This window comes from Streptomyces sp. NPDC017095 (assembly GCF_044332325.1).
Taxonomy (GTDB): domain Bacteria; phylum Actinomycetota; class Actinomycetes; order Streptomycetales; family Streptomycetaceae; genus Streptomyces.
The window spans coordinates 1-115343 of the sequence record NZ_JBIROU010000011.1; the positions used below are offsets into that span (position 1 = coordinate 1).

General features: G+C 72.8%; 94 protein-coding genes and 1 tRNA gene (1 of these 95 running past the window's edge). 34 read left to right on the forward strand and 61 right to left on the reverse strand.

Going from position 1 to position 115343, the window contains the following annotated elements; translation table 11 throughout:
- Positions 1 to 185: 185 nt before the first annotated feature.
- Positions 186 to 2912, reverse strand: coding sequence for a DNA polymerase I (polA, locus tag ACH4OA_RS22395; RefSeq protein WP_397940724.1), 2727 nt, complete (start codon positions 2910 to 2912; stop codon positions 186 to 188).
- A gap of 275 nt (positions 2913 to 3187) precedes the next feature.
- Between polA and ACH4OA_RS22400 the strand changes: the two genes are divergently transcribed.
- The 8 genes from ACH4OA_RS22400 to ACH4OA_RS22435 all read left to right on the forward strand — a co-directional run bounded on the left by ACH4OA_RS22400 (position 3188) and on the right by ACH4OA_RS22435 (position 13114).
- On the forward strand, positions 3188 to 5500 hold the full coding sequence (locus ACH4OA_RS22400) for an FdhF/YdeP family oxidoreductase (RefSeq protein WP_397970384.1): 2313 nt from the start codon (positions 3188 to 3190) through the stop codon (positions 5498 to 5500).
- A 47-nt stretch (positions 5501 to 5547) separates the two neighbouring features.
- A complete protein-coding gene (locus ACH4OA_RS22405) occupies positions 5548 to 6039 on the forward strand; it encodes a hotdog fold thioesterase (RefSeq protein WP_397970579.1) in 492 nt (163 codons plus the stop codon).
- Positions 6040 to 6266: 227 nt separating this feature from the next.
- Entirely contained in the window at positions 6267 to 6701 is a 435-nt protein-coding gene (locus ACH4OA_RS22410) for a hypothetical protein (RefSeq protein ID WP_397970387.1), read from the forward strand.
- Between the two features lie 674 nt (positions 6702 to 7375).
- Positions 7376 to 8611, forward strand: coding sequence for a branched-chain amino acid ABC transporter substrate-binding protein (locus ACH4OA_RS22415; RefSeq protein ID WP_365880307.1), 1236 nt, complete (start codon positions 7376 to 7378; stop codon positions 8609 to 8611).
- 111 nt (positions 8612 to 8722) lie between these two features.
- The gene (locus tag ACH4OA_RS22420) at positions 8723 to 9652 is read left to right on the forward strand and encodes a branched-chain amino acid ABC transporter permease (protein ID WP_397940717.1); all 930 of its coding nucleotides are present in this window, start codon (positions 8723 to 8725) and stop codon (positions 9650 to 9652) included.
- A 5-nt stretch (positions 9653 to 9657) separates the two neighbouring features.
- Positions 9658 to 11484, forward strand: coding sequence for a branched-chain amino acid ABC transporter permease (locus tag ACH4OA_RS22425; protein ID WP_397970390.1), 1827 nt, complete (start codon positions 9658 to 9660; stop codon positions 11482 to 11484).
- Between the two features lie 5 nt (positions 11485 to 11489).
- Entirely contained in the window at positions 11490 to 12401 is a 912-nt protein-coding gene (locus ACH4OA_RS22430) for an ABC transporter ATP-binding protein (RefSeq protein WP_397940713.1), read from the forward strand.
- On the forward strand, positions 12398 to 13114 hold the full coding sequence (locus tag ACH4OA_RS22435) for an ABC transporter ATP-binding protein (RefSeq protein WP_397940711.1): 717 nt from the start codon (positions 12398 to 12400) through the stop codon (positions 13112 to 13114). The genes ACH4OA_RS22430 and ACH4OA_RS22435 overlap by 4 nt, the downstream gene beginning before the upstream one ends.
- Positions 13115 to 13183: 69 nt before the next feature.
- Here ACH4OA_RS22435 and ACH4OA_RS22440 read toward each other — a convergent pair whose 3' ends face one another.
- The gene (locus ACH4OA_RS22440) at positions 13184 to 13843 is read right to left on the reverse strand and encodes a response regulator (protein WP_365883348.1); all 660 of its coding nucleotides are present in this window, start codon (positions 13841 to 13843) and stop codon (positions 13184 to 13186) included.
- Positions 13844 to 13942: 99 nt separating this feature from the next.
- On the opposite strand from ACH4OA_RS22440, the gene ACH4OA_RS22445 reads away from it, so the two are divergent.
- Together ACH4OA_RS22445 and ACH4OA_RS22450 are read left to right on the forward strand one after the other, a co-directional pair.
- A tRNA-Leu gene (locus ACH4OA_RS22445) sits at positions 13943 to 14026 on the forward strand.
- A gap of 84 nt (positions 14027 to 14110) precedes the next feature.
- Entirely contained in the window at positions 14111 to 14899 is a 789-nt protein-coding gene (locus ACH4OA_RS22450) for a helix-turn-helix domain-containing protein (RefSeq protein WP_397970393.1), read from the forward strand.
- A 12-nt stretch (positions 14900 to 14911) separates the two neighbouring features.
- On the opposite strand, the gene pyk is transcribed toward ACH4OA_RS22450, so the two are convergent.
- On the reverse strand, positions 14912 to 16348 hold the full coding sequence (gene pyk / locus ACH4OA_RS22455) for a pyruvate kinase (RefSeq protein ID WP_365941742.1): 1437 nt from the start codon (positions 16346 to 16348) through the stop codon (positions 14912 to 14914).
- Between the two features lie 216 nt (positions 16349 to 16564).
- Here pyk and ACH4OA_RS22460 point away from each other — a divergent pair, with 216 nt between their 5' ends.
- Complete coding sequence (locus ACH4OA_RS22460; RefSeq protein ID WP_397970396.1) at positions 16565 to 18370, forward strand: bifunctional metallophosphatase/5'-nucleotidase; 1806 nt, start codon at positions 16565 to 16567, stop codon at positions 18368 to 18370.
- A gap of 70 nt (positions 18371 to 18440) precedes the next feature.
- Here ACH4OA_RS22460 and ACH4OA_RS22465 read toward each other — a convergent pair whose 3' ends face one another.
- From ACH4OA_RS22465 to ACH4OA_RS22485, 5 genes are all read right to left on the reverse strand, one after another.
- Positions 18441 to 19853 (reverse strand): lysine N(6)-hydroxylase/L-ornithine N(5)-oxygenase family protein, encoded by a 1413-nt coding sequence (locus ACH4OA_RS22465; protein ID WP_397970399.1) that lies wholly within the window; start codon positions 19851 to 19853, stop codon positions 18441 to 18443.
- On the reverse strand, positions 19850 to 21298 hold the full coding sequence (locus ACH4OA_RS22470; RefSeq protein WP_397970402.1) for a pyridoxal phosphate-dependent decarboxylase family protein: 1449 nt from the start codon (positions 21296 to 21298) through the stop codon (positions 19850 to 19852). The genes ACH4OA_RS22465 and ACH4OA_RS22470 overlap by 4 nt, the downstream gene beginning before the upstream one ends.
- Positions 21299 to 21608: 310 nt before the next feature.
- On the reverse strand, positions 21609 to 24101 hold the full coding sequence (gene pepN, locus ACH4OA_RS22475) for an aminopeptidase N (RefSeq protein WP_397940699.1): 2493 nt from the start codon (positions 24099 to 24101) through the stop codon (positions 21609 to 21611).
- A 148-nt stretch (positions 24102 to 24249) separates the two neighbouring features.
- The gene (locus ACH4OA_RS22480; protein WP_365883172.1) at positions 24250 to 24600 is read right to left on the reverse strand and encodes a chorismate mutase; all 351 of its coding nucleotides are present in this window, start codon (positions 24598 to 24600) and stop codon (positions 24250 to 24252) included.
- A gap of 34 nt (positions 24601 to 24634) precedes the next feature.
- Positions 24635 to 25525: a helix-turn-helix domain-containing protein gene (locus ACH4OA_RS22485; protein ID WP_397940697.1), complete on the reverse strand. Its 891-nt coding sequence runs from the start codon at positions 25523 to 25525 to the stop codon at positions 24635 to 24637.
- A gap of 100 nt (positions 25526 to 25625) precedes the next feature.
- Between ACH4OA_RS22485 and ACH4OA_RS22490 the strand changes: the two genes are divergently transcribed.
- Both ACH4OA_RS22490 and ACH4OA_RS22495 read left to right on the forward strand, forming a co-directional pair.
- Positions 25626 to 27377, forward strand: coding sequence for a beta-galactosidase family protein (locus ACH4OA_RS22490; protein WP_397970404.1), 1752 nt, complete (start codon positions 25626 to 25628; stop codon positions 27375 to 27377).
- A 71-nt stretch (positions 27378 to 27448) separates the two neighbouring features.
- Entirely contained in the window at positions 27449 to 28330 is an 882-nt protein-coding gene (locus tag ACH4OA_RS22495; protein ID WP_397940693.1) for a hypothetical protein, read from the forward strand.
- 150 nt (positions 28331 to 28480) lie between these two features.
- Here ACH4OA_RS22495 and ACH4OA_RS22500 read toward each other — a convergent pair whose 3' ends face one another.
- The 3 genes from ACH4OA_RS22500 to ACH4OA_RS22510 all read right to left on the reverse strand — a co-directional run bounded on the left by ACH4OA_RS22500 (position 28481) and on the right by ACH4OA_RS22510 (position 35737).
- Positions 28481 to 29944: a glutamate synthase subunit beta gene (locus ACH4OA_RS22500; protein WP_365877687.1), complete on the reverse strand. Its 1464-nt coding sequence runs from the start codon at positions 29942 to 29944 to the stop codon at positions 28481 to 28483.
- Positions 29937 to 34532: a glutamate synthase large subunit gene (gene gltB / locus ACH4OA_RS22505; protein ID WP_397970407.1), complete on the reverse strand. Its 4596-nt coding sequence runs from the start codon at positions 34530 to 34532 to the stop codon at positions 29937 to 29939. Before gltB ends, ACH4OA_RS22500 begins: the two co-directional genes overlap by 8 nt.
- A gap of 473 nt (positions 34533 to 35005) precedes the next feature.
- On the reverse strand, positions 35006 to 35737 hold the full coding sequence (locus ACH4OA_RS22510) for a VIT1/CCC1 transporter family protein (RefSeq protein ID WP_365877691.1): 732 nt from the start codon (positions 35735 to 35737) through the stop codon (positions 35006 to 35008).
- Between the two features lie 443 nt (positions 35738 to 36180).
- Here ACH4OA_RS22510 and ACH4OA_RS22515 point away from each other — a divergent pair, with 443 nt between their 5' ends.
- Positions 36181 to 37548: an ADP-ribosylglycohydrolase family protein gene (locus tag ACH4OA_RS22515; RefSeq protein ID WP_397970410.1), complete on the forward strand. Its 1368-nt coding sequence runs from the start codon at positions 36181 to 36183 to the stop codon at positions 37546 to 37548.
- Positions 37549 to 37660: 112 nt separating this feature from the next.
- Here ACH4OA_RS22515 and lgt read toward each other — a convergent pair whose 3' ends face one another.
- The 11 genes from lgt to hisI form a co-directional block, all read right to left on the reverse strand.
- Positions 37661 to 38635, reverse strand: coding sequence for a prolipoprotein diacylglyceryl transferase (lgt, locus tag ACH4OA_RS22520; RefSeq protein WP_397970413.1), 975 nt, complete (start codon positions 38633 to 38635; stop codon positions 37661 to 37663).
- 80 nt (positions 38636 to 38715) lie between these two features.
- A complete protein-coding gene (locus ACH4OA_RS22525) occupies positions 38716 to 39492 on the reverse strand; it encodes a DsbA family protein (protein ID WP_397940678.1) in 777 nt (258 codons plus the stop codon).
- Between the two features lie 109 nt (positions 39493 to 39601).
- Entirely contained in the window at positions 39602 to 40420 is an 819-nt protein-coding gene (trpA, locus tag ACH4OA_RS22530) for a tryptophan synthase subunit alpha (protein WP_365877699.1), read from the reverse strand.
- On the reverse strand, positions 40417 to 41700 hold the full coding sequence (gene trpB, locus ACH4OA_RS22535) for a tryptophan synthase subunit beta (protein WP_365877701.1): 1284 nt from the start codon (positions 41698 to 41700) through the stop codon (positions 40417 to 40419). Before trpB ends, trpA begins: the two co-directional genes overlap by 4 nt.
- Before the next feature lie 56 nt (positions 41701 to 41756).
- Positions 41757 to 41972, reverse strand: coding sequence for a tryptophan biosynthesis modulator TrpM (gene trpM, locus ACH4OA_RS22540; protein WP_365877704.1), 216 nt, complete (start codon positions 41970 to 41972; stop codon positions 41757 to 41759).
- A gap of 20 nt (positions 41973 to 41992) precedes the next feature.
- Positions 41993 to 42802, reverse strand: coding sequence for an indole-3-glycerol phosphate synthase TrpC (trpC, locus tag ACH4OA_RS22545; protein ID WP_397940672.1), 810 nt, complete (start codon positions 42800 to 42802; stop codon positions 41993 to 41995).
- A gap of 134 nt (positions 42803 to 42936) precedes the next feature.
- Entirely contained in the window at positions 42937 to 43419 is a 483-nt protein-coding gene (locus tag ACH4OA_RS22550) for a DUF2752 domain-containing protein (protein ID WP_397970416.1), read from the reverse strand.
- A 111-nt stretch (positions 43420 to 43530) separates the two neighbouring features.
- Positions 43531 to 43788: an HGxxPAAW family protein gene (locus ACH4OA_RS22555; RefSeq protein ID WP_365941847.1), complete on the reverse strand. Its 258-nt coding sequence runs from the start codon at positions 43786 to 43788 to the stop codon at positions 43531 to 43533.
- A 115-nt stretch (positions 43789 to 43903) separates the two neighbouring features.
- Positions 43904 to 44542, reverse strand: coding sequence for a TIGR02234 family membrane protein (locus tag ACH4OA_RS22560; protein ID WP_397970419.1), 639 nt, complete (start codon positions 44540 to 44542; stop codon positions 43904 to 43906).
- A 52-nt stretch (positions 44543 to 44594) separates the two neighbouring features.
- Entirely contained in the window at positions 44595 to 46073 is a 1479-nt protein-coding gene (locus ACH4OA_RS22565) for an anthranilate synthase component I (RefSeq protein WP_397970422.1), read from the reverse strand.
- 11 nt (positions 46074 to 46084) lie between these two features.
- Complete coding sequence (gene hisI / locus ACH4OA_RS22570; protein ID WP_397940666.1) at positions 46085 to 46486, reverse strand: phosphoribosyl-AMP cyclohydrolase; 402 nt, start codon at positions 46484 to 46486, stop codon at positions 46085 to 46087.
- An 83-nt stretch (positions 46487 to 46569) separates the two neighbouring features.
- Between hisI and ACH4OA_RS22575 the strand changes: the two genes are divergently transcribed.
- Positions 46570 to 47205, forward strand: coding sequence for a TIGR03085 family metal-binding protein (locus ACH4OA_RS22575; RefSeq protein WP_397945763.1), 636 nt, complete (start codon positions 46570 to 46572; stop codon positions 47203 to 47205).
- A 19-nt stretch (positions 47206 to 47224) separates the two neighbouring features.
- Here ACH4OA_RS22575 and ACH4OA_RS22580 read toward each other — a convergent pair whose 3' ends face one another.
- The 9 genes from ACH4OA_RS22580 to hisD all read right to left on the reverse strand — a co-directional run bounded on the left by ACH4OA_RS22580 (position 47225) and on the right by hisD (position 54249).
- Positions 47225 to 48463, reverse strand: a complete 1239-nt coding sequence (locus tag ACH4OA_RS22580) for an MFS transporter (RefSeq protein ID WP_397970424.1) — start codon at positions 48461 to 48463, stop codon at positions 47225 to 47227.
- An 84-nt stretch (positions 48464 to 48547) separates the two neighbouring features.
- Entirely contained in the window at positions 48548 to 49303 is a 756-nt protein-coding gene (gene hisF, locus ACH4OA_RS22585; protein WP_365872321.1) for an imidazole glycerol phosphate synthase subunit HisF, read from the reverse strand.
- Positions 49300 to 49695 (reverse strand): RidA family protein, encoded by a 396-nt coding sequence (locus ACH4OA_RS22590; protein WP_397940660.1) that lies wholly within the window; start codon positions 49693 to 49695, stop codon positions 49300 to 49302. Before ACH4OA_RS22590 ends, hisF begins: the two co-directional genes overlap by 4 nt.
- Positions 49692 to 50417: a bifunctional 1-(5-phosphoribosyl)-5-((5-phosphoribosylamino)methylideneamino)imidazole-4-carboxamide isomerase/phosphoribosylanthranilate isomerase PriA gene (gene priA / locus ACH4OA_RS22595; RefSeq protein ID WP_365872325.1), complete on the reverse strand. Its 726-nt coding sequence runs from the start codon at positions 50415 to 50417 to the stop codon at positions 49692 to 49694. The genes ACH4OA_RS22590 and priA overlap by 4 nt, the downstream gene beginning before the upstream one ends.
- A 3-nt stretch (positions 50418 to 50420) precedes the next feature.
- Positions 50421 to 51065: an imidazole glycerol phosphate synthase subunit HisH gene (gene hisH / locus ACH4OA_RS22600; RefSeq protein ID WP_397970427.1), complete on the reverse strand. Its 645-nt coding sequence runs from the start codon at positions 51063 to 51065 to the stop codon at positions 50421 to 50423.
- The gene (locus ACH4OA_RS22605; protein ID WP_365872329.1) at positions 51056 to 51220 is read right to left on the reverse strand and encodes a hypothetical protein; all 165 of its coding nucleotides are present in this window, start codon (positions 51218 to 51220) and stop codon (positions 51056 to 51058) included. The genes hisH and ACH4OA_RS22605 overlap by 10 nt, the downstream gene beginning before the upstream one ends.
- A 4-nt stretch (positions 51221 to 51224) precedes the next feature.
- Complete coding sequence (gene hisB, locus ACH4OA_RS22610; RefSeq protein ID WP_365872331.1) at positions 51225 to 51818, reverse strand: imidazoleglycerol-phosphate dehydratase HisB; 594 nt, start codon at positions 51816 to 51818, stop codon at positions 51225 to 51227.
- Positions 51815 to 52927 (reverse strand): histidinol-phosphate transaminase, encoded by a 1113-nt coding sequence (locus tag ACH4OA_RS22615; protein ID WP_365872333.1) that lies wholly within the window; start codon positions 52925 to 52927, stop codon positions 51815 to 51817. The genes hisB and ACH4OA_RS22615 overlap by 4 nt, the downstream gene beginning before the upstream one ends.
- On the reverse strand, positions 52924 to 54249 hold the full coding sequence (gene hisD / locus ACH4OA_RS22620; RefSeq protein WP_397970430.1) for a histidinol dehydrogenase: 1326 nt from the start codon (positions 54247 to 54249) through the stop codon (positions 52924 to 52926). The genes ACH4OA_RS22615 and hisD overlap by 4 nt, the downstream gene beginning before the upstream one ends.
- A 212-nt stretch (positions 54250 to 54461) precedes the next feature.
- On the opposite strand from hisD, the gene ACH4OA_RS22625 reads away from it, so the two are divergent.
- The 4 genes from ACH4OA_RS22625 to ybaK all read left to right on the forward strand — a co-directional run bounded on the left by ACH4OA_RS22625 (position 54462) and on the right by ybaK (position 58692).
- Positions 54462 to 56042, forward strand: a complete 1581-nt coding sequence (locus ACH4OA_RS22625; protein ID WP_397970433.1) for an oxidoreductase — start codon at positions 54462 to 54464, stop codon at positions 56040 to 56042.
- Between the two features lie 273 nt (positions 56043 to 56315).
- Positions 56316 to 57365 (forward strand): hypothetical protein, encoded by a 1050-nt coding sequence (locus ACH4OA_RS22630; protein WP_397970436.1) that lies wholly within the window; start codon positions 56316 to 56318, stop codon positions 57363 to 57365.
- An 11-nt stretch (positions 57366 to 57376) separates the two neighbouring features.
- A complete protein-coding gene (locus ACH4OA_RS22635) occupies positions 57377 to 58117 on the forward strand; it encodes an LON peptidase substrate-binding domain-containing protein (protein ID WP_397940651.1) in 741 nt (246 codons plus the stop codon).
- Between the two features lie 74 nt (positions 58118 to 58191).
- Positions 58192 to 58692: a Cys-tRNA(Pro) deacylase gene (gene ybaK, locus ACH4OA_RS22640; protein ID WP_365872343.1), complete on the forward strand. Its 501-nt coding sequence runs from the start codon at positions 58192 to 58194 to the stop codon at positions 58690 to 58692.
- Positions 58693 to 58793: 101 nt separating this feature from the next.
- Here ybaK and ACH4OA_RS22645 read toward each other — a convergent pair whose 3' ends face one another.
- The 4 genes from ACH4OA_RS22645 to ACH4OA_RS22660 form a co-directional block, all read right to left on the reverse strand.
- On the reverse strand, positions 58794 to 59420 hold the full coding sequence (locus ACH4OA_RS22645; RefSeq protein WP_397945758.1) for an AAA family ATPase: 627 nt from the start codon (positions 59418 to 59420) through the stop codon (positions 58794 to 58796).
- A gap of 34 nt (positions 59421 to 59454) precedes the next feature.
- Positions 59455 to 60276 carry an ABC transporter permease gene (locus ACH4OA_RS22650; protein ID WP_365872347.1) on the reverse strand — a complete coding sequence of 274 codons (822 nt, stop codon included), beginning with the start codon at positions 60274 to 60276 and terminating at the stop codon, positions 59455 to 59457.
- 65 nt (positions 60277 to 60341) lie between these two features.
- Positions 60342 to 61355, reverse strand: a complete 1014-nt coding sequence (locus ACH4OA_RS22655) for an ABC transporter ATP-binding protein (RefSeq protein ID WP_397940645.1) — start codon at positions 61353 to 61355, stop codon at positions 60342 to 60344.
- Between the two features lie 107 nt (positions 61356 to 61462).
- Positions 61463 to 62677, reverse strand: a complete 1215-nt coding sequence (locus ACH4OA_RS22660) for an NYN domain-containing protein (protein ID WP_397945755.1) — start codon at positions 62675 to 62677, stop codon at positions 61463 to 61465.
- Positions 62678 to 62903: 226 nt separating this feature from the next.
- Here ACH4OA_RS22660 and ACH4OA_RS22665 point away from each other — a divergent pair, with 226 nt between their 5' ends.
- The gene (locus ACH4OA_RS22665; protein WP_365872353.1) at positions 62904 to 63074 is read left to right on the forward strand and encodes a hypothetical protein; all 171 of its coding nucleotides are present in this window, start codon (positions 62904 to 62906) and stop codon (positions 63072 to 63074) included.
- A gap of 68 nt (positions 63075 to 63142) precedes the next feature.
- Here the strand turns inward: ACH4OA_RS22665 and dnaE are convergent, their stop codons facing one another.
- Positions 63143 to 66682, reverse strand: a complete 3540-nt coding sequence (gene dnaE, locus ACH4OA_RS22670) for a DNA polymerase III subunit alpha (protein WP_397970438.1) — start codon at positions 66680 to 66682, stop codon at positions 63143 to 63145.
- A gap of 199 nt (positions 66683 to 66881) precedes the next feature.
- On the opposite strand from dnaE, the gene ACH4OA_RS22675 reads away from it, so the two are divergent.
- The 5 genes from ACH4OA_RS22675 to ACH4OA_RS22695 all read left to right on the forward strand — a co-directional run bounded on the left by ACH4OA_RS22675 (position 66882) and on the right by ACH4OA_RS22695 (position 72386).
- Positions 66882 to 68222, forward strand: coding sequence for a DUF2252 domain-containing protein (locus ACH4OA_RS22675; RefSeq protein WP_397970441.1), 1341 nt, complete (start codon positions 66882 to 66884; stop codon positions 68220 to 68222).
- Positions 68223 to 68290: 68 nt separating this feature from the next.
- On the forward strand, positions 68291 to 68971 hold the full coding sequence (locus ACH4OA_RS22680; RefSeq protein ID WP_397940638.1) for a hypothetical protein: 681 nt from the start codon (positions 68291 to 68293) through the stop codon (positions 68969 to 68971).
- A gap of 64 nt (positions 68972 to 69035) precedes the next feature.
- Entirely contained in the window at positions 69036 to 69878 is an 843-nt protein-coding gene (locus ACH4OA_RS22685) for a thioredoxin domain-containing protein (protein WP_397940636.1), read from the forward strand.
- 295 nt (positions 69879 to 70173) lie between these two features.
- A complete protein-coding gene (locus ACH4OA_RS22690; protein WP_397970444.1) occupies positions 70174 to 70602 on the forward strand; it encodes a hypothetical protein in 429 nt (142 codons plus the stop codon).
- 113 nt (positions 70603 to 70715) lie between these two features.
- A complete protein-coding gene (locus ACH4OA_RS22695; RefSeq protein ID WP_397970446.1) occupies positions 70716 to 72386 on the forward strand; it encodes an alkaline phosphatase D family protein in 1671 nt (556 codons plus the stop codon).
- 4 nt (positions 72387 to 72390) lie between these two features.
- Here the strand turns inward: ACH4OA_RS22695 and ACH4OA_RS22700 are convergent, their stop codons facing one another.
- Positions 72391 to 72963, reverse strand: coding sequence for a dienelactone hydrolase family protein (locus ACH4OA_RS22700; RefSeq protein WP_397970448.1), 573 nt, complete (start codon positions 72961 to 72963; stop codon positions 72391 to 72393).
- Between the two features lie 106 nt (positions 72964 to 73069).
- Between ACH4OA_RS22700 and ACH4OA_RS22705 the strand changes: the two genes are divergently transcribed.
- Entirely contained in the window at positions 73070 to 74176 is a 1107-nt protein-coding gene (locus ACH4OA_RS22705; RefSeq protein WP_397945751.1) for a mechanosensitive ion channel family protein, read from the forward strand.
- 38 nt (positions 74177 to 74214) lie between these two features.
- Here the strand turns inward: ACH4OA_RS22705 and ACH4OA_RS22710 are convergent, their stop codons facing one another.
- Positions 74215 to 75801, reverse strand: coding sequence for a Na+/H+ antiporter (locus ACH4OA_RS22710; protein ID WP_365872369.1), 1587 nt, complete (start codon positions 75799 to 75801; stop codon positions 74215 to 74217).
- Between the two features lie 252 nt (positions 75802 to 76053).
- On the opposite strand from ACH4OA_RS22710, the gene ACH4OA_RS22715 reads away from it, so the two are divergent.
- Together ACH4OA_RS22715 and ACH4OA_RS22720 are read left to right on the forward strand one after the other, a co-directional pair.
- Positions 76054 to 76365 carry a trypco2 family protein gene (locus ACH4OA_RS22715; protein ID WP_365872371.1) on the forward strand — a complete coding sequence of 104 codons (312 nt, stop codon included), beginning with the start codon at positions 76054 to 76056 and terminating at the stop codon, positions 76363 to 76365.
- A gap of 7 nt (positions 76366 to 76372) precedes the next feature.
- Positions 76373 to 81541, forward strand: a complete 5169-nt coding sequence (locus tag ACH4OA_RS22720) for a trypsin-like peptidase domain-containing protein (RefSeq protein WP_397970450.1) — start codon at positions 76373 to 76375, stop codon at positions 81539 to 81541.
- A 43-nt stretch (positions 81542 to 81584) separates the two neighbouring features.
- Here the strand turns inward: ACH4OA_RS22720 and ACH4OA_RS22725 are convergent, their stop codons facing one another.
- The 4 genes from ACH4OA_RS22725 to ACH4OA_RS22740 form a co-directional block, all read right to left on the reverse strand.
- Positions 81585 to 82052, reverse strand: coding sequence for a GNAT family N-acetyltransferase (locus ACH4OA_RS22725; protein WP_397945749.1), 468 nt, complete (start codon positions 82050 to 82052; stop codon positions 81585 to 81587).
- Positions 82049 to 82993 carry an RluA family pseudouridine synthase gene (locus ACH4OA_RS22730; protein ID WP_397940623.1) on the reverse strand — a complete coding sequence of 315 codons (945 nt, stop codon included), beginning with the start codon at positions 82991 to 82993 and terminating at the stop codon, positions 82049 to 82051. Before ACH4OA_RS22730 ends, ACH4OA_RS22725 begins: the two co-directional genes overlap by 4 nt.
- Positions 82994 to 83061: 68 nt before the next feature.
- Positions 83062 to 83691, reverse strand: a complete 630-nt coding sequence (gene lspA, locus ACH4OA_RS22735) for a signal peptidase II (protein WP_397970453.1) — start codon at positions 83689 to 83691, stop codon at positions 83062 to 83064.
- A gap of 58 nt (positions 83692 to 83749) precedes the next feature.
- Positions 83750 to 84805, reverse strand: coding sequence for a TraR/DksA family transcriptional regulator (locus tag ACH4OA_RS22740; protein WP_397940619.1), 1056 nt, complete (start codon positions 84803 to 84805; stop codon positions 83750 to 83752).
- Between the two features lie 605 nt (positions 84806 to 85410).
- Here ACH4OA_RS22740 and ileS point away from each other — a divergent pair.
- Positions 85411 to 88554: an isoleucine--tRNA ligase gene (ileS, locus tag ACH4OA_RS22745; RefSeq protein ID WP_397970456.1), complete on the forward strand. Its 3144-nt coding sequence runs from the start codon at positions 85411 to 85413 to the stop codon at positions 88552 to 88554.
- 170 nt (positions 88555 to 88724) lie between these two features.
- On the opposite strand, the gene ACH4OA_RS22750 is transcribed toward ileS, so the two are convergent.
- From ACH4OA_RS22750 to rsmH, 16 genes are all read right to left on the reverse strand, one after another.
- Positions 88725 to 89888: a DivIVA domain-containing protein gene (locus ACH4OA_RS22750; RefSeq protein ID WP_365882155.1), complete on the reverse strand. Its 1164-nt coding sequence runs from the start codon at positions 89886 to 89888 to the stop codon at positions 88725 to 88727.
- 52 nt (positions 89889 to 89940) lie between these two features.
- A complete protein-coding gene (locus tag ACH4OA_RS22755; RefSeq protein ID WP_365882157.1) occupies positions 89941 to 90231 on the reverse strand; it encodes a YggT family protein in 291 nt (96 codons plus the stop codon).
- Between the two features lie 66 nt (positions 90232 to 90297).
- Positions 90298 to 90939, reverse strand: a complete 642-nt coding sequence (sepF, locus tag ACH4OA_RS22760) for a cell division protein SepF (RefSeq protein WP_365882159.1) — start codon at positions 90937 to 90939, stop codon at positions 90298 to 90300.
- Between the two features lie 128 nt (positions 90940 to 91067).
- Positions 91068 to 91787: a YggS family pyridoxal phosphate-dependent enzyme gene (locus ACH4OA_RS22765; RefSeq protein WP_397970459.1), complete on the reverse strand. Its 720-nt coding sequence runs from the start codon at positions 91785 to 91787 to the stop codon at positions 91068 to 91070.
- A 6-nt stretch (positions 91788 to 91793) separates the two neighbouring features.
- A complete protein-coding gene (pgeF, locus tag ACH4OA_RS22770; protein WP_397970462.1) occupies positions 91794 to 92558 on the reverse strand; it encodes a peptidoglycan editing factor PgeF in 765 nt (254 codons plus the stop codon).
- Positions 92555 to 93763, reverse strand: coding sequence for a cell division protein FtsZ (gene ftsZ, locus ACH4OA_RS22775; protein WP_365882165.1), 1209 nt, complete (start codon positions 93761 to 93763; stop codon positions 92555 to 92557). The genes pgeF and ftsZ overlap by 4 nt, the downstream gene beginning before the upstream one ends.
- Positions 93764 to 94042: 279 nt before the next feature.
- Positions 94043 to 94837, reverse strand: a complete 795-nt coding sequence (locus tag ACH4OA_RS22780; protein ID WP_397970465.1) for a cell division protein FtsQ/DivIB — start codon at positions 94835 to 94837, stop codon at positions 94043 to 94045.
- Positions 94838 to 94863: 26 nt separating this feature from the next.
- Positions 94864 to 95952: an undecaprenyldiphospho-muramoylpentapeptide beta-N-acetylglucosaminyltransferase gene (murG, locus tag ACH4OA_RS22785; RefSeq protein ID WP_365882169.1), complete on the reverse strand. Its 1089-nt coding sequence runs from the start codon at positions 95950 to 95952 to the stop codon at positions 94864 to 94866.
- A gap of 6 nt (positions 95953 to 95958) precedes the next feature.
- On the reverse strand, positions 95959 to 97320 hold the full coding sequence (gene ftsW / locus ACH4OA_RS22790; protein WP_397940607.1) for a putative lipid II flippase FtsW: 1362 nt from the start codon (positions 97318 to 97320) through the stop codon (positions 95959 to 95961).
- 68 nt (positions 97321 to 97388) lie between these two features.
- Complete coding sequence (gene murD / locus ACH4OA_RS22795; protein ID WP_365942164.1) at positions 97389 to 98825, reverse strand: UDP-N-acetylmuramoyl-L-alanine--D-glutamate ligase; 1437 nt, start codon at positions 98823 to 98825, stop codon at positions 97389 to 97391.
- Positions 98807 to 99880, reverse strand: a complete 1074-nt coding sequence (gene mraY, locus ACH4OA_RS22800) for a phospho-N-acetylmuramoyl-pentapeptide-transferase (protein WP_365883061.1) — start codon at positions 99878 to 99880, stop codon at positions 98807 to 98809. Before mraY ends, murD begins: the two co-directional genes overlap by 19 nt.
- Entirely contained in the window at positions 99877 to 101283 is a 1407-nt protein-coding gene (murF, locus tag ACH4OA_RS22805; protein ID WP_365883062.1) for a UDP-N-acetylmuramoyl-tripeptide--D-alanyl-D-alanine ligase, read from the reverse strand. The genes mraY and murF overlap by 4 nt, the downstream gene beginning before the upstream one ends.
- Positions 101284 to 101287: 4 nt before the next feature.
- Entirely contained in the window at positions 101288 to 102943 is a 1656-nt protein-coding gene (locus tag ACH4OA_RS22810; protein WP_397940603.1) for a UDP-N-acetylmuramoyl-L-alanyl-D-glutamate--2,6-diaminopimelate ligase, read from the reverse strand.
- A 44-nt stretch (positions 102944 to 102987) separates the two neighbouring features.
- Positions 102988 to 104952 (reverse strand): penicillin-binding protein 2, encoded by a 1965-nt coding sequence (locus tag ACH4OA_RS22815; protein ID WP_365883064.1) that lies wholly within the window; start codon positions 104950 to 104952, stop codon positions 102988 to 102990.
- 5 nt (positions 104953 to 104957) lie between these two features.
- Positions 104958 to 105515 (reverse strand): septum formation initiator family protein, encoded by a 558-nt coding sequence (locus tag ACH4OA_RS22820; RefSeq protein WP_397940601.1) that lies wholly within the window; start codon positions 105513 to 105515, stop codon positions 104958 to 104960.
- Between the two features lie 112 nt (positions 105516 to 105627).
- Entirely contained in the window at positions 105628 to 106584 is a 957-nt protein-coding gene (gene rsmH, locus ACH4OA_RS22825) for a 16S rRNA (cytosine(1402)-N(4))-methyltransferase RsmH (RefSeq protein ID WP_365882259.1), read from the reverse strand.
- Positions 106585 to 106874: 290 nt separating this feature from the next.
- Here rsmH and ACH4OA_RS22830 point away from each other — a divergent pair, with 290 nt between their 5' ends.
- From ACH4OA_RS22830 to ACH4OA_RS22845, 4 genes are all read left to right on the forward strand, one after another.
- Positions 106875 to 107486 (forward strand): beta-class carbonic anhydrase, encoded by a 612-nt coding sequence (locus ACH4OA_RS22830; protein WP_397940599.1) that lies wholly within the window; start codon positions 106875 to 106877, stop codon positions 107484 to 107486.
- 247 nt (positions 107487 to 107733) lie between these two features.
- Complete coding sequence (locus tag ACH4OA_RS22835) at positions 107734 to 108810, forward strand: AAA family ATPase (protein ID WP_397940597.1); 1077 nt, start codon at positions 107734 to 107736, stop codon at positions 108808 to 108810.
- On the forward strand, positions 108810 to 110168 hold the full coding sequence (locus ACH4OA_RS22840) for a DUF58 domain-containing protein (RefSeq protein ID WP_397970468.1): 1359 nt from the start codon (positions 108810 to 108812) through the stop codon (positions 110166 to 110168). The genes ACH4OA_RS22835 and ACH4OA_RS22840 overlap by 1 nt, the downstream gene beginning before the upstream one ends.
- A complete protein-coding gene (locus ACH4OA_RS22845; protein ID WP_397970471.1) occupies positions 110165 to 112552 on the forward strand; it encodes a DUF3488 and DUF4129 domain-containing transglutaminase family protein in 2388 nt (795 codons plus the stop codon). Before ACH4OA_RS22840 ends, ACH4OA_RS22845 begins: the two co-directional genes overlap by 4 nt.
- A 140-nt stretch (positions 112553 to 112692) precedes the next feature.
- On the opposite strand, the gene ACH4OA_RS22850 is transcribed toward ACH4OA_RS22845, so the two are convergent.
- The 3 genes from ACH4OA_RS22850 to ACH4OA_RS22860 form a co-directional block, all read right to left on the reverse strand.
- A complete protein-coding gene (locus ACH4OA_RS22850) occupies positions 112693 to 113076 on the reverse strand; it encodes a DUF3040 domain-containing protein (RefSeq protein WP_365883398.1) in 384 nt (127 codons plus the stop codon).
- Between the two features lie 308 nt (positions 113077 to 113384).
- The gene (locus ACH4OA_RS22855; RefSeq protein ID WP_365883399.1) at positions 113385 to 114155 is read right to left on the reverse strand and encodes a methyltransferase; all 771 of its coding nucleotides are present in this window, start codon (positions 114153 to 114155) and stop codon (positions 113385 to 113387) included.
- Between the two features lie 170 nt (positions 114156 to 114325).
- Positions 114326 to 114904: an SAV_6107 family HEPN domain-containing protein gene (locus ACH4OA_RS22860; protein ID WP_365883400.1), complete on the reverse strand. Its 579-nt coding sequence runs from the start codon at positions 114902 to 114904 to the stop codon at positions 114326 to 114328.
- A gap of 207 nt (positions 114905 to 115111) precedes the next feature.
- On the opposite strand from ACH4OA_RS22860, the gene ACH4OA_RS22865 reads away from it, so the two are divergent.
- Positions 115112 to 115343, forward strand: the start of a protein-coding gene (locus ACH4OA_RS22865) for an ATP-binding cassette domain-containing protein (protein WP_397970581.1). 560 nt of this gene lie beyond the right edge of the window; 232 of the gene's 792 nt are visible here — the first part of the coding sequence; it begins with the start codon at positions 115112 to 115114; its stop codon lies off the right edge, out of view.

The window sequence follows — 115343 nt, forward strand, 5'->3', positions numbered from 1 at the left end:
ACCAGCGTCCTGTTCGCCATGCTCCGCGACGGAACCTTCTACGAACCCAGGAGCCCCCGCATCGCTTGACGAAAGACATAGAGGCACCCCCCCGCCACCTCCCTTCGCGCCCCTCCCCCGCTTCGTCGTCGGCTGGAGGTCCGTCTGGATCAGGTCGGTTCGGACTGATCCAGACGGGGCTTCGCCTAGTGCGCCGCCGATTCCCAGTCCGGGCCCACGCCCACCGAGACGTCCAGCGGGGCCCTGAGCTGCACGGCGCCGGACATCTCGCGGCGGACGATCTCCTCCGCGGCCGTCCGCTCGCCGGGGGCGATCTCCAGGACGATTTCGTCGTGGACCTGGAGGAGCATGCGGGACTTCAGGTCCGCCGCCCGCAGCGCCTCGTCCACCTTCAGCATGGCGATCTTCACGATGTCCGCCGCCGTGCCCTGGATGGGCGCGTTGAGGGCCATGCGCTCGGCCGCCTCGCGGCGCTGGCGGTTGTCGCTGTTGAGGTCGGGCAGATAGCGGCGGCGGCCGAAGAGCGTCGCCGTGTAGCCCGTGGCCCGTGCCTCGTCGACCGCCCGGCGCAGATAGTCCCGCACCCCGCCGAAGCGCTCGAAGTACGCGTCCATCAGTGCCCGGGCCTCGGCCGCCTCGATGTTCAGCTGCTGGGAGAGGCCGAACGCGGACAGGCCGTAGGCCAGGCCGTACGACATCGCCTTGATCTTGCGGCGCATCTCCGCGTCCACCGCGCCGGGCTCGACGCCGAACACCCGGGACGCGGCCGTGGTGTGCAGGTCCTCGCCGGAGGTGAACGCCTCGATCAGGCCCTCGTCCTCGGAGAGGTGGGCCATCACGCGCAGTTCGATCTGGCTGTAGTCCGCGGTCATCAGGGACTCGAAGCCCTCGCCGACCACGAAGCCCCGGCGGATCGCCCGGCCCTCGTCGGTGCGCACGGGGATGTTCTGCAGGTTCGGGTCCGTGGAGGACAGACGTCCGGTCGCGGCCACCGTCTGGTTGAAGGTGGTGTGGATACGGCCGTCGCCCGCGATGGTCTTGATCAGGCCCTCGACGGTGACCCGCAGCTTCGCCTGCTCGCGGTGGCGCAGCATGATCACCGGCAGTTCGTTGTCGGTCTGGGTGGCGAGCCAGGCCAGCGCGTCGGCGTCCGTGGTGTAGCCGGTCTTGGTCTTCTTCGTCTTCGGCAGCGCCAGCTCGCCGAAGAGGACCTCCTGGAGCTGCTTGGGCGAGCCCAGGTTGAACTCGCGGCCGGCCGCCGCGTGCGCCTCCTTCACGGCCTGCTGCACCGCGCCCGCGAACATCTGCTCCATCGCTCCGAAGTGCGTCCGGTCGGCGGCGATGCCGTGCCGCTCCATGCGGGCGAGCAGCGCGGAGGTGGGCAGCTCCATGTCCCGCAGCAGGTCGGCGGCGCCCACCTCCTCCAGGCGGCCCGTGAACGCCTCGCCCAGGTCCAGGACCGCGCGGGCCTGGATCATCAGGGCCTCGGCCTCGGCGCCCTCGTCCGCACCGAAGGCCAGCTGGCCGTCGGCGGTGGCGGCGGGCGTCAGCTCGCGGTGCAGGTACTCCAGTGACAGCGCGTCCAGGTCGAAGGAGCGGCGCCCCGGCTTGACCAGGTAGGCGGCGAGCGCGGTGTCCATGGTGACGCCGTCGACGCGCCAGCCGTGCTCCGCGAGGACCCGCATGGCGCCCTTGGCGTCGTGGAACACCTTGGGCCGGCCGGCGTCGGCCAGCCAGGCGGCGAACGCGTTCTCGTCGGCCTCGTCCAGCTCGGACGGGTCGAACCAGGCCGCCGCTCCGCCGGCCGCTGCGAGGGCGACCTCGGCGACCGAGCCGGCGCCCAGCGCCCAGGTCCCGACGGTGGCGACGCCCAGGGTCCCGCTGCCGTGCTCGGCGAGCCAGGGGGCCAGCTCGCCGGTGCCCAGCACGCTGCCGTCGATCTCGACGCCGTCGGCGGCGACCGGGGCGGGTTCGGCCTCCTCCGTGCCGGGGTCGACGGCGAAGAGGCGCTCGCGCAGCGACGGGTTGCGGATCTCCAGCGTGTCCAGGACCATCGCCACGGCCTTGCGGTCGTACGGGGCGCGCTCCAGGTCGGTGACCGTCCTCGGCAGCTCGATCTGCCGCTCCAGCTCGGTCAGGACACGGTTGAGCTTGACGGACTCCAAGTGGTCGCGGAGGTTCTGGCCCGCCTTGCCCTTGACCTCGTCGACGCGTTCGACCAGCTCGGCGAAGGAGCCGAACTGGTTGATCCACTTCGCCGCGGTCTTCTCGCCGACGCCGGGGATGCCGGGGAGGTTGTCGGACGGGTCGCCGCGCAGCGCCGCGAAGTCCGGGTACTGGGCGGGCGTCAAGCCGTACTTCTCGAAAACCTTCTCCGGAGTGAACCGGGTCAGCTCCGAGACGCCCTTCGTCGGATACAGCACCGTGGTGTGCTCGCTGACCAGCTGGAAGGAGTCGCGGTCGCCGGTGACGATCAGCACGTCGAAGCCCTCGGCCTCGGCCTGGGTGGCGAGGGTGGCGATGATGTCGTCCGCCTCGTACCCCTCGACGGCGAAGCGCGGGGCGTGCATCGCGTCGAGCAGCTCGCCGATCAGCTCCACCTGGCCCTTGAACTCGTCCGGCGTCTTGGAGCGGTTCGCCTTGTACTCGGTGAACCGCTCGGAGCGCCAGGTCTTGCGGGAGACGTCGAAGGCCACCGCGAAGTGCGTGGGTGCCTCGTCACGCAGGGTGTTGGCCAGCATCGACGCGAAGCCGTAGATCGCGTTCGTCGGCTGGCCGGTCGCGGTGGTGAAGTTCTCCGCGGGCAGCGCGAAGAACGCGCGGTAGGCCAGCGAGTGCCCGTCCATGAGCATCAGCCGGGGACGGGGACCGCCGGAGGTCTTGTCGGTCTGCTTCGGTGCTGTCTCTGCCACGTCCCCGATCCTGCCACGCCGCACCGACACCGCGGGCCGGACGGCCCCCTCGGGCCCGGGAGCGGTGCCGCGGTCACCTCGTGACGACGGTTCCGCACGGGCGGGCACCCGGCGCGACCGCCGCTGCCGGACCGTGCCGGGCCGACCCGGCCGCCGGACGACGCCGGGCGATCCGGTCGTCCGCGGTACCGGCGCGACCGTCCGGTTCCGTTGTCAGTGGGCCGTGGGAGGATCGGCAGCGGTTGTTCTCACACGCAGGCGAAGGGGAGGGCGCGATGGCGACCAAGCCGCCCAAGGGTGATCCGGTGCAGGACGCGCCGCGGGTCGCGGAGCCGAAGCACGCGGCGGCGGGGCTGCCGGCCATCGGGCACACGCTGCGCATCGCCCAGCGGCAGATGGGAGTGAAGCGCACCGCGCTGACGCTGCTGCGGGTGAACCAGAAGGACGGCTTCGACTGCCCCGGCTGCGCCTGGCCCGAGCCGGACCACCGGCACGCGGCGGAGTTCTGCGAGAACGGCGCCAAGGCGGTGGCGGAGGAGGCCACGCTCCGCCGGGTCACACCCGAGTTCTTCGCCGCGCACTCCGTCGCGGACCTCTCCGGCCGCAGCGGCTACTGGCTGGGCCAGCAGGGCCGGCTCACCCACCCCATGTACCTCCCCGAGGGCGGCACGCACTACGAGCCGGTCTCCTGGGAGCGGGCGTTCGACATCGTCGCCGAGGAGATCGCCGCCCTCGGCTCCCCGGACGAAGCCGTCTTCTACACCTCGGGCCGCACCAGCAACGAGGCCGCGTTCCTGTACCAGCTCTTCGCGCGCGAGCTGGGCACGAACAACCTGCCGGACTGCTCGAACATGTGCCACGAGTCGTCCGGGTCGGCGCTCGGCGAGACCATCGGGATCGGCAAGGGCAGCGTCCTGCTGGAGGATCTGTACCAGGCCGATCTGATCATCGTCGCGGGCCAGAACCCGGGCACCAACCATCCGCGCATGCTCTCCGCGCTGGAGCGGGCCAAGGCGAACGGCGCGAAGATCATCAGCGTCAACCCGCTGCCCGAGGCGGGCCTGGAGCGCTTCAAGAACCCGCAGACCCCACAGGGCCTGGTGAAGGGCGCCGCCCTCACCGACCTGTTCCTGCAGATCCGCATCGGCGGCGACCAGGCCCTCTTCCGGCTCCTCAACAAGCTGATCCTCCAGACGGAGGGCGCGGTCGACGAGGAGTTCGTCCGCGAGCACACCCACGGCTTCGCGGAGTTCGCGGCGGCCGCGCGCGCCGCCGGCTGGGACGAGACGCTGACCGCGACCGGCCTGACCCGCGCGGAGATCGAGCAGGCCCTCGGCATAGTCCTCGCCTCCCGGCGGACCATCGTCTGCTGGGCGATGGGCCTGACCCAGCACAAGCACTCGGTGCCGACCATCCGCGAGGTGGTCAACTTCCTGCTGCTGCGCGGCAACATCGGCCGCCCGGGCGCGGGCGTGTGCCCGGTGCGCGGGCACAGCAACGTGCAGGGCGACCGGACCATGGGCATCTTCGAGCGGCCCGCCCCGGCCTTCCTCGACGCCCTGGAGAAGGAGTTCGGGTTCGCGCCCCCGCGCGAGCACGGCTTCGACGTGGTCCGGGCCATCCGCGCGCTGCGCGACGGCGCGGCGAAGGTCTTCTTCGCCATGGGCGGCAACTTCGTCTCCGCCTCGCCGGACACCGAGGTCACCGAGGCCGCGATGCGCCGGGCCCGGCTGACCGTGCACGTGTCGACCAAGCTGAACCGCTCGCACGTGGTCACGGGCGCGCGGGCGCTGATCCTGCCGACCCTGGGCCGGACCGAGCGCGATGTGCAGGCCGGCGGCGAGCAGTTCGTGACGGTCGAGGACTCCATGGGCATGGTGCACGCCTCCCGCGGGCGGCTCGCTCCCGCGAGCCCGCGGCTCAGGTCCGAGCCGGCCATCGTCTGCGGGCTGGCCCGCCGGGTGCTGGGCGAGCGCAGCGTCGTGCCGTGGGAGGAGTTCGCCAGGGACTACGGCGCGATCCGGGACCGCATCGCGCGCGTGATCCCCGGTTTCGAGGACTTCAACGCACGCGTGGCCCGCCCCGGCGGTTTCGCGCTGCCGCACGCCCCGCGCGACGAACGCCGGTTCCCGACCGCCACGGGGAAGGCCAACTTCACGGCGGCGCCGGTGGAGTACCCGGCGCTGCCCGAGGGCCGGCTGCTGCTCCAGACCCTGCGCTCGCACGACCAGTACAACACCACCATCTACGGCCTGGACGACCGCTACCGGGGCATCACGGGCGGACGCCGGGTGGTGCTGGTGCATCCCGAGGACGCGCGGTCGCTCGGGCTCGCGGAGGGGGCGTACGTCGACCTGGTGAGCGAGTGGCGGGACGGCGTGGAGCGGCGGGCGCCCGGCTTCCGGGTGGTGCTGTACCCGACGGCCCGGGGATGCGCGGCGGCGTACTACCCCGAGACGAACGTCCTGGTGCCGCTCGACGCCACCGCCGACACCAGCAACACCCCGGCCAGCAAGTCCGTCGTCGTGCGCCTGGAAGCCCACACCGACGGCGCGCGGCGTCCTCTGGAACAATCGGCGGCCGACTGAGCGTTTGCTCAGTGAGCACTCTGGTGGACGACGAACGGAGCCGGCCCATGGGCGAGCAGCAGCGAGTGAAGTTCCCGCAGGAGGTCATCGACGAGTACGCGACGCTCGGTGTGGACCTGCCCGCCCTGTTCTCGGCCGGACACCTGGGCATGCGCATGGGCGTGCAGATCCTGGAGGCGTCGGCGGACAAGGTCGTCGGGACCATGCCAGTGGAGGGCAACACCCAGCCGTACGGCCTGCTGCACGGCGGCGCCTCCGCGGTGCTGGCGGAGACCCTGGGCTCGGTCGGCTCCATGCTGCACGGCGGCACCTCGAAGATCGCGGTCGGCGTGGACCTGAACTGCACGCACCACCGCGGCGTCCGCTCGGGCCTGGTGACCGGGGTGGCCACGCCGGTGCACCGGGGCCGGTCGACGGCGACGTACGGGATCGTGATCAGCGACGAGGAGGGCCGCCGGGTCTGCTCCGCCCGGCTCACCTGCCTGCTGCGGGACGCCCGCCCGGGCGAAGGCGCGCTCGTGCGGCCCACCGCGAGCTGACCGCCGCGGACGGCGGCCGGACCACCACCCCGGCCGCCCCCGCCACGCCCGCCGCCCGAGCCGTTCGTGTCGACCGAGCCGTCGCCGTTCCCGTCCCCTGCCTGCTCACCCCGCCTGTCCCGGCTGCGCCTCCCGCCGCCCACCGAACCCAGGTGCCGCCGGACCGTCGCCCCGCCCGTGCCGTCGGAACCGTTGCCTCCCGCCCCGTCTCCCCTTAGCTTCGGCCCATGGGACGGCGAGGAGGCCCCCGGCCGGCAGCGAGGTTCCTGGTGCCGGCGTCGGTGCTGCCGGCACTGCTCTTCGCGGCGGGCTGCGCCGACCCGGGCGCCTCCCCGCACCCCGCGCACCCCACGCACTCGGCCACCACCCCGCACCCCGCCCCATCCGCCTCCGCACCGCCGGTCTCCGACGCCGCTCTCTGCACCCGGCTCGTCACCTACTGGGCCCGCGAGGTGCTCGACGGCGAGACCTACGGCGACTACCAGTCGATGGGCCTGTCCCACGGGCAGTACGACATCCTGAGGGATGCCGTGGACGCCGGGCGGGCCGCCGGGAAGCGCCAAGCGGCCGGTGACGTAACCGAGTTGACGGCCCGGCAGATCCGCGCCGAGTGCGCCGCGCGCTACCGCCACGGGCGGCCGGACGACGCCCCCTGGACCTGAGGCCACCGACCCGCCGGCACCAGCCCGCCGGCATCCCCCGCTCTGTCCCGCCACCCGCCGCACGGCCCCGGCTCCGTCGTCCTACCGAGCGTGACCTCCCGACCGCCGGCCGGCGTGACGCGTGGGGCGCGGACGTACGCAAGTCGGCCCGTGCGGACGGAACTTACCGCTCCGTTCCGTACCCCCGCGGGCTCCGCCCGCAGGATCACCATAACGCCGCACACGACGAAATACCGAAAGGCCCACAGGAATGCCGGATTCCCTTTCCTGCGCGTAACTCAGCGTAATACGCGCGCAATATATGCACAGACCTTCATCCTCTGCGGACACACACGGAAGGCCGTCCCGAGGACGGGAAGACGCCCGCGGCAACGGATTCGAGTAATCAGCAAAACAGCCGACACACCTGGGATGATCATGCTCAGTCCTGCGGGTTCTCAGCATGCGGACGGCGCGAATCCCCCTGAATTCCGCCTTCTCGACCACCGTGTACCGCTGTGCATTACGTCGTGTCATAACAAGAGCGTCACAGCCTGGGTCAGACTCTCCTCCACGTTCCCCACACACGCTTAGAGTCACGGCCAGTCACCGCGCCTTCGGATTGTCAATTCAGCGCGGCGCGCGACTCGGCCGCTTCCATGGGGAGGCGGTTGTGCCTGGGGAAAGGACTGATCGTGCGTCAACGTTCGCTTATCGCCATCACCGCCGCGCTGGCGGCGGGAGCGCTCACCCTCACCGCCTGCGGTTCGCGCGACAGCGGCGACAAGGAGGGCACCGGCGCGGGCGACGGCGGCACCACCGTCGTCATCGGCGTCGACTCGCCCCTGACCGGCGACCTGTCCGCCATGGGCCTCGGCATCAAGAACTCGGCGGACCTCGCCGCCAAGAACGCCAACAAGCAGAACTTCGTCAAGGGCGTCACCTTCAAGGTCGAAGCCCTCGACGACCAGGCGCAGCCCTCCGCCGGCCAGCAGAACGCCACCAAGTTCGTCTCCGAGCAGGAGGTCCTCGGAGTCGTCGGCCCGCTGAACTCCTCGGTCGCCGAGTCGATGCAGAAGGTCTTCGACGACGCCAAACTGGCCCAGGTCTCCCCCGCCAACACCGGCCCGTCCCTCTCCCAGGGCGCCGACTGGCAGACCAAGAAGGTCCGCCCCTACAAGGCGTACTTCCGCACCGCGACCACGGACGCCATCCAGGGCCCGTTCGCCGCCCAGTACGTGTACAACACCGCCAAGAAGAAGAAGGTCTTCGTCATCGACGACAAGAAGACCTACGGCTCCGGGCTCGCGGCCACCTTCACCGACGAGTTCAAGAAGCTGGGCGGCAAGGTCGTCGGCACCGAGCACATCAACCCCGACGCCAAGGACTTCTCCGCGGTCGCCACCAAGGTGAAGAACTCGGGCGCCGAGATCGTCTACTACGGCGGCGAGTACCCGCAGGCCGGCCCGCTGAGCAAGCAGATCAAGGCCGCCGGCGCCAAGATACCGCTGGTCGGCGGCGACGGCGTCAAGGACGACACGTACATGAAGCTGGCGGGCGCCGAGAGCACCGGCGACCTCGCCACCTCCGTCGGCGCCCCGGTCGAGGACTTGCCCTCCGCCAAGACGTTCGTCTCCGACTACAAGGCGGCCGGCTACAAGGAGGGGTACTCCGCCTACGGCGGCTACTCCTACGACTCCGCCTGGGCCGTCATCGAGGCCGTGAAGAAGGTCGTCGACGCGAACGGCGGCAAGCTGCCCTCCGACGCCCGCGCCAAGGTCACCGAGGCCATGCAGAACGTGTCCTTCGACGGCGTGACCGGCAAGGTCTCCTTCGACGAGTTCGGCGACGCCACCAACAAGCAGCTGACCGTGTACGCCGTGAAGAACGGTGCCTGGGTGCCCGTCAAGTCCGGTACCTACGCCGGCTGACCGGCGCCCGTACCACCCGAGGGCCGCGCGGGGCGCTGTTGCACTGGCGCCCCGCGCGGACTCGCATCCGGCCCCATCCCTCGCACTTTCCGAACGCTCGGAGGACATGCGGTGAACGAACTGCCGCAGCAGCTGGTCAACGGCCTGCTCCTAGGATCCATGTACGGGCTCGTCGCCATCGGCTACACCATGGTCTACGGCATCGTCCAGCTCATCAACTTCGCCCACGGCGAGATATTCATGACCGGAGCCTTCGGCGCGCTCACCGTCTGGCTCTGGCTCCCCGGCGGCACCACCATGTGGATCGCGCTGCCGCTGATGATCGTCGGCGCGGTCGTCGTCGCGGTCGCCATCGCCGTAGGGGCGGAACGATTCGCCTACCGGCCCCTCCGCACCGCCCCGCGCCTCGCCCCCCTCATCACCGCCATCGGCCTCTCCCTGGCCCTCCAGCAGGCGGTCTGGGCCTGGTACCCCGAGGCGAAGTCCGCGCGCACCTTCCCGCAGATCGCCGGCGGCCCCTTCGAGATCGGCAGCGTCACCATCCAGACCGGGGACATCTTCCTCGTCGCCGCCGCCCCCATCAGCATGGCGATCCTCGCCTACTTCGTCATGAAGACCCGCACCGGCCGCGGCATGCAGGCCACCGCCCAGGACCCCGACACCGCCAAACTGATGGGCGTCGACACCGACCGCATCATCGTGATCGCCTTCGCGCTCGGCGCCGCGTTCGCCGCCGTCGGAGCCGTCGCCTACGGCCTGAAGTACGGCGAGATCAACTTCCGCATGGGCTTCATCCTCGGCCTGAAGGCGTTCACCGCGGCCGTCCTCGGCGGCATCGGCAACATCTACGGCGCCATGATCGGCGGCGTGGTCCTCGGCGTCGCCGAGACCCTGGCCACCGCCTACATCGCCGACATCCCCGGCATGGACAAGTTCGGCAGCCAGTCCTGGGCCGACGTCTGGGCCTTCGTACTCCTCATCCTCGTACTGCTGTTCAGGCCGCAGGGCCTGCTCGGCGAACGTGTCGCGGACAGGGCGTGAGACCGATGACCACACAGACCACCGCACCCGAAACCCCCGCCGCCCGCACGGCCGGCACCCCCTCCGGCCTGCTGCCCCTGCCCGAGAAGGCCGCCCGCGCCCTCGCCCTCGGCGGCAGCCTCCTGACGGCCGTCTCCACCTTCCTCGCCTGGACCTGGACCTCCGCGTTCCCCGGCGACCTCACCGTCTACGGCTACCCCGGCGGCCTCCAGGTCCTCGTCCTCATCGGCGCGCTCCTCGCCACCGTGTACGCGCTCGCCTCCTACGGCGTCCCCGGCCTCGGCGCACTCGCACCCGCCGGACCCGACGCGGCCCTGCGGTTCGCCACCCTGGCCACCTTCGCCACCAGCTTGTACACGGTCCTCGCGATCAGCACCGACCTCGGCGGCGTCGTCAACCTCGAACCCGGCGGCATCCTCGTCGCCGTGGCCAGCCTGGCCGCCCTCGCCGGCGCGCTCGCCCTGCCCTTCCAGCGGCCCGCGCCCGACCCGGCCGACCCCGACGACACCGGCTGGGAGAAGACCAGGCACGGCCTCGCCCACAAGTGGACCACCACCAAGGCCGTCTTCGCCGCCGGCCCGCCCCGGCCCGCGCCCGCCCTCCCGCCGTACGCCGAGATCCTGGTCATCGTCGCCATGCTCGCGCTCGGCCTCGCCGTCTTCACCTACGGCATCGGCACCGAGTACGACGAACTGTTCATCGGCTTCCTGCTCACCGCCGGCCTCGGATTCGCCGCCCTCACCAAAGCCGGCCTCATCGCCCACGTCTCACAGATCGCCTCCCGCCACACCGGCATCACCACCTGCGGCGCCTTCGCCGCCGCCGCCCTGTTCCCCTTCACCCAGACCAACGACCAGTACGCCACCCTCGGCGTCTACATCCTCATCTTCGCCACCGTCGCCCTCGGCCTGAACATCGTCGTCGGCCTCGCCGGCCTCCTCGACCTCGGCTACGTCGCCTTCCTCGGCGTCGGCGCCTACGCCGCGGCCCTCGTCTCCGGCTCCCCCAGCTCACCGTTCCACGTGCACTTCCCGTTCTGGGCCGCCGTCCTCGTCGGCGCCGCCGCCTCCCTGGTCTTCGGCGTCCTCATCGGCGCCCCCACCCTCCGGCTGCGCGGCGACTACCTCGCCATCGTCACCCTCGGCTTCGGCGAGATCTTCCGCATCACCGCCAACAACCTCGACGGCACCTCAGGACCCGACCTCACCAACGGCTCCAACGGCATCTCCTCGATCCCCAACCTCGACGTCCTCGGCTTCGACTTCGGTGCCCCGCACGCCATGGGCGGCTTCACCATCGGCCGGTTCGCCAACTACTTCTTCCTCATGCTGATCATCACCGCCGTCGTGGTGCTGGTCTTCCGCCGCAGCGGCAACTCCCGCATCGGACGCGCCTGGGTCGCCATCCGCGAGGACGAGACCGCCGCACTCGCCATGGGCATCAACGGCTTCCGGGTCAAGCTCATCGCCTTCGCCGTCGGCGCCTCCCTCGCCGGCCTCGCCGGCACCGTCCAGGCCCACGTCACCTACACCGTGACCCCCGAGCAGTACCTGTTCGCCGGACCCATCCCGCCCAACTCCGCCTTCCTGCTCGCCGCGGTCGTCCTCGGCGGCATGGGCACCATCAGCGGCCCCCTCATCGGCGCCGCCCTGCTCTTCCTCATCCCGAACAAACTCCAGTTCCTCGGCAACTACCAGCTCTTCGCCTTCGGCCTCGCACTCGTCCTGCTGATGCGGTTCCGCCCCGAGGGCCTCATCCCCAACCGCCGCCGCCAGCTCGAATTCCACGAAGAGGCACCGGCGCCCACCCTCCTGACGAAGGCGGGGGCCTGACCACCATGACCACCGACACCACCACCCGCGGCACCGCCCCCGGCGCCCCCGCACCCCGCACCACCGTCCTCGACGCCCGCGGCGTGACCATGCGCTTCGGCGGCCTGACCGCCGTACGCGGCGTCGACCTCACCGTGGGCGCCGGCGAGATCGTCGGCCTCATCGGCCCCAACGGCGCCGGCAAGACGACCTTCTTCAACTGCCTGACCGGCCTCTACGTCCCCACCGAGGGCGAAGTCCGCTACCAGGGCAACGTCCTGCCCCCCACCCCCTTCAAGGTCACCGCCGCCGGCATCGCCCGCACCTTCCAGAACATCCGGCTGTTCGCCAACATGACCGTCCTGGAGAACGTGCTCGTCGGCCGGCACACCCGCACCAAGGAGGGCTTCTGGTCCGCCGTCCTGCGCGGCCCCGGCTTCCACCGGGCCGAGAAGGCCTCCAAGGACCGGGCCATGGAACTCCTCGCCTTCATCGGCCTGGACCACAAGGCCGACCACCTCGCCCGCAACCTCCCCTACGGCGAACAGCGCAAACTGGAGATCGCCCGCGCCCTCGCCAGCGAACCCGGCCTGCTGCTCCTCGACGAACCCACCGCCGGCATGAATCCGCAGGAGACCCGGGTCACCGAGGAACTCGTCTTCGCCATCCGCGACATGGGCATCGCCGTCCTCGTCATCGAGCACGACATGCGCTTCATCTTCAACCTGTGCGACCGCGTCGCCGTACTCGTCCAGGGCGAGAAGCTGATCGAGGGCGACAGCGCCACCGTCCAGGGCGACGAACGGGTGGTCGCGGCCTACCTCGGCGAACCCTTCGAGGACGCGCCCGGCGCCGAGGAGGCGGCCGAGGTCGCGGCCGCCGAGGCCCACGCCGAGACCACGAAGGACGCCGCGCCCGGCAAGGAGAACGACCGATGACCGCACTGCTCGAAGTCGAGGACCTGCGGGTCGCCTACGGCAAGATCGAAGCCGTCAAGGGCATCTCCTTCACCGTCGACGCCGGCCAGGTGGTCACCCTCATCGGCACCAACGGCGCCGGCAAGACCACCACCCTGCGCACCCTGTCCGGACTGCTCAAACCGGCCGGCGGACAGATCAGGTTCAACGGCAGATCGCTGAAGAAGGTCCCGGCCCACGAGGTGGTCTCGCTGGGCCTCGCCCACTCGCCCGAGGGGCGGCACATCTTCCCGCGCATGACCATCGAGGACAACCTGCGCCTCGGCGCGTTCCTGCGCAGCGACCGGCCGGGCATCGAACAGGACATCCAGCGCGCCTACGACCTGTTCCCCATCCTCGGCGAACGCCGCAAGCAGGCCGCCGGCACCCTGTCCGGCGGCGAGCAGCAGATGCTGGCGATGGGCAGGGCGCTGATGTCCCGGCCCAAGCTGCTGATGCTCGACGAGCCGTCGATGGGACTGTCGCCGATCATGATGCAGAAGATCATGGCGACGATCGCCGAGCTGAAGGCACAGGGGACGACGATCCTGCTGGTCGAGCAGAACGCCCAGGCGGCGCTCTCGCTCGCGGATCAGGGACACGTCATGGAGATCGGCACGATCGTCCTGTCCGGAACGGGACGGGACCTGCTCCACGACGAATCGGTCCGCAAGGCCTACCTCGGCGAGGACTGACCGCTCCGGGACGACAGAGGCCCGCTCCCCCTTCTCCGGGGCGCGGGCCTCGTCGTACGCAGGGGCCGCTCAGCTCTTCTTGGCCGCCTTCTTCTCGTCGTTGTCCGCGATGACCGCCTCCGCGACCTGCTGCATCGACATCCGGCGGTCCATGGAGGTCTTCTGGATCCAGCGGAAGGCGGCCGGCTCGGTCAGGCCGTACTCGGTCTGCAGGATCGACTTCGCCCGGTCGACCAGCTTGCGGGTCTCCAGCCGCTGGGAGAGGTCGGCGACCTCCTGCTCCAGCTGCTTCAGCTCGGTGAACCGGGAAACGGCCATCTCGATCGCCGGCACGACGTCGCTCTTGCTGAACGGCTTCACCAGATACGCCATCGCACCGGCGTCCCGGGCCCGCTCGACGAGGTCGCGCTGCGAGAAGGCGGTGAGCATCAGGACCGGCGCGATGGACTCCTCGGCGATCTTCTCGGCCGCGGAGATGCCGTCCAGCTTGGGCATCTTCACATCCAGGATGACCAGGTCCGGCCGGTGCTCGCGGGCCAGCTCGACGGCCTGCTCGCCGTCCCCGGCCTCACCGACGACGCTGTACCCCTCCTCCTCCAGCATCTCTTTGAGGTCGAGCCGGATCAGCGCCTCGTCCTCCGCGATGACGACACGGGTCGTCAGCGGAGGCACGTGCGACTTGTCCTCGTCGGTCACGTCTACGGGCTGGGGCGACTCGGGGGCGGTCACGGAGGCTCCTTGGTCCAGGGCAGGGGCTCTGCTTCCAGCAGGGTACCTAGCTGCGGGGATGAGCGGTGAACCGGTACACTTCCCACGACCCCCTCGCCTGCCCGGTTGGAGGAACTGGTCAGACTCGCGGCACTCAAAATGCCGTGCCCTTCGGGCATGTGGGTTCGAATCCCACACCGGGCACCGTAGTACGAAGCGGAGGATCACGTTCGCGTGGTTCTCCGCTTTTTTCGCGTGTCGGCACGGGTGTTCACACAGAGTGTCCGCATGAACGTCCACAGCACTGAAGTGCGACAGAAGGCCCTCACGCTGCTCCGGGGCGGCGCAAGAAACGCGGACGTGGCGCAGCATCTGCACGTGCCTGAGGGGACAATCGGCTACTGGAAGCACCTCGACCGGGCCCGACGCGGCGAGTGTCCCGGGCGGCATAGTCCGCCATGCCCGCGGTGCGACGGCCGCCCGCTCGACGAGGTGGCCTACGGCTACCTTCTGGGCCTCTATCTCGGCGACGGCCACATCAGCCGCTACTCCGGGCACCGGGTGCCCAACCTCATGATCACGTGCTCGGATGCGTGGCCCGCCGTGATGGACGCGTGCGAGGCGGCTATGCGCGCCGTGTTCCCCGCGAACTCGGTGTGCCGGGTGCGGAAACAGGGCTGCCACAACGTGAAGGTCTACTCGATGCACCTGTCCTGCCTGTTCCCCCAGCACGGGCCCGGGAAGAAGCATGAGCGTCCGATCGTGCTCGAGCCCTGGCAGTGGGCGATCGTCCGGGACCACCCCTGGGAGTTCGTCCGGGGGCTCGTCCACTCCGACGGCTGCCGGGTCACCAACTGGACGACCCGGACGGTCGCCGGTGAGCGCAAGCGGTACGAGTATCCGCGCTACTTCTTCTGCAACAAGTCGGACGACATCCGCGGGCTCTTCACGGACGCTCTCGACCTGGTCCGCGTGGAGTGGACCACCCTGGCCCGCGGCGGCACCCCGTTCACCGTCTCCGTCGCCCGCAGGGCCTCCGTAGCCCTCATGGATCTCCACGTCGGGCCGAAGCGCTGATCCCGGCCCCCGTCACTTCGGGCTGTCGTCCTCGCCGATGTGGTGGACCCGCACCATGTTGGTGGCGCCGGAGACGCCGGGCGGGGAGCCGGCGGTGATCACCACGACATCGCCCTTCCGGCAGCGGCCGTACTTCAGCAGCAGCTCGTCGACCTGGTCGACCATGGCGTCGGTGGAGTCCACGTGCGGGCCGAGGAAGGTCTCGGCGCCCCAGGTGAGGCTGAGCTGGGAGCGGGTGGCCGGTTCCGGGGTGAAGGCCAGGAGCGGGATCGGCGAGCGGTAGCGGGACAGGCGGCGGGCGGTGTCCCCGGACTGGGTGAACGCGACCAGGAACTTGGCGCCGAGGAAGTCGCCCATCTCGGCGGCGGCCCGTGCGACCGCGCCGCCCTGGGTGCGCGGCTTGCTCCGCTCGGTCAGCGGCGGCAGCCCCTTGGCGAGCATGTCCTCCTCGGCCGCGGCGACGATCTTCGCCATGGTGCGCACGGTTTCGACCGGGTACTTGCCGACGCTGGTCTCGCCCGAGAGCATCACCGCGTCCGTGCCGTCGAGGACCGCGTTGGCCACGTCGGACGCCTCGGCGCGGGTGGGCCGGGAGTTCTCGATCATGGAGTCGAGCATCTGGGTGGCGACGATCACCGGTTTGGCGTTGCGCCGGGCGAGTGCGACGGCGCGTTTCTGGACCATCGGCACCTGTTCGAGCGGCATCTCGACGCCCAGGTCGCCGCGCGCGACCATCAGGCCGTCGAAGGCGGCCACGATGCCGTCGAGGTTCCGTACCGCCTGGGGTTTCTCGATCTTGGCGATGACCGGGAGGCGGCGGCCTTCCTCGGCCATGATCCGGTGGACGTCGAGGGCGTCGTCGCCGCTGCGGACGAAGGAGAGGGCGATCACGTCGAAGCCGGTGCGCAGTGCCCAGCGCAGGTCGTCCTCGTCCTTCTTGGACAGGGCGGGGACGGAGACGGCGACGCCGGGGAGGTTGAGGCCCTTGTGGTCGGAGACGACGCCGCCTTCGATCACCCGGGTGTGGACGCGGGGGCCGTCGACGGCGGTGACCTCCAGGCAGACCTTGCCGTCGTCGACGAGGACGCGTTCGCCGGGGGTGACGTCGGCGGCGAGGCCGGCGTAGGTGGTGCCGCACTGGTGGCGGTCGCCTTCGGCGCCGTCTTCGACGGTGAGGGTGAAGGTGTCTCCGCGTTCAAGGAGTACGGGGCCTTCGGTGAAGCGACCGAGGCGGATCTTCGGGCCCTGAAGGTCGGCGAGGATGCCGACGCTGCGGCCGGTTTCGTCGGCCGCTCGCCGGACGCGCTGGTAGCGCTCCTCGTGCTCGGCCTGGGTGCCGTGGCTGAGGTTGAACCGGGCGACGTCCATTCCGGCCTGGACCAGTGCCTTGATCTGGTCGTACGAGTCGGTGGCGGGCCCCAGGGTACAGACGATCTTTGCTCGGCGCATGAGTCGAGCCTAGGGCTTACCCACGGGTAGGGAATCGGTGTCGTATGACCACTCAACACACTTTCGGCAAAGGGTTGTTGACAAGTGTTGAAGTGCGCGGCGGTGCGCTCCGATGAGCGATGGTCATCAGATCGCAACCTCGCGGACCTGTTGCCGCCGGACATGCTCAGGACAGAATCTACGCGCGTTGTCGACCATCGCCTAGGAGACCGAGAGATGCCGCTGAACCGCCGGAAGTTCCTAAAGAAGTCCGCCGCCACCGGAGCGGGAGCGGTGGTCGCCGGCGCGGCGGCGGCGCCGGCGGCCGAGGCGGCCGGGGCCGGCGCGCCCGGGCACCGCGCGAAGCGGTACGCGCTGACCGTCATGGGCACCACGGACCTGCACGGTCATGTCTTCAACTGGGACTACTTCAAGGACGCGGAGTACTCCGACAAGGCGGGCAACGCGCTGGGCCTGGCGCGTATCGCGACCCTGGTCGAGCAGGTGCGCGAGGAGAAGGGCCGCCGCAACACGCTGCTGCTGGACGCCGGTGACACCATCCAGGGCACCCCGCTGACGTACTACTACGCGAAGGTGGACCCGATCACCGCCGAGGGTGGTCCGGTGCATCCGATGGCGCGGGCGATGAACGCGATCGGGTACGACGCGGCGGCCCTCGGCAACCACGAGTTCAACTACGGCATCGAGACGCTGCGGGCGTTCGAGGAGCAGCTGGACTTCCCGCTGCTCGGCGCCAACGCGGTGGACGCGAAGACGCTGCGGCCCGCTTTCCCGCCGTACGTCATGAAGACGTTCCACGTGCCGGGTGCCAAGCCGGTCCGGGTGGCCGTGCTCGGTCTGACCAACCCGGGCATCGCGATCTGGGACAAGGCGTATGTGCAGGGCCGGCTGGCGTTCCCGGGGTTGGAGGAGCAGGCGGCCAAGTGGGTGCCGAAGCTGCGGTCGATGGGTGCGGACGTGGTGGTCGTCTCGGCGCACTCGGGTACCTCGGGCACGTCGTCGTACGGTGACCAGGTGCCGTATCTGGAGAACGCGGCGGCCGAGGTGGCCCGGAAGGTGCCCGGTATCGACGCGATCCTGGTGGGGCACGCGCATCTGGAGATCCCGGAGCTGAAGGTGGTCAACGAGCGGACGGGCCGGACCGTGGTGCTGTCCGAGCCGCTGTGCTACGCCGAGCGGCTCACCGTCTTCGACATCGAGCTGGTGTTCGGCAAGGGCCGCTGGGAGGTGGAGTCGGTGTCCGCCTCCCTGCGCGACTCGCGGACCGTCGTCGATCATCCGGAGATCACCCGGTTGCTGACCGAGGATCACCGCAAGGTCGTGGCGTACGTCAACCAGGTGGTGGGCCGGGCCACCGAGACGCTGACGACCGTCGAGGCCCGGTACCGGGACGCGCCGATCATCGATCTGATCACCAGGGTCCAGGAGGACGTGGTCAAGGCGGCGCTCGCGGGCACGGAGTACGCCGCGCTGCCGGTGATCGCCCAGGCGTCGCCGTTCTCCCGGACCTCCGAGATCCCGGCGGGCGAGGTCACCATCCGGGATCTGTCGAGCCTGTACGTGTACGACAACACGCTGGTGGCCAAGGTGCTGACGGGCGCGCAGGTGCGGGCGTACCTGGAGTACTCGGCGGAGTACTACGTCCAGACGGCGGCCGGTGCCGTGGTCGACGTGGAGAAGCTGACCAATGCCGGTGGCCGTCCGGACTACAACTACGACTACGTGTCGGGGCTGTCGTACGACATCGACATCGCGCGGCCGGCCGGGTCGCGGATCAGGAACCTGGCCTTCGGCGGGGCCGCGCTGGACGACGCGCAGCAGTTCGTGCTGGCGGTGAACAACTACCGGGCCAACGGCGGCGGTGCCTTCCCGTATGTGGCGAAGGCCAAGGAGGTGTGGTCGGAGTCGACGGAGATCCGGACCCGGATCGCGGAGTGGGTGACCGCGAAGGGTGTGCTGGACCCGAAGGACTTCGCGTCGGCGGACTGGAAGCTGGTGCGGGACGGCGTGCCGGTGTTCTAGCCGGTGGTGCGGGGCGGCGGTCCTGGCGGGCGGTGCCGCCGCCGGTGGGCTCGGCCGGTCGTGCGGGCGGTCAGGGGCCGTCGACGAGCGGGATGAGCCGCTTGGGCTGCCGGGCCTGCGGCACCCGTTCCGCCGGGTCGTCGAGTCCGAAGGTGGTGAAGGCGGTCCGGGTGGGCAGCGGGTAGGTCTCCTTGCCGGTCAGGGAGTTGAGGATGGTGGCGCTGCGCCAGGCGGCGAGGCCGAGGTCGGGGGCGCCGACGCCGTGGGTGTGCAGTTCGGCGTTCTGGACGTAGACCGAGCCGCTGACGGCAGGGTCGAGGACGAGGCGGAACTCCCCGTCGATGAGCGGGCGTTCACTGCTGTCGCGGCGGACGTAGGGGTCGAGGCCGGCGAGGATGCGGCCGAGGGGGCGTTCGCGGTAGCCGGTGGCGAGGATGACGGCGTCGGTGGTGTGCCGGGTGCGGCTGCCCTGCTGGAGGTGTTCCAGGTGCAGTTCGATCCGGCTGGTGGCGATGCGGCCGGCGGTGCGGACGCGGACGCCGGGGGTGAGGACGGCGTCGGGCCAGCCGGTGTGCAGGGTGCGCCGGTACAGCTCGTCGTGGATGGCGGCGAGGGTGCCGGCGTCGATGCCTTTGTGCAGTTGCCACTGGGCGGAGACGAGCCGGTCGCGGACAAGTTCGTCGAGGGCGTGGAAGTAGCGGGTGTAGTCGGGGGTGAAGTGTTCCAGGCCCAGCTTGGAGTACTCCATCGGGGCGAACGCCTCGGTGCGGCCGATCCAGTGCAGTTGTTCCTGGCCGGGTGGGCGGTGCCGCATCAGGTCGAGGAAGATCTCGGCGCCCGACTGTCCGGAGCCGACGACGGTGACGTGTCCGGCGGCGAGGACGGCGTCGCGGTGGCCGAGGTAGTCGGCGGCGTGCAGGACGGGTACGCCGGGGGCGTCGACGAGGGGCTGGAGGGGTTCGGGGACGTAGGGGGCGGTGCCGATGCCGAGGACGATGTTGCGGGTGTAGGTGCGGCCCAGGGTCTCGGTCTCGCCGTCGGTGTCGAGCTGGGCGTAGTCGACTTCGAACACGTCTCGTTCGGGGTTCCAGCGGACGGAGTCGACCTGGTGGCAAAAGCGCAGCCCGGGGAGTGCTTCGGCGACCCAGCGGCAGTAGGCGTCGTACTCGGCGCGCTGGATGTGGAAGCGCTCGGCGAAGTAGAAGGGGAAGAGCCGTTCGCGGTTTCTGAGGTAGCTGAGGAAGCTCCAGGGGCTGGTGGGGTCGGCGAGGGTGACGAGGTCGGCGAGGAAGGGCACTTGGATGGTGGCGCCCTCGATGAGCAGTCCGGGGTGCCAGTCGAAGCCGGGCCGCTGTTCGTAGAAGACGGCGTCGAGTTCGGCGAGCGGGTGGGCGAGGGCGGCGAGGGAGAGGTTGCAGGGGCCGATGCCGATGCCGACGAGGTCGCGGGGGGTGGCGGGTTCGTGGCGTGGGGGGTGGGTCATCCGGGGGTGCTTCTTTCGGCGAGTTCGACGGGGGCGGCGCGTGCGACGAGGTCGAGCAGGTGGGCCAGGTCGTCCGGCCGGGTGTGGGGGTTGAGGACGGTGGCCTTGAGCCAGAGCCGGCCGTCGAGCCGGGCGCGGCCGAGCACGGCCCGGCCCTGGTGCAGCAGTGCGCGGCGGACGGCGGCCACGGCGTCGTCGGTGGCGCCGGCCGGGCGGAACAGGACGGTGCTGATGACGGGCCGGCCGTAGAGCTCGAAGCGGGGGTCTTCGGCGGTTCGGGCGGCGAGTTCGCGGGCGCGGGCGCAGACCTGGTCGACCAGGGCGCCGAGTCCGGTGCGGCCGAGGGTGCGCAGGGTGACGGCGATCTTCAGGATGTCGGGGCGGCGGGTGGTGCGCGGGGAGCGGTCGAGGAGGTCGGGGAGGCCGGCTTCGGTGTCGTCGGCGGCGTTGAGGTAGTCGGCACGCTGGTGGAGGGTGCGGAGTTCGCCGGGGCGGGCCACGGCGAGCAGGCCGGCGGCGGCCGGCTGCCAGCCCAGTTTGTGCAGGTCGAGGGTGACGGTGTGGGCGGCTTCGAGGCCGGTGAGCCGGTGGCGGTGGCGGTCGCTGAAGAGCAGGCCGCCGCCGTAGGCCGCGTCGATGTGCAGCCGGGCGCCGTGGGCGGCGCACCGGGCGGCGATCTCGGGCAGCGGGTCGATGAGTCCGGCGTCGGTGGTGCCGGCGGTGGCGGCGACGAGCAGCGGGCCGGGGAGGGTGCGCAGGGTGTGGTCGAGGGCGGCCGGGTCCAGGGTGCCGCCGGGTGCCGGGACGACGGCGGGCTCGGGCAGGCCGAGCAGCCAGGCGGCGCGGGGCAGGGAGTGGTGGGCGTTCGCGCCGTGGACGAGGCGCAGGCCGGCGCCGTGGGCTTCGCGGGCGAGCAGCAGGGCGAGTTGGTTGGACTCGGTGCCGCCGGTGGTGACGAGGGCGTCGGCGAGGCCGGCCGTGCGGGCGAGGGCGCGGGCGACGGCGGCTTCGAGGGCGGAGGCGGCCGGGGCCTGGTCCCAGGAGTCCAGGGAGGGGTTGAGGGCGCTCGCGGCGAGGTCGGCGGCGACGGCCACGGCGAGCGGCGGGCAGTGCAGGTGGGCCGCGCAGAGCGGGTCGGCGGGGTCGGCGGCGCCCGCGGCGAGGGTGTGTACGAGGGTGCGCAGGGCGTCGGGGTCGCCGGTGTCGGGCAGGGCGTCGCCGAGGGCGGTGGTGACGCGGGCGGTGACGGTGTCGGGGCCGCCGGCGGGCAGGGGGCCGCCGCGTGCGGTCCGGCCGGCGGCGAGCGCGTCGAGGACGGTGGCGAGGAGGGGGCGCAGGGCCTCGGGACCGCCGGGGCCCGAGGCGAGCGGCGGGGCCGGGGCGAGTGGAGGGGCCGGGGCGACCGGGGCGAATGGAGGCGGGTGCGGGGTCTCTCCTCCGCTCATGGGCTCTCCTCCGGGGCGCGGGAACGTCCGGCGGGCTCGCGTCGGCCCGGGGTTTCCGGCGTGTGGGTGGAGTTCCAGCTTGTACCGGAAGAGAGCCCTGTGTCCCGAAAGCCAGGGGAACACGACCCGAAAGTGTGTACTGCCCTCTGCCGGCGACGGGTTGGGGCCGCGCCGGGAGGCCGGTGGCGGTGACCGGCGCGGCCGGCGGTGCCGGTCGCGCCGGTCACCGCCATCACGGTGCCGCCTTCCGCGGGCCCGGCCGTGCGCGGGCCGTCGGCCCCGGGGCCGACGGCCTGCCCGCGTCCCGCGCCTACTCCCCGGGCCGCTCGCCGCGTACCCGCAGGGCGCGGGAGAGGTCGTCCAGGCGGTCGGCGAGGGTGCGGCGCAGCGCCGGGGTGAGGTCGGCGTCGCGCAGGCAGGCCTCGCCGAGCCGGAGGTTCTCGGTGTCGACGGCGTGGGCCGGGAAGCACCAGCGGCCTGCGGCGACGGCGATGGCGGGGCCGCGGCGGGCGGCGAGGGCGACGGCGTCCGGGTAGAAGCGCGGCACGTACGCGCGGACCAGTTCGGCCTGTTCGGGCTGCCAGAAGCCCTGTGCGGTGGCCGTGAAGAGGTAGTTGGACAGGTCGTCGCCGGTGAACATCGCCTCCCAGGCGGCGCGCTTGGCCTCCGGGTCGGGCAGTGCGGCGCGGCAGCGGGCGGCGCCCTCCTGGCCGGTGGCGCTGGGGTCGCGGGCCAGTTCGGCGGCGATGGTGTCCTCGTCGGTGGCGCCGAGGACGGCGAGCCGGGCGAGGACGCGCCAGCGCAGCTCGGGGTCGAGTTCCGGTCCGCCGGGGACCGTGCCGTCGGCGAACCAGGAGGCGAGGGGTTCGGGCTGGGCGGCCACGGAGATCAGGTGCCGTACGGCGATCAGCCGCAGGCCGGGGTGGTCGCCGTCCTCGGTGCGGCGCAGCAGGTCGCGGCAGAGGGAGGTGAGGGCGGCCAGGGCGGCCGGCCGGTCGGCGGGTGCCAGGTACTGCTCGGTGAGCTGGCCGGCGGCGAAGGCGAGGACGCCTTGGGCGACGGCGAGGTCGGTCTCGCGGGGCAGGTGTGCGCGGGCCGTCTCCAGGTAGGCGGCGGGCGGGAGTTCGCCGTCCCGCACGGCGTCGCGGAGGGCGTTCCATACGAGGGCGCGGGTGAGCGGGTCGGGCAGTCCGGACAGGCTGGTGCGGACGGTGTCGAAGGAGGCGGTGTCGAAGCGGATCTTGGCGTAGGTGAGGTCGCCGTCGTTGAGGAGGACCAGCGCGGGGCGCTTGCCGATGGGCTGCGGGGCGGTCTGCGGCAGGTCGAGGTCGACGCGTTCGCGCAGCACCAGCCGGTCCCGGTCGGTGATGTCGTGGTCGTACAGGCCGGCGCTGAGGCGGTGCGGGCGGCTGCCGGCGCGGTCGACGGCGAGCGCGCAGGTGCCGCCGGCGGAGGTGATCACCGGGGCGAGGGTGTCGACGCCGGTGGTGCGCAGCCAGCTGTCGGCCCAGGCGGGCACGGAGCGGTCGGTGGCCGAGGCGAGGGAGTCGAGGAAGTCGGCGAGGGTGGCGTTGGCGAACTTGTGCCGGGCGAAGTGGGTGTTGATGCCGGCGAGGAAGTCCTTCTCGCCGAGCCAGTGGGCGAGCTGGCGCAGCGCGGAGGCGCCCTTGGCGTAGGAGATGCCGTCGAAGTTGAGCAGGGCGGAGGCCGTGTCGTCGACGTTCTCGGGGGCGACCGGGTGGGTGGTGGGCCGCTGGTCGGCGTCGTAGCCCCAGGCTTTGCGGGTGACGCCGAACTCGGTCCAGGGGTCGGTGAACCGGGTGGCCTCGGCGGTGGTCTGGTAGCCCATGTACTCGGCGAAGGACTCGTTCAGCCAGATGTCGTCCCACCACTTGAGGGTGACGAGGTCGCCGAACCACATGTGGGCCATCTCGTGTGCGATGACCATGGCGCGGGTCTGGCGCTCGGTGTCGGTGACGGCGGAGCGGTAGACGAACTCGTCGCGGAAGGTGACCAGGCCCGGGTTCTCCATGGCGCCGGCGTTGAACTCGGGGACGAATGCCTGGTCGTAGGAGTCGAAGGGGTAGGGCTCCTCGAACTTCTCGTGGTAGCGGTCGAAGCAGGCGCGGGTGATGTCGAGGATCTCGTCGGCGTCGGTGTCGAGGTGGGGGGCGAGGGAGCGGCGGCAGTGGAGGCCGAAGGGCAGTCCGCGGTGTTCGGTGCGCACCGAGTGCCAGGGGCCGGCGGCGACGGCGACCAGGTAGGTGGAGACCGGCGGGGTGGGCGCGGCCTGCCAGACGCCGTCGGCGCGGCGGGCGGTGACGCCGTTGGCGAGGACGGTCCAGCCCTCGGGGGCGGTGACCGAGACCTCGAAGACGGCCTTGAGGTCGGGCTGGTCGAAGGCGGCGAAGACGCGCTGGACGTCGTCCATGAACATCTGGGTGTAGACGTACGTCTCGCCGTCGCTGGGGTCGGTGAAGCGGTGCATGCCCTCGCCGGTGCGGGAGTAGCGCATGACCGCGTCGACGCGCAGCAGGTGCTCGCCGGCCGTGAGGTCCTTCAGCGGCAGCCGGTGCCCGGTGAGGGCCGCGGGGTCGAGCGGCTGTCCGTCGAGCGTGACGCTGCGCAGCTCGGCGGGCTTCAGTTCGACGAACGTGTCCCCGTCGGACCGGGCGGTGAACCGGATCTCGGTACGGGAGTCGAAGGTCTCGTCACCGGTGGTGAGGTCCAGTTCGACCGTGTACCGGTGGACGTCGAGGAACTGTGCTCGGAGCTGCGCTTCGTCGCGCGTGAGTACGGACATGCAGGCCATGCTGCCTGATGAGGGCGACAGCGCACAGGGGCGGATCGGTACACGGCTTTTTTCCCCGCGCGCCCCGGCTCCTCGCCGGCTGCTCCCCGGCCCTCCCCCGGTCCGGCGCGGGCGCCGGCCGCCGTGGGCGGGCCGGGGCTCAGGCGTCCTGGTCCCGCTGCCCGTTGTGGGTGTCCTCGGCGATCCGCTCGTGGTGCCGGATCACCTCGGCGATGATGAAGTTCAGGAACTTCTCGGCGAACGCCGGGTCCAGCTTGGCGTTCTCGGCGAGGCGGCGCAGCCGTTCGATCTGGCGGGCCTCGCGGGCGGGGTCGGCGGGCGGGAGCTGGTGCAGTGCCTTGAGCCGGCCGACCTGCTGGGTGGCCTTGAAACGCTCGGCGAGCATGTGGACGACGGCCGCGTCGATGTTGTCGATGCTGTCGCGCAGCCGCTCCAGTTCCTGGCGGACCCCGGGGTCCGCGGCACCGGTGCCGGTGTTGCTGGTGGTCATGAGGGTCAACCCTATGCGCTGGACGGGCCGGGTCCTACGGGGTGTCCGAGGAGTGGATCAGCGGCGGGTCGCCGGGGTCCGGGACGCGGTCGCTCCAGCCGCCGGGCACGGTACGGCCCTGCCGGGCGCGGAAGCGGACGGGGGCGAGGCCGACGCGCCGGGTGAACAGGCGGGAGAAGTAGGCGGGGTCGGCGTAGCCGACGCGGCGGGCGACGGCGGCGACGGGCAGTTCGGTGCCGGCGAGCAGTTCCTTGGCCCGGCCGAGGCGGATGCCGAGCAGATAGTCCTTGGGGCTGCATCCGGCCGCCCGGCGCACCGCTTCGCGGAGCGCGGCGGTGGTCATGCCGTGCCGGGCGGCGTGGCCGGCGACGGTCAGGGGGGTGCAGGCGTCCCGGGCCAGGGCCGCCAGCACCTGGTCGCCGTCGGGGGCGAGGTCGGCGCGGGCGCGGCGCAGCGCGACGAGGAGTTCGTGGACGGCGGCGCCGGTCTCCACCTCCAGCAGCGGGTTGCCGCGGCGGGCGGCCCGGGCGACGCGGGCGATGACCGTGCGGGGCCCGGTGGCGTCGGAGAGCGGGACCACGGGCCGGCCGGGTTCGATGTAGCCGAGGTCCCGGTAGGCGGCGGTGGCGGGGCCGTCGAAGTCGACGAAGCCCTCGTCCCAGCCGGTGTCCGGGTCGGGGCCGTAGTGGTGGGGCACGCCGGGGGTGAGCCACAGCAGCGCGGGCGCGGTGACCGTCGTACGGCGGCCGTCGGCGCCCTGGTACCAGCCGCCGCCCGCGCTGATCACCACGGCCACGTGGTGGTCGAGGGTGCGCGGGCCGACCACGGGCAGCGCGCCGTGCTGGAGGCCGACGCCCAGGCAGACCAGGCCGAGGCGGTGGTGGGCGGGGCCGGGGCTGAGGAACCGCATCCAGGTCCGGTACATCGGTGCTCCTCCCGCTGTCCGCGCGGTGCGCGTTTTTGTCCAAGCGGCGCCGATCCTCGTCCATGGCGCGGACCGCGGGAAGGGGGCGAGGCTGGGGCGCATGAGCGAGTTCACGGTGGGGGAATCCGGATTCGTGCTGGACGGGCGGCCGGTGCGGGTGCTGTCCGGGGCGCTGCACTACTTCCGGGTGCACGAGGCGCAGTGGGGGCACCGGCTGGGCATGCTGCGGGCGATGGGCCTGAACTGCGTGGAGACGTACGTCCCGTGGAACCTGCACGAGCCGCGTCCGGGGACGTATCGGGACGTGGCGGCGGTCGGCCGGTTCCTGGACGCGGTGCACGCGGCGGGCCTGTGGGCGATCGTGCGGCCGGGGCCGTACATCTGCGCGGAGTGGGAGAACGGCGGGCTGCCGGCGTGGCTGACGGGCGGGGGCGTCCGGGTGCGGACGCGGGACGAGCGGTATCTGGGCCGCGTGCGGAGCTGGTTCCGGCGGCTGCTGCGGGAGATCGTGCCCCGCCAGCTCGGCCGCGGCGGCCCGGTGATCATGGTGCAGGTGGAGAACGAGTACGGCAGCTACGGCAGTGACGCCGGTTATCTGGCGGAGCTGGCCGGTCTGCTGCGCGCCGAGGGCGTCACGGCGGTGCTGTGCACCTCGGACGGGCCGGAGGACCACATGCTGACCGGGGGTTCGCTGCCCGGGGTGCCGGCCACGGTGAACTTCGGCTCCCGGGCGGGCGAGGCGTTCGCGGCGCTGCGCCGCCACCGTCCGGGCGGCCCGCTGATGTGCATGGAGTTCTGGTGCGGCTGGTTCGACCACTGGGCCGGCGAGCACGCCGTGGGGGACGCGGACGAGGCCGCGGCGGTGCTGCGGGAGATCCTGGAGTGCGGGGCGTCGGTGAACCTGTACCTGGCGCACGGCGGGACGAGTTTCGGGGGCTGGGCGGGCGCCAACCGGGACGGCGCCCTGCACGAGGGCCGGCTGCTGCCGGACGTGACGTCGTACGACTACGGCGCGCCGGTGGACGAGTACGGCCGCGCCACGGAGATGTTCCACCGGTTCCGCGAGGTGCTGGCCCGGTACCGGCCGGGCCCGCTGCCCGCCCTGCCGCCGTCGCCCGCGCGGCTCGGTGCCCCGGCCGAGGCCGTGCTGACCGGCTGGGCGCCGCTGTCCGGTGTGCTGGAGGCGCTGGGCGGACCGGAGACGGCCGGCCCGGTGCCGCCGGCCTTCGAGGAACTGGGGATCACCCGGGGCCTGGTCCGCTACGCGGTCGACGTGCCCGGTCCGCGCCGGCCGTACCCGCTGACCGTGCGCGGGCTGCGCGACCTCGCCGTGGTGTACGTCGACGGCCGGCGGGCCGGGGTGCTCACCGAGGACGCGCCGCGGCTGCCGGAGCCGGTCGCGGGCCCCGCGCGCCTGGAGCTGTGGGTGGAGTCGCTGGGGCGGGTGAACTACGGGCCGCGGCTGGGCGAGCCGAAGGGCGTCACCGGCGGCATCCTGCACGAGCGGCAGTACCTGCACGGGGTTCGCGCGCGGGGGCTGGACCTGGACGCGTTCGACGGCGGTGTGGCCGCGGTGCCGTTCGAAGCGCCGCCCCGGACGGGCGCGCCGGGGCTGTACCGGGGGTCGGTCACGGTCGGCGGGGCCGGGGACGCCCGGCTGGAGCTGCCGGGCCGGACCCGTGGTTTCGCCTGGATCAACGGCTTCGGACTGGGCCGGTACTGGTCGGCGGGCCCGCAGCGGTCGCTGTACGTGCCCGGGCCGGTGCTGCGGGAGGGCGGGAACGAGATCTGGCTGCTGGACCTGGACGAAGGGGACCCGGACACCGTGGCGCCCCGTCTGCTGCCCGTGTGACCGGAGCCCTTCCCGGCGGGGCCGTGCCGCCTACAGTGGAGGGAGGTTCCGCGTCCTCAGGGGGTGCCGGTGTGGCGAACGGCGGGCCGGTCGAGCATGGCTATCCGCATCTGGAGACGGTGCGGGCCGCCGTCACCGCGCTGTACCGGCGGCTGTCCCGGGACACCATCGAGACGTTCTCGGCCAGCGTGGCCCCCGCCGACGTGGCGTTCTGCGACACCGACGACCTGCATCTGGGCGCGCAGCGGGTGGCCCGGGAGATCGTGCGGCACTTCCGGCTGCCGGACGCGCGGCTGATCGTCGGCTTCCGGGAGATGACCCACGCGGCCAACGTCGAACTGGCGGCGGGCCCGGAGTACTTCGTCGAGCTGAACGACCGGTTCCGCACCCACCGCCGGGACATCGGCGCGGCCCTCGCCCACGAGGTGGCGCACGTCTATCTGCACCGGCTGGACCTGGCCTTCGCCACCACGGCGGAGAACGAGATCCTGACGGACACGGCGGCGGCGTACCTGGGCGCGGGCTGGCTGCTGCTGGACGCCTACCGGCAGGACGCGGTCTCCTCCCAGAAGCTGGGCTATCTCACCCCGGAGGAGTTCGGTTACGTCCTGGCCAAGCGGGCGCTGCTCTTCGGTGAGGACCCGTCGCTGTGGTTCACCAGTCCGCAGGCGTACACCGCCTACGCCAAGGGGCTGGAGCGGGCCCGGCACGACGGGCGGCAGCCACCGCTGACCGCGGCCGGCTGGGCGGGCCGCCGCCGCTACGCCCACGACCGCCGGCACGCCGGGACGGGTCCGCCGGCGGCGCCGTACGCCTTCGACCCGGACGCGGCCGGCCGGCTGCGGGTGTCCTTCCCCTGCCCGACCTGCCATCAGCGGATCAAGGTGCCGGTGCGGGGGCGGGTGCGGGCCCGGTGCGGGCTGTGCCGGACGGTGCTGGAGTGCGACACGTAGCCGTGGCGCGCGGTCCCGGTCCGGATGTGCGACGACGCCTGCCCAGTCGTCCGGTCGGGGACAGGCGGGCAGGCGCCATCTGTGTTCCGTACGCCGTTGTACGGGACGTTCCTTGGGGGCCGGGGTCCGAGGACCCCGGGTCCGTGCGCGTCAGACCGCCAGGGCGCGGTCCGTCGGGCGGATCGGGGCCGGCAGGTCGCTGGCCCCGGTCAGGTAGCGGTCGACTCCGCGGGCGGCCGAGCGGCCCTCCGCGATCGCCCACACGATGAGGGACTGGCCGCGGCCGGCGTCACCGGCGACGAACACACCCGGCACGTTGGTCTGGAAGTCGGCGTCGCGGGCGATGTTACCCCGTTCGTCCAGGTCCAGCCCAAACTGCTCGACGAGGCCGTTCTCCCGGTCGGTGCCGGTGAAGCCCATGGCGAGGGTGACGAGCTGGGCCGGGATCTTCCGCTCGGTGCCGGGCTTGGGGGTCAGCCTGCCGTCCACGAACTCGACCTCGGTGAGGTGCAGCCACTGGACGTTGCCGTCCTCGTCGCCCTCGAAGTGGGTGGTGGAGACGGAGTAGACCCGCTCGCCGCCCTCCTCGTGCGCCGAGGTGACCTTGTAGAGCAGCGGGAAGGTCGGCCAGGGCTGGGCGACCGGGTGCCGCTCGTCGTTCGGGCGGGGCATGATCTCCAGCTGGGTGACGGAGGCCGCGCCCTGCCGGTGGGCGGTGCCCACGCAGTCCGCGCCGGTGTCGCCGCCGCCGATGACGACGACGTGCTTGCCCTCGGCCGACAGGGGCGGGGTGACGTAGTCGCCCTCCTGGACCTTGTTGGCCAGCGGCAGGTACTCCATCGCCTGGTGGACGCCCTTGAGTTCGCGGCCCGGCACCGGCAGGTCGCGCGCGGTGGTGGCGCCGGCGGCGATCACGATCGCGTCGTACCGCTTCTTCAGGTCGCGGGCGTTGATGTCGCGGCCGATCTCGACGCCGGTGCGGAAGCGGGTGCCCTCCGCGCGCATCTGCTCGATCCGGCGGTTGATGTGCCGCTTCTCCATCTTGAACTCGGGGATGCCGTACCGCAGGAGGCCGCCGACGCGGTCCGCGCGTTCGTAGACGGCGACCGTGTGGCCGGCCCGGGTCAGCTGCTGGGCGGCGGCGAGACCCGCCGGGCCCGAGCCGATGACCGCGACCGTCTTGCCGGACAGGCGCTCGGGGATCTGCGGGGCGACGTCCCCGCTGTCCCACGCCTTGTCGATGATGGAGACCTCGACGTTCTTGATGGTGACCGGCGGCTGGTTGATGCCCAGCACACACGCCGCCTCGCACGGGGCCGGGCACAGGCGGCCGGTGAACTCCGGGAAGTTGTTGGTCGCGTGCAGGCGCTCCTGGGCCGCGGCCCAGTCCTCGCGGTAGGCGTAGTCGTTCCACTCGGGGATCAGGTTCCCCAGCGGACAGCCGTTGTGGCAGAACGGGATGCCGCAGTCCATGCAGCGGCTGGCCTGCTTGCTGATGATCGGCAGCAGGGAGCCGGGGACGTAGACCTCGTTCCAGTCCCTGACCCGCTCGGCGACGGGGCGGGTCTCGGCGACCTCACGGCCGTGGTTCAGGAAGCCCTTCGGGTCAGCCATTGATCGCCGCCTCCATCATCTTCTCGGTGATCTCGGTCTCGGAGAGACCGGCTCGCTCGGCGGCGTCCTTGGCGGCGAGCACTGCCTTGTACGTGCTGGGGATGATCTTGCTGAAGCGTGCCGCGGCCGTGTCCCAGTCGGCCAGCAGCTTCGCGGCGACGGTCGAGCCGGTCTCCTCGGCGTGGCGGCGCACCACGTCGTGCAGCCACCGCTTGTCCGCGTCGTCCAGCGTTTCGACCGCACCGGCGTTGCCGGCGTTGACGTCGGCGGTGTCGAGGTCGATGACGTAGGCGACACCGCCGGACATGCCCGCGGCGAAGTTGCGGCCGGTCGGGCCGAGGACGACCGCGTGGCCGCCGGTCATGTACTCGCAGCCGTGGTCGCCCACGCCCTCGGAGACCACCAGCGCGCCGGAGTTGCGGACGCAGAACCGCTCACCGGTACGGCCGCGCAGGAACAGCTCGCCGCCGGTGGCGCCGTAGGCGATGGTGTTGCCCGCGATGGTGGAGTACTCGGCGAGGTGGTCGGCGGCCCGGTCCGGGCGGACCACGATCCGGCCGCCGGACAGGCCCTTGCCGACGTAGTCGTTGGCGTCGCCCTCCAGGCGCAGCGTGACGCCGCGCGGCAGGAACGCGCCGAAGGACTGACCGGCGGAGCCGGTGAAGGTGATGTCGATGGTGTCGTCGGGCAGACCCGCGCCGCCGAACTTCTTCGTCACCTCGTGGCCGAGCATGGTGCCGACCGTGCGGTTGATGTTGCGGATGGCGACCTGGGCGCGCACCGGCTGGGCCTCGGTCGCGTCCTGCGCGGCGAGCGCGTCGGCGGCCAGCTTGATCAGCTCGTTGTCCAGGGCCTTCTCCAGGCCGTGGTCCTGGGCGGCGACCTGGTGGCGGACGGCGCCGTCGGCCAGCTCGGGCACGTGGAACAGCGGGGCCAGGTCCAGGCCCTGCGCCTTCCAGTGGTTCACCGCGCGCTCGACGTCCAGCACCTCGGCGTGACCGACGGCCTCCTCGATGGAGCGGAAGCCCAGTTCGGCCAGCAGTTCGCGGACCTCCTCGGCGATGAACCGGAAGAAGTTCACCACGTACTCGGCCTTGCCGGCGAAGCGGTCGCGCAGCACCGGGTTCTGGGTGGCGATGCCGACCGGGCAGGTGTCCAGGTGGCAGACGCGCATCATCACACAGCCGGAGACGACCAGCGGAGCGGTGGCGAAACCGAACTCCTCGGCGCCGAGCAGCGCGGCGATGACCACGTCCCGGCCGGTCTTCAGCTGGCCGTCGGTCTGCACGACGATCCGGTCGCGCAGGCCGTTGAGCAGCAGGGTCTGCTGGGTCTCGGCCAGGCCCAGCTCCCAGGGGCCGCCCGCGTGCTTCAGCGAGGTCAGCGGGGAGGCGCCCGTGCCGCCGTCGTGGCCGGAGATCAGGACGACGTCCGCGTGCGCCTTGGACACACCGGCCGCGACCGTGCCGACGCCGACCTCGGAGACCAGCTTGACGTGGATCCGCGCCCGCGGGTTCGCGTTCTTCAGGTCGTGGATCAGCTGGGCCAGGTCTTCGATGGAGTAGATGTCGTGGTGCGGCGGCGGGGAGATCAGGCCGACGCCCGGGGTGCTGTGCCGGGTCTTGGCCACCCACGGGTAGACCTTGTGGCCGGGCAGCTGGCCGCCCTCGCCGGGCTTGGCGCCCTGCGCCATCTTGATCTGGATGTCGTCCGCGTTGACCAGGTACTCGGAGGTCACGCCGAAACGGCCGGAGGCGACCTGCTTGATCGCCGAGCGGCGCGCCGGGTCGTACAGGCGGTCCGCGTCCTCGCCGCCCTCACCGGTGTTGGACTTGCCGCCCAGCTCGTTCATGGCGATGGCGAGGGTCTCGTGCGCCTCCTTGGAGATGGAGCCGTACGACATCGCGCCCGTGGAGAACCGCTTGACGATCTCGGAGACGGGCTCGACCTCCTCGACGGGGATCGGGCCGCGGCCGGACTTGAAGCCGAACAGGCCGCGCAGCGTCATCAGGCGCTCGGACTGCTCGTTCACCCGGGACGTGTACTTCTTGAAGATGTCGTACCGGCCGGAGCGCGTGGAGTGCTGGAGGCGGAAGACCGTCTCCGGGTCGAACAGGTGCGGCTCGCCCTCGCGGCGCCACTGGTACTCGCCGCCGATGTCCAGCGCGCGGTGCGCCGGAGCGATGCCGGAGACGGGGTAGGCCTTGGCGTGGCGGGCGGCGACCTCCGCGGCGATGACGTCAATGCCGACGCCGCCGATCTTGGTGGCGGTGCCGTTGAAGTACGTCTCCACGAAGCCCTCGTCCAGGCCGACGGCCTCGAAGACCTGCGCGCCGCGGTAGGAGGCGACGGTGGAGATGCCCATCTTGGACATGACCTTCAGCACGCCCTTGCCGAGGGCGTAGATCAGGTTCTTGATGGCCTGCTCGGGCTCCAGGCCGTTCAGGAAGGTGCCCGCGCGCAGCAGGTCCTCCACCGACTCCATCGCCAGGTAGGGGTTGACGGCGGCGGCGCCGTAGCCGATGAGCAGGGCGACGTGGTGGACCTCGCGGACGTCGCCGGCCTCGACCAGCAGGCCCACCTGGGTGCGCTGCTTGGTGCGGATGAGGTGGTGGTGGACGGCCGAGGTGAGCAGCAGCGACGGGATCGGCGCGTGCTCGGCGTCCGAGTGGCGGTCCGACAGGACGATCAGCCGGGCGCCGTTGTCGATGGCGGCGTCGGCCTCGGCGCAGATCTCCTCGATGCGCGCGGCGAGGGCGTCACCGCCGCCGGAGACCCGGTACAGGCCGGAGAGGGTCGCGGCCTTGAAGCCGGGCATGTCGCCGTCGGCGTTGATGTGGATGAGCTTGGCCAGCTCGTCGTTGTCGATCACCGGGAAGGGCAGGGTGACCGAGCGGCAGGAGGCGGCCGTCGGCTCCAGCAGGTTGCCCTCCGGGCCCAGCGACGAGCGCAGGGAGGTGACCAGTTCCTCGCGGATGGCGTCCAGCGGCGGGTTGGTGACCTGCGCGAAGAGCTGGGTGAAGTAGTCGAAGAGCAGCCGGGGGCGCTCGGAGAGGGCCGCGATCGGGGAGTCCGTGCCCATGGAGCCGATCGGCTCGGCGCCGGCGCGGGCCATCGGCGCGAGGATGACGCGCAGCTCTTCCTCGGTGTAGCCGAAGGTCTGCTGGCGGCGGGTGACCGAGGCGTGGGTGTGGACGATGTGCTCGCGCTCGGGCAGGTCGACCAGCTCGATCTCGCCGGCCTCCAGCCATTCGGCGTACGGCTTCTCGGCGGCGAGGGACGCCTTGAGCTCGTCGTCCTCGATGATGCGGTGCTCGGCGGTGTCGACGAGGAACATCCGGCCGGGCTGGAGACGGCCCTTGCGGACGACCCTGGCGGGGTCGATGTCCAGGACGCCGACCTCGGAGCCGAGGACCACCAGGCCCTCGTCGGTGACCCAGTAGCGGCCGGGGCGCAGGCCGTTGCGGTCGAGGACGGCGCCGACCTGGGTGCCGTCGGTGAAGGTGACGCAGGCGGGGCCGTCCCAGGGCTCCATCATCGTGGAGTGGAACTGGTAGAAGGCGCGCCGGGCCGGGTCCATGGAGACGTGGTTCTCCCACGCCTCCGGGATCATCATCAGCACCGAGTGCGGCAGCGAACGGCCGCCGAGGTGCAGCAGCTCCAGCACCTCGTCGAAGGAGGCGGAGTCGGAGGCGTCCGGCGTACAGACCGGGAAGAGGCGGTCCAGCTTGTCCTGGGGCCCGAACAGGCCGGAGAGCAGCTGGGACTCGCGGGCGCGCATCCAGTTGCGGTTGCCCTTGACGGTGTTGATCTCACCGTTGTGCGCGACGAAGCGGTACGGGTGTGCGAGCGGCCACGACGGGAAGGTGTTCGTGGAGAACCGGGAGTGCACGAGCGCGATCGCGGAGGCGAAGCGGCGGTCGGACAGGTCCGGGAAGAAGGGCTCGAGCTGGCCGGTGGTCAGCATGCCCTTGTAGACGATCGTCCGGGCGGACAGGGACGGGAAGTAGACCCCGGCCTCCCGCTCGGCGCGCTTGCGCAGCGCGAACGCCTTGCGGTCCAGGGCGATGCCCTCGCTGGCGCCGTCGGCGACGAACAGCTGCCGGAACAGCGGCATGGTGGAGCGGGCGGTGGCGCCGAGCAGTTCCGGGGCGACCGGGACCTCGCGCCAGCCGAGGACGGTGAGGTCCTCCTCGGCGGCGATCGTCTCGATCTGTGAGACGGCGTCCTCGGCCCCGGCCTGGGGCAGGAAGGCGATGCCTACCGCGTAGGAACCGGCCGCGGGAAGGTCGAATCCGGCCACTTCGCGGAGGAAGGCGTCCGGCACCTGGGAGAGGAGGCCCGCGCCGTCGCCGGAGTCGGGCTCGGAGCCGGTGGCGCCGCGGTGCTCCAGGTTGCGCAGCACGGTGAGTGCCTGCTCGACCAGGGTGTGGGAGGCCTCGCCGGTCAGAGTGGCGACGAAACCGACGCCGCAGGCGTCGTGTTCGTTGCGGGGGTCGTACATACCCTGCGCAGCAGGGCGAGCATCCATGAACGACCAGTTTCGGCCGTTCGTGGAGTGCTGGGACGGCTGGCGCGGCGTACGCATCGGCTCTCCCGTCGTCGTCATATGGCATGTGGCAGGTGCCGAGGGACGACGTTGGCCCTCTGCGTGAGATCTACGGTGAGATCAAAATTTCGTGCAGGTTACATGATGGAGCGGTTCCCGGGAACCGGATACTCCGTTCCATCATGCGGACGCCGCGGTCGCGGCGGAGGTGCCACGGGGACGCGGCGGATGCCGCGCGGTGGCGGCGCGGTGCCGTACGGGACGGCGGTGCCGTGGGGTGGCGGCGGGGGCCGTGCGGTGACGGCCGACGTGGCGGAGGGACCGCCACGGACCCGATCGGTCGGATCGGCGTCCGGCGGCCCGCGGGGGCCGGGGAGGGTGACATCACCCGCCCCGAGGGGTGCGGCAGGCGTCATTGCCCGCAGCGCTTACGGCTCATGCCCGGTCGTCAAGGAACTGAAACCAGTGAGTAACGGGTACTTATGCGGCCCCTCGCATAGGTACCGGTCGGCCTATCCTACGGCCGTTCCGAACAGAGTGCCCAGGGCGTACGTCACACCGGCCGCCGCGCCGCCGAGCGCGAGCTGCCGCAGACCGCTGAACCACCAGCTCCGCGCGGTCACCCGGGCCACCACGGCACCGCATCCGAAGAGCCCCGCGAGGGCCAGCAGCACGGCCGGCCACAGCACGGTCGCGCCGAGGAGGTACGGCAGGAGGGGCAACAGGGCGCCGAGGGCGAACGAACCGAACGAGGACACGGCGGCGACCAGCGGCGAGGGCAGATCACCGGGGTCGATGCCCAGTTCCTCGCGGGCGTGGATCTCCAGGGCCTGCTCGGGGTCCCGGGACAGCTGCCGGGCCACCTGGCGGGCCAGCTCGGGCTCCACCCCGCGCGCCGCGTACAGCGCGGCCAGCTCCGCTTCCTCGTCCTGCGGGTGGCGGCGCAGCTCACGGCGTTCGACGTCGAGTTCGGCCTCGACGAGTTCGCGCTGCGAGGCGACGGAGGTGTACTCGCCGGCCGCCATGGAGAAGGCGCCGGCGGCGAGGCCCGCGAGGCCGGTGATGACGATGGTGTGCTGGCCCACGGAGCCGCCGGCCACGCCCGTCATCAGGGCGAGGTTCGAAACCAGGCCGTCCATCGCACCGAAGACGGCGGGCCGCAGCCAGCCGCCGTTCACATCGCGGTGCGTGTGGTTGTCGCGGTGCGCTTCGTGCAGCGCGGCCTCGGTTTCGATGATGGCCATGCGGGCCCCCCAGGTGAGCTTAGCCAAAGCTGACTTTGGACGCGTTCTACTTTTTGACAACACAGAATCTACGCCGGTGATTCCCTCTCCGCCAGCAAGGAAAGGCTGCGCTAACCTGCGGTTTTGCCCTCCGGCACCGGTCGCGTGGGACGCGCCGGAACCCTGGAAACCGCGCGACCCGGACCGCCCAGGGGGATGATTCGGGACATGACGGTCAGAAACGAAGCACGCGTCGGCGCGTCCCCCGGCCCACGGCGCACCGGAGTACCGGCCGGCGGCAACGCCTGGCGCACCGCCCGGTCCCTCGCCCCGGCGGCCGCGGATAACGGCCGGCAGGGGCCGTGGGCGCCCGGCCCGGCGCCCGCCGGGGTCGCGCGCGAGGCCGCCGGCCGGGACGGGACCCGCGCCCCCGAGCGCGCGGCCGGTCCTCTCGGAGGCCGCCCGTGCTCCGTCTGACCTGGGTCCAGCCGGAAGACCTGCTGGGCCACGAACTGCGCCAGGCCCGGCTGGACGGGCGTGAACCGAAGGCGGTCGAGGCGCGCTGGCGGGCGGCGGGCGGCCCGGACGCCCCGGAGCGGGCCGGGGCGTCCGCGCCCGGCGTCTCCCGCTACCTGCGCCTGCTGGCCGAGGACCTGCTGGACGAACTCGCCGATCTGCCCGGCCGCTTCGCCGAGGACGAGCCGACGGACCCGACCCGGATCATGTCGCTGTGCCCCGCCTGGCCGGCGCCCCCCGCCGGGCCCCGCGTTCCCGCGGAGCGCTACCGCGCCGCCCTCGAAGCCGCCTGGCTCGGCCGGGCCGTCGGCTGTCTGCTCGGCAAGCCCGTCGAGACGCTCCCCCTCGACGGGCTGCGCGCCCTCGCCGAGGCGGCCGGGAACTGGCCCCCCGCCGGCTACTTCACCGCCCGGTCGGTCCCCGGGGACCTCCTGGCCGCCCACCCGTGGAACCCCCGGGACGCCGCCCCCTGCCTCGCCGAGAACATCGACGGCATGCCCTCGACCGGCGAACTCGACCACACCCTGCTCGGCCTGCTGCTGCTCCAGCGGCACGGCAAGGCGTTCACGACCGACGACGTGGCCCGGCTCTGGCTCGACGAACTGCCGGCCGGCCGCACCTCCACCGCCGAGCGGCTCGCCCTGCGCAATCTGCTGGCCGGCGTGGAACCCCCGCACACCGCCCGCCACCGCAACCCGTTCCGCGAATGGACCGGCGCCCTGGTCCGCGCCGACGTGCACGGCTGGACCCACCCGGGCGACCCGGCCGCCGCCGCCCGGCAGGCGCACCGCGACGCGGTCCTCACCCACACCGCCAACGGCGTCTACGCGGCGATGTTCACCGCCGCCGTCATCGCCACCGCCGCCACCGGCACCGAGGACGTCCACGCCTGCCTGCGCGCCGGCCGCGCGGTCCTCCCGCCCCGGTCCCGGCTGGCGGCGGCCGTCGCCCACGCCGTCCGGCTGGCCCGGAGCACGACGGACTTCGCGGACGTGGCGGACGCCCTCCAGGGCCGCTACGCCGCCACCCACCACCGGCTGCACGCCGTCCCCACCACCGCCCTGCTCGCCGCCGCCCTCACCCACGCCGACGGCGACTTCACCGGCTCCGTGGGCCGTGCCGTGTCCGGCGGCTGGGACACCGCCTCGGCCGGCGCCGCCGCGGGCAGTGTCGCCGGTCTGCTCGCCGGCTCCCCGGACGCGCTGCCCGAACACTGGCGGGCCCCGCTGAAGAACCGGCTCGCCAGCCGCCTCGCCGACTTCGACGGGTCCGGCTTCGACACCCTCGCCCAGCTCACCCGCCGGCAGGCGCTCTGACGGGCCTGCCGGCCACCTTGCCGGACCGGGTGACCCCGGGGCCGCCCGCCCCCGCACACGCCGAGGGCGCCCGGGGTTCCCCGGGCGCCCTCCGTGTCGGTCCGCCGGCCGGTCAGCTCTTCTCGGCCGACTCCGGTTCCGGCTTGGAGTCCGGCGCGGGCGCCGGTTCCGTCTTGTCCGCCGCCGGCGCCGTCCGCCCGGCGGTCCCGGCCTCGTCCTCACCCTCGGCATCCGTGTCGGGCGTCGTGTCGGCCGCGTCGCCGGCGCTCACCGCACCCGGTTCGACCACCGCTTCCCGGCCCGGCCGCTTCTTCGCCGACACCACCATGTAGGTCACCGCCAGCAGGAAGACGACCAGCGCGGTCCAGTCGTTCAGGCGCAGGCCCAGGATGTGGTGGGCGTCGTCCACCCGCATGTACTCGATCCAGCCGCGGCCCACGCAGTACGCCGCGACGTACAGGGCGAACGCCCGGCCGTGCCCCAGCCGGAACCGGCGGTCCGCCCAGATCACCAGCAGGCCGACGCCGACGCACCACAGGGACTCGTACAGGAACGTCGGGTGGTAGTAGCCCGGCACCCGGCCGCCCTCGGACGAGGTGATGTGCAGCGCCCAGGGCACATGGGTCTCCCGGCCGTACAGCTCCTGGTTGAACCAGTTGCCCCAGCGGCCGATGGCCTGCGCGAACGCGATGCCGGGCGCGACGGCGTCGGCGTACGCGGGCATCGGGACGCCCCGGCGACGGGCGCCGATCCACGCGCCGAGCGCGCCGAGCGCGATGGCGCCCCAGATGCCGAGGCCGCCCTCCCAGACCTTGAAGGCGTCCACCCAGTCGCGGCCCGCGCCGAAGTACAGCTCGTAGTCCGTGATCACGTGGTAGAGCCGGCCGCCGACCAGGCCGAACGGCACGGCCCAGACGGCGATGTCGGCGACCGTGCCGGGCTGCCCGCCGCGGGCGATCCAACGCCTGTTGCCGAACCAGACGGCAACGAAGACGCCGATGATGATGCAGAAGGCGTAGCCGCGCAGCGGGAGGGAGCCGAGGTACAGCACCCCGTGCGACGGGCTGGGGATATAGGCAAGGTTCATGGCAGGTCCGACGCTACCGTGCCGGGCCGTGGGGACGGCAAGCAGCCCGGCTACGGGTCCATAACGGGCGCGGTGCACGCTCACCGCCGGTCGGCCGCCTCCACCGTCTGCTTCAGCTTGGCCGGGGTCATCGTCCGGTCCTGGTAGATGTTCTTGCCGCCGAGCAGCACCGTGGGCGTGCCGTTGAAGCCGCCGGTGCGGAACGCCTGGTGGGACTTCTCCACCCAGCCGTCGTGGGTGCCCTTGTCGACGCAGGAGCGGAACGCGGGCGTGTCCAGGCCCTTCACCTTGCCGGCCAGCCCGGTCAGCCTGCCGTTGTCCGCGAAGGCGTCGTCGGTCTCCTTGGGCTGGTTCGCGAACAGCACGTCGTGGTAGTCGCGGAACTTCCCGGCGTCCTGGGCGCAGGCGGCGGCGTTGGCGGCGCGCAGCGAGCCGGTGCCGCCGAGGTTGCCGTCGATCAGCCGGACCAGGTGGTACTCGATCCTGAGCTTGCCGGCGTCGGTCAGCTCGTGGAGCACCGGCCGGTACGCCACCTCGAAGGCCTGGCAGGCCGGGCAGCGGAAATCCTCCCAGACGGTGAGCGTCGACCCGGCGCCGTCCTTGCCGACCGGGAGCGCGAGGCTGTCCTTGCCCTGCGCGCCCGAGGGTGCCACGGCCGGGCCGGCGTCGGCGCTCTTCTTGTCCTTGCCGGCGTTCGCGGCGACCACGCCGATCACCGCCGCGAGGCCCAGGACGCACACGACGCTCGCGCCCACGATCAGCGCGCGCCGGCGCCTGTCCGCGGACTTCTGCTTCTCGCGCTCGACCGCCAGCCGCTCCCGGGCGGTGCGCTTTCCGTCACGGTTCTTCTCGCTCACACCCCCAGAACGAACCGGGGAGGCGCAGCGCGCCTCCCCGGTCCCAGGTCCACCCGTTCGAGTGACCGACTCCCTTGACGAAGGGCATGCCGACGGTCACCGCGGGCGGTCACGCCTGTCCGCGTACGCCCTTCGCCAGTTCCCCGGCCAGCTCGCGCACCGCCGCGAGGCCGGCGGCGTGGTCCGGCGCGTCCAGCATCCGCTTGACGAACGCCGATCCGACGATCACGCCGTCGGCGAAGCCGGCCACCTCGGCGGCCTGGGCCGGGGTGGAGACGCCGAGCCCGACGCAGACCGGCAGCGCGGTGCCGGTGCCGCGGGTGCGCTCGACCAGGTCCTGGGCCTGCGCGCCGACGGACTCACGGGTGCCGGTGACCCCCATGAGGGAGGCCGCGTAGACGAATCCGCTGCCCGCCGCGGTGATCTCGGCGAGCCGCTCGTCCTTGCTGCTCGGCGCCACGACGAAGACGGTGGCGAGGCCGTGCTTTTCGGCGTGCTCGCGCCACAGCGCCGACTCCTGCACCGGCAGGTCGGGCAGGATGCAGCCGGCGCCGCCCGCCTCGGCCAGCTCGGCGGTGAAGCGCTCGACGCCGTAGCGGTCGACGGGGTTCCAGTACGTCATGACGAGGACCGGCTTCCCGGTGGCCCGGTGGGCCTCCCGGACCGTGCGGAGGACGTCGGCGATCCGCACCCCGCCGCGCAGGGCGATGTCGTCCGCGGTCTGGATGACCGGGCCGTCGAGCACCGGGTCGCTGTGCGGCAGGCCGACCTCGACCACGTCCGCGCCGCCGTCCAGGACGGCCCGGACGGCCTCGATGCCGCCGTCCACGGTCGGGAACCCGGCCGGGAGGTAGGCGATGAGCGCGGAGCGGCCCTCGGCCTTGGCGCCCGCGAGGGTGTCCGACAGCAGCTGGATGTTCCCGCTCACTTGGCGTCTCCCTCGATCTCGGCGGTGTCGGCGGCGTCGGCCGCGACCTCGGCGTCGGTGTCGTACAGGCCGAAGTAGCGCGCGGCGGTGTCCATGTCCTTGTCGCCGCGGCCGGACAGGTTGACCAGGATCAGGCCGTCTTCGCCCAGCTCCCGGCCGACCTCCAGGGCGCCGGCGAGGGCGTGGGCGCTCTCGATGGCCGGGATGATGCCCTCGGTGCGCGACAGCAGGCGCAGGGCCCGCATGGCCGCGTCGTCGGTGACCGCGCGGTACTCGCCGCGGCCGGAGTCCTTCAGGTACGCGTGCTCGGGGCCGATGCCCGGGTAGTCCAGGCCGGCCGAGATCGAGTACGGCTCGGTGATCTGGCCCTCGTCGTCCTGGAGGACGTAGGACCGGGAGCCGTGCAGGATGCCGGGCTCGCCCGCGGTCAGGGTGGCCGCGTGCTCGCCGGTCCCGATGCCGTGGCCGGCGGGCTCGCAGCCGATCAGGCGGACGCCCGCGTCCGGGATGAAGGCGTGGAAGAGGCCGATGGCGTTGGAGCCGCCGCCGACGCAGGCGACGGCCGCGTCCGGGAGGCGTCCGGCGCGCTCCAGGATCTGGCGGCGGGCCTCGACGCCGATCACCCGGTGGAAGTCGCGGACCATGGCCGGGAAGGGGTGCGGGCCGGCGACCGTGCCGAACAGGTAGTGGGTGTGGTCGACGTTGGCGACCCAGTCCCGGAACGCCTCGTTGATGGCGTCCTTCAGGGTGCGGCTGCCGGACTTCACAGCGACGACCTCGGCGCCGAGCATGCGCATGCGGGCCACGTTGAGGGCCTGGCGCTCGGTGTCGATCTCGCCCATGTAGATGGTGCAGTCGAGGCCGAACAGCGCGCAGGCGGTGGCCGTGGCGACGCCGTGCTGGCCGGCGCCGGTCTCGGCGATGACCCGGGTCTTGCCCATGCGCCGGGTGAGCAGGGCCTGGCCGAGCACGTTGTTGATCTTGTGGGAGCCGGTGTGGTTCAGGTCCTCGCGCTTGAGGAACACCCGGGCGCCGCCGGCGTGTCCGGCGAACCGCGGCACCTCGGTGAGCGCCGACGGGCGGCCGGTGTAGTGGACCAGCAGGTCGTCCAGCTCGCGGGCGAACTCCGGGTCGTGCTTGGCCTTGTCGTACTCGACGGCCACCTCGTCCACGGCGGCGACGAGGGCCTCCGGGATGAACTTGCCGCCGAACGCGCCGAAGTAACCCTCGGCGCTGGGGACCCGGCCCTCGGGGTCGGGAACGAAGAAGTCGCTGGGCATGCGGAAACCTCACGGTGAGTGCGGAAGAGACACTGTGCGCCGTGGGGCGGGGGTGGTCAGCCGGCCGCGGGCCGGCCCGGCGTGTCGCGCAGTTCCCCGCGCCCCTGGAGGGCGCGCTGCCTTCGGCGGCCGTTGACCTGCCCGGGTTCGTCGCCGATGACGTACCGCACGCGGCGGCCGTGGACGCGGCGGGCCGGGGCGCGGCAGCCGCGCGGGCGGCAGCCGCGCGCCAGGCGCGCGTGCCGGTCCACGGTCGTCACGGTGAGAGTCATCGGCCCCAGCCTAGCGGCGCTCAGCCGCGCCCGTGGCGCAGGGCCGGGTGTTCGCCCGCCGCCACCAGGTCGGCCACCGCCGCCTTCGGGTCGCGGCCGGTGACCAGGGACTCGCCGACCAGGACCGCGTCGGCGCCGGCGTTGGCGTAGGCGATCAGGTCGTGCGGGCCGCGCACTCCGGACTCGGCGACCTTGACCAGCTCGTCCGGGATCTCGGGGGCGATCCGCTCGAACGTGCCGCGGTCGACCTCCAGCGTCTTCAGGTCGCGCGCGTTGACACCGATGATCTTGGCGCCCGCGTCCACCGCCCGCTCGACCTCGTCCTCGTCGTGCACCTCGACCAGCGGGGTCAGGCCGATGGAGACCGCCCGCTCGATCAGCGACTCCAGGGCCGGCTGGTCCAGGGCGGCCACGATCAGCAGCGCGAGGTCGGCGCCGTACGCGCGGGCCTCCCAGAGCTGGTACGACGTGACGATGAAGTCCTTGCGCAGCACCGGGATGTCCACGCGGGCGCGGACGGCCTCCAGGTCGGCGAGCGAGCCGCCGAAGCGGCGCTGCTCGGTGAGGACGGAGATGACGGCCGCGCCGCCCGCCTCGTAGTCCGCGGCGAGTCCGGCCGGGTCGGCGATCGCGGCCAGCGCGCCCTTGGACGGGCTGGAGCGCTTGACCTCGCAGATCACCTTGACGCCGTCGCCCTTGAGCGCGGCCACCCCGTCCTTGGCGGCGGGGGCCTTGGCCGCGCGCTCCTTGAGCTCGTCGAGGCTGACGCGTGCCTGCCGCTCGGCGAGGTCGGCACGGACTCCGTCGATGATCTCGTCGAGCACACTCACGCGAGCGGCCCCCTTCCAGACGGTGGTTCCTTCAGGTTCGGAAAACCTTTGGTCAATGCGATGGTATCCGCAGCGGGGCCGTGGCCCCGCATCCGGCGGAGGGCGGTCCCACTACCTGGACGTCCGTCCCGTGATCAAGGGCGGAGCCAGCCACCGAACGGCAGGTTCCGGACGACGGTGAACACCAGCACCAGGGCGCCGGCCGCCCACAGGCCGGCCGGCGGGAGACCGGGGAGCGGCGGGCGGCCGCGGGCCGCGCGGGCCGCCCAGAGCGTCCACAGCACGGCGAAGCCCAGGGCGCCGGCCACGCCGAGGGCGTTGTCGCGCAGGGCGGTGAGCAGGTCGCCGTGGACGAGGGCGTGCGCGCCGCGCAGTCCGCCGCAGCCGGGGCAGTACAGGCCGCTGAGCCGGTACAGCGGGCAGACCGGGTAGTGGCCGGGTTCGTCCGGGTCGACGGCGCCGACGTAGGCGAAGGCACCGGCGACGGCCGCGAGCAGCGCCACGGGGACGGCGAGCCGCCGGACGGGGCCGCGGGGCGCGAGCCGACGGACAGGAGCCAGGGGCGCCGGCCGCCGGGCGGGGGCGCGGGGCGGGGCCGGGCGGCCGGAGGCGTTCACGTCGGCATTGTGCCCCGCCGGACCGCCGCCCGCGCGCCGGCGGCCCCGTACGCGCGCGGGGCGGCCCGCGGCTCTAGGCCGCCGGACCGCCCCGCGGGTGACGCCTGTGGATCAGCTCTCCGCCCCGACCGGCTCGCGGCTCGGTGCCGGGCTCTGGTGCGGCAGGGTGCCGGACTGCTTCGGCATGCCGAGGCCCATGGCGCGCATGATCGCGCCGACCACCGCGCCGAGGACCGTGATCGCCATACCGGCCCAGAAGCCGACGGGCTGGGCCATCACCATGAAGGCGCCCGCGACGCAGAAACCGATGAAGGCGATGATGACACCGGTCCAGGCGGCCGGGGTGTGACCGTGGCTGCTGCCCGCCATGACTTGCTCCTCGTTGCTGTGTACGTCTCGTGATAGGCGTCGTACGCTCGTCGTCCATTGTCCCGCACGGCCGCGGGCGCCGGACGCGGGGGTGGCGTCTGTTTCACCACACCGCTCAGGCGCCCGTCGGGTCCTCGCCCCGGTCCAGTGCCTTCCAGATCTCCTCGGGGCGCTCCGGGTCGGCCGGGCGGGCGGTGCGCCGGGGGCGGTCGGTGCCGCGTTCGTACCGGCCGGACATCGCGGGCCACCGGCCGCCGTAGCGCAGGGCGAGCAGTCCGGCGAGCAGGATCAGCACCCCGCCGGCGGCGGCGACGTAGGGCCAGCCGGTGTGGGTGAGCGCGGCGACCGTGGCGGAGCTGTCGCCGCTCACCCGGGCCGCCTTCTCGTCCAGCGCGGAGCTGTCGGAGGCGCTCGCGAGGGCGGCGGCGGCGGTCCCGGCGCCGGACAGCGCGAGCAGTGCGGAGACCAGGAGGCGGCCGGCCCGGCGGACGGCGAAGACGGCGACGAGCGCGGCGAGGCCCACTATGGCGAGGGCCGCGGGGACGCCGGTGACGTCGCTGCCCTTGGCCGTCAGCGGGAACGCGCCGCCCGCCACCGTCGCGGTGCCCTCCGCCCAGCGCTGCCGGGTGGCGAGCAGCGCCACGGCCGCGCCGAGCGCGCCGGACAGGAGGGCGACGGCGAGGCTCCGCCGGCCGGACCGGGCGGGTGCGGCGGCTTGGGAAGGGAGGTGGGGTACGGCAGTCACGTACTCCACTATCGCCTGAACCCCGGGCGAACCGTCACCCGGGGTTCGTATGAGAAACGCCCTAGCGTCCCAGGCGGTTCGCCGTGTGCACGGCGCGCAGTACCGCCGCCGCCTTGTTGCGGCACTCCTGGTCCTCCGCGGCCGGGTCGGAGTCGGCGACGACGCCGGCGCCGGCCTGGACGTAGGCCGTGCCGTCGCGGAGCAGGGCCGTGCGGATGGCGATCGCGGTGTCGGAGTCGCCGGCGAAGTCCAGATAGCCGACGCAGCCGCCGTACAGGCCGCGCCGGGACGGCTCGAGTTCGTCGATGATCTGTATCGCGCGGGGCTTGGGGGCGCCGGAGAGGGTGCCCGCCGGGAAGCACGCGGTGAGCACGTCGAAGGCGGTGCGGCCGGGCGCCACCTTGCCGGTGACGGTGGAGACGATGTGCATCACGTGCGAGTAGCGCTCGACGGACATGAAGTCGACCACCTCGACCGAGCCGGGCTCGCAGACCCGGCCGAGGTCGTTGCGGCCGAGGTCGACCAGCATCAGGTGCTCGGCACGCTCCTTGGGGTCGGCGAGCAGTTCCTCGGCGAGCGCCTGGTCCTCCTGCGGGGTGGCCCCGCGGTGCCGGGTGCCGGCGATGGGGTGCACCAGCGCGCGCCCGTCCTCCACCTTCACCAGCGCTTCCGGGGAGGAGCCGACGACGTCGAAGCCGTCGAAGCGGAAGAGGTACATGTACGGCGAGGGGTTGGTGGCGCGCAGCACCCGGTAGACGTCCAGGGCGCTCGCCGTGCACGGCGTCTCGAACCGCTGGGAGGGCACGACCTGGAAGGCCTCGCCCGCGCGGATGCGTTCCTTGACGTCCTCGACGGCCCGCTGGTAGTCGGGGCCGCCCCAGCGGGCGGTGTACCCGGGCAGCTCCGAGGGCGGCAGCTGCGCCGGGGGCTGGGCGACGGAGCGGGACAGGTCCGCCTCCATGGCGTCCAGGCGGGCCACGGCGTCCGCGTACGCCTCGTCGACTCCGGTGTCCAGGTCGTTGTGGTTGATCGCGTTGGCGATCAGCAGGACCGAGCCCTCCCAGTGGTCCATCACCGCGAGGTCGCTGGTGAGCAGCATGGTCAGCTCGGGCAGCTCCAGGTCGTCGCGCTCGCCCGGGCCGATCTTCTCCAGGCGGCGCACGATGTCGTAGCCCAGGTAGCCGACCATGCCGCCGGTGAACGGCGGCAGGCCCTCCTGGTGCGGGGTGTGCAGGGCCTGGAGGGTGGCGCGCAGGGCCACGAGTGGGTCACCGTCCGTGGGGACGCCGACGGGCGGGGTGCCGGTCCAATGGGCCTGTCCGTCGCGCGCGGTGAGCGTGGCGGCGCTGCGGACGCCGACGAAGGAGTACCGGGACCAGGAGCGGCCGTTCTCCGCGGACTCCAGCAGGAAGGTGCCCGGGCGTTCGGCGGCCAGTTTGCGGTAGACGGCGACCGGGGTGTCGCCGTCGGCGAGGAGCTTGCGGGTGACCGGGATGACACGCCGGTCGGTGGCCAGTTCGCGGAAGGTCTCGAGGTCCATGGCGGCCGACCTTACTGAGCGGACGCCGGGGCGGCGGAACCGGCGTCCTGAAGGAGCACGTCCGCGTCGAAGCAGGTGCGCGCGCCGGTGTGGCAGGCGGCGCCCACCTGGTCCACCTTGACCAGCAGGGTGTCGGCGTCGCAGTCCAGCGCGACCGACTTCACCCGCTGGACGTGGCCGGAGGTGTCGCCCTTGACCCAGTACTCCCGGCGGCTGCGCGACCAGTAGGTGCAACGGCCGGTGGTCAGCGTCCTGTGCAGTGCCTCGTCGTCCATCCAGCCGAGCATCAGCACCTCGCCGGTGTCGTACTGCTGGGCGATGGCGGGGACGAGACCGTCGGCGCTGCGCTTGAGCCGCGCGGCGATCTCCGGGTCGAGGCTGCTGGGCCGGGGGCTGCCGGTCGTACTGGTCATGGGTGCCATTGTGCCGCGCGCGCCGGCCGGGCCCGCTCCCCCGTCCATTGAGCGGACCGGCCGCCTGGCCGTAGGCTTTCCCCATGTCGACCTTCGCCAAGCGTGAACGGCTGCTGCTCGCCGACCTCTTGGAAACCGTCGGGCCGGACGCCGAAACCCTCTGCGAGGGCTGGCGGACCCGGGACCTGGCCGCGCACGTGATCGTGCGCGAGCGCCGGCCGGACGCGGCGGGCGGCACGCTGCTCAGACAGCTCGCGCCGCGCCTGGAGAAGGTGATGGCCGAGTACACGGCGAAGCCGTACGAGGAGCTGATCCAGCTCATCCGCACCGGCCCGCCCCGGTTCTCGCCCTTCCAGCTCAAGCAGGTCGACGAGGCGGCCAACATCATCGAGTTCTACGTCCACACCGAGGACGTCCGCCGGGCCCAGCCGGACTGGACGCCGCGCGAGCTGGACCCGGTCTTCCAGGACACGCTGTGGTCCCGGCTGGAGCGGGCGGCGCGGCTGATGGGCCGGGGTGTGCCGACGGGTCTGGTGCTGCGCCGCCCGGACGGGCAGACCGTGGTGGCGCACCGGGGCACGCCGGTGGTCACGGTGACCGGTGAGCCGTCGGAGCTGCTGATGTTCGCGTACGGGCGGCAGAACGCTGCCCGGGTGGAGCTGGACGGCGACGCGGAGGCGGTCTCCCGGCTGCACGAGTCGAAGCAGCTCGGCATCTGAGACCACGGCCCGGGCGCGGTCAGCCGGGCAGTTCGGCGCCGCGCAGGGCCGGTACGGCGAGGACGACGAGGCCGCCGAGTCCGCAGACGGCGGCGCTGACGGCGTAGACCGGGCCGAGTCCGAAGGTGCCGGCCGCGGCGGCCGCCAGGGGCATGCTCAGCGGGGCCAGGCCGAGGCTGACGAGGCCGGAGACGGCGGTGACCCGGCCCAGGTAGGCGGGGTCGGACTGGGTCTGAAGCAGGGCGCCGCACAGGGCGCCGCTGAGACCGGTGAGCAGGCCGACCAGCAGGGCGGTGCCGACGGCGGCGGTCAGGGCCGGCACGAAGGCGAGGGCGCCGAGGGCCACGGCGCCGGCGGTGCACGCGCACCCGGTGACCAGTCCGGCGCGCGGCACCCGGCCGCGGGCCGCCAGCAGCAGCGCGGCGGCGCCCGCGCCGGTGCCGAATCCGGCCAGCACCCAGCCCAGTCCGGCGGCGCCCCAGCCGCGCCGGTCGGCGAGCAGGGTCAGACCGACGTTCAGCGGGCCGACGAAGCCGAGGTCGCCGAGGGCGATGGCGATCATCAGCGGTCCCAGGACGCGGTGGTGGCGGACATGGCGCAGACCGGCCCGCAGATCGCTCCAGGCGGTCCTCGCGGTGCCCGGCGGACCGTCCGCCCGCGGGTCGGGGATCCGCACGGAGACCAGCAGCGGCACCGAGAGGGCGATGAGCGCCCCGGCGAGGGTGAAGGCGGCCGGGGCGCCGCCGAGGGCCACGCCGAGGCCGCCGAGCGGGGCGCCGACGACGCTCGCGCCCCGGTTGGCGAGGCCGCGCAGGCCCTGGACGCGGGCGAGCTGGTCCTGGCCGGTGATCCGGGCCGGCAGGGCGCCCACGGCCGGCAGGAACACCGCGTCGACGGCGCCGAAGACCAGGGCGAGCAGGGCGAGCGGCCACAGTCCGGGGCGGGTGAGGAACAGCAGCGCGGCGACGGCGAGGACGGCGGCGCAGCGGACGGCGTCGCTGCCGATGACGACCCTGCGCGGGCCCAGCCGGTCGGCGAGCACGCCGCCGCCGAGCAGGAGCACGGCCCGGGGCAGCGCGCTCGCGGACATCACCAGCCCGGCCTGCGCGGGCGTGCCGGCCTGGACGGCGGCCCAGGACAGCGCGAGGTAGTAGACGCTGTCGCCGAGCATCGAGGAGGTGTAGGCGCCGAGCCAGCGCAGGACGCGGGGGTCACGGTGGGCGTGCGCGGTCGCCGGCGGTATGAGCGGCGCGGTCACGGAAAGGGGCGCTCCTCGGGCGGCTGTCGCGGGCGTGCGGCAGGCCCCGGCCGGGCGGCCGGGGCCCTTGGGAAGGCGGCGGGTCTACCGGACGGGGTGGCCGGCGTCCCGCAGGGTCTGCTTCACCTGGCCGATGCGCAGGTCGCCGAAGTGGAAGACCGAGGCGGCCAGGACCGCGTCGGCGCCCGCCGCGACGGCCGGCGGAAAGTCGGCCAGCCGGCCGGCGCCGCCGGAGGCGATCACCGGGACGGTGACGTGCTTGCGGACCGCCGCGATCATCTCCAGGTCGTAGCCGTCCTTGGTGCCGTCCGCGTCCATGGAGTTCAGCAGGATCTCGCCCGCGCCCAGCTCCGCCGCCCGGTGCGCCCACTCCACCGCGTCGATGCCGGTGCCGCGCCGGCCGCCGTGGGTGGTCACCTCGAAGCCGCCCGGACCGGTCCGGCGGGCGTCCACCGACAGCACGAGCACCTGGCGGCCGAAGCGCTCAGCGATCTCGCGGATCAGGTCGGGGCGGGCGATCGCCGCGGTGTTCACGCCCACCTTGTCGGCGCCCGCCCGCAGCAGCTTGTCCACGTCCTCGGCGGTGCGGACGCCGCCGCCGACCGTCAGCGGGATGAACACCTGCTCGGCGGTGCGGCGCACCACGTCGTAGGTCGTCTCTCGGTTGCCGGAGGACGCGGTGATGTCGAGGAAGGTCAGTTCGTCGGCGCCCTCGGCGTCGTAGACCTTGGCCATCTCGACGGGGTCGCCGGCGTCGCGCAGGTTCTGGAAGTTGACGCCCTTGACGACCCGGCCGCCGTCCACGTCCAGGCAGGGGATCACCCGTACGGCCAGGGTCATGCGGTCACTCCCCGGAACGCCTCCACCTCGACCTCGACGACCAGGCTGGGGTCGACGAGACCGGAGACGATGATCATGGAAGCGGCGGGCCGGACGGTGTCGAACAGCTCCTTGTGGGCCCGGCCGACCTCCTCCACGTCCCGGGCGTGCGTGAGGTACATGCGGGTCCGCACCACGTCGTCCCGGCCGAGTCCCACCTGCTCCAGCGCCGAGAGGGCGACCTGGAAGGCGTTGGCCGCCTGCTCGTAGGGGCCGCCCCCGGCAATCTGCCCGTCCACGACGGACGTGCAGCCCGAGACCAGCACCAGTCCGTTCGGCAGCTCCACCGCGCGGGAGTAGCCGAACTCCTCTTCCCAGGGCGCGCCGGTCACCACGCGTCGCACGTCGCTCACCGGGACACCGCCGTCAGGGCCTCTTCCAGGGTGAACGCCTTGGCGTACAGGGCCTTGCCGACGATGGCGCCCTCGACGCCGAGCGGGACCAGGCCGGCGATGGCGCGCAGGTCGTCCAGGGAGGAGACGCCGCCGGAGGCGACCACCGGGCGGTCCGTGGCCGCGCACACGTTCTTCAGCAGTTCCAGGTTGGGGCCCTGGAGCGTGCCGTCCTTGGCGATGTCGGTGACGACGTAGCGGGCGCAGCCCTCCTTGTCCAGGCGCTCCAGCGTCTCGTAGAGGTCGCCGCCGTCGCGGGTCCAGCCCCGCCCGCGCAGCGTGGTGCCCCGGACGTCCAGGCCGACGGCGATCTTGTCACCGTGCTCGGCGATGACCTCGGCGACCCACTCGGGCGTCTCCAGGGCGGCCGTGCCGAGGTTCACCCGGGTGCAGCCGGTGGCCAGGGCGGCGGCGAGGGTGTCGTCGTCGCGGATGCCGCCGGACAGCTCCACCTTGATGTCCATCGCCCGGGCGACCTCGGCGATCAGGGCGCGGTTGTCCCCGGTGCCGAACGCGGCGTCCAGGTCGACCAGGTGCAGCCACTCCGCGCCGGCGCGCTGCCAGGCGAGGGCGGCCTCCAGCGGGGAGCCGTAGGAGGTCTCGGTCCCGGACTCGCCGTGCACGAGGCGGACGGCCTGGCCGTCGCGGACGTCGACGGCGGGGAGGAGTTCGAGCTTGGCCATGGTCTACAGGGTTCCGATCCAGTTGGTGAGGAGCTGGGCACCGGCGTCGCCGGACTTCTCGGGGTGGAACTGGGTGGCCCACAGGGCGCCGTTCTCCACGGCGGCCACGAACGGCTCGCCGTGCGTGGCCCAGGTGACCTTGGGGGGCTCGATCACCGGGTTGTGGGTCGGCAGGGACCACTCGTGGACGGCGTAGGAGTGCACGAAGTAGAAGCGGGCGTCGGCGTCCAGGCCGGCGAACAGCCGGGTGCCGGCCGGCGCGTCGACGGTGTTCCAGCCCATGTGCGGCACCACGTCGGCCTGGAGCGGGCCGACCGTGCCGGGCCACTCGTCCAGGCCCTCGGCCTCCACGCCGTGCTCGATGCCGCGCGCGAAGAGGATCTGCATGCCGACGCAGATGCCCATGACCGGGCGTCCGCCGGACAGCCGGCGGTCCACGATCCAGTCGCCGCGCGCGGCGCGCAGGCCCTTCATACAGGCGGCGAACGCGCCGACGCCCGGCACCAGCAGGCCGTCGGCGTTCATCGCCCGGTCGAAGTCACGGGTGATCTCGACGTCGGCGCCCACGCGCGCGAGGGCGCGTTCGGCGGAGCGGACGTTGCCGAAGCCGTAGTCGAAGACGACGACCTTCTTCGTGCTCAATTCCACACCTCCAGGCGCATGACGCCCGCCACCAGGCACAGGCCCGCGGCGATCGACAGGAGGACGATCAGGCTGGTGGGCATCTTCTGCTTGACGAAGGAGACGATGCCGCCGACCAGGAACAGGCCGACGACGATCAGCAGGGACGACAGACTGTTCATGGGGTTACAGCGCGCCCTTCGTCGACGGGAGGATGCCGGCCGCGCGGGGGTCGCGCTCGGACGCGTACCGCAGGGCCCGGGCCAGCGCCTTGAACTGGCACTCCACGATGTGGTGGGCGTTGCGGCCGTACGGCACGTGCACGTGCAGCGCGATCTGCGCCTGGGCGACGAAGGACTCCAGGATGTGCCGGGTCATCGTGGTGTCGTACGCGCCGATCATCGGTGCCATGGTCTCGGGCTCGGTGTGCACGAGGTAGGGGCGGCCGGACAGGTCGACGGTGACCTGGGCGAGGGACTCGTCCAGCGGGACCGTGCAGTTGCCGAAGCGGTAGATGCCCACCTTGTCGCCGAGTGCCTGCTTGAAGGCGGCGCCCAGCGCGAGGGCGGTGTCCTCGATGGTGTGGTGGGAGTCGATGTGCAGGTCGCCGTCGGTCTTCACGGTCAGGTCGAACAGACCGTGCCGGCCGAGCTGGTCGAGCATGTGGTCGTAGAAGCCGACGCCGGTGGCGATGTCGGTCCGGCCGGTGCCGTCGAGGTCTATCTCGACCAGCACCGAGGTCTCCTTGGTGGTGCGCTCCACGCGTCCTGTGCGGCTCATGAACCCTGCTCCTTCTTCAGCTGACGGACCGCGTCGAGGAACGCGTCGTTCTCCTCCGGGGTGCCGGCGGTCACCCGCAGCCGGCCCGGTACGCCGTTGTCCCGGACCAGCACGCCGTGGTCGAGGATGCGCTGCCAGGCCTCGTGGGCGTCCGGGAACCGGCCGAACTGCACGAAGTTCGCGTCGGACTCCGTGACCTCGTAGCCGAGCGCGCGCAGCTCGGTGACCAGCCGGTCCCGCTCGGACTTGAGCTGCCGGACGTAGCCGAGCAGGGTGTCGGTGTGCTCCAGGGCGGCCAGGGCGGTCGCCTGGGTGACGGCCGACAGGTGGTACGGCAGGCGGACGAGCTGGACGGCGTCCACGACGGCCGGGTGCGCGGCCAGGTAGCCGAGGCGCAGGCCGGCCGCGCCGAACGCCTTGGACATGGTCCGGGAGATCACCAGGTGCGGGCGGCCGGCCAGCAGCGGCAGCAGCGAGGCGCCGTGGCTGAACTCGACGTAGGCCTCGTCCACGACCACCATCGACGGCTTGGCCGCCTGCGCCGCCTCGTACAGCGCGAGGACGGTCTCGGCGGGCACCGCGTTGCCGGTGGGGTTGTTGGGGGTGGTGACGAAGACGACGTCCGGCCGGTGCGCGGCGATCGCGCGCTCGGCGGCGGCGAGGTCGATCGTGAAGTCCTCGCGGCGCGGGCCGGGGATCCAGCCGGTGCCGGTGCCGCGCGCGATGAGCGCGTGCATCGAGTACGACGGCTCGAAGCCGATCGCCGTGCGGCCCGGTCCGCCGAAGGTCTGCAGCAGTTGCTGGATGACCTCGTTGGAACCGTTCGCGGCCCAGACGTTCTCGGCGCCGAGCCGGTGGCCGCCGGTCCGCGTCAGGTACGCGGCCAGCTCGGTGCGCAGCTCGACCGCGTCCCGGTCCGGGTAGCGGTTCAGGTCGCGGGCGGCCTCCCGCACCCGCTCCGCGATCCGCTCGACCAGCGGCTCGGGCAGCGGGTAGGGGTTCTCGTTGGTGTTCAGCCGGACCGGGACGTCCAGCTGGGGCGCGCCGTAGGGGGACTTGCCGCGCAGCTCGTCCCGTACGGGCAGATCGTCGATCCTCACGTCGCTCACTTGCTCTCGGGCACCTTCCAGCCGAACCTCGCCTTGATCGCCGCGCCGTGCGCGGGCAGGTCCTCCGCCTCCGCCAGCGTCACCACGTGGTGGGCGACCTCGGCGAGCGCGTCGCGTGTGTAGTCCACGATGTGGATGCCGCGCAGGAAGGACTGGACGGACAGGCCCGAGGAGTGGCAGGCGCAGCCGCCGGTGGGCAGGACGTGGTTGGACCCGGCCGCGTAGTCGCCGAGCGAGACGGGCGCCCAGGGGCCGATGAAGACCGCGCCCGCGTTGCGCACCCGGTCGGCGACCGCGGCGGCGTCGGCGGTCTGGATCTCCAGGTGCTCGGCGCCGTAGGCGTCGACCACCTTCAGGCCCTCCTCGATGCCGTCCACGAGGACGATCGCGGACTGCCTGCCCCGCAGCGCGGGCACGATCCGGTCCTCGGTGTGCTTGGTGGCCTCGGCCTGGGGCCCGAGTTCCTTCTCCACCGCGTCGGCCAGTTCGGCGGAGTCGGTGACCAGGACGGCCGCCGCGAGCGGGTCGTGCTCGGCCTGGCTGATCAGGTCGGAGGCGACGTGCACCGGGTCGGCGGCGGCGTCCGCGAGGATCGCGATCTCGGTCGGGCCGGCCTCGGCGTCGATGCCGATGCGGCCGGTGAAGTAGCGCTTGGCGGCGGCGACCCAGATGTTGCCCGGGCCGGTGACCATGGGGGCGGGCGGGCAGGACTCGGTGCCGTAGGCGAACATCGCGACGGCGGTGGCGCCGCCGGCCGCGTACACCTCGTCCACGCCGAGCAGGGCGCAGGCGGCGAGGATCGTCGGGTGCGGCAGGCCGCCGAAACCGGCCTGCGCCGGCGAGGCGAGCGCGATGGACTCCACCCCGGCCTCCTGGGCCGGCACGACGTTCATGACCACGGACGACGGGTAGACGGACCGCCCGCCCGGCGCGTACAGACCGACCCGCTCGACCGGCACCCACTTCTCGGTGACCGAGCCGCCGGGCACCACCTGGGTGGTGTGGGTCTCACGGCGCTGCGCGCGGTGGACCAGCCGGGCGCGGCGGATGGACTCCTCCAGCGCGGCCCGCACGGCCGGGTCCAGGGCGGCGAGCGCGTCGGTGAGCGCCTGGGCCGGGACACGGACGGTTTCCAGCCGTACTCCGTCGAACTTCTCGGCGAAGTCGATCAGCGCCGCGTCGCCTCGATGATGCACGGCCTCGCAGATCGGCCGCACCTTCTCCAGGGCGGCCGAGACGTCGAAGTCGGCTCGGGGCAGCAGGTCGCGCAGGGCGGGGCCCTCGGGGAGGGCGTCGCCGCGCAGATCGATTCGGGAGATCACGGTTCCAATTCTCTCAGACCGCCGCGGCGGGCCGTTCGCGCGTATCAATGGCTGATACAGAACGGGCCCCGCCGACGGCCGCGCCGTGGGTCAATGCCCGGCACAGACCGTGGCCGGAATCCGGAAGATCACCTTCACGTGTGGTGTTCGGGAGGTCACGCAGCGGGCATGAACGGCTGTACGAAAACCACCGTGACGGGGAGAGGAGAACGGTGAGCGAGGGAGCCGGCATCCGCACCACCGGGGACCTGCCGGACGACCTGACCGCGAGCGAGGCGGGCATGTGGCAGGCCTTCCGCAACGGCAGTGTCTACGACCTGAGCAGCGGGGACTTCGCCGCGGACGATCCGCACGGCGGGTATCCGTGGGGTCCGGAGCGGACCGTGCGGGCCCGTATCGTCTGCTGGCTGCTGCTGGACGGCCCGCCGGCGCTGGCGGGCCGGGTGTCCGCGCTGAAGCTGGTCGGCGTCCGGATATCCGGGGTGCTGGACGTGTCGGGCGGCCAGATCACGCCGTACGTGGAGCTGACCGGCTGCCGCTTCGACGAGGAGGTCCGGCTGCCGGAGGCCCGGTTCACGACCGTGCGCCTGGTGGACTGCTCGGTGCCCCGCCTGGAGGCGGCCCGGGTGCACACCGAGGGCGACCTGCATCTGCCGCGCTGCCGGTTCCCGGGCGGGGTCCGGCTGACGGATGCGCACATCGGCACCGATCTGCTGCTCAACCAGGCGGTCGTGCACCGCGACCGCAGCGGCCGGTCGATCGCGGCGGACGGCATGACCGTCGGCCAGGACCTCCAGGCGGAGCTGCTGGAGTCCTACGGCGAGCTGAGCCTGCGCGGCGCCCAGGTGGGCGTGTCGCTCAGCCTGCGCGGCGCCCGGCTGGCCAACCCGTACGCCCGGTTCGCGCTGAACGCCCCGCAGCTCACGGTCGAGCGCACCCTCTACCTGACCCCGGCCGGCCTGGGCGGCCCGGCGCTGAGCGGCACCACGCCCGCGCGCGGGACCCGCGTCCAGCGCTTCGAGTGCCGGGGCGGGGTGCGGCTGGACGACGGGCGGTTCGGCGACGCCGTCGACCTGGAGCGGGCCCTGTTCGCCTTCACCGACGACCAGGAGCTGTCGCTGCGCCGGGTGCAGACACCGGAACTGCGCTTCCTCGGGGACAAGCCGCAGCACGGCAAGGTCGTGCTGTCCGGCGCGCGGATCGTGAACCTGGTGGACCGCGCGAGCAGCTGGCCGGACGAGGGCAATCTGCACATGGGCGGGTTCGCCTACGAGAACCTGGTGCCGCAGGGCCCGTTCCCGCTGACCCGGCGCCTGGACTGGGTGGCGGCCGCCACCGCCGAGTACGCCCCGGAGGCGTACGAGCGGCTGGCCGCGGTGCTGCGGGCCGCCGGGGAGGACGAGGACGCGCGCGAGGTGCTGCTCGCCAAACAGCGCCGGCGCCGCGAGACGCTGCCGCCGGCCGGCAAGGTCTGGGGGTTCGTGCAGGACTGGACCGTGGCCTACGGCTACCGGCCGGGCCGGGCCGCGGTGTGGATGGCGGTGCTGTGGGCGGCGGGCACGCTCGCGTTCGCGCACGCCGACCATCCGCCGGTGAGCCCCGGCGGCCACCCGGCCTGGAGCCCGGCGCTGTTCACGCTGGACCTGCTGCTGCCGGTGATCGACCTGGGGCAGGCCGGCCAGTGGCAGCTGCGCGGCGGCTGGCAGTGGCTGGCGACGGTGATGATCCTGCTCGGCTGGGTCCTGGCGACCACGGTGGCGGCGGGCACCACCCGCCTGCTGCGCCGCAGCTGAGGCACGGGCCGCGCTCACCCGTGCCGGAGCCGCAGGGCCACCCGTCGCTCACCGCGCGCCCGCCCGCCGCGCCACAGCCGTGGCCGGGCCGCCCGCGCCGGAGCCAGCGGCCACCCGTCCCCCACCGCGTGCCGGAACCGGCGGAACACACCCGTCCCTCACCACACCACCACGAGACGCGCATTCACCCTTTACCGCCCCTTGACCGTCGGCCGTACAACTTTCCGTGACTTGCCCGGAGCCTCTGGCGCCGCCCCGACCTGCGGACTTTCAATGGTCGGCACCATGGCTCTGCTGCCCTCGTTCATCCGCCCCACCCGGATGACCCCCCGCCCCGCACTCCCGGCCGGCCGGCCACCGGCCGGGTACGAGGCCGTGCTCGACGCGCCCGACGACCGCCTCTCCCCCGCGCTCGTCGCGGCCGGCCGGGGCGAGTACGCCACCGCGGCCGGACTGCTCGCCGCCACCCGCGGCGCGGCCGAGTGGGAACTCAGGGACCGGTACGCGCGGCGCCTGGCCGCCTTCGCCCGCTCCCGCCCCGAGTGGTACGAGGCGTGGCGCGCCGCCGCGCCCGACGACCCAGGAGCGCTGCTGGTCGGCGCCCAGCTCGCGGTGGACCGCGCCTGGCCCTCGCCGGCCCGGGCCGAGCTGCTGCGCGAGGTGAGCCCGCTGATCACCGCCGCCGCCCGCGCCGACGACCGCGACCCGGTGCCCTGGCGGATCGCGCTCGACCACGCGCGCGGTTCCGGGGCCGGGCACCGCTACTTCGAGGAGCTGTGGGAGGCGGCCGTCCGGCGCGCCCCGCACCACTACGGCTGCCATGTGGCCGCCCTGCGCTATCTGGCCGCCTCCTGGCACGGCTCCCACCGCGAGTGCTTCGACTTCGCCGACCGGGCCGCTCAGGACGCCCCGGCCGGCTCGCTGGTCCAGGCGCTGCCCGCCCGCGCGGCCTTCGGCTATCTCACCGACGGCTGCGGGGCGGCGGTGCCGCGCGCCCGGCTGGACGCGGCGGCCGACCGCGCGATCGCGCTGTCCGCGCGTCTCCCGGCGGCCGACCCGGCGCCGGCCGAGGTCCGCAACAAACTGCTGTACGTGCTGCTGCGGCTGGACCGCCGCAAGGACGCCCGGACCCAGCTGCGCCTGATCGGCCCGTACGCCACGTCGTTCCCGTGGGACCGGTTCTCCGACGATCCGCTCGGCCACTTCCTGCGGCTGCGCGAGCACCTGGAGACGGCGGCCGGACCGGCCCCGGCCGGGCTCCTGACGGTGCCGCCGGGGCTCGTCGGCGGGCACGGCGGACACGGCCCCGCCGCCGACCACTAGGCTGGGGCGCCGTGACCACCGCCCGTCTCCCGCTCTTTCCGCTGAACTCGGTGCTGTTCCCCGGGCTCGTGCTGCCGCTCAACGTCTTCGAGGAGCGGTATCGCGCCATGATGCGCGATCTGCTGAAGACGCCCGAGGACGAGCCGCGCCGGTTCGCGGTCGTCGCCATCCGCGACGGCCACGAGGTCGCGCCGAGCGCCCCGGGCATGCCGGACCCCACCGCGCTGCCCGCGCGGGGCCCGGCCGCCGGCTTCGGCGCCGACCCGCTGCGCGCCTTCCACACGGTGGGCTGTGTGGCGGACGCGGCGACCATCCGGGAGCGGCCCGACGGCACCTTCGAGGTGCTGGCGACCGGCACGACCCGGGTGCGGCTGCTGTCCGTGGACGCCTCGGGTCCGTTCCTCACGGCGGAGCTGGAGGAGCTGGCGGAGGAGCCCGGGGACGAGGCCGGCCCGCTGGCCGAGGACGTGCTGCGGTCCTTCCGGCGGTACCAGAAACGGCTGGCGGGCGCCCGCGAACGCTCGCTGTCCACCGGCGCGGAGCTGCCGGACGACCCGGGCGTGGTGTCGTACCTGGTGGCCGCGGCCATGGTGCACGACACGCCGACCAAGCAGCGGCTGCTCCAGGCGCCGGACACCGCGTCCCGGCTGCGGGACGAGCTGAACCTGCTGCGCGCGGAGACGGCCATCATCCGCGGCCTGCCGTCGCTGCCCGCGTTCGAGCTGACGCGGACGCCGACGAGCCTGAACTGAGGTACCGGGACGGGTACCGGGTCGGCGTACCGCCGACGAGGTACCGGGACGAGAGCGAGGGAACCGCACTCCTGATGGCGAAGAAGGCGAAGAAACAGCAGTCCGGGGGCACGCCCGCGACGGTGGCGCTGACGGCGGCGGGCGTGGAGTTCACCGTCCACGCCTACGACCACGATCCGTCCCACCCGTCGTACGGCGAGGAGGCGGCGCAGGCGACGGGCGTCCCGCCCGAGCGCGTCTTCAAGACGCTGGTGGCCGACGTGGACGGCTCCCTGGTGGTCGGTGTGGTCCCGGTGGCCGGTTCGCTGGACCTGAAGGCCCTGGCGGCGGCGGTGGGCGGCAAGCGGGCGGCGATGGCCGACCCGGCCCTGGCCGAGCGCACCACGGGCTATGTCCGCGGCGGCATCTCCCCGCTCGGCCAGCGCAAGAAGCTGCCCACGGTCCTGGACGATTCCGCGCGGGCGCACGCCACGATCTGTGTGTCGGCGGGACGGCGGGGCCTGGAGGTCGAGCTGGCCCCGGACGACCTGGCGAAACTCACGGAAGCGGTGCTGGCGCCCATCGGCCGGGGCTGACGGGCTTCACCCCCGTCCGGCGCCCATCGGACGGGGCTGACTGACGGGCCCACCCCCGGCTCCGGCCGCCCGCCGGCACGTACGCGCGCACGGCCCGCCGGTCAGGCGGGCGGCTCCTCGTCGCGGGGGCCGAACAGCGCGGTCAGGCCGAGGTGGGCCAGCAGCCCCGCGAACGGCCAGGCCAGCAACGCGCCCTTCGCCGACAGCTTCAGCGGCGCCGGGAACGTCACGCCCTTGCCCACGGCCCGCGCGTGGGCGAGCACGTCGGACGCGGGGCCCAGCCAGACGCCGAGCCGCCAGGCCAGCAGCGAGCCGAGCAGGCCGCCGAGGCCCAGCGCCACCGCCAGCGGCACTCCGCCGCGCCGCCGCAGCAGGAACACGGCGACCGCGCCGGCCAGTCCGAACCCGAGCCCCAGCAGCGTGAACGTGCCGTCCACCCCGACGGCCTGCTCGCCTTCGGAGTCCTTCAGATAGACGACCCAGTTCCCGTCCAGCTCGTCGCCGACCAGCGGCACGTGCGGCGCCAGCCACCACCACAGCAGCCCGAGCAGCACCCCGCCGAGCGCCGTCGCCACCGTGATCACGGCGGCCTCGCGCAGTTCCGTCCGCATCCCGGGACCGTCCTGTTCCCGCCCGTGCCCGGCGAGCGCCCCGCCGGGCGGCGGCTGCCGGACCGGGTGCGCGGAGTCGTCGTGCGGCGGCGGTGGCGGAGTCAACGGTGCGGTCACCCTGCCATCGTGCCAGGTCGTCCTGTGGGCCGCGTCACCGGACGGCGGCCCTGCGGTAGGCCCGGGTCGCCACGGCCAGCGAGAGCACGCCGACCCCCGCGCACACGCCGAGGTCGACGAGGACGACGGCCCAGTCCGGGTGGGCGCCGAAGGTCCGCGCGTACGCCTCCACGCCGTAGGTGGAGGGCAGCAGATCGCGGGCCAGCCGGATCACCTCCGGCATCCGGTCGGCCGGCAGCACGCCCAGCAGCAGCGCCGCCGACATGCCCAGCTGGCCGAGCAGCGTGGCCAGCTCCGGCCGGGGCGCGAGCAGCCCGCAGGCGGCGCCGAGACCGGCCAGCGCGGCCCCGGCGAGCGGGACGACGGCCAGCAGGACCCACAGGTTGGTCAGCGGCAGCCCGAACAGCACACAGCCGAACACGGCGGTCACCAGGGTGCCCGGGACGGTGAAGGAGGCGTACGCCGCCGCCGCGCCCAGCACCACGGCGGCCGGCGGCACCGGCAGGGTGGCGTAGTGGTCGAGCCCGCCGCTGGCCCGTAGCTGCCCGAAGTACTGCGACAGCAGGTTCAGCGCCACATAGGCGACGACCAGCACGGCCGACCCGGCCACCACGGACTGGGCCTCGGGGCCGCTGTCGACGACCCCGCGCATCATCACGGCGATGCCGACCGACTGGAAGGTCGCCACGAACAGCAGCGGGATGCGCGCCACCCGGGCCCGGGACAGCTGCGCCCGGTAGACGGCCGCCAGCGACGGCCACAGCCGCGCGGGCGGGCCCAGCTCGGCAGCACCGGGCGCCGGCTCCGGCACGGCCCGGGCGCCGCCCGGCAGGACCTCGGCGGGTACGACACTCACGACGAGCTGCTCCTCATTCCCTACGGCGGTCGCACCGGCACCCGCGCGTCGCGGGGACCGTCCGCTCACGCCCTCACCAGTCCCTGCCGGGCCTCGCCGCCCAGCGCCAGGTAGACGTCCTCCAGGCTGGGCGTGGCGAGCGTGAAGTCGTCCAGGGCGGCGAAGGCGGCCCCGCCGGTCACCGTGGCGACGACGGCGCGGGCCTCCTCGGGCGCGAGCCGCAGCGTCCAGCGCCGGCCGGACTCCGCCGCCCGCTCGCGCAGGACGGCCACCTCGGGCACCTCCAGCGGCGCCCGCTCCCGCCACACCAGCTCCACCCGCACCTCGCCGGCGACCCGGGCCTTGAGCCCGGCCGGGCTGTCGCAGGCGATGACCCGGCCCTGGTCGAGCACCGCGACCCGGTCCAGGACCGTCTCGGCCTCGATGACGTTGTGGGTGACCAGCAGCACGGTCGTGCCGTGCTCGGCCCGCCGCCGGTCCACGGCCGCCCACACCGCGCGCCGGGCCACCGGGTCCATGCCGGTGGTCGGCTCGTCCAGCACGAGCAGCGGGCGGCGGCCGACGAGGGCGGCGGCGAAGCAGGCGAGCCGGCGCTGGCCGCCGGACAGCTTCCGCAGGGCCCGGCCGGCGATCGGGGTCAGCCCCAGCTCCTCCAGCACGGCGTCCCGTTCGGACCGGGCCCGGCGTGCGTCCAGGCCGCGCAGGCGTCCGGTGGTCTCGACGGCGAGGGAGACGGTCAGCTCGTCCAGGGCCGAGGACTCCTGGCCCAGGTAGGCGAGGAGGCGGGCGGCCCGTTCCGGGTGCCGCACGATGTCGTGGCCGAGGATCTCCACGCTGCCCGTGTCCGGGCGCAGCAGTCCGGTGAGCTGCCGTACGAGGGTGGACTTGCCGGCGCCGTTCGGGCCGAGCAGCCCGAAGACCTCGCCGCGCCGCACGTCCAGTTCCACCCCGTCGGTGGCCCGGACCCGCGGGGTGCCCGGCGTGCCCCGGCGGCCCTTGACGGCCGGGTAGGTCTTGGCGAGTCCGCGCACGCGTACGACCTCGTCGTACCGAAGTGCCTGTCCCGCGCGCGTCATCACAAAGGACGAGCCTACGGGGTCGGGGGGCTTTACTCGCCTTTGGGGGCGGCTACGGGGGCACCGGCCGGGGCGGGCCGGGAGCGGCCGCGGGACCCGGCCGGCCGGATTCAGTCGGCGGCGGAGGGCTGCTGGTCGGCCGCCGCCGGGATGTCGAACTCCCGCCAGAACCCCGCCCGGATGGCGTAACGGTCGTGCTCGTCGATCTGGTCGTCCTTGTGCGCGAGCAGTCCGAAGCGCGCCGCGTACCGCAGCAGCTCGCCGTCGATCCGGTGCGGGATGCGCGGATACATCTGCGACAGCCGCTGGAGGTGGCTCTGGTCGCCGAGCCGGGAGATCCAGCGGCGGGCGAAGACCTGCCCCACCTCGTACGGATCGCCGCCGACGGTGGTGATGTCCTCCTCGCGGTCGGCCCACCGCTGCTCGGCCGTGGTGAGCTGGGCCAGGGTCGGCATGGAGGCGGCCTCGGGCGGCTCGGCGGTCGCTCCCGGCCGCTCGACCCAGCCCTTGTCGGAGGACCAGCGCAGGGTCGCGGTCGCCGGGGGCGGCGCGGTCTGGGTGCCGGGGGCGCGCAGCGCGGCCAGGTCCTTGGGCGTGGGGACGCCCTTGGGCGCGGGGACCCGCTCGGGGCTGCCGTTCTCCGTCGCGGCGGGCGGGTGCGCGGACTGCTGCGCGGACCGTTCGGCCGCCGCGAGCGCGGACTCGGGCAGCGGCGCGGAGAGGATCGCCGCGATCTCGGGGCGGGGCGCGGGCGGCGGGGCGCACACGCCGGTCAGCTCCTTGACGCGGACGGCCTGGGTGATCCAGGCGCGGTCCAGCACGCGCCGCTCGTCGGCCTCGGCGACCAGGTCCTCGGACTGGTTGTAGTCGCCGTCGGCGGCCTGGACGGCCCACAGGTGGACGGCGACGCCGTGCTCCTTGGCGGCCATCATCCCGGGCAGCAGATCGCCGTCACCGGTGACGAGGACGACGTCCGAGCAGGCGCGGTTGCGGGCCAGTTCGGTCAGTTCGGCGTGCATGGCGGCGTCGACGCCCTTCTGCGCCCAGCGTCCGTCGCTCCGGGTGAGGGCGCCGAGGCGGACGGTGACCCGGGGCATCACCCGCAGCCTGCGGTGCTCCGGCTGGGGGACCCGGTCGGGGGCGCCGTCGAACCAGTAGATGCGCAGCAGCGGGCGCCCGGTGTCGGACTCCGCGCGCTCCCGCAGGGCCAGGATCAGCGCCGCGTGGTCGACGGTGATCCGGGACCGCGAGGGCTCGCCGGCGAGGAGGCTGGCGGCGGCTCCCAGCAGATACCCGGCGTCCACCAGGACGATGCAGCGGTCCACGCGACTCACCCTCTTCCCGGGAGGCTTTGCTTCGGACTTCCTTCGAGTCTGCCCGACCACGCGGAGGTTAACGGCCCGAACTCGATCATCGGCGTGGCGTTTGCCGGTTCCCGTCGGCTCAGCTGCCCTGTCACACACGGTAATTATCCGACATGCGGCCAATGTCGGCATATGTGAATCTGGTCCCGGCTCTGGCCCTCAGATCCCCCACAGGAGGCAGATCACCATGGCCAAGAACAAGAACCGCAAGCAGGCCGGCCCGCAGAACCGCACCCCGCGGACCGAGCACGCCCAGCGGCCCGCGGCGGAGGAGCACGCCGATTCGCCGGTGTCGCACATCCAGGGCGGCCCGGCGGACGCCACGCGCAAGAAGCAGAAGAGCTTCGGCCACAACTAAGGGCAGTTGACGCCCGGACACGAAAGGGGCGCACCCGTGGCGGGTGCGCCCCTTTTCCGTCGCGGGACTCAGCCGGCCAGGCAGGACGGGCCGAGGAGCACCTTCAGGTCGCCGAAGAGGGCCGGGTCGGGCTTGACCCGGTGCCGGTCCAGGCGCAGCACCGTGGTCTTGCGCGGGCCCTGGAGCTTGATCCGCACCTCGCTGTCGCCCTTGTGGTGGCTGAGGATCTCACCGAGGCGGCTGACCATCGGCGGTGTCACCTTCACCGCCGGGATGGTGAGCACCACGGGCGCGTTGGTGCCGGCGTGGGACAGGTCCGGGACCATCAGCTCCATGGCGACCAGCCGGGGCACGTCCTCGCGCTTGTCGAGCCGGCCCTTGACGAACACCACGGCGTCCTCGACCAGTTGGGTGGAGACCAACTGGTAGGTGGCCGGGAAGAACATGCACTCGATGGAGCCCGCGAGGTCCTCCACGGTGGCGATCGCCCAGGCGTTGCCCTGCTTGGTCATCTTGCGCTGGAGACCGGAGATGATGCCGCCGATGGTGACCACCGCGCCGTCGGCGTGCTCGCCGCCGGTGAGCTGGGCGATGCCCGCGTCGGCCTTGTCGGCGAGGACGTGCTCCAGGCCGAAGAGCGGGTGGTCGGAGACGTACAGACCGAGCATCTCCCGCTCCTGGGCGAGGAGATAGGTCTTGTCCCACTCGTCGGGGGAGAACTCCACATCGAGTCCGAAGCCGGGCTCGCTGCTGGTCTCCTCGCCCATCCCGCCGAAGAGGTCGAACTGGCCCTCGGCCTCCTTGCGCTTGACCGCGACCACGTTGTCGATCATCGGCTCGTACTGCGCCGTGAGGCCCTTGCGGGTGTGGCCCATCGAGTCGAAGGTGCCGGCCTTGATCAGCGATTCGGTGGTGCGCTTGTTGCAGACCACCGCCTCGACCTTGTCCAGGTAGTCGGGGAAGGAGGTGTACTTGCCCTTCGCCTTGCGGCACTTGATGATCGACTCGACGACGTTGGTGCCGACGTTGCGCACGGCGGACAGGCCGAAGAGGATCACGTCGTCGCCCTGGGCGGCGAAGTTCGCCTCCGACTCGTTCACGTTCGGCGGGAGCACCCGGATGCCCATGCGGCGGCACTCGTTGAGATAGACCGCCGACTTGTCCTTGTCGTCCTTCACGGAGGTCAGCAGGGCGGCCATGTACTCGGCGGGGTGGTTCGCCTTCAGGTACGCCGTCCAGTACGACACCAGGCCGTACGCGGCCGAGTGGGCCTTGTTGAACGCGTAGCCGGCGAACGGGACCAGCACGTCCCACAGCGCCTGGATCGCCTCGTCGCTGTAGCCGTTGCCGCGGGCGCCGGCCTGGAAGATGACGAAGTTCTTCTCCAGTTCCTCCGGCTTCTTCTTGCCCATCACGCGGCGCAGGATGTCGGCCTCGCCGAGCGAGTAGCCCGCGATGATCTGGGCGGCCTTCTGCACCTGCTCCTGGTAGACGATCAGGCCGTAGGTGACGTCCAGGACCTCCCGGAGCGGTTCCTCCAGCTCCGGGTGGATCGGGGTGATCTCCTGCTGGCCGTTCTTGCGCAGGGCGTAGTTGGTGTGCGAGTTCATGCCCATCGGGCCCGGCCGGTACAGGGCCGAGACGGCGGAGATGTCCTCGAAGTTGTCCGGCTTCATCAGCCGCAGCAGGGACCGCATGGGGCCGCCGTCGAACTGGAAGACGCCGAGGGTGTCGCCGCGCTGGAGCAGTTCGAAGGTCGTGGGGTCGTCCAGCGGCAGGGACAGCAGGTCGATGTCGAGGCCCTTGTTGGCCTTCACCATCTTGACCGCGTCGTCCATGATCGTGAGGTTGCGCAGGCCCAGGAAGTCCATCTTCAGCAGGCCGAGCGACTCACAGCTCGGGTAGTCCCACTGGGTGATGGTCACGCCGTCGGTGTGCCTGACCCAGACCGGGACGTGCTCGGTGATGGTCTCGCTGGACATGATCACGCCGGCGGCGTGCACGCCCATCTGCCGGACCAGGCCCTCCACGCCGCGCGCGGTGTCGATGACCTTCTTCACGTCCGGCTCGTTCTCGTACATCGACCGGACCTCGCCCGCCTCGCTGTAGCGCGGGTGGGCGGGGTCGGTGATGCCGGACAGCGGGATGCCCTTGCCGAGGACGTCGGCGGGCATGGCCTTGGTGATGCGGTCGCCCATCGCGTACGGGTAGCCCAGCACGCGCGCGGAGTCCTTGATCGCGTTCTTGGCCTTGATGGTGCCGTAGGTGCCGATCATGGCGACCTTGTCGGCGCCGTACTTCTCGGTCACGTACCGGATCACCTCGACGCGCCGGCGCTCGTCGAAGTCGATGTCGACATCGGGCATGGAGATGCGCTCGGGGTTGAGGAACCGCTCGAAGATCAGGCCGTGCGGGATCGGGTCGAGGTCGGTGATGCCGAGGGCGTAGGCGACGATCGAGCCGGCCGCGGAACCCCGGCCGGGGCCGACGGCGATGCCCTGGCGCTTGGCCCACATGATGAAGTCGGCGACCACGAGGAAGTAGCCCGGGAACCCCATCTGGATGATGACGTCCATCTCGTAGTCGGCCTGCTTCTGGCGGTCCTCCGGGACGCCGTCCGGGTAGCGGCGGTCCATGCCGCGGCGGACCTCCTCCTGGAACCAGGTGACCTCGGTGTAGCCCTCCGGGATGTCGAACTTCGGCATGAGGTCGCGCTTCTCGAACATGCCGGTGGTGTCCACCATCTCGGCGATGAGCAGCGTGTTGGCGCAGCCCTCCTGCCAGGCGTCCGAGGAGTCGATGGCGTACATCTCGTCCGTGGACTTCAGGTAGTAGCCGGTGCCGTCGAACTTGAAGCGGTCGGGGTCGGAGAGGTTCTTGCCGGTCTGGATGCACAGCAGGGCGTCGTGGGCGCCGGCCTCGTGCGCGTACGTGTAGTGGGAGTCGTTCGTGACCAGCGGCGGGATGCCCAGCTTCTTGCCGATCTCCAGCAGGCCGTCGCGGACCCGGCGCTCGATCTCGATGCCGTGGTCCATCAGCTCCAGGAAGTACTTGTCCTTGCCGAAGATGTCCTGGTACTCGGCGGCGGCCTTCAGGGCCTCGTCGAAGTGGCCGAGGCGCAGCCGGGTCTGCACCTCGCCGGAGGGGCAGCCGGTGGAGGCGACGATGCCCTCGGACCACCGGGCGATGGTCTCCTTGTCCATCCGGGGCCACTTCTGCAGCCAGCCCTCGGCATAGGCGTCGGAGGAGAGCCGGAAGAGGTTGTGCAGGCCGGTCTTGTTCACGGCCCACATCGTCTTGTGGGTGTAACCGCCGGAACCGGAGATGTCGTCCCGCTTCTGGTGCGGCTGGCCCCAGAGGATCTTGCGCTTGTTGCGCCGGGACTCGGGAGCGACATACGCCTCGATCCCGATGATCGGGGTGATTCCGGCCTTCTTCGCGGAGTGGAAGAAGTCGTACGCCCCGTGCAGGTTGCCGTGGTCGGACATGGCGATGTGCGTCATGCCCATCTCGTTGCACGCGTTGAACATGTCCTTCAGCCGCGCGGCACCGTCCAGCAGCGAGTACTGGGTGTGGACGTGCAGGTGCGTGAAGGGCGGCTTCGACACGGTTTGGCCTCCAACGGAAACACGGACGACGGGCGGGCGGACGGTTGCGGGGGTCAGCGTCGAAGTCTATGCCTCGCCGCCGACAGCGGCCGACGGGCACGGCCCGCGGCGCCCCGGGCACCAGCGCGTACCTTCGTGCGTTGGAGACGGCAGACACACTGTCGTACGAGTGACGTACCGCACCAGGAGGCACCCCGCGATGTCGGTCCCCCAGCTCGACGAGGAGCAGCGCGGCGAGGAGATCCTCGCCGTCTTCGACACCGCCTTCGGCCGGCTCCTGGCCGCCGACCCGGCCGCGTTCCGGGTGAAGTTCCGGAAGATGGCGGCCTCGGCGTTCGCGTTCTACCGGGGCACGGCGTGCCTCTTCTACCACGACCTGGACGCCGGGCGGGCCGACGGTGACGTGCCGAGCGGTCCGTACCTGGACGAGCGCACCTCGCGGGTGTGGATCCACGGCGATCTGCACGCGGAGAACTTCGGCACGTACATGGACGCCAACGGCCGCCTGGTCTTCAACGTCAACGACTTCGACGAGGCGTACGTCGGCCCCTTCACCTGGGACCTGAAGCGCTTCGCGGCGTCGGTCGCGCTCATCGGGTACGCCAAGGCGCTCAGCGACGCGCAGATCTCCGAGCTGGTGACGGTCTACGCGCACGCGTACCGCGAGCGGATCCGCTCCCTGGCGACGGGCGTCCGGCAGGACGAGGTGCCGCCGTTCACACTGGACACCGCGCAGGGTCCGCTGCTGGACGCGCTGCGCGACGCCCGCGCGCTGACCCGGTTCGGGCTGCTGGAGTCGATGACCGAGATCCGTGACTTCGAGCGCCGCTTCGCCGCGGGCGGCGGCGCGATCGAGCTGGACGCGGCCACCCGCTACAAGGTCCTGGCGGCCTTCGACGGCTATCTGGAGACGCTGCCGGACTCCTCCCTGGCCCGCCCGGACTCCTACCGGGTGAAGGACGTGGTGGGCCGCCGGGGCATCGGCATCGGTTCGGCGGGCCTGCCGTCGTACAACATCCTCCTGGAGGGCCACAGCGACGCCCTGGAGAACGACGTCGTGATCTACATCAAGCAGGCCCAGACGCCGGCCGTCTCCCGGCACCTTACGGATCCGGCCGTCGCGGGGTACTTCCGGCACGAGGGCCACCGCACGGTGATCTCCCAGCGCGCCCTCCAGGCGCACGCCGACCCGTGGCTCGGCTGGACCGAGCTGGACGGCGCCGGCCAGCTCGTCGCCGAGGTCTCGCCGTACGCCGTGGACCTGGGCTGGGACGACATCGACGACCCGGCGGAGATCGCCGCCGTCGTCGCCGACCTGGGCCGGGCCACCGCCGCCATGCACGCGGCGGCGGACGACACCTCCGGCGAGTCGCTGGTGCCGTTCTCCACCGAGCGGGCCATCGACGCGGCGATCGCGGCCGACGAGGAGGGCTTCGCGCCGCTGCTGGTGGACTTCGCGCACGGCTACGGCGCCCGCGCGCGGGCCGATCACCGCGTCTTCGTCGACCTGTTCCGCAACGGCCGGATACCGGGGCTGTAACGGCCGCCGGTTCACAGGCACCCTTTAGGGGTCTTTTACCGGTCTCCGTGCCAGACTCTTCTTTCGCTATGGACATATCCGGGACCCAGCTCAGAGCCGTGCGCGCGGCGCTGTTCACGGCCTTCGTCGTGACGCTCGGCACCGCGTCGCACGTGCTGCTGTCCCGTGTTCCGCTGCCGGCGGCGACCGTGGGCGCGGTCGCCGCCGGGGTGTTCGTCACGGCGTACGCGCTGGCGGGCCGCGAGCGGGGCTTCGGCCGGATCGCGGCCCTGCTGGTCCCGCTGGAGCTGGCCGCCGACACGGTGTTCACCACCGGCCAGCACGCCTGCTACGGCCGGGCGGGCGGCCCGGTCGCCGGTCCGCTGCGCGCGGTCGGCCTGGACGTGCTGTGCGAGGGCCCGGTGGGCGGCCCGCTGGCCCGGATGGCCGGCGGTCCGGAGCGGACCGGCGCGCTGCTGGCGCAGGCCGGCCCGGCCGCGGCCTGGCTGCTGCTGGCCGCGCACCTGTGCGTGGGGCTGCTGGCCGCCGCCTGGCTGCGCCGGGGCGAGCGGGCGCTGGGCCAGTTGCTGCGCGCGGTCGCCGCCACCACCTTCCGGCCGCTGCTGCTGGCGGTGGCCGCGGTCGCCGTACGGCCGCTGCCGGCCCGCCGGCCGGCCCGCCCGGCCCCGCCCCGCGCGGCGGGCCCCGACCGGCTCCTCGTGCACTCCCTGGGACGGCGTGGACCGCCGTGCTCACCGGCCTCCGCCTGAGCACGACCAGTCCCCCACACGTATCCCGCGTACGACCTGTGCGCGTCCCACATGGAGATCAGACATGAGCAAGCGGAACAGCCAGTCGGCCAAGACGGCGGCCCGGGAGCGGCTGCGCCAGGAGCGCGAGCGGCAGGCCCAGCGCGCCAAGGTCAGGCGGCAGCTCACCGTGGCCGGCGCGGTCGTGGCCGTCCTGGCCGCAGCCGGCGGCATCGGCTACGCGGTCGTCCAGGCCAACAAGCCCAGCTACTGGGAGGGCCAGAAAGACGCCAAGGTCACCGCCCCGGCCAACACGACGGGTGCTGACGGCACAACCGTCGTCATCGGCAAGGAGACCGCCAAGAAGACCCTGAAGATCTACGAGGACCCTCGCTGCCCGGTCTGCGCCTCGTTCGAGCAAGCGGTCGGCCCCACGGTCAAGAAGGACCTCGACGCCGGCAAGTTCAAGATCCAGTACATCGGCGGCACTTTCCTCGACGGCGACACGCTGGGCAAGGGCAAGATCGGCTCGCGCGGCGAGGGGTCGAAGAACGCCCTGAGCGCCCTGGGTGCCGCGCTCAATGTCAGTCCCGAAGCCTTCCTCGACTACAAGAGCGCGCTCTACTCCGCGAAGTACCACCCGAACGAGACCGACGACAAACTCAAGAGCGACGACTACCTCATCAAGGTGGCGGACACCATTCCGGCACTGAAGAACAACGCGAAGTTCCAGAATGCCGTAAAAAACGGCACGTACGACGCCTGGGCCCTGGCCATGTCGAAGAGCTTCGACACCAACAAGGACGGCGTCACCGGCACCCCGAGCCTGGTCATGGACGGAAAGAAGCTCACGGCCGACAGCCAGGGCAACGCCCCCATGACGGTGACTGATTTCAACCGCGTACTGAGCACCGCGCTCAAGGGATAAGCCGTCTGAAACACCCGCTGCCGGAAGCGCGGAGCGGTTCGCCGCCTGGCGGTGGAGTGGCCACAGCGCCTCCCCACCGCCAGGCGTCTTCGCTTCCGCGCAGCGGACCGCTCGGTCGACGCCTGTCCGCAGTGAATCCGACAGCGCCATCCCCTCATCGTCAGCCGTCGGCGACTCATCATCATGGCGCGTTTACACGTTGTCACTCCGATCGCTCTGACCTGCGGTAGTTCCACGGCGGCGGGGAATTCGCACCCTCCCTGCCGTGCAACACGAAAGAGACCCGAGGGGAACAATGAGGATCGACACAGCGGCACGGCGCGTTTTAGCCGGAGCGGCTTTCACCGCGGCAGCCTTAGCCCTTGGCACGGCCCCCGCCTTCGCCGGAAGTAATGCACACGGCTACTCCTACTTGGAAGACTGCTCACCTTTAGGGTGTGCCGAAGTCCGTCTCGCAGAAGGCTGGTTCATAGCCGACGGGGACGACTGGAAGGTTTGCGACTTGGAAGCCGATGGCGACCGCGCCATGGTTGCGGTCTATTGGGAGGACTCCGGCGGAAGCCATTACCACCGTCTCGCCGCCACCCGCGGCGCCCACACCTGTGAGTCCGGTGGGCAAGGCGTGGACATACCGGAGAACAAGAAAGTGACCTTGCTGGTCTGGCACCAGGATGGTGCCGATGGCTCGCCGAAGGACGAGAAGAGGTACTCCGGCACCGCGTGACGGAAGCCTGGGCGGTCTGACGGCGCGTCGGCGGGTGACGATCAGCCGGACGGCGGGCGAACTTTCGTCAGTTCGTCCGCCTGGGTGGGTACCGGTCAGTAACCTGATCGACCGTGACCAGTCGATACAGATCAGCCGGGGCCGCTCCGGACCCCGGCCCGCTCGCGCCCCGTCGCCGTACGGTCGTCAAGGCCGCCGCGGCGGCCGCCGTCCTGGCCGGCCCGCTGGCCGCCGCGCGGCCGGCCCGCGCCGCCACGGGCGTTCCCGCCTTCCTGCACGGTGTCGCCTCCGGCGACCCGCTGCCCGACGGCGTCCTGCTGTGGACCCGGGTGACCCCCGTCCCGGAGGCGATACCGGGTTCCGGGCTCGGCCCGGACACCGAGGTCGGCTGGGTCGTCGCCCGGGACAGGGCGCTGACGGACGTCGTCGCCCGGGGCACCACCACCGCGACGGCCGCCTCCGACCACACCGTCAAGGCCGACATCCGGGGCCTGGCCCCGGCCACGGACTACTGGTTCCGCTTCTCCGCGGGCGGCACCGACTCCCCGGTGGCGCGCACCCGCACCGCGCCGGCGGCGGACGCGGCCGTGACCGGCCTGCGCTTCGGCGTGGTGTCCTGCGCCAACTGGGAGGCGGGCCGCTTCGCCGCCTACCGCCACCTCGCCAACCGCGGCGACCTGGACGCCTGGCTGCACCTCGGCGACTACATCTACGAGTACAAGTCCGGCGAGTACGGCACCCGGGGCACGGTCGTGCGCCCGCACGCCCCGGCGGGCGAGATCCTCACCCTCGCCGACTACCGGCTGCGGCACGCGACGTACAAGACCGACCCCGACCTCCAGGCCCTGCACCTGGCGGCGCCGGTCATCGCGATCTGGGACGACCACGAGTTCGCCGACAACGCCTGGGCGGGCGGCGCGGCCAACCACACCGAGGGCGCCGAGGGCACCTGGGCGGCCCGTCAGGCCGCCGCCAAGCAGGCCTACTTCGAGTGGATGCCGGTCCGCCCGGCCGTCGCCGGCACCACCTACCGGCGGCTGCGCTTCGGCAGACTGGCCGACCTGTCCCTGCTGGACCTGCGCTCGTTCCGCTCCCAGCAGGCGGCCACGGCGAACGGCTCGGTGGACGACCCGGACCGCACCCTCACCGGCCGGGCCCAGCTCGACTGGCTGAAGACCGGCCTGCAAGCCTCCGACACCACCTGGCGGCTGGTCGGCAACTCGGTGATGATCTCGCCGTTCGCCATCGGCTCGCTCACCGCCGACCTGCTCAAGCCGCTGGCGAAGCTGCTCGGCCTGCCGCAGGAGGGCCTCGCCCTCAACACCGACCAGTGGGACGGCTACACCGACGACCGCCGCGAACTGCTGGCCCACCTGCGCGCCCACGGCATCCGCAACACCGTCTTCCTGACCGGTGACATCCACATGGCGTGGGCCAACGACGTGCCGGTGGACGCGGGCACCTATCCGCTGTCGGCGTCGGCGGCCACCGAGTTCGTGGTGACCTCGGTCACCTCCGACAACCTGGACGACATGGTGAAGGTGCCCGAGGGCACGGTCTCCGCGGTCGCCGCACCGGTGATCAAGGCCGCCAACCGGCACGTCCACTGGGTGGACACGGACCGGCACGGCTACGGCGTGCTCGACCTGACCGCCGAGCGCGCGCAGATGGACTTCTACGTCATCTCCGACCGCGCCGACGCGCACGCCACCGCCGGCTGGGCGCGTTCCTACCGCACCCGCAGCGGCACCCAGCGGATCGAGCGGACGTACGACCCGGTGTAGCCGCTCAGCCGAGCGTGCCGAGGAAGCCGAGCGCCACCCGCCAGGTGGCCTCGGCGGCCTCGGCGTCGTAGTCCGGCAGGCCGGGGTCGGTGTAGAGGTGACCGGCCCCGGCGTAGCGGTAGACCTCCACGTCGGCGCCCGCCCGGCCCATCTGGAGGTACCAGGCGCTCAGCCAGTCGTCCGTCTCGAACGGGTCAGGCTCGGCCACGTGCAGCTGCACCGGCAGCTCGTCCACCCGCGCGTTCGGCGCGATGTCCGACGTGCCGTGCAGGAGCAGCAGGCCGCGCGCCTTGTCGTCGCCGAGGGCCAGGGTCTGGGCGACGGACGCGCCGAGCGAGAACCCGGCGTACACCAGCCCGCGGTCGGAGTACGGCGCCGCCGCCAGCACGGCCCGCTTCAGCAGTTCGTCCTTGCCGGTCCGCTCCTTGAACTCCATGCCGTCCTCGACGGTGTCGAACGTGTGCCCCTCGAAGAGGTCCGGCGTCCACACCTCGTGGCCCGCCGCGCGCAGCCGTTCCGCGGCCTCGCGCACCGCCGGCCGGAGCCCGTAGGTCGAGTGAAAGAGCATGATGTTCATGAGGCCATGGTGCCAGCCGGGCCGGCCGGAGCCGTAGCGCGGCCGTACCCACGTGCGCCGGGAAGACACATGTTCATGCCCGCCGAAGCCGGTTACGTTCGGAGACATGGAGACCGTACTCCGACCCGTGATCGTAGTCGGCGGCTCCGTGTTCCTGACCGTTCTCATCGGCTGGGCCACGGACGTACTGCTGCGCAAGGCAGACGAACGCCGCACCGACACCCCGCTGTGGGACCTGCTGCGGCGGGGCCGCGTGCCGTACCAGCTCGTGCTGTGCGCCGCCCTGCTCAGAGGCTCCTACGACCAGGCCGACCTGCTCCAGGAACACCGGACCGGGGTGGGCCGGACGCTGACCCTGGTGCTGATCGGGGCGGCGGCCTGGCTGGTGATCCGCATCGCGTCGGCCGTGGTGGAATCGACGTACGCCCGGTACGCGCGCGCCCACCACGACCCGGCCCGGGTGCGCCGGGTGCGCACCCAGGTGACGCTGATCATGCGGGTGGTGGCGGCGGTCGTCGGCGTGGTCGCGGTGGCGGCGATGCTGCTGACGTTCCCGGCGATGCGCGCGGCCGGCGCGTCCCTGCTGGCCTCCGCCGGCGTCCTCGGCATCGTGGCCGGTGTCGCCGCCCAGTCCACGCTGGCCAACATGTTCGCCGGGCTCCAGATCGCCTTCGGCGACATGGTCCGCATCGGCGACACGGTGGTGGTGGACGGCGAGTGGGGCACGGTCGAGGAGATCACCCTGACCTTCCTGGCGGTGCGGACCTGGGACGAGCGCCGGATCACCATGCCCGTCTCGTACTTCACCTCCAAGCCGTTCGAGAACTGGTCCCGCGGGACCCCGCAGATGACCGGCATCGTCTACTGGCACCTCGACCACAGCGCGCCGCTGGAGGCGATGCGCGAGAAGCTGCGGGACATCCTGCGCCACTGCCCGGCGTGGGACGGCCGCGCCTGCAACCTCCAGGTGACGGACACCACACCGAGCACCATCCAGGTGCGGGCGCTGGTGACGGCGAAGGACGCGGACGACATCTGGACGATCCGGGTCGCGGTCCGCGAGCAGATGATCAGCTGGCTGGCCACCGAACACCCCTACGCGCTGCCCCGGGTGAACACCGCCGACTCGGTGCTCCCGCCGCACCACGTCCCCTCCCCCGACCGCATCGCGCTGCGCAGGGCGTACGACTTCCCGCGCACCGGCCGCGGCTGACCGCCGGCGCCCCGGCACCGGCGGTCAGCGGTCAGCGGTCAGCGCAGACTGCGTACGTCGAGGTGGCGGAGCACCCGGTCGACGATCTCCGGGTCCGCGCCGGGCTCGCTGCGCGCGGCCAGCACCTCGTGGCGCGCGGCGCTCAGCATCTCGTTCTGGATGCGCCGCACCCGCTTGATCCGCTTGGCCCGCTGGTACTGCGCCTCCCGGCGCTCCTCCTCGCCCATGTCCGGGCTGATCCGGATGCCGATGTCGAAGGCGCGCCGCAGCATCTGCTCGGACAGTTCCTCGGGCAGCTCCTCCACCTGTTCGATCTCGCGCAGCCGGCGCTTCGCCGCCTTCGCGGCCCGCACCGCCAGCTCCTTCTCGAACTCCTTCTCCCGCTCGGAGTCGGCCCGCACCCCGAGCCGCTTCACCAGCCAGGGCAGGGTCAGCCCCTGCACCACCAGGGTGGCGACGATCACCCCGAAGGCGATGAAGATGATCTCGTCCCGGTCGGGGAACGGGGCGCCGGCGCCGGTGCGCAGCGGCACGGCCAGCGCCAGCGCCACCGAGGCCACGCCGCGCATCCCGGACCACCACATGACGACGGTCTCCCGCCAGCTCACCGGGATCTCCTCGTCGTAGTCCCGGCGGGCGTGCAGCCGTTTGGTGAGCCAGGTCGCCGGCAGCAGCCACAGCAGCCGTACGACGACCACCACGCCGACGACGGCCGCCGCCCAGCCGAGCATCTCGCCCCACCGGCCCTGGGCCGTGCGGATGGCGTTGTGCAGTTCCAGTCCGATGAGCCCGAAGGCGACGCCGGTGACGAGGGTGTCGATGATGTCCCAGAAGGTATGCCCGGCGAGCCGGGTCATCACGTCGTCGGCGTCGGTGGCGTACTCGGCGAGGAAGAGCGCCGTGGTGAGCACGGCGAGCACCCCGGAGCCGTGCAGTTTCTCGGCGAGCACATAGGCGGCGTACGGCACCAGCAGGGTCATGCCGATCTGGAGCGTCGGATCGCCCAGCAGGTCCATCAGCCTGTTCGCGCCCCAGCCCAGCACCAGTCCCACGGCCACCGCGACGACGGCGGACAGCACCAGGTCGAGTCCGGCCTGCCAGGGCGAGAACGCGCCGCTGACGGCGGCGGCGATCGCCACGTGGTAGAGCACGATGGCCGTGACGTCGTTGAAGAGCCCCTCGCCCTCCAGGATCGACACCAGCCGGCGCGGCAGTCCCAGCTGTCCGGCGACGCTGGTCGCGGCGACCGGGTCGGGCGGGGCGATCAGGGCGCCGAGGGCGACGGCGGCGGCCATCGGCAGTCCGGGCACGATCGCGTGGGCGACGAAGGCCACGCACACCATCGTCACGAACACCAGCGCCACGGCCAGCAGGAGGATCGGGCGGACGTTGGCCGCGAACTGCCGCCAGGAGGTCCGGCGGACGGCGGCGTAGAGCAGCGGCGGCAGCAGTCCGGGGAGGATCAGTTCGGGCGGGATGTCGACGTTCGGCACGAAGTCGGCCACCGCCAGGACCCCGCCGAACACGGTCATCAGCACCGGCGCCGGCAGCCCCAGCCGGTCCCCGACCGGGACGCTCACCAGGGCCCCGAGCAGCAGTACGAACAACAGAGCCAGCTGGTCCACGGATGGCGCTCCGGGTTTCGACGATCACACGGCGGACCTCCAGTCTGCCATCGCGACCTGCGGATTCGGCACGGGCGGCTTGGTGCGGCCCGCGTGTTCGCATACACTGCACGCCCTACCCGGGAGGCAGGCGGCGGCACGGCGGCCAACGCCCTTTCCGGCACGCGTATTTGACGCGTTGTCAGCCCTCGGCGGACTTCCGGGGAGTCCGTCGCTCCGGCCGTCGCCGCCGGCACCCACCTGGAGGTCACCATGGACATCGAACTCTCCGACCTTCTCGCGTCGTTGCGGTCCGAGATCGAGACCGCCCGTGCCGAGGCCGACGGCAAGGACGTCCGGTTCCGCATCGAGTCCGTCGACCTGGAGCTGCACGTCGCCGTCGAGAAGACGAAGCAGGGCAAGGGCGGCGTGAAGTTCTGGGTGGTCTCCGGCGACTTCACCGGTGGGTCGAAGAACACCCGCACCCATGTGGTCAAGCTGCGGCTGTCCCCCGAGACCTACGACGCGCAGGGCACGCCGGCCACGGTCCTCACCGGCGACGACGTCTCCGACCTGATCGGCTAGGGCGGGCATGGGGGCCGGGATCGACCACGGGGCACGCGTCGCGGAGATCCTCGTACAGCGGGGGGAGAACGCCGAGTACGGCTCGGGTTTCCTGATCAGCAGGCGTCTGGTGCTCACGGCCCGCCATCTGCTGCGGCCGCTGGCGGACGGGCCGGGCACCGTCGACGTCCTGCTCGGCGGCGCGGCGCTCCGGCTCCCCGCGGACGTGGCCTGGACGTCCCCGGCACAGGACCTGGCGCTCCTCAGGCTGCGCGAGCCCGTGCCGGACGTGCCGCTGGTCCGCTTCGGCCGCCTGCCCTCGGGCCCGGGCTCGGTGGAGGTGCAGGCCATCGGTTTCCCCCGGTTCGCCCGCCGTCCGGAGCTGCCGGGGCTGGCCGGGCGGGACAGCTTCGCGCCCGGGGGCGTGCTGCGCCTCGGCTCCCATCTGAAGTCCGGTCTGCTGGACATCGCGATCACCCACGCGCCCCGCTTCCCGTCCCCGGCCGGCGAGGTGTGGAAGGGCATGTCCGGTGCCGCCTTCTTCACCAAGGAGGGCAACTACCTCGTCGGCGTGCAGCACCAGTGCCGGACCGCCGCGGGGAGCAACACCGTCGAGGCCGAGCCGGTCAGCCGCGCGCTGGAGGACCCCGGCTTCCGGGAGGTGCTGATCGGCGAGGGCGTCCGGGCGACCAAGCTGAAGCCCACCGACGTGCTGCGGGCCGAGAGCGAGGACCCGCTGCCCGCGGTGGTCGACCAGGACGACCTGCTCGCCGGCCTGACCGGCTTCAAGAAGAACCTCATCTCCGACCACCTGCCGTTCGTCTCCCCCGGGGCCGGGCACGACGCCGACCCGCACCGGATCATGCGCCGCATCCTGGAGGGCGAGGACGACGGGCTGCTGCTCGTCGGCGCCGCCGGCACCGGCAAGACCCGCACCTCCATCGAGGTGGGCCGGGTGGCCCACGAGGCCGGCTGGCGGGTGCTGCACGTCCGGCCCGGCGGCTCGGCGTCCCTGGTCGACGACATCGCCAAGGCGGTCCTGGGCGGCTCCCAGGACGTTTTGGTCGTCGTGGACTACCTGAACCTGTTCATCACCGACAAGGACGGCGAGTCACCGCTCGACCTGGAGGCGGTCAAGGGCCGGCTGCTGCCCGACGCCGCGAAGGAGGGCGTCGCGGTGGTGTTCCTGGCCTCGGTGCGGCCGGGCTGGCTCCAGCAGCACCGAGGCCGGCTGCGGTCCTTCTTCGGCGAGGTGCACCTGCGCCAGGACGAGGAGTTCCTGGCGCAGGTCGCCGACCAGGGCCTGCGGCGCCTGGCCGGGACGGCGGTGGCCGCCTACGGCCTGGAGCAGATGCGGCGGCTGTGCGGGCACCGGCCCATCCTCACCCTGCTGATCGCCTCCGAGATGGAACGCCGTGTGGTGCGCGGTCTGGGCCCGCCGCATATCGCGGGCATGCGCGAGGGCGGCGAGCTGGCCAAGTGGCTGCACTCCCGGCTGCACGAGGACGCCCTCACCGTGCCCGCCCCCCGCTCGCCCCTGGACGGCGTGCACGCCTCCGACGACCTGGTGGCCGCCGCGGCCGCCGCGGCGGCCTGCCCCCAGCCGGAGGCCGAGGTCCGGGAGGCGGCCCGCGCCGCGCTCACCGCGACGCCCAGCGGCGCCGGCCGGGCCGACACCGTCGTCGACGCCCTGCTCGGCCTCGGCTGGCTGGAGGGCGAGGGCGGGCACCTGGAGGTGGCCCACGACATCGTCTGCGACCAGCTGACCGACTCGGTGATCCGTCCCGACGGCACCCGGGTCGACCGGCCGCGCACCCACGACCTGCTGTCCGGCTGTTTCACCGAGGCCCGCACCATCGGCCGGTACGCGACGAACCTCGCCCGGCTCCTCGACGACCTCGCGCAGCGGTCCCGGGACGCGGAGGCCCGCGAGGTGCTGGCGGACTGGTTCGCCGGGAACGCGCCCGCCATCGGCGACGTCATGCAGCGCGACCCCGACGTCGGCGGCTACGCGCTGGGCGCGATCTGCTCGGGGCCGCCCTGGGCCGGCGCCCTGGTACGGCACTGGCAGGCGATCGTCGACCCCTGGCTGGAGGAGTACGGCGACACCGTCAACGCCCGGCACGTGCTGCGCCGCGGCCTCAGACACCTGCCGACCGACGCCGCCCGGCGGCTGGTGCCCACCGCGCTGCGCTGGCTGGAGCTGCACAGCCGGCGCCGCGAGGGCGGCTTCGTGCTGGCCATCCTGCTCGAACGCGACGAGGTAGCCACCAGCTTCCTGCCAGAGGTCCTGCAGACCACCGTGGTCTGGCTGGCCGACAACTCCACCCTCGTCGAGGCGAGCCACCTGCTCGCCAGGATGCTGGCCCGCCGGGACCTGACCCGGCACCAGGAGCAGCGGGTCGTCGCCGCCGCGCTGCGCTGGCTCGGCCGGTACAAGACCAGGCGCGAGGCCACGTACGTCCTCGCCCCGCTCCTGGAGCACCCGGCGCTGCGCGTGGACGCGCGCCGGGCCGTGCGGACCGCCGAGCTGTGGCTCGGCGAGTACGGCACCGCACCCGACGCCTGCCATGTGCTCGCCCGGCTGCTCTCCCGCGACGACCTCACCCCGGAGATGCGGCGGACGGTCTTCCGGCGGGCCGGGGAGTGGCTCGCCGCGCACGGCCGCCTCCAGGAGGCCAGCCACGTGGTGAGCAGGCTGCTCTCCCGCGGCGACCTGACCGGCACCGAGCTGCGCGACGCCGTGCGGGCCGCCCTGGCCTGGACCCGGGACCAGCCGGTCGAGTCCAACTGGACCTACGTCCTCGAAGTGCTGCTCAGGCGCCAGGACCTGACCGACGGCGAACGCGAGAGCGCCGTCCGGCTCGCCGACGCGTGGCTGGCGCGGCACGCCGAGGACCCGGCCGCGGACTTCTTCATCCGCGCTGTGCTGGAACGGCCCGACCTGACGCACGAGGTGATCCGGCGGACGGTGGCCCACGCCGGCGCGTGGCTGGCGGTGCACGCCCTGGAGCACACCGCGGACCGCCTCCTGAACTTCCTGCTCGCCTACGACGGCCTGACCGCGGACGAGCGGGCCCTGGCCAACCGGTACGCCGAGCGGCGGCTCGCGGGCCGGCCGGACGACGAGGACAACAGCTACGCCCTGGTCACCCTGCTGGGGCAGCAGCGCGACATCTCCGCCGAGGAGGCCGCCGGCCATGTGGCGGCCGCGCTCGACTGGCTCGCCGCCCACGGCACCAGCCCGGCGGCCAGCCACGTCCTGCGCGCCCTGCTGGACCGGCAGTTCCTGGCCTACGACGCGCTGACCCGGTCGGCCGCCGCGGCCCTGGCCTGGATCGACCGCCACCCGTCCGAGGGCGGCACCGGCTATGTGCTCGGCGCGCTCCTGACCCGGCACGACCTGCCCGCGGAGTTCGTCCCGGCCACCCTCGGCCGGGCGCTGGCCTGGCTGGAGCGGCACGGCGGCGAGCACGTGGCGGGCATCGTCCTGTTCCATCTGCTGCTCCGGCGGGACCTGGACGGACCGCGGCTGCGGCGCGTCTTCGCCCACTCGCTGCCGTGGCCCGACCTCCATCCGGCCGACGTGCCGCTGTCGGGCCGCGTCCTCGGCAGCCTGCTCTTCCGCGGCGACCTGGAACCGGACGAGGCCGAGCGTGCCGTCTCCCGGGCCCTGCCCTGGGTGCGCGAACACGTCGGGAACCACTGGGCGGAGCGCCCGGTGCGGGCCCTGCTGCGCCGCGCGGAGCTGACCGGGACCGACCGGCGGGAGGCGGTCGAACTCGCCGTCGTCTGGGCGCACACCCACCGCGAGCACCCGGTGGCGGCCAACGTCCTCATCGAACTGCTGGGCCGGACGGACCTCGACGACGCCCAGCGCGCCCGGGTCGAGGCGGCCGGCTCGGACTGGGCGGCGGCCAACCCCGCCAGCCCGAGGAACGCCGCCGTGCACGCGGCGAAGATCAAGGCGGCCACGGCCGCGGGCGCCGCGCACTCGATCGCCGAGGCGCTGGCCCAGCTCGCCCCGGACAGCGGCGAGCTGCCCCCGTTCGACCTGTTCCGGGCCCTGCTGAGCCGGCGGCAGCTCACCCAGGAGGCGTTCGAGTCGATCGTCACCGTCGTGCTGGACTGGGCCGACGCCCACCCGGACAGCCTGGACGGCGCCTGGCACCTCGGCCTGCTGCTCAGCAGGCACCGGCTCACCGGCGCCGTCCTGGACCGGGCCGTCGCCACCGCGGACCGCTGGCTCGGCCGGCACGGCGCGCTGCCGCAGGCCAGCTCGGTGCTGGCCGGTCTGCTCGACCGGACGGACCTCGGCGAGGAGCGGCTCGGCACGGCGCTGGCGCACACCGAACGCTGGCTCGGCCGGCACGCCGCCCTGAGCGACGCGCAGTACGTGCTCAGGAAGCTGCTCGCCCGCACCGATCTCGCCCCGGCCGAGGGGCACGAGGTGCTGCGCACCACCTTCGCCTGGCTCCGGCTGCACGGCACCGGCGAGCAGGCGGCGCTGGTCCTGGGCCCGCTGAACGCCTCACCGTGGCCGGGGGCGCGGGAGACCGCCCTGCTGGTCGGGCACGCGCTGGTCTGGGTGGACGCCGGGTGGACCGGGCGTGACGTGCAGTACGTGCTGGAACCGCTGCTGGAGCGCCCCGACCTCACCCCGGCCCAGCTGACGGACGTCGCCCGGCGCGCCCTGCGCTGGAGCGACCGCAACCTCGGGGAGATCGGCGCGCCCAGGCTGCTGAAGGCCGTCCTGGCCCGCCCGGAGATCCCCGCCGAGGTCTCGGCCGCCTCGGTCGACCTCGCCTACGACTGGGTGGGCGCCCGCGCCACCGACTTCGACGCCTGCTTCTTCCTCGACGCCCTGCTCCGGGTGCGCGATCTGCCGGCCGACCGGCTCACCGCCCTGGTGGACCGGTCCTTCGACTGGCTGGGCCGGCACATGCCGCAGTTCAAGTCCCGGCTGGTGCTGCGGTCCCTGCTCGCGGTGGAACGGCTCTCGGTGGACCAGGCGCGGCAGACCAGGGACTACACGCTGCGGTGGCTCGGCGTGTACCAGGACCACCTGGTCCCGGGCTCCACGAGGAACGGATACGGGCGGGAGCTGGCCGATCTGCTGCTCGCGCGCGCCGACACGGACCCGGAGACGGCCGAACAGGCCCGGCGCTTCTCGTCGCAGCTCGACCCGGCGGGGTGAGCGCGGGCGGTGCGGGTCCGGCGGCGGGCCGGTGTCCGCCGCGCTACAGGGCCCGGCGCATCGCGCGGTGCGGTATGCCGGCGTCCAGGAACTCCGGGCCGTACGCCGTGTAGCCCAGGCGTTCGTAGAACCCCAGGGCCCGGGTCTGCGCGTGCAGGTCCACCGCCGCCAGGCCGCGCGCGCGGGCCGCGTCCTCGATGGCGCGCACCAGGGCCGCGCCGACGCCGAGGCCGCGGGCCGTCCGGGAGACGGCGAGCCGGCCCAGCGAGCCGGCCGTCGGGTCGCCGCCGGTCCTGGGGGCCGCCGCCTCGCCGTGGAGCAGCCGCCCGGTGCCCAGCGGCACCCCGTCCTCGCGGACCGCCAGCACGTGCACGGCCACCGCGTCGTCATCGTCGTACTCGAGGTCCTCCGCGACGCCCTGCTCGACCACGAAGACCTCCTTGCGGACCGCGAAGCACGCCTCGCGGTCGGCGGGGTCCTCCGCCAGGCGGACGGTGTAGGCCGGGCTCACGCCCAGCTCTCCTCGCGGACCTGCTCCAGGGCCTTCCGGAGGTCCTCGGGATAGTCACTCGCGAACTCCACCCAGGCGCCGTCGCCGGGGTGCTCGAAGCCGAGGCGCACCGCGTGCAGCCACTGGCGGGTCAGGTGCAGCCGCTTGGCGAGGGTCGGGTCGGCGCCGTAGGTGAGGTCGCCGACGCACGGGTGGCGGTGGGCGGCCATGTGGACGCGGATCTGGTGGGTGCGGCCCGTCTCCAGCTTCACGTCCAGCAGGGAGGCGGCGCGGAAGGCCTCGACGAGGTCGTAGTGGGTGACGGAGGGCTTTCCTTCGGCCGTGACCGCCCACTTGTAGTCGTGCTGCGGGTGGCGGCCGATCGGGGCGTCGATCGTGCCGCTGGTCGGGTCCGGGTGGCCCTGGACCAGCGTGTGGTAGCGCTTGTCGACCGTGCGCTCCTTGAACTGGCGCTTGAGCGAGGTGTACGCGCGCTCCGACTTGGCGACGACCATCAGGCCCGAGGTGCCGACGTCCAGGCGGTGCACGATGCCCTGGCGCTCGGCGGCGCCGGAGGTGGAGATCCGGTACCCGGCGGCGGCGAGACCGCCGATAACGGTCGGCCCCGACCAGCCCGGCGACGGGTGCGCGGCCACACCGACCGGCTTGACGATCACGACCACGTCGTCGTCGTCGTGGACGATCTCCATGCCCTCGACCGGCTCGGCGACCACCTGGACGGGTGCGGGCGCCTGCGGCATCTCGACTTCGAGCCAGGCGCCGCCGCGCACCCGCTCGGACTTGCCGACCACCGCGCCGTCGACCTGGACCTTGCCGGCCGCGGCCAGCTCCGCCGCCTTCGTGCGGGAGAAGCCGAACATGCGGGAGATGGCGGCGTCGACACGCTCGCCCTCCAGGCCGTCGGGCACGGGCAGGGTTCGGATCTCGGGAATCGTGCTCACCCGTCGAGTATGCAGGACGGGCCGGACGCCTCCGCACGAGCCTGTGGAAAACCCGGGCCGGTACGGGCTCAGTCCTTGTGGACGGTGCCGTCCGGGTCCAGGCCGCGGAAGGACAGCAGCACGATCAGGATGCCGCCGCACACGATCGCCGAGTCGGCGAGGTTGAACACCGCGAAGCCCTGGGGCGCGATGAAGTCCACCACCTCGCCTTCGAAGACGCCCGGCGCCCGGAAGACCCGGTCGGTGAGGTTGCCGAGCGCGCCGCCGAGCAGCAGGCCGAGCGCGACCGCCCACGGGAAGCTGTACAGCTTGCGGGCCAGCCGGATGATCACCACGATCACGGCGGCGGCGATCAGCGTGAAGATCACCGTGAAGGCCGCGCCGAAGCCGAAGGCGGCGCCGGGGTTGCGGATGGCGTGCAGTTCCAGCAGGTCCCCGACGACCCGGATCGGCGCGTGGCCCTCCAGCCGGGAGACGACGAGCATCTTGCTGATCAGGTCGAGGGCGTACGCGAACGCGGCCACCGCGAACAGCACGGCGATCCGGCGGCCGCGGCCGGTCCGCCGCGCCGCGGCGCTGTCCTGCCCGTCCGCACCACTCTGCCCGGACGCACCGGCGGGCGCCGCGGCCGCCGTCGTCCGCCCGTGGTCGTCGTCCGGGGTGTCCGGCGTACCGATGACGCGCTCCGCCTCTGCCACGTGAGTCCCTCAACCTAGGTGCCTGACTGAGGACGAGACTACGGCACGGCCTCCCGGCTCAGGAGCGGCGTTCCTGCTTCTGCTTGCACTCCACGCACAGCGTGGCCCGCGGGAACGCCTGCATACGGGCCTTGCCGATGGGATCGCCGCAGTTCTCGCAGAGGCCGTAGGTGCCCGCGTCCAGCCGTTCCAGGGCGCGCCCGGTCTGGGTGAGCATCTCGCGCGCGTTGGCGGCCAGCGCCAGCTCGTGCTCGCGCGTGATGTTCTTGGTGCCGGTGTCGGCCTGGTCGTCGCCCGCGCCGTCGCCGGAGTCCCGCATCAGTCCGGCGAGGGACGCCTCGGACGAGCTGATCTCCGCCCGCAGCCGCTCCAGCTCGGACTGGAGTTCCGCGCGGGCCTCCTCGACCTCCTCCGGGGTCCACGGCTCCTCGCCGGGGCGTACCGCCAGCTCGCCGGGGTCCGCCGCGCCCGTCCGCGCCTTGGGTACGGCGCCCTGGTCCGCCGTGGCCGTGCCAGGAGTCTTCTTCGCAACCACTGTCGTGGCTCCCGTCTGCTCCGCGGCCCGTGCCGCGCCCGCTTCCTTGGCCGTGCTCCCGGGGCCCGCCGCCACGGCCGCGGCCGGGCCGGCCGCGGCCTTCGGGGCGGCGGTCTTCCCGGCGGCGGTCTTCGGGGCGGCCGTTTCCCCCACGGCCGCCGTGCGCTTCCCGGCCGACTGCGGCGTGGTGGCCGTCGTCTCCACAGCCGCCTCCTTGGTGACCGTCATCTCCGTAGCCGCCTCCTTGGCGCGCGTCTTCCCGGCGGCCGTCTTCTTCGCGGCCGTCCTGCCGGCCGCCGCCTCCTTGGCGGCGGACTTCTTCACGGCCGCGGTCTTCCCGCCGGCCACCGTCTTCCTACCCGCCGCCGCCTTCTTCACGGCCGCCTTCTGCGCACCGGCCCTCCCCCCGGCCGCCGTCCCGGCGGAAACGTGCCCGGCGGCCTTCTCACCGCCCCGCCCGGCGGCCTGCTCCGCGGCCGTCCCGCCGGCCGTGCCGCCCGGGGCCGTCTCCTCGGTGGCGGGCCCCGCGTCCCTCCCGCCGGTCGCCGGCTGCTGTACGGCGGTCTTCTTCGCCACCATGGCCGCGGCCCCTTCACATATTGTGATCTTGCTCGCGAATCGTGCTGGGACGATAAATCGACTTGAGTCCCGCGGCAACGGGGCACACCGCCCGATTCGCCCGCCCGCACCCCCGGGCCACGGGCCTGCATCGGTTGTGCCCCGCTCCCCGCCGGGTATTCCGCCGCCCCCGGCGCGCCCGGAACCCGGGCCGCCGCCCCCTCGCCATCCGGGTCACCCGGCCCGGCCGCGCGCCCGCGGCCCGGGCCCGCGGAAAACCGGTCCGCCGCCGTCCGCGCGGCGCCGTACACTGGGCGGAGCGAGAAGCGTGGATGGGGACGAGTAGCGGCGTACGCAGCCCAGAGCGACCCGGGGACGGTGTGAGCCCGGGGGCGAGCGCGACGTGAAGATCACCCCGGAGCCGCCGGAAGAAAGCCGCACCCCCTGGGACGACGGCGAGTAGAACCGGTTTCGCGACCCCAATGAGGGGGCTCACCGGCGCGTACGGCGCACCGGAGGGCCAAGGAGGGTGGTACCGCGGGAGCGCGCCGCACACGGCGTCGACAGGATCGAAGGCTCTCGTCCCTCCGACGGAAGGCAGCAAGTCCGTTGGAGGATGCTCGCAGATGACAGCGCCGACGTACCGCCAGGTGCCCGCACAGGTCGACCTGCCCGCTCTTGAGCACGCCGTGCTCGACTTCTGGCGCGAACAGAAGATCTTCGCCAAGAGCCTGGAGCAGTCCGAGGGCCGCCCCGAGTGGGTGTTCTACGAGGGCCCGCCCACCGCGAACGGCATGCCCGGCGCGCACCACATCGAGGCCCGCGTCTTCAAGGACGTCTTCCCGCGGTTCCGCACCATGCGCGGCTACCACGTGGCGCGCAAGGCCGGCTGGGACTGCCACGGCCTGCCCGTCGAGCTGGCCGTCGAGAAGGAGCTGGGCTTCTCCGGCAAGCAGGACATCGAGGCGTACGGCATCGCCGCGTTCAACGACAAGTGCCGCGAGTCCGTGACCCGGCACACCGACGCGTTCGCCGAGCTGACCACCCGCATGGGCTACTGGGTCGACCTGGACGACGCCTACCGCACCATGGACCCCGAGTACGTGGAGTCCGTCTGGTGGTCGCTGAAGGAGATCTTCGGCAAGGGCCTGCTGGTCCAGGACCACCGCGTGGCCCCCTGGTGCCCGCGCTGCGGCACGGGCCTGTCCGACCACGAGCTGGCCCAGGGCTACGAGACGGTCGTCGACCCGTCCGTGTACGTCCGCTTCCCGCTCACCTCCGGACCGCTGGCCGGCGAGGCCGCGCTCCTGGTGTGGACGACCACGCCCTGGACCCTGGTGTCCAACACGGCGGTCGCCGCGCACCCGGAGGTCACCTACGTCGTCGCCACCGACGGCCGGGAGAAGCTGGTCGTCGCCGAGCCGCTGCTCGCCAAGGCGCTCGGCGAGGGATGGGAGAGCACCGGCGAGACCTTCACCGGCGCCGAGATGGAGCGCTGGACCTACCAGCGCCCGTTCGAGCTGGTCGCGTTCCCGGCGCCCGCCCACTTCGTGGTGAACGCCGACTACGTGACCACCGAGGACGGCACGGGTCTGGTCCACCAGTCCCCCGCCTTCGGCGAGGACGACCTCAAGGTCTGCCGCGCCTACGGCCTCCCCCTGGTGAACCCGGTCCGCCAGGACGGCACCTTCGACGAGGACGTCCCGCTGGTCGGCGGCGTCTTCTTCAAGAAGGCGGACGAAAAGCTCACCGAGGACCTGGCGGAACGCGGGCTCCTCTTCAAGCACCTGCCGTACGAGCACAGCTACCCGCACTGCTGGCGCTGCCACACCGCGCTGCTCTACTACGCGCAGCCCTCCTGGTACATCCGTACGACGGCCGTCAAGGACCGGCTCATCCAGGAGAACGAGAAGACCAACTGGTTCCCGGAGACGGTCAAGCACGGCCGCTTCGGCGACTGGCTGAACAACAACATCGACTGGGCGCTGTCCCGCAACCGCTACTGGGGCACCCCGCTGCCCATCTGGCGCTGCGCGGAGGACCACCTCACCTGTGTCGGCTCCCGCGCCGAGCTGTCCGAGCTGTCCGGCACCGACCAGTCTGGCCTCGACCCGCACCGGCCGTACATCGACGAGGTCACCTTCGCCTGCCCGCACGAGGGCTGCGGCGAAACGGCCACCCGGGTCCCGGAGGTCATCGACGCCTGGTACGACTCGGGGTCGATGCCGTTCGCGCAGTGGGGCTACCCGTACAAGAACAAGGAGCTGTTCGAGAGCCGGTACCCGGCGCAGTTCATCTCCGAGGCGATCGACCAGACCCGCGGCTGGTTCTACACGCTGATGGCCGTCGGCACCCTCGTCTTCGACAAGTCGTCGTACGAGAACGTGGTCTGCCTCGGCCACATCCTGGCCGAGGACGGCCGCAAGATGTCCAAGCACCTGGGCAACATCCTCCAGCCGATCCCGCTCATGGACCAGCACGGCGCGGACGCGGTGCGCTGGTTCATGGCGGCCGGCGGCTCCCCGTGGGCCGCGCGCCGGGTCGGCCACGGCACCATCCAGGAGGTCGTCCGCAAGACGCTGCTGACGTACTGGAACACGGTCGCCTTCCAGGCGCTGTACGCCCGTACGTCCGGCTGGGCGCCGTCCGTGGCGGACCCGGAGCCGGCCGGGCGCCCGGTGCTGGACCGCTGGCTGCTGTCCGAACTGCACGCGCTGACCGACCAGGTGACCCAGGCGCTGGAGGCGTACGACACCCAGCGCGCCGGCAAGCTGCTGTCCGCGTTCGTCGACGACCTGTCCAACTGGTACGTCCGCCGCTCGCGCCGCCGCTTCTGGCAGGGCGACAAGGCCGCGCTGCGCACGCTGCACGAGGTGCTGGAGACGGTCACCAAGCTGATGGCGCCGATCACCCCGTTCCTCACCGAGCGGGTGTGGCAGGACCTGGTCGTCCCGGTCACGCCGGGCGCGCCGGAGTCCGTGCACCTGGCCGCCTGGCCGGAGGCGGACCTCGCCGCGATCGACCCGGAGCTGTCGCAGCAGATGGTGCTGGTGCGCCGGCTGGTGGAGCTGGGCCGCGCCACGCGCGCGGAGTCCGGCGTCAAGACCCGTCAGCCGCTGTCCCGCGCGCTGATCGCGGCCACCGGCTTCGCGTCCCTGGACCCGGAGCTGCACACGCAGATCACCGAGGAGCTGAACGTCTCGGCCCTGGCCTCCCTGTCCGACGTCGGCGGCAGCCTGGTCGACACGACCGCCAAGGCCAACTTCCGCGCGCTGGGCAAGCGGTTCGGCAAGCGGGTGCAGGACGTGGCGAAGGCCGTCGCGGCCGCCGACGCCGCCGCCCTCTCCCTCGCCCTGCGCGCGGGCACGGCGTCCGTGGAGGTCGACGGTGAGACAGTGCCCCTCGCCCCGGACGAGGTGATCATCACGGAGACCCCGCGCGAGGGCTGGTCGGTGGCCTCCGACTCCGGTGCCACGGTGGCGCTGGACCTGGAGATCACGGAGGAGCTGCGGCAGGCGGGCCTGGCCCGGGACGCGATCCGGCTCATCCAGGAGGCCCGCAAGAACAGCGGCCTGGACGTCGCCGACCGGATCGCCCTGCGCTGGACCTCCACGGACCCGGCGGTCGTCGCGGCCCTCACCGAGCACGCCGGGCTGATCGCCGACGAGGTGCTGGCCACCGACTTCGGCCAGGGCGAGGCCGGTGACGGCTACGGCGAGCCCTTCACCGACGAGGGCCTGTCGCTCGTCTTCCGGCTGCGCAAGGCGTAACGCCCCCGCCCACGACGGAAGGGCCCGGTCTCCCCACGGGGAGGCCGGGCCCTTCCGTCGCGCGTCCCGCGCGTCCGCCCACGGCAAAGGGCGCGGCCCCGGACCGGAATCCGGGGCCGCGCCCTGAACGCTGCCGACGCCTGAGGCGTCCTACGCACCGTGCCCGGTGCTCAGTTGTCGTCCTCGTCGATCAGGAACCCGCGCATCGGCGAGGGAGCCTGGCCCATCGGGGACGGACCCTGCGGCCGGACCGGGGCCATGGGCTGCGTCATGGCCGGGGTCATCTGCTGCTGGCCGCCGTAGGACGGACCGGACGGGGCCTGCGAGCCGCCCATCGACTGGTTGCCGCCGTAGGACGGGGCACCGGCGCCCGCCGGCGCCATGGAGGGCGACGGGGACGGCGGCAGCGAGGCGGCGGCCGGGGTGCGCGGCGGGGCCAGCGAGTCGTCCGCCTGGGTCTCCAACTGACGGAGCTGCGACTCCAGGTACGACTTCAGCCGCGTGCGGTACTCGCGTTCGAAGCCGCGCAGGTCCTCGACCTTGCGCTCCAGCGTGGCGCGCGCGGACTCCAGGGAGCCCATGGCGACGCGGTGCTTCTCCTGCGCGTCCCGCTCCAGGGCGTCGGCCTTGGCACGGGCGTCACGCTCCAGACCCTCGGCGCGGCTGCGGGCCTCGCCGACGATCTTGTTGGCCTCGGAGCGGGCCTCGGCGATCGCCTGGTCGGCGGTCTGCTGGGCCAGCGAGAGGACACGGGCGGCGCTGTCGCCGCCGGGGCCCTGACCGGGGCCGCCCATCGGACCGCCCATGGGACCACCCATGGGACCGCCCATCGGGCCGCCCATCTGCTGCTGCATGGGCGGCTGACCGCCCATCGGGCCTTGACCCATCGGACCCTGGCCCATCGGACCGGGACCCTGCGGGCCGCCCTGACCGCCGGGGCCGGCGGGCAGCTGCGGGGCACCGCTCGGCAGCTGGGGCGGACCACCCATGGGGCCACCCATCTGCTGCTGCGGCGGGCCCGATATCCCGGCGGGCACCGGCTGGCCGGGACCTCGCATGCCCTGCTGCTGCTGAGGGTGCTGCTGCTGGGGATGCTGCTGCTGAGGGTGCTGCTGGTCCTGCTCCGGGGGCTTGCGCTGGTTCTGCTGGTTCTGCGCGGCGGCTCGCGTCGCGGCGGCCAGCTTGGCGCGCAGGTCCTCGTTCTCGCGCAGCAGACGCGTCAGTTCGGCTTCGACCTCGTCGAGGAAGGCATCGACCTCGTCCTCGTCATAGCCTTCTCGGAGGCGGACGGTCGTGAACTGCTTGTTCCGCACGTCCTCGGGGGTCAACGGCATCTCTTCACCTCAACGTAGTCATCGGCAGTCGGCAAGACCGGATCGTCCCTCCTCATCTCACGAAGCTCCGCGCGACGGAGATGAGAATGTAGACGATGATCATCAGTACGAAGAAGGACAGGTCGAGCGCCACGCCCCCGAGACGCAGCGGCGGGATGAACCGCCGCAAGAGCTTCAGCGGTGGATCGGTGACAGTGTAGGTGGCCTCCAGAACGACCACCATCGCCTTGCCGGGTTGCCACGAGCGGGCGAACTGGAAGACGTAGTCCATGACCAGCCGGAAGATGAGCACGACGAGGAACACCATCAGCGCGATGTAGATCACCTGCGCGAACACGCTCATGGCCTACGGTTCCCTCTCCCCTGTCCATGTTCTTCGTTCTTCCGTACTGCGGTCCGGTCGTCCGTCTCAGCTCTGGTTGAAGAACCCGCCCTCTGCGATGCGGGCCTTGTCCTCCGCCGTGACATCGACGTTAGCAGGAGACAACAGGAACACCTTCTGCGTCACTCGCTCGATACTGCCGTGAAGACCAAACACCAAACCCGCCGCAAAGTCGACAAGTCGCTTGGCATCCGTGTCGTCCATCTCCGTCAGATTCATGATCACCGGGGTGCCCTCACGGAAGTGTTCCCCGATGGTACGGGCCTCGTTGTAGGTCCGCGGGTGAAGCGTGGTGATCCGGTAAGGCTCTCGTTCCGATACGACCTTGGGCATGATCACCGGCGCGTTCTTCTCCAGGGACTGGCGTTCTTGTGTGATGGATGCCACGGGCGCGATCCGCGCCGGGCGTCCGGATTCCGCGGCGAGCGAAGTCGAACGGGCGACTGGTTCGCGCGGCGCGGGCGGCTGCACGATACGCACTTCTTCGTCCCTTTGGGACTGATGTGCGCTGTGCGGCTGATGTGACGGTTCGTGCCGCCGGTGGTCCCGTTCGGGCTCCGGGTCCAGCTCCGGCTCGAAGTCGTCGTCGGGGTCGAATCCACGGCCGTCGTACCCATCGTCCTCCACGAGGCCGAGGTAGACCGCCATCTTGCGCATCGCGCCGGCCATGCTCTGAGTCCTCCGCTCTGTGGTGGATCGGCTGACGACTGCCAAGTGCCCGCGATCCACGTGGTCGTTGTGCCCAACTTCACGGGCATTGACCATATTTTCTGCTGTGGTCCGACTTCCTGGCGACGTTACCCGAGCCTGGGACGGACTCCGAGTACCGCGCTGCCAATGCGCACATGTGTCGCCCCGGCGGCCACGGCCTGTTCGAGGTCCGCGCTCATCCCTGCCGACACCATGGTCGCAGCCGGATGACCCCGGCGCAGGTCGGTCGACAAATCCATGAGCTGCTCGAACGCCGCTTGTTCGCGTCCCGCGTACGCGCCGGTGAGGGGGGCGACGGTCATCAGTCCGTCGAGCCGCAGCCCGGGCGCGTCGGCGACGAGACCGGCCAACTCTTCGATTCCGTCCGGGGCCACGCCCCCGCGCTCACCCCGGCCGCTCGCCCCGGCGTCCAGCGCGACCTGGAGCAGACAGCCCAGCTCGCGCCCCGTCCGCACCGCCTCCTTCGACAGCGCGGTGACCAGCCGGGACCGGTCGACGGACTGCACGACATCGGCATAACCGAGCACGGAACGCACTTTGTTGGTCTGCAACTGACCCACGAAATGCCACTTCAGCGGCAGATCCGCACAGGCGGCGGCCTTCGGGGCCGCGTCCTGGTCGCGGTTCTCGGCGACGTGGCGCACCCCGAGTTCCGACAGGATCCGCACGTCACTCGCCGGGTAGGTCTTGGTGACCACGATCAGGGTCACCTCCTCCCGGGCGCGCCCGGCCCCCGCGCACGCGGCGGCGATGCGCTCCTCCACCTTCGCCAAATTCGCGGCGAGTTCGGTCTTACGGTCCGTCATGCCCTATCAGTCCAGCCAGACATAGCCCGCGAGGCGTCCGGTGACGCGGTCGCGGCGGTACGAGAAGTGGTCCTGCGACTCCCGCGTGCACACAGGCGAACGCGCCCGGTCGCGCACCCCGAGCCGGTCCAGCTGGGCGTGCACGCCGGCGCACACGTCGACCGCCGGCGTACCCCAGCTCGTCTCGGCGTACGCCGCCGGTTCGACGGCGGCCACCTCGGCGCGCATCGCCTCCGGCACCTCGTAGCACCGACCGCACACGGCCGGTCCGGTGCGGGCGACGATCCGGCCCGGCTCGGCGCCGAGTTCGGTCATGGCCCGTACGGCGGCCGGGACGACGCCCTTGACCATGCCGGGCCGGCCGGCGTGGGCCGCGGCGACGATCCCGGCGACGGGGTCGGCCAGCAGCACCGGCACGCAGTCGGCGGTGAGGACGGCCAGCGCGAGGCCGCGCCGGGCGGTGACGAGCGCGTCGGTCTCCGGCACCGCGCCGCCCTCCTCCCGGTTTCCCCCGAACGAGGGGACGTCCGTGCCCCACGGACCGTTCACCCGGGTGACGCCGGCGCCGTGCACCTGGTTCATCCAGACGACCCGGCCCGGGTCCAGCCCGAGCGACTTGGCCGCCAGCTCGCGGTTGACCGTCACCGACCCGGGCGTGTCGCCGACCGCGCCGCCGAGGTTCAGCTCCTCATACGGAGCGGCGCTCACCCCGCCCCACCGGTCGGTGAAGGCGAAGTGCGCGCCGCTCACGCTCTCCCGCTGTCCTATCACTTGAGGAAGTCCGGGACGTCCAGCTCCTCGGCCGCGCTGTCCGAGTAGGTCCGGGGCGACGGCGGCACCGGCGGGGCGACCGGGAGGTCGACCGCCGGCTCGGGTGCCGGCTCCGGCTCCTCCTTGGGCTTGACGCTGCCCAGCGAGCCGAAGGACGGCCGGCTGGGCTCGCTCGGCCGGGCCGGCGCGGGCTCCTCGCGGCGCCCGCCGGCCGAACCGGAGGCCGAGCCGAGGACGTTGTCCCGGCGGGCCGGCGGCTGGCCGCCGTCGAAGCCGGCCGCGATCACGGTGACCCGGACCTCGTCGCCGAGGGCGTCGTCGATGACCGCGCCGAAGATGATGTTGGCCTCGGGGTGGGCGGCCTCGCTGACCAGCTGGGCCGCCTCGTTGATCTCGAAGAGACCGAGGTCGGAGCCGCCGGAGATGGAGAGCAGCACACCGCGGGCGCCGTCGATGGACGCCTCCAGCAGCGGCGAGGAGATCGCCATCTCGGCGGCGGCCACCGCGCGGTCGTCGCCGCGGGCCGAGCCGATGCCCATGAGGGCCGAACCGGCCTCGGACATGACCGACTTGACGTCGGCGAAGTCGAGGTTGATCAGGCCGGGGGTGGTGATGAGATCGGTGATGCCCTGCACACCGGAGAGCAGGACCTGGTCCGCGGACTTGAAGGCGTCCAGGACCGAGACCTGGCGGTCCGAGATGGACAGCAGCCGGTCGTTCGGGATCACGATGAGGGTGTCGACCTCTTCGCGGAGTTCGGCGATGCCGTCCTCGGCCTGGTTCGCGCGGCGCCGTCCCTCGAAAGTGAACGGGCGCGTCACGACGCCGATGGTGAGGGCGCCCAGCGACCGTGCGATGTTCGCCACGACGGGTGCCCCGCCGGTGCCGGTGCCGCCGCCTTCACCGGCCGTCACGAAGACCATGTCGGCCCCCTTGAGGACCTCCTCGATCTCCTCGCGGTGGTCCTCGGCGGCCTTGCGGCCGACGGCCGGGTTGGCTCCGGCGCCGAGTCCGCGGGTGAGTTCGCGGCCGACGTCCAGCTTGACGTCGGCGTCGCTCATCAACAGCGCCTGTGCGTCGGTGTTGATGGCGATGAACTCGACGCCCTTGAGACCGACCTCGATCATCCGGTTGATGGCATTGACACCACCGCCGCCGACACCGATGACCTTGATGACTGCGAGGTAGTTCTGCGGTGCTGCCACGTCGAAGGCCTCTCGCCTCGAATTACGTTGTCGCCGCCGTGCGGTGCCCCGCGCCGGGACGACGGATGCCGAATGGGACGGTCCGTAGCGCCGACCCGAACCCTAACCTTGAAGTTTAGGGTTACCAGTGTGTCCGTTCTCTGGAGTCTTCTGAACAGGACACTAAGTCGACAAGCGGCGCCCGTTCAACGAACACGCCGAACCTCCCGTTTTTCTTTTCACCCTATGTGATCAGGCATAGCGGTGCCCAACCAGGGTGCTGGCCTGCGCTGATGTGCGTCAACTCCCCGATGACGCGGGGGCGGTGGGGACGCTGACATCGAAGTGCCGCGCGCCGGGAGCTGCTTTCATGAGAGCCGTGAGGGCCCGTGCCTTGGCGCGGCCGTCCTCGTCACTGCCCCATGCCACCACCCGGCCGTCGCCCAACTCCACGGAGATGGCGTCGTAGGAGCGCACCCGGACGGTCCGGGCGGTGCGGGCCACGGGACCGGGCAGGTCGCCGGCGACCCGGACGGCCGCGCGCACCAGCCGGCCGCTGCCGAAGCGGCGCAGGCTCGCCGCGCCGGGACCCGTGCGCGAGACGGACATCTCCAGGGTCGGCACGCCTTTCGGGGCCCGCGCGACCGTGGCGAAACGCACGCCCTCGTCGTCGACTTCGATGACGTCGCGGCCCTTGCGCACGAGCAGGACCGGAGTGCGTTCGGTCACGTTCAGACCGATTCCGCGCGGCCAGGAACGCACCACGTCCACGGTGTGGATCCGGGGCAGTTTCCGCCGCAGCCGGGCCGCGATGGCCCCCGTGTCGACCGAGGCCAACGGCGCGCCGACGGGCACGGCCGCCGCCTCGCGGACCTCCGCGGGGGTCAGCACGAGCGTGCCCGACACCGAGACCTGCCGCACGCGCAGCCACTGCGAGCCGTACAGCACCCAGGTGGTGCCGGCGGCCAGCAGCACCAACGCCACGGCCAGAACGATGATCCTACGAAGGCGCGTTCGGCCGGGCCGTCGGGCGGGCGGCGGGCCGGACGACTCCTGCTGGCGTTCCCCGCGCTCGGCGGTCGTCCGTCCGGCCACGCTCACTGCCCTTTCGTCATACGGTCCTAACGGCGCGAGGCGATCGCCTCGTACACCATGCCGACGAGCAGCTCGTCGGCGTCCCGGCGGCCGAACTCGCTTGCCGAGCGGGACATCTCGTACAGCCGGTGCGGATCGGCGAGCACGGGCAGCACGTTCTGCTGCACCCACTCGGGCGTCAGGTCCGCGTCGTCGACGAGCAGTCCGCCGCCGGCCTTGACCACCGGCTGGGCGTTGAGCCGCTGTTCGCCGTTGCCGATGGGCAGCGGGACGTACGCGGCCGGGAGCCCGACGGCGGAGAGTTCGGCGACGGTCATCGCGCCCGCGCGGCAGAGCATCATGTCGGCCGCGGCGTACGCGAGATCCATCCGGTCCAGGTAACTTACCGGGATGTAGGGCGGCATTCCCGGCATCTGGTGCACTTGCGGCAGTTCGTTCTTCGGGCCGACCGCGTGCAGGATCTGGATGCCGGCCTGCTGGAGCCACGGGGCGACCGTCTGCGTCACCTCGTTCAGCCGCCGGGCGCCCTGCGAGCCGCCGGAGACGAGCAGCGTGGGCAGGTTCGGGTCGAGGCCGAAGCGGGCGCGGGCCTCCGGGCGGACGGCGGCGCGGTCCAGCGTGGCGATGGAGCGGCGCAGCGGGATGCCGATGTAGCGGGCGTCCCGCAGCTTGCTGTCCGGGGTGGAGACGGCGACCCGGGCCGCGTACCGCGAACCGATCTTGTTCGCCAGTCCGGGGCGGGCGTTGGCCTCGTGGATGACGATGGGCACCCCGAGGCGCTTGGCGGCCAGATAGCCGGGCAGGGCGACATAGCCGCCGAAACCGACCACGACGTCCGCCTTGGTGCGCTCCAGGATCTGCTCGGCGGCCTTGATCGTGCCGCGCAGCCGGCCCGGTACGGTGATCAGCTCGGGCGTGGGCTTGCGGGGCAGCGGCACCGCCGGGATCAGCGCCAGCTCATAGCCGCGTTCCGGGACGAGCCGGGTCTCCAGGCCGCGCTCCGTGCCCAGGGCCGTGATCCCCACGGTGGGGTCCTGCCTGCGCAGGGCGTCCGCGAGGGCGAGCGCGGGCTCGATGTGGCCGGCGGTCCCCCCACCGGCGAGTACGACATGCACCGAAATTCACCGCTCTCCGGACGAACGCGCCGCCGAGGCACGCCGTCGCATCGTGTTCCATCTCCGAGGCCCCCGCGCAGCGCCGGAGCCTCCCGCCCGCTTTCTACCAAAGCGAGGTTGCCGCATCGCAAGCGCGGCCCGCGCAGCGGGCTCGTCGCGTGCGAAGGCGATCAGCAGCCCGATGGCGAACATGGTCGGCAGCAGGGCGGACCCTCCGTAGGAGAACAGCGGGAGCGGGACGCCGGCGATCGGCAGCAGACCGAGCACCGCACCGATGTTGATCACCGCCTGGGCGGTGATCCAGGTGGTCACGCCTCCCGCGGCGTACCTCACGAAGGGGTCCTCCGTGCGTCCGGCCACGCGGATACCCGCATAGCCTAGAGCCGCGAACAGGGCGAGCACCGACAGCGTCCCCGCCAGACCCAGTTCCTCGCCGGTGACGGCGAAGATGAAGTCGGTGTGGGCTTCCGGGAGTTGGCCCCATTTTTCCACACTCGCGCCGAGCCCGGAGCCGAACAGCCCGCCGGAGGCGAGGGCGTAGATGCCGTGCACGGCCTGCCAGCAGTCGGCTACCCCGCTTTTCGGCTCGGTAGCACCGATACAGGCGAGCCGGGCCATCCGGTTGGGGCTGGTCTTGATCAGCAGGACCCCGATCAGGGCGGCGACCGACAGCACCCCGGCGAACAGCCGGGTGGGCGCGCCCGCCAGCCAGAGCAGGCCGAACAGGATCGCCGTGAGGATGATCGCGGTGCCCATGTCACCGCCCAGCATGATCAGGCCGAGCAGCAGGAAGGTGACCGGGACCAGCGGCACCAGCATGTGCTTCCACTGGGCCAGCAGCTTGCGCTCCTGTTTGCGGGCGATCAGGTCCGCGCCCCACAGCACCAGCGCCAGCTTGCCGAACTCGCTGGGCTGGATCTGGAAGGAGCCGCCGAGGGAGATCCAGTTCTGGTTGCCGTTGACCTCCCGCCCTATCCCGGGCACCTGCACCAGGACCATCAGGAAGACGGCGGCGGCGAGGATCGGGTAGGCCAGCGCCCGGTGCAGCTTCACCGGCATGCGGGAGGCGGCGAACAGCAGTGCCCCGCCGATGACCGCGGCGAGGAACTGCTTGCGGAAGAAGAACGACCCGGGCAGCGAGAGCTGGAGCGCGGTGATCTGGGAGGCCGAGTAGACCATCACCAGACCCAGCACGGTGATCAGCACGCTGCCGCCGACGATCAGGTAGTAGGCCGTCAAGGGCCGGTCCCACGCCTTGCGGGCGCGGTCGCCGAGCCGTTGTACGGGGTTCTCGCGCGGGGTGCGGGAGACGGCGGGACGGCGGGACGCCCGCTGCACGGGCGGCCGGCCGGTACGGCTACTGGGCATCGGTCCCTCCGCTGAACGTCGACCGTCCCACGCGTCCCTCCCAAGGTCCGCCCGGCAGGCGGCCGGGGTCAGGCGCCGAGTTCGCGGACCGCCGCCGCGAACGCGTCGCCGCGCTGGTTGTAGTTGGTGAACATGTCCATGGAGGCGCAGGCCGGGGCCAGCAGCACCGTGTCGCCGGGCCGGGCCAGGCGCCCGGCCTCCGTCACCGCCTGGAGCATCGCCCCAGTGTCGGTCCGGTCGAGGTCGACCACGGGTACTTCCGGGGCGTGTCGCGCCAGGGCCTCGCGGATCAGGGCCCGATCGGCACCGATCAGGACCACGCCCCGCAGCCGCTTCGCCGACTTGGCGACCAGTTCGTCGAAGGTGGCGCCCTTCGCCAGCCCGCCCGCGATCCATACGATCTGCTCATATGCCGCCAACGAGGCTTCCGCGGCGTGGGTGTTGGTGGCCTTGGAGTCGTCCACGTACGCGACGCCGTCGACGTCGGCCACGTGCGCGATGCGGTGGGCGTCCGGCCGGAAGGCCCGCAGCCCGTCCCGTACCGCGCCGGCGGGCACCCCGAAGGCGCGGGCGAGGGCCGCCGCCGCCAGGGCGTTGGCGATGTTGTGCGGGGCCGGCGGCCGGACGTCGGAGACCTCGGCCAGTTCCTGCGCGTTCTTCTGCCGGTTCTCGACGAAGGCGCGGTCGACCAGGATGCCGTCCACGACACCGAGTTGGGACGGGCCCGGGGTGCCGAGGGTGAACCCGACGGCCCGGCAGCCCTCTTCGACGTCGGCCGCGCGCACCAGGTCCTCGGTGGCCGGGTCCGCGACGTTGTAGACGCAGGCGACCTTGTTGCCCTCGTAGATACGGCCCTTGTCGCGCGCGTACGCCTCCATGGAGCCGTGCCAGTCCAGGTGGTCCGGCGCGAGGTTGAGGACCGCGGCCGAGTGGGCGCGCAGGGACGGCGCCCAGTGGAGCTGGTAGCTGGAGAGCTCCACGGCGAGGACGTCGTACTCCTCCTCGCCGAGGACCGCGTCCAGCAGCGAGACGCCGATGTTGCCGACGGCGGCCGTGCGCAGGCCCGCCGCCTTCAGGATGGAGGCGAGCATCTGGACGGTGGTGGTCTTGCCGTTGGTGCCCGTCACGGCCAGCCAGGGGGCCGCGTCCGGCCCGCGCAGCCGCCAGGCCAGCTCGACGTCGCCCCAGACGGGCACGCCCGCCTCCCGGGCCGCCAGGAACAGCGGCTTGTCCGGCTGCCAGCCGGGCGCGGTGACGATCAGCTCGGTGCCCTCCGGCAGGGTCGCCCCGTCGCCGAGGCGCACGGTGACGCCGAGCGCCGTCAGGTCCGCGGCCTGCTCCCGCGCGCGTGCGTCGTCGCCGTCGTTGACGACCGTGACGACCGCTCCGCGCGCGTGCAGCGCTCTGGCCGCCGGGACACCGGAGACGCCGAGCCCGGCGACGGTGACATGCGTGCCCTGGAAGTCGAAGAGCCCCGAGGTGGAGGTCACTTGTCCGCTGCCCATCCCGCATAGAAGAGGCCCAGTCCGACGATCACACAGATGCCTTGGATGATCCAGAACCGGACCACCACCAGGACCTCGGACCAGCCCTTGAGTTCGAAGTGGTGCTGCAGTGGCGCCATCCGGAAGACGCGCTTGCCGGTGAGCCGGAAGGAGCCGACCTGGATGACGACCGACATGGTGATGAGGACGAACAGGCCGCCCATGATGGCCACCAGCAGCTCCGTGCGGGAGAGGATGGCCAGACCCGTGAGGACACCGCCGAGCGCCAGCGAACCGGTGTCGCCCATGAAGATCTTCGCCGGCGAGGTGTTCCACCACAGGAAGCCGAGGCAGGCGCCCATCAGCGCGGAGGCGACCACGGCGAGGTCCAGCGGGTCGCGCACCTCGTAGCAGGCGCCCGGGTTGGTCAGGGTCTGCGCGTTGGCGCAGGACTCCTGGAACTGCCAGACGCCGATGAAGGTGTAGGCGCCGAAGACGAGGACCGAGGCGCCGGTGGCGAGGCCGTCCAGACCGTCGGTCAGGTTCACGCCGTTCGACATCGCGAGGATCATGAACAGCGCCCAGACCACGAACAGCACCGGGCCGATCGACCAGCCGAAGTCGGTGATGAACGACAGCTTCGTGGACGCCGGGGTGTTGCCGCGCGCGTCGGCGAACTGGAGCGAGAGCACCGCGAAGGCGATGCCGACGATCAGCTGGCCGGCCATCTTCGCCTTGGCCCGCAGACCCAGCGACCGGCGCTTGACGATCTTGATGTAGTCGTCCAGGAAGCCGACCAGGCCCATGCCGAACATCAGGCCCAGCACCAGCAGACCCGAGTAGGTCGGCGGCTGGCCGGTGATCACCTTGGACAGGAAGTAGGCGACGATCGTGGCCAGGATGAAGGCGATGCCGCCCATCGTCGGCGTACCGCGCTTGCTGGCGTGTTCCCGGGGGCCGTCGTCACGGATGTACTGGCCGTAGCCCTTGCGGGCCAGCAGCTTGATCAGCAGCGGCGTGCCGATCAGCGTCAGGAAGAGGCCGATGACGCCCGAGAACAGGATCTGCTTCATCATCGGGCATCAACCCCACGCCCGGCACCGGCCTCGACGAGCGCCTGGGCGACGCTCTCCAGCCCCACCGAACGGGACGCCTTCACGAGCACGACGTCCCCCGGGCGCAACTCGCTGCGCAACAGGTCGATCGCCGCCTGTGCGTCGGACACGTGCACCGACTCCTCACCCCACGAACCCTCGTTATATGCGCCCAATTGCAGCCAGGAGGCCTCAATCCCCCCGACGGCGACGAGCTTGCTGACGTTGAGCCGGACGGCGAGCCGTCCGACGGCGTCGTGCTCGGCGAGCGCCTCGTCCCCCAGCTCGGCCATCTTGCCGAGCACCGCCCACGTGCGGCGCCCCCTGCCCATGGCCGCGAGCGCCCGGAGGGCGGCCCGCATGGACTCGGGGTTGGCGTTGTAGGCGTCGTTGACGATGGTCACGCCGTCCGGGCGCTCGGTGACCTCCATGCGCCAGCGGGAGAGGGAGCCCGCCTCGGAGAGCGCGAGGGCGATCTCCGCTGCGGACATGCCCAGCTCATGGGCGACGGCGGCCGCGGCGAGCGCGTTCGACACGTGGTGCTCACCGTACAGGCGCATCGTCACATCGCTTGCACCGGAGGGTGTGTGAAGCCTGAAGGCGGGCTGTCCGCTGTCCGTGAGTCGCACGTTCTCGGCGCGTACGTCCGCTTCGGCCGACTCTCCGAAAAGCACCACCTTCGCCTGGGTACGGGAGGCCATGGCCCGCACCAGCGGGTCGTCGGCGTTGAGGACGGCGGTCCCGTCCGCGGGCAGCGCCTCCACGAGTTCGCCCTTGGCCTGGGCGATCTGCTCACGGCCGCCGAACTCGCCGATGTGCGCGGTGCCGACGTTGAGCACCAGGCCGATCTTCGGCGGGGTGAGACCGGCGAGGTAGCGGATGTGCCCGATGCCGCGGGCGCCCATCTCCAGCACGAGGAACCTGGTCTCCTCGGTGGCGGTCAGGGCGGTCAGCGGCAGCCCGATCTCGTTGTTCAGCGAGCCGGGCGTGAACACGGTCGGCGCCTTGCGTCCGAGCACCTGGGCGATCAGGTCCTTGGTGCTGGTCTTGCCGGCCGAGCCGGTCAGCGCGACGAGGGTCGCGCCGAGCCGGGCCACGACATGCCGGGCGAGGGCGCCGAGGGCGGCCTGGACGTCGTCCACCACGACGGCGGGGACGCCGACCGGCCGGGACGCCAGCACGGCGACCGCGCCGGCCTCGACGACCCGCTGCGCGTAGTCGTGGCCGTCCACGCGCTCGCCGACGAAGGCGGCGAACAGGCTGCCGGGCACCACCTCCCGGGAGTCCCGGACGACCGGTCCCGTGACCTGTGCGGACGGATCCGGTATGTCGTGCGTCTGCCCGCCGACGACTGCTGCGATCTCGGCGAGGGAGAGGGCGATCACAAGTTCATCCCTGGGTCTTCTGGATAGCTTCGCGAAGCACCTGGCGGTCGTCGAAGGGACGGATCACGCCGGCGATGTCCTGGCCCTGCTCGTGGCCCTTGCCCGCGACCAGCACCGTGTCGCCGGCCTGGGCGCGGCCCACGGCGGCGGCGACGGCGGCGGCCCGGTCCTCGAAGAGGAGCACCTCGCCGCGCTCGTGCGCGGGCACCGAGGCGGCGCCCTGGAGCATGGTCGCGAGGATCGCGAGCGGGTCCTCGGAACGGGGGTTGTCGGAGGTCAGTACGGCCGTGTCGGCGAGCCGGGCCGCGGCGGCGCCCATCGGGGCGCGCTTGGTCCGGTCGCGGTCGCCGCCGCAGCCGAGGACGATGTGCAGCCGGCCCTTGGTGACCTTGCGCAGCGCCCTGAGCACCGACTCGACCGCGTCCGTCTTGTGCGCGTAGTCGACGACGGCGAGGTAGGGCTGCCCGGCGTCGACGCGCTCCAGGCGGCCCGGGACGCCGGGTACGGCGGCGATGCCGTCGGCGGCGGCCTGCGGGTCGAGGCCGGCGACGGCGAGGGCGACGATGGCGGCGAGGGTGTTGGCCACGTTGAACGGGCCGGCGATCGGCGACCTGGCGTGGACGCGCAGGCCGTCCGGGCCGAGCACGGTGAAGGTCGAGTCCATCGGGCCGACCTGGACGTCCTGGGCGCGCCAGTCGGCGTCGGGGTGGCCCTCGGCGGAGTAGGTGACGACGGGGACGGTCGCCTCCCGGGCGAGCCGGCGGCCGTACTCGTCGTCGGCGTTGACCACGCCGAGCCGGCTGCGCCGGGGCGTGAACAGCTGCGCCTTGGCCCGGAAGTAGTCCTCCATGTCGGAGTGGAACTCCATGTGCTCCGGGCTGAGGTTGGTGAACACGGCGATGTCGAAGACGCAGCCGTCGACCCGGCCGAGGACCAGGGCGTGGCTGGAGACCTCCATGGCGACCGCCTCGACCCCGCGTTCGCGCATGACGGCGAACAGGGCCTGGAGGTCGGTGGCCTCGGGGGTGGTGCGCTCGGACTTGATCCGCTCGTCGCCGATGCGCGTCTCGACGGTGCCGATGAGCCCGGTGGCGCGGGCGGTCCGCAGGCCGCCCTCCACCAGGTAGGCGGTGGTGGTCTTGCCGGAGGTGCCGGTGATGCCGATCTGGAGCAGGTCGCGGCCGGGCCGGCCGTACAGGGTGGCCGCGAGTTCGCCCATCCGGGCGCGCGGGTCGTCGACGACCAGCACCGGCAGGCCGGTGGCGGCGGCGCGGTCGGCGCCGCTCGGGTCGGTGAGCACGGCGACCGCGCCGAGGCCGGCGGCCTGGGGGGCGAAGTCGGCGCCGTGCAGCCGGGCGCCCGGCAGGGCGGCGTACAGGTCGCCGGGGCGGACGGCGCGCGAGTCGTGGGTGATGCCCGTGACCTCGGCGGCGGCGTCCGGAGCGGCGGCACCCAGCTGATCGGCCAGTTCCGCGAGGGGGGTGGCGGAGACCTGAACCGGTCGCGGCGGTCCCGGATACGTCACGGAAGCGCCCTTCTGGGTGGTTTGGGACTGATCAGCGTGTGGCACGGCGGTGAGCGTACCGGGCGTACCGGCTCCGGAGCGAAGCGAGGGGCTGTCGTCCCTGTGGTTCCCGGGGTCGGGGGTGATCGTTGTCACGGGCTCGTTCCTGGTGTTTCCGTGCTGACCAGTGGGGGTGCTGATCAGGGCTTGTACTCGACGGGCAGGCTGGCGGGCTTCGCCCCGGTCGGCGGGACCTGGAGGGTCTTGAGGGCGAACTCCATCACCTGCTTGTAGATGGGGCCGCAGATCTGGCCGCCGAAGTAGTCGCCCGACGTGGCGTTCTGGATGGCGCAGTAGACGGTGATCCGCGGGTTGTCGGCGGGCGCGAAACCGGCGAACGACGAGGTGTAGCCGCGGTAGCGGCCGGTGGCCGGATCCACACGGTTGGCCGTGCCGGTCTTACCCGCCACCCGGTACCCGGGGATGCGGGCCTTGATGCCGGTGCCCTGCTCGTCGTCCACGACGGACTCCAGCATCTGGGCGAGGCTCTTGGCCGTCCTGGCGCTGACCACCCGGGTCTGCTTGGGCTTCGGCGCCGGTGTGAACCGCCCGTCGGCGCCCTTGGTGCCGCGCACCAGGGAGGGCTCGACGCGGACCCCGCCGTTGGCGATGGTGGAGTACACGGAGGCGGCCTGCATCGCGTTGATGGAGAACCCCTGGCCGAAAGGGATCGTGTACTGCTGCGAGGTGGACCACTTCTGCGGCGGCGCGAGGATGCCGGGCGTCTCGCCGGGGAAGCCGAGCCCGGTGTAGCTCCCGATGCCGAACTTGCGCAGGTAGGAGTAGAGGACCTTGTTGGCCTCGGGCTGGCTCTTGGCGAGTTCGCCGGTGGCCAGGATGGTGCCGATGTTGCTGGACTTGGCGAGCACGCCGTTGAGCGTGAGGTACCAGGTGCCGTGGTCGACGTCGTCCTGGAAGAGCCGGTCGCCGCGGTGCAGCCGGTTGGGGATGACCACGTGGGTGAGCGGGGTCGCCGCGTTCCGCTCCAGCACGGCCGCCATCGACATCACCTTGGCGGTGGAGCCGGGCTCGTAGGCGTCCTGGAGGGCCGCGTTGCCCATCGCGTCGCCGTCGGCCTTGGCCAGGTCGTTCGGGTCGAAGCCGGGCGCGTTGGCCATGGCCAGGATCTGGCCGGTGCGGGTGTCCTGGACGATGACGTAGCCGCGGTCCGCCCCGGACTTGCGCACCTGCTCGCTGATGGCGCTCTGCGCGGCCCACTGGATGTCCCGGTCCAGGGTCAGCTCGACGTCGGCGCCGGGTACCGCGGGGGTCTCGGCGGAGCCCACCGTGGGCACCTCGCGCCCGCCGGCCTGGGCGTAGCGGACCTTGCCGTCCTTGCCGGAGAGCCGCTTGTCCAGCTGCTGCTCGACGCCGCCGCCGCCCTTGCCGTCGGCGTTGACCCAGCCCAGTATCCCGGCGGCCAGGTCGCCGTTGGGGTACACGCGCTGGCTGCTGGGGTCGGCGAAGACGCCGGCCAGCACGTTGACGGTGGTGTGGTCGGTGCCGGCCTTGTTGGCCAGCGCGGTCTTCAGGTCCCTGATCTGCTTCCAGACCTGCGGGGTCTGCCGGGTGGCGAGCCGGGTGTAGCGGGCGTCCTTGTTCGCGGGCCGCAGCTTGCCGGCGATCGTGGCCTGGTCCTGGCCGAGGATCGGGGCGAGCAGCGCGGCGGCCCGCTCCGGACCGTCGCCGATCTTCAGCTGCCGGGCGCTGAACATGGTCGGGTCGGCCGTGATGTCGTAGGCGTCCTCGCTGACGGCGAGGGCGACGCCGTTGCGGTCGGTGATCTCGCCGCGCTCGGCGGCCAGGGTGTGCACCACGTACCGGTTCTGCTCGGCCCGCGCCGCGTAGGCGCTCGCGTCGACCGCCTGGACCTGGAGCAGCCGTACGACGAAGACGAGCAGCACCAGGGTCAGCGCGAGGCCGACCAGGCGCAGCCGGGGCCGGGGGCTGCCGAGCCGCAGCGGGCGCGCGGGCATGGGCCGGGACCCGCCGGGGCGGCGGGCCGGCCGGGCGCCGGGTCCGGGCTGCCGCCGGACGGCGCTGCGTGGCCGCGGGGGCCTGGCCGGCCCGGGCACCCGGCGGCGCGGCGGTTGCCTGTCGGACACTTCCGTCACCTGCCGGGGGTCGGGGTGGGCACGGTCTGGGGGGCGGCGGGCGGCGCGGAGGCCGCGGGAGCGCCCGGCGGCTGGGCCGGCGGGACGGTGGGCGCGGCCGCGGGGTCCGGGGCGGCGGAGGCCGGGGCGGCGGCCGGGATCAGGGCCTCGGGGGCGGCCGGGCCGGAGAGGGCCGCGGTCCCGGCGGTCCCGGGTGCGGCGCTCGGTACGCCCTTGACGGTGCCGTCGGGGCCGAGGAAGGCGGGGTCGCCGCCGGGGACCATGCCGAGTTCGCGGGCGCGCCGCTGGAGGGCGTCGGGGGACGAGTAGGCGTCGATGTCCCGCTGGAGGGCCTGCTCCTCGTCGGTGAGGCTCTTCGTCCGCTTCTGCAGGTCGTCGAGCCGGAAGGAGCCCTCGCTGAGCGCGGAGTTCAGCACCAGCAGCCCGATGAGGCCGCCGCCGAGGAGGAGGACGACGAGGAGGACGAACGGGGTGCGGGCCGCCCGGGCGCGGCCGGCCGGGAGGAGCCGGGCGAGCCGCGCGGCCCTCCCCTTCAGCTCGGGTTTCCTGCTCACCGCTCCCCCGCCGCGTGGGGGCCGCCGCCGGCCGGGCGCGCCTTCGGGTACGCGAGGGGGCCCGCCGGCCGGACCCCGGGCTGCGCGGAGGAGACCCTCCGACCCGTCTCGCTCACTCGACGTCCTCCCTGATGCGCTCGGCACCCCGCAGTCTGGCCGGTGCGGCCCGGCGGTTGTCGGCGATCTCTTCCTCGGTGGGAAGTTCGGCACCACGGGTGAGCAGCTTGAGCCGCGGCTGGTACCGCTCGGGCACGACCGGCAGTCCGGGCGGCGCGGTGTTCGCGGCGCCGGCCGCGAACACCTGCTTGACGAGCCGGTCCTCGAGCGAGTGGTACGACAGCACCGCGATGCGCCCGCCCACGTCCAGGGCCTTCACGGCGGCCGGCACCGCCCGCTCCAGCACGGACAGTTCGCCGTTGACCTCGATGCGCAGCGCCTGGAAGGTGCGCTTGGCCGGGTTGCCGCCGGTGCGCTTGGCGGCCTGCGGCAGGGCGTCCCGGATCAGTTCCACGAGCCGCGCACTGGTGCTGAACGGCTCCTTCTCCCGTTCCCGGACGACCGCGGCGACGATCCGCTTGGCCTGCTTCTCCTCGCCGTACGCGCGCAGGATGCGCACGAGTTCGCCGGGCGGGTAGGTGTTGAGGACCTCGGCGGCGCTGACGCCGGTGGTCTGGTCCATGCGCATGTCCAGGGGCGCGTCCTGCGCGTAGGCGAAGCCGCGGCCGGCCTCGTCGAGCTGCATGGAGGAGACCCCGAGGTCGAACAGGACGCCTTGCACGCGCGCGATGCCGAGCCGGTCGAGTACGCCGGGCAGCTCGTCGTAGACCGCGTGCACGAGGGTGGCGCGGTCGCCGAACGGGGCCAGCCGCTCGCCGGACAGGCGCAGCGCCTCCGTGTCCCGGTCGAGGCCGATCAGCCGGACGCCGGGGAACCGGGTGAGCAGCGCCTCGCTGTGCCCGCCGAGGCCGAGGGTGCAGTCGACGACCACCGCTCCGGGCCGCTCCAGGGCGGGTGCCAGCAGGTCCAGGCACCGCTGGAGCATCACCGGGACGTGTCGACTCTGGCTCAAGGGGGCCTCTCAGTTCCGGCGGGCCGTACGCACCGTCGGTCCCCCGAGCCGTACGTACGCGCCGCGCGCGCGGGGAGACGAATCCGGGTGTGCGCCGGGGTCTCCGGGGGTCTCACCAGCGGGGAGAGACTCGTCTCCCGCTTTCGCGTCACTTTAGTCCACGCCGTCCCCGGGTCAATCAACCGGCCTGCGCGTCGCGCACCGGGCCGCGGCGGGAACCCCGTCGCGCGCCGTTCCACCCGTTCGGCCGTGCCGCACCCTCCCTGTGGGTTAGCTCACACCAAGCCGCGATGACGTTCTTTGTCCCCTCTCACGGCAGGCCGGAAGGTGACGTGACCAGTACCGTCGTCGGCATGACGACTTCCGCTGCAGTTCCCGCCGGGCCCGAAGGCGCCATACCCGCGGACGGCACCGTGACCGACCGTCTGGTGACGGCCAACCACCACTACGCCGAAGCGTTCGAGGACCCCGGCATGGACGCCCGGCCGGTGCTGCGCGTCGCCGTCGTCGCGTGCATGGACGCCCGTCTCGACCTGCACCAGGCCCTCGGTCTGCAGCTCGGCGACTGCCACACCATCCGCAACGCGGGCGGAGTGGTCACCGATGACGTCATCCGCTCGCTGACCATCAGCCAGCGCAAGCTGGGCACCCGCAGCGTCGTGCTCATCCACCACACGGGCTGCGGCCTGGAGGCCCTCACCGAGGACTTCCGCACCGAGCTGGAGCGGGAGATCGGGCAGCGGCCGGCGTGGGCGGTGGAGTCCTTCCATGACGTCGACCAGGACGTGCGCCAGTCCATGCAGCGGGTGCGCACCTCGCCGTTCCTGCCGCACACCGACGACGTGCGGGGCTTCGTGTTCGACGTGCGCACCGGTCTGCTGCGCGAGATCGACCCGTCCTGACCCGGCACCGGCCGGCCGCACCGGGGGCGCGTCCCGCCGCCCCGGCCGGGAACGCGGCCCCGGAAAGTCGTAGGACCGGCGCCGCGTGGGCAGTTGTCCACAGGCGAGTGACACGAATCGGTAACGGCGGCAAGAATGCGGGGTGGGGCGGCACGCGGAACTTTTCCCGCGTGGCGTCCGTGTTTCGGGGTGGGCCGGTTTCGCTAGCGGAGCGTCGGCCCGTAATGGATGGGCCGAGGAGGGCCGGGTGACCACCTATGACGATCCTGCTAGCCATGGGGACGCCCCCGCCCGGCCGTACGGGAGCCCGGGGGACGACCTGACCGCCACGGTGGAGCGGGTGCGCGGCTCGGTGGAGAGCGTGATCGAGGGCAAGCCCGAGGTCGTACGGCTCGCGCTGACCGTGCTGCTCGCCGAGGGCCACCTGCTGATCGAGGACGTCCCCGGAGTGGGCAAGACGATGCTCGCCAAGGCGCTGGCGCGGTCCATCGACTGCTCGGTGCGGCGCATCCAGTTCACCCCGGACCTGCTGCCCTCGGACATCACGGGCGTGTCGATCTGGGACCAGCAGCGCCGGGACTTCGAGTTCAAGCCGGGCGCCATCTTCGCGCAGATCGTGATCGGCGACGAGATCAACCGTGCCTCGCCCAAGACCCAGTCGGCGCTGCTGGAGTCCATGGAGGAGCGGCAGGTCACCATCGACGGGCAGACGTACGAACTGCCCAGCCCCTTCATGGTGGTGGCCACGCAGAACCCGGTGGAGATGGAGGGCACCTACCCGCTGCCCGAGGCCCAGCGCGACCGCTTCATGGCCCGCGTCTCCGTCGGCTACCCGAGCGTGGAGGCCGAGTTGCGGATGCTCGACGTGCACGGCGGCGTCAGCCCGCTGGAGGACCTCCGGCCGGTGGCGCACGCGCACGAGATCGTGAAGCTGATCGAGGCGGTGCGCGGCGTGCACGTCGCCGAGCCGGTCCGGCGGTACGCGGTCGAACTGGTCGCCGCCACCCGTGTCCACCCCGACCTCAGACTCGGCGCCTCCCCGCGTGCCACGCTGCACCTGCTGCGCGCGGCCAAGGCGTCCGCGGCCCTCGCCGGCCGGGACTACGCGCTGCCGGACGACGTCCAGGCGCTGGCCGTCGCCGTCCTCGCCCACCGTCTGCTGCCCACCGCCCAGGCCCAGCTCGGCCGCCGTACGGCCGAACAGGTGGTGCTGGAGATCCTCCAGCACACCTCGGTGCCCACGGGCCCGGGCCGGCAGGGCGGCCCCGGCGCCGTCGGCCGGACCGTCCCGGCCTATCCCGAACAGCCCCCGCGGATCCGGTGATGAGCTTCGGGGGGACCGGGCCGGCGGAGCCCGACCGCGGCGAGGCGGGCGGCGTGCGCACGGCCCTGGCGGGTCTGACCACCCGGGGCCGCTCCTTCCTCGCGGCCGGGATCGCCGCCGCCGTCTGCGCGTTCGTGCTGGGCCAGAGCGATCTGCTGCGGGTCGGCCTGCTGCTCGCCGTGCTGCCCCTGATCTGCGCGGCCGTGCTGTACCGCACGCGCTACCGGGTGACCGCCACCCGCGTGCTGGCCCCCGCCCGCGTCCCGGCCGGCGACGAGGCCCGGGTGCACCTGCGCATGGACAACGTCTCCCGGCTGCCCACCGGTCTGCTGATGCTCCAGGACCGGGTGCCCTACGTCCTCGGTCCGCGTCCCCGGTTCGTGCTGGACCGGATGGAGCCGCAGGGCCGCCGCGAAGTGTCCTACCGGGTCCGCTCCGACCTGCGCGGCCGCTATCCGCTGGGCCCGCTCCAGCTGCGGCTGGCGGACCCCTTCGGCATGTGCGAGCTGACCCGCTCCTTCTCGACGTACGACACGCTGACGGTCATCCCGCGCGTGGAGCCGCTGGCCCCGGTCCGCTTCGGCGGCGCGGCCCGCGGACACGGCGACGGACGGCGGCGCTCGCCGGCCCTGGCCGGCGAGGACGACGTGATCCCGCGCGGCTACCGCCACGGCGACGACCTGCGCCGGGTGCACTGGCGCTCCACCGCCCGCCACGGCGAGCTGATGGTGCGCCGCGAGGAGCAGCCCCGGCGCTCCCGGTGCACCGTGCTGCTGGACACCCGGGGCGGGGCCTACGAGGGCGCGGGCCCGGACTCGGCCTTCGAGTGGGCCGTCTCCGGTGCCGCCTCGGTGCTGGTGCACATGCTGGAGCGCGGCTTCTCGGTGCGGCTGCTGACCGACACCGGCAGCGCGGTGCCCGGCGAGGGCGGCGACGGCTTCGCGGGCACCGGCCAGGAGACGGCGGACGCGGCCGCCCTGATGCTGGACACCCTCGCGGTGATCGACCACTCCGACGGCACCGGCCTGTCCGCGGCGTACGACGCGCTGCGCGGCGGCCACGGCGGACTGCTGGTCGCCTTCCTCGGCGACCTGGACGAGGAGCAGGCCATGACGGTCGCCGGGATGCGGGGGCGCGGCGGCGCCGTCGCCTTCGTGCTGGACCCGGACGTCTGGACGCGGGAGGCGACCGACGTGCCCCGCGCGGGCGACCGGCACGCATGGCGGCTGCGGCTGCTGCGCGAGGCGGGCTGGACGGCGCTGAGCGTGCCGCGCGGCGCCGCGCCGGCCGATCTGTGGCGGCAGGCCGACCGGGAGCGCTCCGGTACGGCCCCGGTGGGCGGGGAGGTCCCGGGATGAGCGGACGGGCACGGCTGGCGCTGTGCGCGGCGGCGGCCACGCTGATGGCTTCCTGCGCGCTGCTGCCGCTGGTCAGCGAGCCGACCTGGCTGCTGCAACTGGTCCCGCTGGTGGCCGTGCAGGCCGGGGTGGGCGCGGCGGCCCGGCGGGTGCCGCTCGGCCGGGCGCCGACCGTGCTGGCGCAGGCCCTGGCCACCCTGGTGCTGCTGACCCTGGTGTGCGCCCGGCGGCAGGCGATCGCCGGACTGGTCCCGGGTCCGGAGGCCTTCCGGCACTTCGCGCACCTGCTCCAGCAGGGCGGGGACGACATCGGCCGCTACGCGATACCGGCGCCGCTCACCGACGGCATCAAGCTGATGCTGATCGGCGGTGTGCTGGTGATCGGGCTGCTGGTGGACACGCTCGCGGTGACGTTCCGCAGCGCGGCCCCGGCCGGGCTGCCGCTGCTCGCGCTGTACTCGGTGGCCGCGGGCCTGTCCGAGGGCGGCGCCGACTGGCTGTGGTTCCTGGTGGCGGCGGCCGGCTATCTGATGCTGCTGCTCGCGGAGGGCCGGGACCGGTTCGCCCAGTGGGGCCGGGTCTTCGGCGGCGCGCCCCGCGCGCCCGGCGGCTCCGGGACCGGCGGCGCCCTGGGACCGGTGCGCACCGGCCGCCGGATCGGCGTGCTGGCGCTCGGCGTGGCCCTGGTCGTGCCGCTCGCCCTGCCCGCGATGCACGGCGGTCTGCTGGACGCCGCCCGCGACCGGGTGGGTGCGGGCAACGGCGACGGCGGCACGATCTCGGCGGTCAACCCGCTGGTGTCGCTGCGCGACAACCTGAACACCGACGACGACCGCCAGGTGCTGTCCCTGCGCACCAGCGACGGCGACCTGTCCGGCCTGTATCTGCGGATCGTCTCCCTGGACGAGTTCGACGGCACCACCTGGAAGCCGGCCCAGCGGCACGTCGTCGGCGTACCGGACCGGCTGCCCACGCCCGCCGGCCTGGGCCCGGACGTCCGGCGCGGCACGGTGCGCACCACGGTCACGGCGGCGGACACCTACGCCCAGGACTGGCTGCCGATGCCCTATCCGCCGAGCGAGGTCAAGGCCGGCGGCCGGTGGCGGTACGAGCCGGTCGGGATGACCCTCGTCGGCGACCACGGGCAGACCACGCGCGGTGAGACGTACGAGGTGACCAGCCTGGACGTGGAGCCGACCGCGCGGCAGCTGGCCGCCGCGCCGCAGCCGCCGGCCGCCCTGCGCGCCGAGTACACCAAGGTGCCCTCCGCGCTGCCGGAGGTGGTGGCCCGCACCGCGCGGGAGATCACGGCCGGCAGCAGCAGTCACTACGAGGAGGCCGTCAAGCTGCAGGACTGGTTCGCGGTGACCGGCGGGTTCCAGTACGACACCCGGGTGGAGGTCGGCCGCGGCCCGGGCGCCATCGCGAACTTCCTGGAGAAGAAGCAGGGCTTCTGCGTCCACTTCTCCTTCGCGATGGCGGCGATGGCCCGCACGCTCGGCATCCCGGCCCGGGTCGCGGTGGGCTTCGCGCCCGGCACCCCGCAGGCCGACGGCACGGTCGCGGTGAGCCAGCGGGACGCGCACGCCTGGCCGGAGCTGTATTTCGAGGGCGTGGGCTGGACCCGCTTCGAGCCGACCCCGACCCGGGGCACCACGCCGTCGTACACCCAGTCGGACACGCCCGGCAGTTCGCTGCCGGACGAGGTGCTGCCGTCCAAGGGCGCGTCCTCGGCGCCGTCGGCGGCGGCCTCGCCGGGCGAGAGCTGCGCCTTTGGCCCGCACGGGGCGACGCCGTGCGACAGCCCGTCGGCGGCGGTGGTCGCGCCCGACGGCCGCGCCGGTGCGCAGGGGTGGGCGTGGCCGCTGACCGCGCTGGGCGCGCTGCTGGTCCTGGCGGCTTCGCTGGCGCCGCTGCTGTGGCGCCGGCGGACGCGCGCGCGGCGGCTGGGCGGACACGCCCGGACCGAGCAGGGCGCCGCCGCGCACACCCTGGCCGCCTGGCAGGAGCTGACGGACAGCGCCTGGGACCACGGCATCGTGCCGGACGAGTCGCTGACCCCGCGCAAGGCCGCCGCGCGGATCGTCCGGCTCGGGGGTCTGGATCCGGCGGCCGGGGCCGCCGTGCACCGGGTCGCGGACGCGGTGGAGCAGGTCCTGTACGCGCCCCGGCCGCGCCCGGCGGCGGGCGCGGCCGAGGACGTGCGCCGGGTGATCGAGGGGCTGCGGGCCGTGGCGGGCGCGGGCACGCGGCTGCGCGCGCTGTTCCTGCCGCGCTCGTCGGTGCGGGCGTGGCGGGCGGTGGCGGCCCGCTGGTCGACGCTCGGGGCCAGGGCCGCGGCGGTCCGGCCGGCGCTGCGCCGGCCGGACGGTCAGCGGGGCTGAGCGGCAGCGGCAGCGCCGAGGGGCGGCCACCGGATGGTGGCCGCCCCTCGGCGGATGTCTGGTCTGCGGATGTCTGGGCTGCGGATGTCTGGGCTGCGGGAGTCCGGTCCGGGGACGCTCCGGCCGGTGCGCGCCGCCGGTCAGCGGCCCTGTTCGTCCCGGCGGCGCTGCCAGCGCTGCTCGATCCGGTCCATCACGGTGCGCTTCGGCCGTGGCTGCCGGCGCACGGCGGCCGGGGGCCGCTCACCCGGTTTGGGGGTCTTGCGCCAGCCGGTGACGGCCAGCACGGCGCAGCCCAGCATGACGAGGAAGCCCACCACACTGACCCAGATGAGCTGCATGACCATTCCGGTCATGAGGAGCGCGATACCGATGAGGAAACCCGCGACCGCCTGGTAGACCCGCCGACGGGTGTACGTCCGCAGGCCGTTTCCCTCAAGCGCCGACGCGAACTTGGGATCTTCGGCGTACAGCGCTCGCTCCATTTGCTCGAGCATGCGCTGCTCGTGCTCCGAGAGCGGCACGGAGTCCTCCTCATCGTGCAGTCGCCGGGGCGACCCGGGGGGTCCCTTCAGGATAGGCAGGGAATCGCCCCCGTGAAACCCGCCCCTCTACGCCTACTGGCCAACCGGAGTCCGTCATGGCCGTCCGGCTCGCTGAGGCTTGCATTCCCCGGCAGCCGACCCGTCATGCCGGGCGGTGTACCTCGATCATACGGCGCAAACCGCTCGATCGGGGGGCATGTGGCGTACTCCATCCGCCGCCCAGGCCCTGATCAGCGGCTGTTCCACGGGGGTGTGGGCCCGGGCCCCGGGCCGGCGGGGCCGCGCGCTCAGACCGCCGCGGCGCCCGGTGTCTCGCCGAGCACGTGGAGCTGGGTGGCGACGGAGTGGAAGGCGGGCAGTTCGGCCGCCGCGGCCTCCAGCCTCAGCAGCGCGTCGAGGGCGCCGGGCTCGGTGTCCACCAGGACGCCGGGCACCAGGTCGGCGAAGACCCGCACGCCGTGCACCGCGCCGACCCGCAGACCGGCGCCCTCGACCAGCGCGGTGAGCTGTTCGGGGGTGAACCGGCGGGGCATGGGGTCGCCGGCACCCCAGCGGCCCGCGGGGTCCTGGAGCGCCTGCCGGGCCTCGGTGAAGTGGCCGGCCAGGGCGCGGGCGAGCACGGCCCCGCCGAGCCCGGAGGCGAGCAGGCTGAGGACGCCCTCGGGGCGCAGCGCCGCGACCGCGTTGCGGACGCCCTCGGCCGGGTCGTCCACGTACTCCAGGACGCCGTGGCACAGGACGGCGTCGTACGCGCCGCGTTCGGCCACGTCGAACAGGCCGTGCGCGTCGCCCTGGACGCCCGTGACCCGGTGGGCGACGCCGGCCTCGGTGACGCGGCGCTCCAGCGCGAACAGGGCGTTGGGGCTGGGGTCGACCACGGTGACGCGGTGGCCGAGGCGGGCCAGGGGCACGGCGAAGTTGCCGCTGCCGCCCCCGGTGTCGAGGACGTCCAGCGAGTCCCGGCCCGTGGCCTTGACCCGGCGGTCGAGAGCGTCCTGCAGGACGTCCCAGACCACGGCGGTACGCAGGGAGGCGCGGGGGCGCGACGGGTCCGACACGGCAGTTGACTCCTCGGCGGGGCGGGCGGATTTCAGGCCTCTCCACCCTATTGCCTCCCGATTGCCTCCCATGCCGCGGCGGCTCCTCGCGTCGCGGCCCGGACGGGGTGTGCCGCGGGACGCGCCGGCCGGGCACCCCGCCGGTGTCGGGCAGTGCGGCAGCCGGGTGCTCAGCCGGTGTCGGGGAGTGCGCCGCGCGGTGCCGGGGCGCGCGGCGCCGGGCCGTCGGGTCCGCCGGCGTCCTGGCGGGGCTGGGGCAGGACCGGCTGGAGGACGAGCATCCGCTCCACGAGGCGCAGGAACATCGCCACGTCCCGTATCAGGTCGTCGGCGTCCCGCCGGCCGGCGGCGCCCCGGATGCCGGCCTCGGCGCGGGCGCGGCGGGCGGCGCCGGAGGCGAACAGCGCGCTCCACTCGGCCAGTTCCGGGGCGATCTCGGGCAGCACCTCCCAGGCGCTGCGGATCCGGGCCCGGCGGCGCGCGGAGGTCTCGGGCCGGCCCCGGGCCGCGAGCACGGCGGCGGCGGTGCGCAGGGCGGCGAGGTGGGCCGTGGCATAGCGCTCGTTGGGGGTCTCCAGGACGGTGGCCTCCTCCAGTGCGGCGCGGGCCTGGGCAAGCAGGTCGAGGGCGGCGGGCGGGGCCGTGGCCCGGCGCAGCACGGGGTGTACGTCGCTCGCCGGTCCGGTCAGTGAGGGGGCAGGGCCGGTGGCGCGGCGCCGGGGTGCGGCGGCCGCGGACGAGTGGGCCATGACGAACCTCCTGTCGTCTGGGTGACGGCACGTATGCCGTATGTGCCCATCGTGAGGTATGCCACTGACAATCCGTTCTGACCAGGGCTTTTGCCTCGGTCGTAGGTTCGGGCGTATTTTTGTACTGACTAGTCAGTACAACTGACCGGGGCACACCAGGCAGGGGGGCTCGTGAACGACACGGCCGGTACGCACGGCACCGAGGGCATCGACGTCACTGAGGACACCGAGGACACCGACGGCGCCGAGGACACGCACCACCCGGACGATCCCCCCGGCGTCGGGGTCCGGGCCGACGGCCTCGGGCTCCAGGGGCCGCGGGGCTGGGCCTTCCGCGGCATCACCCTGGACGCGGCGCCCGGCTCGCTGATCGCGCTCAACGGACCGTCCGGCTCCGGCCGCACCTGTCTGCTGTTGTCCCTCACGGGGCGGATGAAAC

What these genes read in the sequence shown, in the direction of transcription:
- ACH4OA_RS22450 (WP_397970393.1), top strand. Translation starts at nt 14,111, where the DNA reads ATGAACGTCCACAGCACTGAAGTGCGACAGAAGGCCCTCACGCTGCTC.
- sepF (WP_365882159.1), bottom strand. Translation starts at nt 90,939, where the DNA reads ATGGCCGGCGCGATGCGCAAGATGGCGGTCTACCTCGGCCTCGTGGAG.
- ACH4OA_RS22685 (WP_397940636.1), top strand. Translation starts at nt 69,036, where the DNA reads ATGAGCAAGCGGAACAGCCAGTCGGCCAAGACGGCGGCCCGGGAGCGG.
- hisF (WP_365872321.1), bottom strand. Translation starts at nt 49,303, where the DNA reads ATGACCCTGGCCGTACGGGTGATCCCCTGCCTGGACGTGGACGGCGGC.
- pyk (WP_365941742.1), bottom strand. Translation starts at nt 16,348, where the DNA reads ATGCGCCGAGCAAAGATCGTCTGTACCCTGGGGCCCGCCACCGACTCG.
- ACH4OA_RS22675 (WP_397970441.1), top strand. Translation starts at nt 66,882, where the DNA reads ATGTCGGTCCCCCAGCTCGACGAGGAGCAGCGCGGCGAGGAGATCCTC.
- ACH4OA_RS22755 (WP_365882157.1), bottom strand. Translation starts at nt 90,231, where the DNA reads ATGAGCGTGTTCGCGCAGGTGATCTACATCGCGCTGATGGTGTTCCTC.
- ACH4OA_RS22405 (WP_397970579.1), top strand. Translation starts at nt 5,548, where the DNA reads ATGGGCGAGCAGCAGCGAGTGAAGTTCCCGCAGGAGGTCATCGACGAG.
- ACH4OA_RS22680 (WP_397940638.1), top strand. Translation starts at nt 68,291, where the DNA reads ATGGACATATCCGGGACCCAGCTCAGAGCCGTGCGCGCGGCGCTGTTC.
- ACH4OA_RS22845 (WP_397970471.1), top strand. Translation starts at nt 110,165, where the DNA reads ATGAGCGGACGGGCACGGCTGGCGCTGTGCGCGGCGGCGGCCACGCTG.
- ACH4OA_RS22490 (WP_397970404.1), top strand. Translation starts at nt 25,626, where the DNA reads ATGAGCGAGTTCACGGTGGGGGAATCCGGATTCGTGCTGGACGGGCGG.
- trpB (WP_365877701.1), bottom strand. Translation starts at nt 41,700, where the DNA reads ATGCCCAGCGACTTCTTCGTTCCCGACCCCGAGGGCCGGGTCCCCAGC.
- hisI (WP_397940666.1), bottom strand. Translation starts at nt 46,486, where the DNA reads ATGACCAGTACGACCGGCAGCCCCCGGCCCAGCAGCCTCGACCCGGAG.
- ACH4OA_RS22500 (WP_365877687.1), bottom strand. Translation starts at nt 29,944, where the DNA reads ATGGCTGACCCGAAGGGCTTCCTGAACCACGGCCGTGAGGTCGCCGAG.
- ACH4OA_RS22860 (WP_365883400.1), bottom strand. Translation starts at nt 114,904, where the DNA reads ATGGCCCACTCGTCCGCGGCCGCCGCACCCCGGCGCCGCGCCACCGGC.
- ACH4OA_RS22485 (WP_397940697.1), bottom strand. Translation starts at nt 25,525, where the DNA reads ATGTACCGGACCTGGATGCGGTTCCTCAGCCCCGGCCCCGCCCACCAC.
- murD (WP_365942164.1), bottom strand. Translation starts at nt 98,825, where the DNA reads ATGGGCAGCGGACAAGTGACCTCCACCTCGGGGCTCTTCGACTTCCAG.
- ACH4OA_RS22705 (WP_397945751.1), top strand. Translation starts at nt 73,070, where the DNA reads ATGGAGACCGTACTCCGACCCGTGATCGTAGTCGGCGGCTCCGTGTTC.
- ACH4OA_RS22700 (WP_397970448.1), bottom strand. Translation starts at nt 72,963, where the DNA reads ATGAACATCATGCTCTTTCACTCGACCTACGGGCTCCGGCCGGCGGTG.
- ACH4OA_RS22765 (WP_397970459.1), bottom strand. Translation starts at nt 91,787, where the DNA reads ATGACGGACCGTAAGACCGAACTCGCCGCGAATTTGGCGAAGGTGGAG.
- ACH4OA_RS22460 (WP_397970396.1), top strand. Translation starts at nt 16,565, where the DNA reads ATGCCGCTGAACCGCCGGAAGTTCCTAAAGAAGTCCGCCGCCACCGGA.
- ACH4OA_RS22665 (WP_365872353.1), top strand. Translation starts at nt 62,904, where the DNA reads ATGGCCAAGAACAAGAACCGCAAGCAGGCCGGCCCGCAGAACCGCACC.
- ACH4OA_RS22690 (WP_397970444.1), top strand. Translation starts at nt 70,174, where the DNA reads ATGAGGATCGACACAGCGGCACGGCGCGTTTTAGCCGGAGCGGCTTTC.
- ACH4OA_RS22470 (WP_397970402.1), bottom strand. Translation starts at nt 21,298, where the DNA reads ATGAGCGGAGGAGAGACCCCGCACCCGCCTCCATTCGCCCCGGTCGCC.
- trpM (WP_365877704.1), bottom strand. Translation starts at nt 41,972, where the DNA reads ATGACTCTCACCGTGACGACCGTGGACCGGCACGCGCGCCTGGCGCGC.
- ACH4OA_RS22840 (WP_397970468.1), top strand. Translation starts at nt 108,810, where the DNA reads ATGAGCTTCGGGGGGACCGGGCCGGCGGAGCCCGACCGCGGCGAGGCG.
- ACH4OA_RS22410 (WP_397970387.1), top strand. Translation starts at nt 6,267, where the DNA reads ATGGGACGGCGAGGAGGCCCCCGGCCGGCAGCGAGGTTCCTGGTGCCG.
- ACH4OA_RS22465 (WP_397970399.1), bottom strand. Translation starts at nt 19,853, where the DNA reads ATGACCCACCCCCCACGCCACGAACCCGCCACCCCCCGCGACCTCGTC.
- ACH4OA_RS22510 (WP_365877691.1), bottom strand. Translation starts at nt 35,737, where the DNA reads ATGGCCATCATCGAAACCGAGGCCGCGCTGCACGAAGCGCACCGCGAC.
- ACH4OA_RS22430 (WP_397940713.1), top strand. Translation starts at nt 11,490, where the DNA reads ATGACCACCGACACCACCACCCGCGGCACCGCCCCCGGCGCCCCCGCA.
- ACH4OA_RS22630 (WP_397970436.1), top strand. Translation starts at nt 56,316, where the DNA reads ATGGTCGGCACCATGGCTCTGCTGCCCTCGTTCATCCGCCCCACCCGG.
- ACH4OA_RS22605 (WP_365872329.1), bottom strand. Translation starts at nt 51,220, where the DNA reads ATGAACAGTCTGTCGTCCCTGCTGATCGTCGTCGGCCTGTTCCTGGTC.
- ACH4OA_RS22830 (WP_397940599.1), top strand. Translation starts at nt 106,875, where the DNA reads ATGACGTTCTTTGTCCCCTCTCACGGCAGGCCGGAAGGTGACGTGACC.
- priA (WP_365872325.1), bottom strand. Translation starts at nt 50,417, where the DNA reads ATGGCCAAGCTCGAACTCCTCCCCGCCGTCGACGTCCGCGACGGCCAG.
- ACH4OA_RS22400 (WP_397970384.1), top strand. Translation starts at nt 3,188, where the DNA reads ATGGCGACCAAGCCGCCCAAGGGTGATCCGGTGCAGGACGCGCCGCGG.
- ACH4OA_RS22480 (WP_365883172.1), bottom strand. Translation starts at nt 24,600, where the DNA reads ATGACCACCAGCAACACCGGCACCGGTGCCGCGGACCCCGGGGTCCGC.
- ybaK (WP_365872343.1), top strand. Translation starts at nt 58,192, where the DNA reads ATGGCGAAGAAGGCGAAGAAACAGCAGTCCGGGGGCACGCCCGCGACG.
- ACH4OA_RS22575 (WP_397945763.1), top strand. Translation starts at nt 46,570, where the DNA reads ATGTCGACCTTCGCCAAGCGTGAACGGCTGCTGCTCGCCGACCTCTTG.
- ACH4OA_RS22435 (WP_397940711.1), top strand. Translation starts at nt 12,398, where the DNA reads ATGACCGCACTGCTCGAAGTCGAGGACCTGCGGGTCGCCTACGGCAAG.
- ileS (WP_397970456.1), top strand. Translation starts at nt 85,411, where the DNA reads ATGACAGCGCCGACGTACCGCCAGGTGCCCGCACAGGTCGACCTGCCC.
- mraY (WP_365883061.1), bottom strand. Translation starts at nt 99,880, where the DNA reads ATGATGAAGCAGATCCTGTTCTCGGGCGTCATCGGCCTCTTCCTGACG.
- pepN (WP_397940699.1), bottom strand. Translation starts at nt 24,101, where the DNA reads ATGTCCGTACTCACGCGCGACGAAGCGCAGCTCCGAGCACAGTTCCTC.
- ACH4OA_RS22555 (WP_365941847.1), bottom strand. Translation starts at nt 43,788, where the DNA reads ATGGCGGGCAGCAGCCACGGTCACACCCCGGCCGCCTGGACCGGTGTC.
- ACH4OA_RS22750 (WP_365882155.1), bottom strand. Translation starts at nt 89,888, where the DNA reads ATGCCGTTGACCCCCGAGGACGTGCGGAACAAGCAGTTCACGACCGTC.
- ACH4OA_RS22565 (WP_397970422.1), bottom strand. Translation starts at nt 46,073, where the DNA reads ATGGACCTCGAGACCTTCCGCGAACTGGCCACCGACCGGCGTGTCATC.
- hisB (WP_365872331.1), bottom strand. Translation starts at nt 51,818, where the DNA reads ATGAGCCGCACAGGACGCGTGGAGCGCACCACCAAGGAGACCTCGGTG.
- ACH4OA_RS22740 (WP_397940619.1), bottom strand. Translation starts at nt 84,805, where the DNA reads ATGGTGGCGAAGAAGACCGCCGTACAGCAGCCGGCGACCGGCGGGAGG.
- ftsW (WP_397940607.1), bottom strand. Translation starts at nt 97,320, where the DNA reads ATGCCCAGTAGCCGTACCGGCCGGCCGCCCGTGCAGCGGGCGTCCCGC.
- ACH4OA_RS22425 (WP_397970390.1), top strand. Translation starts at nt 9,658, where the DNA reads ATGACCACACAGACCACCGCACCCGAAACCCCCGCCGCCCGCACGGCC.
- ACH4OA_RS22715 (WP_365872371.1), top strand. Translation starts at nt 76,054, where the DNA reads ATGGACATCGAACTCTCCGACCTTCTCGCGTCGTTGCGGTCCGAGATC.
- lgt (WP_397970413.1), bottom strand. Translation starts at nt 38,635, where the DNA reads ATGAACCTTGCCTATATCCCCAGCCCGTCGCACGGGGTGCTGTACCTC.
- gltB (WP_397970407.1), bottom strand. Translation starts at nt 34,532, where the DNA reads ATGCGTACGCCGCGCCAGCCGTCCCAGCACTCCACGAACGGCCGAAAC.
- ACH4OA_RS22720 (WP_397970450.1), top strand. Translation starts at nt 76,373, where the DNA reads ATGGGGGCCGGGATCGACCACGGGGCACGCGTCGCGGAGATCCTCGTA.